Genomic DNA, 115,343 nt, shown 5'->3' with positions numbered 1-115,343 from the left:
GATTTCTCCAACAAATTCCTCAACACCTTCTGTTTCTTCCTCTTCTTCTTCACGCATTACCTTACAAACTGCTGCAATACCGTCTTTTCCTTTGATATTGATCAAACGAACCCCTTGCGTTGCACGTCCCATAACACGTAAATCTGAAACTTTAAGACGAATGGTCAATCCGGATTTGTTGATGATCATCAAATCGTCGTCATCCGTCACGTTGTTAATAGCAATAAGTGAACCTGTTTTTTCGGTAATGTTTAAAGTCTTAACTCCTTTACCTCCTCGGTTAGTAATACGGTAAACATCTTCCCCGTCATCGTCTACCAGTTTCGTACGTTTACCATAACCGTTTTCAGTAACCACTAAAATCTGTGAGTCATTGACATGATCTCTGTCGATCGAAACCATTCCGATTACTTCATCATTATCATCAGCTAAAGTTACACCACGAACACCTGAGGCTGTTCTTCCCATAGGACGGGTTTTCTCTTCCTCGAAACGTACTAACTTACCTGATTTAACAGCAATCAACACCTGACTGTTTCCGGTTGTTAATTTTGCTTCTAACAATTCATCATCTTCTTTGATGGTAATTGCGGCAACTCCGTTAACACGAGGTCTTGAATACTGCTCCAAAGACGTTTTCTTCACCTGACCCTGTTTGGTCACCATGATCACATAATGGTTGTTGATGTAATCCAGATCTTTCAGGTCTTGGGTACAGATAAACGCTTTTACTTTATCATCGTTTTCGATGTTGATAAGATTCTGAATCGCACGTCCTTTACTTGTTTTGCTTCCTTCCGGAATTTCATATACACGCATCCAGAAACATTTTCCTTTTTGCGTGAAGAACAACATGTATTGGTGGTTTGTAGCTCCGTACATATGCTCCAGGAAATCCTGATCACGGGTTCCGGCCGATTTTTGTCCGACACCACCTCTGTTCTGTGTTTTGTATTCTGAAAGCGGTGTACGTTTGATATAACCTGCGTGAGAAATGGTAACCACCACCTGCTCATCGGCAATTAAATCTTCAATACTAACATCACCACCCGAATATTCAATTTGCGAACGACGGGCATCTCCGTATTTATCTCTGATTTCGTTTAATTCGTCTTTGATTAACTGCATTCTCATTTCTTTGCTTGCTAATAATTCTTTCAAATAAGCAATCAATTTCATGATTTCGTCATACTCTGCACGCAATTTGTCCTGCTCAAGACCTGTTAACTGACGTAAACGCATCTCAACGATCGCACGCGCCTGGATTTCAGACAATTTGAAACGTTCGATTAATTTAGTTCTGGCCTCGTCTCCGTCTTTAGAAGCTCTGATTAATTGAATTACTTCGTCGATATTATCGGACGCAATGATCAAACCTTCTAAAATATGTGCTCTTTCTTCCGCTTTACGTAAATCAAACTGTGCACGACGTGTTACCACATCATGACGGTGCTCCACGAAATAGTGAATAAGATCTTTCAGATTCAGCATTTGCGGACGTCCGTTTACCAATGCGATATTGTTCACACTGAAAGACGACTGCAATTGTGTATACTTATATAAGGTATTCAAAACTACATTCGGAACCGCTTCACGCTTTAACACGTAAACGATACGCATACCGTTTCTGTCGGATTCATCACGAATGGTTGAAATACCTTCAATTTTCTTTTCGTTTACCAAATCAGCTGTATGCTTGATCATGGCAGCTTTATTAACCTGATACGGAATTTCCGTTACGATAATCGATTCACGTCCATCAACTTCTTCAAATCCTACCTTCGCACGCATTACAACACGTCCGCGACCGGTTTTGAAAGCTTCACGAACACCGTCCATACCATAGATAATTCCTCCTGTCGGGAAATCCGGTGCTTTAACGTGCGTGATCAGTTCATCGATCTCAATATCGGTATTGTCGATATAAGCTAAAGTACCGTCAATTACTTCCGTCAAATTGTGCGGCGCCATATTGGTAGCCATACCTACGGCAATTCCCGAAGCACCGTTCACCAATAGGTTCGGAACTTTTGTCGGCATTACCTTTGGTTCTTCTAACGTATCGTCGAAGTTTAGCTGGAAATCTACAGTTTCTTTATCGATATCAGCAAGCATTTCTTCGGAGAACTTTTTCATTCTGGCCTCAGTATAACGCATTGCTGCCGGACTGTCACCATCTACGGAACCGAAGTTACCCTGACCGTCCACCATCAAATAACGCAAACTCCACTCCTGCGCCATACGAACCATGGCATCATATACGGAACTATCTCCGTGCGGGTGGTACTTACCAAGAACCTCCCCTACAATTCTCGCTGATTTTTTATGCGCTCTATTGGATAATACTCCTAATTCATACATCCCGAATAAAACTCTTCGGTGTACTGGTTTCAAGCCATCTCTAACATCAGGAAGCGCTCTCGATACAATTACAGACATCGAATAATCGATGTAAGCTGATTTCATTTCGTCCTCAATGTTAATAGGAATTAACTTTTCTCCTTCAGACATAAGTATTTATATTAAAAAATTATAGCTATTTCAAAACGTGCCAATATACACATTTTTAAAGTACCGATACAGTATTTTATTGACAATTTTAGGTATTTTATTAACAGTCGGAAAGATTTAAAAAGTTAAAAAAACCTGCAATTTTGTCTTTTATTTTCCAATTTTTATTCGTCAATTAGCAATATCAGTAAAACAGATTTTGTAAGGTATGATTTTTGCACAGCCTTTTCAGAATTAGTAAATTTACAGTATCAAAGATTTTTGAAATGGACGATAATTTTTCACCAAGAGTTAAAGACGTGATCACCTACAGCAAAGAGGAAGCTTTGCGGTTGGGTCACGACTTTATTGGTACAGAACATTTAATGCTGGGGATATTAAGGGACGGTAACGGTACCGCTATCAATATATTAAACAACCTTTCAGTAGATTTAGAACATTTACGTCGGAAAATAGAAATTGTTAGCCCCCCAAATCCCAACGCTGACAGAAGCAATGACAAGAAAAACCTGCATTTAACCCGCCAGGCGGAACGCGCATTGCGAACAACCTTTCTGGAAGCAAAAGTTTTTCAGAGCACTTCCATAAGTACGGCACATCTTCTGTTGTGCATTTTGCGCAACGAGAACGATCCAACGACTAAGCTTCTGAATAAATTAAGAATTGACTACGAACTTGTTAAAGAACAATTTATAGCTATGACATCAAACGAAGAAGACTATATCGACAACTTACCGAAAAACGAATCGTTTAATGACGATTCCGGACAAGATGACAGTATGCGTGACGCAGGGTTCAATAACCCGGGCGCTGCAGGCAAAGCAAATAAAAAATCCAAAACACCTGTTTTAGATAACTTTGGCCGTGATTTAACAGAATTGGCCGAAGAAGGCAAACTGGACCCTGTAGTGGGCCGTGAGAAAGAAATCGAACGTGTTTCCCAAATTTTAAGCCGAAGAAAGAAAAACAATCCGTTATTGATTGGTGAACCGGGCGTTGGTAAATCCGCCATTGCCGAAGGTCTTGCTTTGCGCATCATTCAAAAGAAAGTATCCCGTATTTTATTCAACAAACGAGTGGTAACATTGGATTTGGCCAGTTTAGTAGCCGGAACCAAATACCGCGGACAGTTTGAAGAAAGAATGAAAGCCGTAATGAACGAGTTAGAGAAAAATGACGACATCATTCTTTTCATTGACGAGATCCATACCATTGTAGGCGCCGGCGGAGCAACAGGCTCTTTAGACGCTTCCAATATGTTTAAACCGGCTTTGGCAAGAGGTGAAATCCAATGTATCGGTGCCACTACTCTTGACGAATACCGTCAGTATATCGAAAAAGACGGCGCTTTGGAAAGACGTTTCCAGAAAGTAATTGTTGAACCGACTTCCGTTGAAGAAACAATCACAATTCTGAACAACATCAAAAATAAGTACGAAGACCATCACAACGTTATTTATACGCCGGAAGCTATCGAGGCATGTGTAAAATTAACCAATAGATACATGACAGAGCGTTTCTTACCGGACAAAGCTATTGACGCTTTAGACGAAGCAGGATCGCGCGTTCACATCACTAACATTGATGTTCCGAAACAAATCCTTGAACTCGAAAAACAATTGGAAGAAGTTCGTGAACTGAAAAATTCCGTAGTTAAAAAACAGAAATACGAAGAAGCTGCAAAACTTCGCGATGACGAAAAACGAATTGAAAAAGACTTATCTATCGCCCAGGAACAATGGGAAGAGGATGCTAAAAACAATCGTATTACCGTAACCGAAGACAATGTAGCCGATGTGGTTTCTATGATGACAGGAATTCCTGTAAACCGTATCGCTCAGACAGAAAGCAATAAATTAGCGCACTTACCCGAACTTATCAAAGGTAAAGTTATCGGACAGGATGAAGCGGTAATGAAAATTGCCAAATCCATACAGAGAAACCGTGCCGGATTAAAAGACCCGAACAAACCGATCGGATCCTTTATTTTCCTGGGTCAGACGGGAGTTGGTAAAACGCAGTTAGCCAAAGTAATCGCTAAAGAATTATTCGATTCCGAAGATGCATTGGTTCGTATCGACATGAGTGAATACATGGAGAAATTTGCGATTTCAAGGCTGGTTGGAGCACCTCCGGGATATGTTGGTTACGAAGAAGGTGGTCAGTTAACCGAAAAGGTACGTAGAAAACCATATTGCGTTGTATTGCTGGATGAGATTGAAAAAGCACACCCGGACGTATTCAACATGATGCTTCAGGTATTGGATGACGGACATTTAACAGACAGTTTAGGCCGTAAGATCGATTTCAGAAATACGATCATCATCATGACTTCCAACATTGGTGCACGTCAGTTAAAAGATTTCGGAACGGGAGTTGGCTTCGGAACCGCTTCTAAAAATGCTCAGGCGGACGAAATCTCAAAAGGTATTATCGAGAACGCATTGAAAAAATCATTCGCTCCGGAATTCCTGAACCGAATTGATGATGTGATTGTATTCAATCCATTGGAAAAAGAACATATTGATTTGATCATCGATATTGAAATGGACAAACTGTATGCCCGAGTGGCTGATTTAGGATACAAACTTAAATTATCCGAAAAGGCAAAAGATTATATCGCTGAAAAAGGTTTCGACAAACAGTTCGGCGCCAGACCGCTTAAACGTGCTATTCAAAAATATGTTGAAGACGAACTGGCAGAAGAAATCATTACTTCCAAAATCCACGAAGGCGACGAAATCTTCATGGATCTGGACGAAGAAAAACAAGAACTCTTTGTTACAATCAAAAGCTCTGAAAAACCTACTAATTAGTAGGTTTTTTCTTTTTTGGGCAAAATTGTTTGGCATTTCAAAAAAAGTAGTACTTTAGAATTACCAATTACTCTTAAAAATGCTAGACAAAGTTATTGTGGGAAGCGAAGAATGGTGCTCATTCCCTACTCTTGGAATCCCAACTATTAAAGCCCGTGTTGATTCGGGAGCAAAAACATCAGCGCTTCACGCTACAAACATTACTCCTTTCGAAAAAGACGGTGAAAACTGGGTCCGATTCGACATTAATCCGATCCAAAACAATTTAAAAGCAGTAATACATTGCGAAGCAATTTTAGTTGACAAACGCGTTGTAAAAAGTTCCAGCGGATACCGCGAACAACGTTATGTAATCAAAACAGCATTAGAAATTGGAGGCACTACGTGGGACGTCGAGCTTACACTCACCAATCGTGACTCTATGGGTTTTCGTATGCTACTTGGACGCGAAGCCATGTCGGGCCGAATTTTAGTTGATCCCGAACAAAAGTACTTATTGGGTCAGCCTACCAATGAAAAAATAAAAGAATATTACTATGGTGACGAACCTTCAAAAAAAGGGCTACGCATTGGTTTACTGGCAAGTAATCCCGAATTATACAGCAACAAACGTATTATAGAAGCCGGTGAAATGCGCGGTCATGAAATGCATTTCCTCAATCTGAAATACTGTTACATGAAACTTGATGCCGACACTCCGGAAATCCATTACCGAGGCGGTCGTGTATTAAATGATTTTGATGCGGTAATCCCGAGGATTCGTCCAAGCATGACCTATTATGGTTGTGCGCTTACCCGTCAGTTTGAAGCCTTAAAGGTGTTTGCCCTGAACAATGCAGCAGCCATCAGCCAGTCGAGAGACAAACTGTTTTCACTTCAGTTATTATTAAACAATGGTGTTGACATCCCTACAACAGGATTTGCCAACTCTCCCTTGGATACAAATGATTTGATCAAAATGGTTGGAGGTTCTCCCCTAATCGTAAAATTATTGGAAGGAACACAAGGAAAAGGGGTTGTATTAGCTGAAACCAAAAAAGCCGCGGAATCCGTAATCAATGCATTCAAAAGCCTAAATGCCAACATCTTAGTACAAGAGTTTATTAAAGAAGCTAACGGAAAAGATTTGCGACTGTTTGTCGTAGATGGTAAAGTCGTAGCCGCCATGCAGCGTGAAGCCCTACCAGGAGAATTCAGAGCAAACATCCACTTAGGTGGAACTGCATCAATCGTAAAAGTAACTGCAGAAGAAAAACGAATCGCCATCAAAGCGGCAAAAGCCATGAATCTGAAAGTTGCCGGTGTGGACATTATACGTTCATCAAAAGGTCCATTATTACTGGAAGTAAACTCTTCTCCGGGATTGGAAGGAATTGAAGGAGCCACCCACAAAGACATCGCCGGAGAAATGATCAAAGCGATTGAAAAAAACTTTAAATGGAAATAATCAAAAAAATGAAAACAAAACTAGTACTACTTCTTTTTTCAACTTTATTCTCGGTTGCTTCATTCGCACAGGAGAACAAATGCACTAAACATAAAAACGGAACTTATAAGCTGTATGACAAAGAAAACAACATTACCTATCTGATTGAACGAAAGGGAAACAAACAGTTTGAACATATTGTTGGTCAGGACTTAAAAATAGAATTTGACGTTACATGGATAAACGACTGTACCTATACAGTACATCCAACGAAAAAAAGCGCTGAAATATTAAAATCCGATTTCCATTTGATTGTTGAAATAGTTGATGTAAAAGACAAAACGTTAACCCTAAGGATGTTTAACAAAGAAACGCCGGACAATATCATTACCAACGAAGTCGAAATCGTGAAATCATAATACTTTGAATGCTTATCTCGACATAATCATTAGGAGCTCTGTAGTTTACCTGTTTATGGTTTTCGCATTGCGACTTTTTGGCAAAAAAGAACTTTCCCAACTCAACACGGCAGATGTCATTCTGATTTTGCTGATCAGTAATTCCGTTCAGAATGCCATGGTCGGGAGCAACACCAGTCTTTTGGGCGGATTGTCAGCCGCATTGGTTTTGTTTATAATCAGTTTTATTCTGAAAAGACTGATGTACCGTTACAAAAAAATAAACGATTTGATTCAGGACAAACCTGAAATATTGATTCATAACGGAAAAATCGAATATCAGACACTGGGAAGATTAGGGATAACTTCAGAAGAAATGGAAGAAGCAATGCGCGAACACGGGGTCGATCATTACAGAGACGTTAAACTGGCTATGTTGGAAGTTGATGGCAACATCAGCATTATTTCTGGTGAAACAGATTTAAGACAATCCCATCATAAACGAAGAACACATAAGACATTAAGTTAATTCCACATGAATAAAACCCGATTAGAAGCTTTTAGTGACGGAGTGCTGGCTATCATCATTACAATCATGGTACTGGAATTAAAAGTTCCCGAAGGTTCTGATTTTAAGTCGCTACTTCCCCTACTTCCAAAGTTCCTGAGTTATGTTCTGAGTTTCATCTATGTAGGCATTTATTGGAACAACCATCATCACATGATGCATACCGTAAAAAGGGTAACAGGTGGAATTCTATGGGCCAACCTTCATCTTTTATTCTGGCTATCGCTTATTCCTTTTGTCACTGCTTGGATTGGTGAAAACAACTTCGCTTCTTTTCCCATGACAATGTATGGGGTAATACTTTTAATGGCAGCGGTTGCCTATTTCATTTTACAATCTCAAATCCTGAAAAAACACGGACCTGATTCGGTACTTTCAAAAGCTATCGGAAGTGATTTTAAAGGAAAAATTTCTCCCATTTTGTATCTCATCGGAATAATTTGTGCTAACTTTAGTCCAATTATTGGCGGAGTCATGTATATTACCGTAGCATTAATGTGGCTGATTCCGGACAAACGAATTGAAAGCATCATCGATTCTGAATAATCAAAACCAAAAATTATGCAGACCATTTTTCACGATTTTGTAATCGAAGTTCCGAGAGAAAAGGTTTTTGAAGCAGTTTCAACACCACAGGGATTAAATAATTGGTGGACATTACGCTGCAAAGGCAAACCGGGTTTAAACGAAAAATACAATTTATATTTCGCAGAAGAATACGATTGGTTCGCCAATGTTTCAAAATTTGAAGAAAATGAAATCATTGAATTTTCCATGACCGATGCCATGGAGGAATGGATGCCGACGCAATTCGGATTCATCTTAAAGAAAGAAAACGCCGAGCATACGTACGTTCAGTTTTATCATAAAAACTGGAAGGAAGTCAGTCAGGAATTCAGAATCGCCAGTTATTGTTGGGCCAATTTGCTGCGACAACTGAAACAATACCTTGAAAAAGGAATCATTACACCGTTTGAAGAACGAAACTAAATCGTAAAACATGAAAAACAAGCCGATTTTAATAGCTTTTATTTTGGGATGTGTAATTGTTCTTATTGGAGCTCTTTTCAAAATTCTGCATTACCCTTATGGTTCTGCCCTCCTACTTTTAGGCATGTTATGTGAAGCTTATGCCGGAATATTGCTCATCATCAAAATTTATAAAGATCAGAATCCAAACGGTTCCTTCAATAAATAAGTATGACTATCCTATCTAAAATACTAATCAGCCTGGTAGCTTTCATTCATATTTACATTGTATGGCTGGAAATGTTTGCCTGGACAACACGTGCCAAAAAAGTCTTCCGTAACGTCCCTGCCGAGATGTTTGAAAAAACAAAACAAATGGCAGGAAATCAAGGATTGTACAACGGATTTTTAGCAGCCGGATTGATCTGGTCGTTATTGATCGGTGATATGTATTGGAGTTTTTACGTAGCCCTGTTTTTCTTAACCTGTGTTTTCATTGCTGGGATTTACGGCGCGATTACAGTACAGAGGTCAATATTTTTTGTACAGTCGGTTCCTGCAATACTCGCCATAATAAGTATTCACTTCATGAAATAAAAAAAGCCTCAGTTAAGAGGCTTCTTTGTTATTCTAAAACTTCACTGTCAAGTTGTAAACTGTTCAGGAAGCCAATTGATTTTTCAATATCGTAATGTAAAATTCTGTCTTCCTCCACTAATGGAACTTCTTCACGGTACGATTTCACGAAGCTTTCAATGAATTCACTTGATTTTAAAGGTCTTCTGAATTCGATTGCCTGAGAAGCGTTCATTAATTCGATTGCTAAAATACGCTCAAGATTTTCAAGAATCTTCAGACATTTCGTAGCTCCGTTCGCTCCCATACTCACGTGATCTTCCTGTCCGTTTGATGAAACGATACTATCGATACTCGCAGGAGTAGCCAATTGTTTGTTCTGGCTAACGATACTAGCAGCCGTGTATTGCGGAATCATGAAACCTGAATTCAATCCCGGATTGCTCACAAGGAATGCAGGTAAATCTCTTAATCCCGAAATTAATTGGTAGGTTCTTCTTTCAGAAATGTTTCCGATTTCAGCTAAAGCGATTCCTAAGAAGTCCAATGCCAATGCTAAAGGCTGACCATGGAAATTTCCTCCGGAAACAATCAGATCCTCATCAACAAAAATATTAGGATTATCGGTAACCGAATTGATTTCTGTTTTAAATACTTTTTTCACATAATCAATAGCATCTTTCGAAGCACCGTGAACCTGAGGGATACAGCGGAACGAATACGGATCCTGTACGTGTTGTTTCGGCTGAGCGATAATTTCACTGTCTTCCAACAATTCCTGGAAACGTCTTGCCGTATTGATTTGTCCTTTATGCGGACGAACGATGTGGATCAATTCATTGAAAGGTTCGATTCTTCCGTCAAAACCTTCAAGGGAAACAGCACCGATTACGTCTGCAAGATAGGTTAATTTCATCGCCTTCAAAAGGATATAACATCCGTATGAACTCATGAATTGTGTTCCGTTCAATAAAGCTAAACCTTCTTTCGACTGTAATTCGATTGGTTTCCAGTTCATTTTCTCCAAGACTTTCTTCGCTGGCTGACGGAAACCATCATAATATACTTCACCTTCTCCGATCAACGGCAACGATAAATGCGCTAAAGGTGCCAAATCTCCCGATGCTCCTAATGATCCCTGCGTATAAACTACCGGTAAGATATCATTGTTATAAAAATCAACCAAACGTTCAACAGTCTGCAACTGAACACCTGAATTTCCGTAGCTCAATGATTTGATCTTAAGCAACAACATTATTTTCACGATCTCATGCGGCACTTCATCGCCAGTTCCACAAGCATGGGATTTTACTAAATTCTCCTGAAGTTTAGTAAGGTTCTCATTAGAGATCTTAATGTTGCATAACGAACCGAAACCTGTATTGATTCCGTAAATCGGTTCACCGTGAGACTGCATTTTATTATCTAAATAAGCTCTACATTTTTCAATGTTAATACGCGCCTCTTCGGACAGTTCCAAGGTTTTATTTTGAGAAACAATCTCCTGAAGCAGTTCCAAAGAAAAGACATCCGAACTTATATAATGTACTGTATCCATTTTCGTGGTTATTTTTAAAGGCTCAAAATTCAACAAATTGCGTTTAAAATGCAAGATTTATTATTAGTATTTCATTATGAAAATTTATGGTACACAATTCTTATATTTGGGCAACAAAAACTATTAAACATGAAACACACACTTTACCTTTTGTTGGTTGTATTTCTTGCTTCTTTTACGACGCCGAAGGAAACCATTACCGTTTCCGGGAAAATCACCAATACAGAAGACGGCAAACTTAAAATCAGAGGTGAATCTTTTGAGAAAGAAATCACTTTAAAAGCGGACGGTTCGTTTTCTGAAACTTTGCAGATCGATTACAACGGAACCTATAATTTTGCCACTAAAGCAAATCGTTCGTCTTTGTATTTAGCTAAAGGAACAGCACTTGTAATCAATTTTGATGACAAAAACTTCGTTACAACTTTAAAATTTACAGGAAAAGGAAGCGCTGAAAACCAGTATTTTAACGAGAAGTCTGCAACTGTTAATAAAATGATGGGGAATGCTCAGGAATTTTATGCGTTGGACGAAACTGCTTTCCTGGCAAAAGTAAAGGAAGTTAAAACTACGATGACTGATTTACTGAACAAATCAAAAATTACAGATGCAACGTTCAAGAAAAATGAATTAAAGAGCATTGGTTATTTTGAGCAGCTTCAAATCCTTAATTATCCTTCTTACCATGCTCATTATGCTAAAATTGAAGGTTTTACACCATCGGCTACTTTCCCTAAATTTGATGATAAAATCGATTTAGACAATCAGGAAGATTTCTTATTTTCATCTTCTTACAAACAAATCGTAGCTGCAAAATTCAGCAATGAATTAAGCACAAAAATGGCGGAAAACGAAGAATACACGGCTAAATATGCATTACCTGAAATTAAGAAAGTAAAAAGTACTGCAATCAGAAATTCTCACATTCAGAATTTATCGTATGAAGTTGGAGCAGGAAATCCTGAAGCAGCTTCACTTTACAAAGAATTGATGGCACTTTCTACGGATGAAAAATTCAAAAAAGACCTGACTGCTAAATTCGACAAAATCAAAACTTTAACACCCGGAAATATTTCTCCTAAATTTGATTATGAGAACTATAAAGGTGGAAAAACATCATTGGAAAGCTTAAAAGGCAAGTACGTTTATATTGATGTTTGGGCAACCTGGTGCGGACCTTGCCGTCGTGAGATTCCGAGCTTGCAAAAAGTAGAAGAACAATATCACGGGAAAAACATTGAGTTCGTAAGTCTTTCAATCGATACGAAAAAGGACTATGAAAAATGGAGAAAGTTTGTAGATGAAAAGAAACTTGGTGGTGTTCAGTTATTTGCTGATAACGACTGGAATTCTAAATTCGTGCAGGATTATGCAATCGAAGGTATTCCAAGATTCATTTTGGTAGATCCGAACGGAAACATTGTTTCAGCTGATGCTCCTCGCCCATCTGATCCTAAACTTATTGCTAAATTTGACGAATTAGGTATTAAATAATCTGGCCAAGATATAAAGAACAAACCCTTTCAAGTACTTTTCTGAAAGGGTTTCTTTTTTAATATAAACTCAAAAATGCCCTACCAAGATTCTCGATACAGTCCGAAGCAATAAATGAATGATATCCGATTTCCGGTACGGCAATAGTAGCCGTTAATCCATGCAGATATACGCCGAGAATGGCTGCGTCAACAGGAACATATCCCTGCGAAAGCAAGCCTGCCAGGATTCCGCTTAAAACATCCCCGCTTCCGGCCGTTGCCAAAGCTTGGTTTCCTGTAGTATTTTCAAAAACAGCGTCCTTATAAACTATGTGGGTTGGCGCTCCCTTAACGACAACAATTACATCATATTTTTTCGAAAGTTCCTTTACTTTCGCAATCATTTCTTCATGAGAATTCCAAGGATCAATCAAACGTTCCAATTCTTTACCGTGAGGGGTTAAGATCGTTTGTTTATAAAGCATTTCCAGCCATTCTTTATTTTGGGAAAGGATATTTAAAGCATCCGCGTCAACCACCATAGGAACTGCCGACATTTTTAAAAAATGATGCAATGCATGCTCGGTATCAGAATGCATTCCCAATCCCATCCCAATGGCTATAGCATCGACTTTAATCTTAGGTCCGATAGCCGTAATATGTTCTGAATAATCATCTGTAATGACCATTGCTTCCGGAAGTACCGTCTGCACGATCTCGTAACCACATTTGGGAATATAGGCCGTTACCAAACCAGCTCCGGATTTAAGACAAGCTTTTGAGGAAAGACAGACAGAACCCATTTTACCATAACTACCGCCCACAATCAATGCGTGCCCCTGGACACCTTTGTGTGCGTCTTTAGCCATCGGTCGAAATCGTTTCTGCGCTTCGGATCTGTCAATTAAAGTATAATTTTCCATACCTTAAATTTACGAAATTATGTCTGATTAATGGTTTTGCCACTCCGTAAAAAATCAATAACTTAGCGACCGAAAATAAACAATCAACACAAGATGAAAAATACAGCATTAACGCACGTTCACGAAGGTTTAGGAGCTAAAATGGTTCCGTTTGCAGGTTACAACATGCCTGTTCAGTATGAAGGAGTTAACATAGAACACGAAACAGTTCGTAACGACGTAGGTGTTTTTGACGTATCGCACATGGGTGAATTCTTTCTTAAAGGTGAAAACGCTTTGGCTTTAATTCAGAAGGTAACTTCAAATGATGCATCTAAATTAGTAAACGGAAAAGCACAATATTCATGCTTACCAAACAATGAAGGTGGAATTGTTGACGATTTAATCGTTTATAAAATTGAAGATAATCACTATATGTTAGTGGTAAATGCTTCTAATATTGAAAAAGACTGGAACTGGATTTCTTCACACAATGATTTGGGTGTAGAAATGATAAACGCTTCAGACAATTACTCTTTATTAGCTATCCAAGGACCAAAAGCAGCTGAAGCAATGCAATCTTTAACTTCAATTGATTTGGCTAACATGCCTTACTATTCTTTTCAGATTGGAGAATTTGCAGGTTTACAAGACGTAATTGTTTCTGCAACAGGATATACAGGTTCCGGAGGTTTTGAGATCTATTTTAAAAATGAGGATGCGGAATTGATCTGGAAAAGAGTTTTCGAAGCCGGTGCAGCTTTCGGAATAAAACCAATCGGATTAGCAGCCCGCGATACTTTACGTTTGGAAATGGGCTTCTGTTTATATGGAAATGACATCAACGATACAACTTCTCCATTGGAAGCAGGTTTAGGATGGATTACGAAATTCGACAAAGAATTCACTAATTCTGAAAACCTTAAAAAACAAAAAGAAGCAGGCGTTTCCAGAAAACTTATCGGTTTTGAAATGGTAGACAGAGGAATTCCACGTCACGATTACGAAATAGCTGATGCTGAAGGAAATATTGTTGGTATCGTAACATCAGGAACTCAATCACCTTCGATGGGAATTGCTATTGGAATGGGATATGTTCCGACTGCTTTATCAACTCCGGATTCAGAGATTTACATCCGAATCAGAAACAAGGACATTAAAGCTAAAGTGGTTAAAATGCCATTTTATAAAAAGTAATAAAGTTTTGAAGTTACAAAGTCGCAAAGTTCTTTCTGAATAGTTTTAAAAGAAATAATTTTGCAACGATCTTAATTTAAAAATGATTTAAAAACTCAGTCACTTTGTAACTCTGTGACTAAGCAACTTAAAAAATATTCTTAGAAATGGGAAGAGCGTTTGAATTCAGAAAAGCACGTAAAATGAAACGTTGGTCGGCAATGGCTAAAACGTTTACGCGAATTGGAAAAGACATTGTAATGGCCGTTAAGGAAGGTGGACCAAATCCGGAAACCAATTCCCGTTTAAGAGCCGTTATCCAAAATGCGAAGGCAGCTAACATGCCAAAGGACAACGTAGAAAGAGCAATTAAAAAAGCATCTGATAAAGATACCGCCAACTTTAAGGAGGTTTTATTCGAAGGTTATGCTCCTCACGGAATTGCTATTCTGATTGAAACTGCTACCGACAATAATAACAGAACGGTTGCCAACATCAGAAGTTACTTCAACAAATGTAATGGAACTATGGGAACTCAGGGTTCTGTTGAATTCATGTTTGACCATACTTGTAACTTCCGTATTCCATCTGAAGGACAGGATGTGGAAGAACTGGAATTAGAAATGATCGATTTTGGTGTGGAAGAAATTTTCGCAGACGAAGACGGTATTTTAATGTATGCTCCGTTTGAAAGTTTTGGTGCAATCCAAAAAGAACTGGAGAACAGAAACATTGAAATCTTATCTTCCGGTTTCGAACGCATCCCTCAGATCACAAAAGAATTAACACCGGATCAAGTTGCCGATGTTGAGAAATTGTTAGAGAAAATCGAGGAAGATGATGACGTGATGAACGTTTATCACACGATGCAGGAATAAGTCAACAGATTGCAGCTATCAGATAACAAAAAACTCCGTTTTTAAACGGAGTTTTTTATTTACTACTCTTTTATTAAAATCTTAATGTTTCAATTGAATAATCAAAAAGTTTTTTATCATCTTCTGAAACATTTTGATAGCCTATAAAATAACCTCCTTTAATTATTTCTTTCCAATATTTCCCACCATTTTGCTTTCCCTGCACTATTGTATCAGGTGGATTTACAAGCCAGTAATTATCACTATATGTTGCATAATTAAGTTGATTTGGTGATGTTAGAATCTCATCATTGTTATAATATATTTTGGAAGAATCTGAATAAACAATTTCAAAACCATGTCCAAATTCTCCAAAAATTTTTATTTTTTTTACATCACCGATTTTTAAAGGCCTTGAAATTTTATACACCTGGCGCTTAGAGACATCTTCTTTTTTAAAGACTATCTTTTCATTAATAAAACCTTTCTTTTTGGTTGAACAAAAAGTCAAAACGGATAAAATACTAAAACAATAAAGTATTCTCCTCATATAGCTATATTTGACCTTTATTATATCCTGCCGCTTTCACAGCAAAACAATTCCATTTGTCATTGTGCTGATACGGCACCTGAACCCATTCTTTCATAGGTCTCTTTTTTCCTGAAGGATCAAACAGCTGTGCTCCTTCCAAAGCTACTGCATCCCTATGGGCATCTCCGCTAAGCTTAAAAACCATTTCGTTTTGAAAAAAACAGATGAATGCTTTTCCGTTTATTTTAAAACAAGGCTTTCCGAACATTTGGCTTTGCTCCGCTCCTTCGATCCGATTTCCTATAGCATTGAATAAGGTTTGTTCTTCCATCGTAAAATGTATTTCATAAAAAAACTCCGCTAAATGCAGAGTCTTTTATCTATTTTCTTTATTCTATTTTCTAAAAAGATTACTTAATGAATTCAATTTTTTGCGCTTCTTCAGCGTTGATACTGTCAAAGAAACCTTGCTCGTTCATCCACTCGTCACTGAATACTTTACTCATGTAACGGGAACCATGATCAGGAAAAATAACTACCACATTACTGTTTTCGTTGAATTCACCTTCTTCAGCAAATTGTTTTACAGCCTGCATAGCAGCTCCTGAAGTATATCCCACGAACAAACCTTCTTTTTTAGCTATTTCACGCGCAGTATGAGCACTTTCCTCGTCTGTCACTTTTGTAAATTTATCAATAGCATCAAAATCAGTTGCAGTTGGAATAAGGTTTTTTCCTAAACCTTCAATTCTGTATGGATAAATTTCTTCGTTGTCAAATTCTCTTGTTTCATGGTATTTTTTCAATACGGAACCAAAAGCATCAACACCGAATATTTTAATACCCGGATTTTTTTCTTTTAAGAAACGGGCTGTACCGGAAATAGTTCCTCCTGTACCGCTGCAGGCAATTAAATGCGTGATTTTACCATTTGTCTGCCCCCAGATTTCAGGACCTGTAGAGTTGTAATGCGCATCTACATTCAAATCATTGAAATATTGGTTGATGTACACGGAACCTTTAGTCTCTTCATGTAAACGTTTTGCAACGTTGTAATAAGAACGCGGATCATCAGCAGAAACATGAGCAGGGCAAACATATACTTTAGCGCCCATTGCTCTAAGCATGTCAATTTTATCTTTAGAAGATTTTGAGCTAACAGCCAATACACAATCGTATCCTTTAATGATACTTACCATCGCAATACTAAAGCCAGTATTACCGGAAGTGGTTTCGATGATGGTATCACCAGGTTTCAATATCCCTCTTTTTTCCGCTTCCTCTATGATATAAAGAGCAATCCTGTCTTTTGTTGAATGACCCGGATTAAAGGCTTCCACTTTTGCATAAAAGTTACCTTTTAGTCCTTCTGTGATCGTATTAAGCCTTATCAGGGGTGTATTTCCTATTAATTCTAATACGCTATTATAGGCTTTTATTTCTTCTTTCATAAAAAATAAATTACTCAAAGTGTGAATGTACTCATTTTTTGAAATATTCACAACCTTGCAAATGTATAAAAAATTCTTTATCTACTTTTTAATTCCTTCCAAATCTAATAAAAAAGTGTACTCTTTTGTAACTTCTTTAATGGCCTCAAATCTTCCTGAAGCTCCTCCGTGCCCCGTATCCATATTCGTATCTAAAAACAACTGACTGTCTCCCAGCTTCATAACACGTAATTTAGCCACCCATTTTGCCGGCTCCCAATACTGTACCTGCGAATCATGCAAACCGGTTGTCACTAACATATTTGGATATTTTTGCTTCTTTACATTGTCGTAAGGCGAATAAGACAACATATAATCGTAGTATTTTTTGTCATTTGGATTCCCCCATTCGTCATATTCTCCTGTGGTCAGAGGAATAGTATCATCCAACATCGTGGTGACAACATCTACGAAAGGAACCTGAGCGATAACTCCATTATACAACTCCGGAGCTTCATTGATGATTGCTCCCATCAATAATCCGCCGGCCGAACCTCCTTCTGCATATAAATGTTTTTCCGATGTATATTTTTGTTCGATAACATATCTTGAACAGTCAATGAAGTCGGTAAATGTATTTATTTTTTTAAGCAATTTTCCGTTATCATACCATTCACGCCCTAAATCCTCTCCACCTCGGATATGTGCAATGGCATAAATAAAACCTCTGTCCAATAAACTCAAACGAATGGATGAGAAATAAGGATCCATGGAAGAACCATAAGAACCGTAGGCATACAAAAGGAACGGATTCTTTCCGTCTTTCTTGATTCCGTTACGATGTACTAAGGAAATCGGCACTTTGGTTCCGTCTTTGGCTGTTGCCCAGATACGTTCTTCGGTATAATTGTTCTTATCGAATTTCCCCCCAAGAACCTCCTGCTCTTTTTTTACTGTTTTCTCCTTGGTTCTCATGTTAAAATCAATCACCGAAGGCGGCGTGGCCATCGACTGATAACTATAACGTAAAATCTCAGTATTAAAATCGACATTAGTGGTCGTGTAGGCCGTGTACGTTTCGATTTCGAAAGGCAGATAATATTCTCCTTCACCACTCCAAGGCATGATTCTGATCTTGTTCAGACCATTGTTGCGCTCTTCCACAACAAGATAGTCCCTGAAAATATCAATCCCTTCCAGCAAAGTGTCGTCGCGATGTGGGATCAAATCCACCCAATTCTCCTTTGCGGTAGCGTTTTCAGGCGTTTTCATCAGTTTGAAATTGGTCGCCTTATCTTTATTGGTCAGGATATAAAAGCTGTCTCCGAAATGTGAAATGGAGTACTCTAATTCTCGTGTCCTCTTCTGGAATATTTCAAATTTTCCGTCCGGATTATCGGCTCTTAAAATCTGATACTCCGAAGTCAGCGTACTCGAAGAACCAATCACAAGGTATTTTTTTGATTTCTCTTTATAGATGAAGGTAGAAAACGTATCGTCTTTTTCATAAAAAACCACCTGATCGTCAGTCGCTTCCGAACCTAATTTATGTTTGTAAATTTTATCGGAACGCAAAGTTACCAGATCCTTACGAGTATAAAACAAGGTTTTATGGTCAGCGGCCCAAGTGGAGCCTCCTGTGGTTTTTTCCAATTTTACCGGAAGAATTTCACCAGTTTCAAGGTTTTTAATCTGAATCGTATACTCACGGCGGGAAACCGTATCCACCCCGAACGCACACCATTTGTTGTCTTCACTGACGCTCATTCCGCTCAGCTGAAAATAAGCAAATCCTTTTGCCATTTCGTTGCAGTCGAACATAATTTCCTCATCGGCTTCCAGACTTCCCTTTTTTCTGGAGTAAATTGGATAATCTTTGCCTTTTTCAAATCGGGTAATGTAGTAGTAGCCGTTATAAAGATAGGGAACAGAACTGTCGTCTTCTTTGATACGTGCCTTCATTTCTTCAAACAGATCCGCCTGGAACTGTTTGGTGTGTGCTGTCATTGTGTTGTAATACTCGTTCTCTTTATTGAGATAATCGATTACTTCCGGATTTTCCCTTTCATTTAACCAATAATAATCGTCTGTACGAACGTGTCCGTGCTTTTCAATCTGATGCGGCTTTACGGTTGCCAGCGGTGCCGTTATTAATTCTACCATTTTAGGTGTATTATTTTGAGGAATTGCAGATGTCAACATAAAACAAACGCCGCTCAAAAGAAATTCATTTTTAATTATAGAGGCTTAAATATCTCTTTGCAATTTAATAATTTTGCGATTCAGTAATCACTAAATTTATTAACATGTTTGGAGACATCATGGGGATGATGGGTAAACTAAAAGAAACCCAACAAAAAATAGAGGAAACCAAAAAACGATTAGATACCGTTTTAATTGATGAACAAAGCAATGACGGGCTTTTGAAAGTTACATTGACTGCTAACAGAAAGGTAAAATCGATAGTAATTGACGACAGTTTACTGGAAGACAAAGAACAGTTGGAAGATTATTTGGTTCTAGTTATGAACAAAGCTATTGAAAAAGCAACCAATGTAAACGAAACAGAATTGGCAGCTGTGGCCAAGGACGGCATGCCAAACATTCCGGGAATGGATATGTTTAAATAAAAGGTGGTTAAAAAACCACCTTTTTTATTTTTATTTCTTTTTGTTCGTTTTCGATTTATGCTTCAGCACTTTTGCTTCAATATAGAAAACTGTTTCTTCGGCCATATTTTTAGCCTGATCGCCTACCCTTTCCAATTTTTTGATAATTGATAAAAGGTAAAGCGCCTGTTCAATATTTTCAGGGTTTTCCTTGCAGTATTTAGCTATGACTCCATTGGCTTTCCTGTTGATTTTATCCAGAATTTCATCCTGCTTAAATATCTTACGGGCCATTTTTGTATCTTCTTTTTCAAAAGCTTCCAAAACGTTGGACATCATCGAAATTGAAGCCACAAACATCTCATTAACATTGGTAAGCTCGATAAGATTCTTGTCAAAATCCTCAGCCATTTCTTTAACGAATTTGGCAATTCCTTCAGCAATGTCGCCAGTACGTTCTAAATTGGTATTGATTTTTAAAACCGCCAACACGAATCGTAAATCCATGGCAACCGGATTGAAAAGCGCAAAAACGTTTTCACAGTTTCGGTCCAATTTCAATTCATAGGAATTGACTCTTTTTTCACCGGCAATAACTTCCCTTGCCAAATCCCTATCCATAGAAATTAACGACTGGTGCGCCTTTTCAAGCTGCAGGTTCACCAAAAGCCATAATTCTACCAACTCTTCTTTTAAACCTTGTATTTCGTCTTCTAGTTGTGTCATACGTTATTATTTTTTATAATAAACAAAAAATTTATCTGCTTAAAATTAACCGAAACGACCGGTAATATAATTTTGTGTTCTCTCTTTTTTGGGGTTTGTAAACATGTTTTTTGTCTTATCATATTCGATCAACTCTCCCATATAGAAAAACGCCGTACTGTCGCTTACCCGTCCCGCCTGTTGCATATTATGCGTTACAATCACGATCGTATAATTGTTCTTCAGCTCGTAAATAAGCTCTTCTACTTTTGCCGTCGAAATCGGATCCAACGCTGATGTCGGCTCATCCATCAACAATACAGATGGCTGAATCGCCAAAGCACGGGCGATACACAACCTTTGCTGCTGTCCTCCCGATAATGCAAATGCCGATTTATTCAGTTTGTCTTTTACCTCATCCCAAAGCGCAACCTGCTCAATTGATTTGATAACTCGCTCTTCAATCACTTTTTTATCGGTAACTCCGTTGACTTTCAACCCGTAAGCAACATTCTCGAAAATAGATTTAGGAAAAGGATTTGGCTTTTGAAAAACCATTCCGACATTCTTTCTCAAATCATCAACATTAGTATTCTTATCGTAAATATTATGTCCGTCGATATAAATTTCACCGTTAAGAGACGTTTTATCGATCAAATCATTCATTCGGTTGAGCAAACGCAAATAGGTCGATTTTCCGCATCCGGACGGTCCGATCAATGCCGTAACCGTATTTTCCTTCATCGATAATGAAATATCGTGCAATGCCTGCGTTTCCCCGTAATAGAAATTTACGTTTTTAGATTCAATTTTCTGCATGCTAATTCATTTTTACTTTATTTCCGAAATACTTACGAAGCGCGTTGGCCAGCAAATTGGAAAGTAATACAATTATAATTAAAATCAGAGCTGTTCCGTAAGCCATAGCTCTTGAGGCTTCAATATTGGTTCCGCTAGTGGAAATAACATATAAGTGATACGGCAATGCCATCGCCTGATCGAAAATCGATGTTGGTAATTTCGGCAGGAAATAAGCCGCAACAGTAAATAAAATTGGAGCTGTTTCTCCGGAAACCCTTCCCACGGAAAGGATCAGACCGGTCAGAATATTTGGAAAAGCGATCGGTAACACCACTCGGCTTGTTGTTTGCCATTTAGTCGCCCCCAATCCCAAACTGGCATGTCTGAAAGTATCGTCAACGGCCTTCAAGGCTTCTTCTGTCGTTCTTATCACTACCGGTAAAACAAGTAAGCCTAAGGTTAAGGATCCCGCCAAAAGCGAATCTCCAAACTCCAGTTTATTAACAAACAATGCCATACCGAACAAACCAAAAACAATGGAAGGAACTCCCGCTAGATTATTTGTCATTTGCTTGATGATTCTCTTGCCCCAGCCATCCTTTACATATTCATTCATATAAACTGCTGCCAAAACACCAACAGGAAAAGCAAAAAGCATACTTCCCGCAACAAGACAAAGTGTTCCTATTATAGCCGGATAAATCCCTCCTTTGGTCATTCCGTCTTTTGGCATTTCAGTTATGAATTCCCAGCTGATTACACTGAATCCTTTAACAACTATGAATGCTAATATAATGAATAAAAGTGCTACAACGGCGTAACTTATAAACTGAAACAATCCGAAAGCAATATTCTGATTCCTTCTTTTTCGTTTTGCTAATCGATTTACTTTTTTCATTTTTTAATGCTTTTTATGACCGTTTCTGTGCGTAACTACCTCAACCAACATATTAATACAAAACGTAATCAGGAATAAAATACACCCTAAGGCGAACAAGGCTTTATAATGCATTCCACCACTGGCTGCTTCACCAAGTTCGGCTGCAATTGTTGCAGGAATAGTTCGTACCGGTGCTAATAATGTATGAGGAATTACCGCCGCATTTCCGGTAACCATCAAAACCGCCATGGTTTCTCCGATTGCACGGCCAATCCCTAAGATGGCTCCCGCTGTGATTCCGGAAGCAGAATAAGGGATAACCACTCGATAGATAGTTTGCCAATGACTCGCACCTAAAGCCAAACTGGCTTCTTTCATGGCCCGAGGCGTGTTATTCATTGCATCTTCCGAAATTGTTATGATTGTCGGTAATGCCATAATAGCCAACACAATACTTCCTGCCAGCGCTGTTTCTCCAACCGGAAGATTAAAAATATCCTGCACCATCGGAACAATCACAACCAATCCGAAGAATCCATAAACAACAGATGGAATTCCCGCTAATAATTCGATTAAAGGTTTTAAAATATTTCTGGTGCGTTTTCTGGCGATTTCACTTAAGTAGATCGCTGCGGCTAATCCAATCGGCAAAGCAATCAATATCGCTCCAAAACTAACCCATAACGTTCCTAAAATCAAAGGCTTAACCCCCATTTGAGCCACGGGATGTGCCGTGGGAAACCATTCTTCTCCGGATAAAAACTCACGAATCTTTATCTTGTCAAGACTCAATTCCCTTCCTTTAAAATCCTTGGCTTTATACTTATCTGAGAAAAAAGCTATTATTCCGGGAGTTTTACTAATGTGTTCATTTATCTTTTCGGGAAAATGTTCAAAATTTTCACCTAATTCTTCTTCCGTATAAAACTCGGTTATATCTTCTGTTCTGAAGGGAACTATTGGTTCATTTTTACCTCCTAAAGCCGACCAGTTAGTTATCTTTTTATCAAAAATATCCTTGATCTGGGAAGGTTCAAGCTTCTTTACTGAATTTGACGGATGCACGGCCAACAGAAAACCGTCCTCAATTGGTTTTTTATTAAAAACGCCTGCCCCTTCAATAAAAAGAAAAAATACAATCAGAATTACTGTGACACTTGTAGTTGCACTACTCAGCATCAGTATCATCTCTATTGTTTTTTCCTTTATTTGCTTAAAATTTGTTTTCAAATCTGTGATTTTATTTTCACCGCAAAAGTACGTGAGGCAACCTTTAAGGATGTATCTAATTCATTATCCTTGTGTTAAGTTAGCGTTAAGTAGGCACCTATAAATTTACTACATTCTTTTTTCTTAACATAAAAAAAAGGCAACCTTAAACAGATCGCCCTTTTTCAGTATAATAATAACCGATTCTTAGTTCAATGGAATATAACCAACTTCCAAAACCACTTTCTGACCTTCCGGTGATAATGCATAATCAACCACCGATTTAACTTTTGCAGCATTTGCTTTATCATACATGTAGAATAAAGGTCTCGCGATTGGATAAGTTTTATCTTTAGCCGATGCAACTGAAGGAACAACAAATGTTTTACCCTGATCGTAAGAAACAGAGATTGGTTTCACTTCTTTTGTTTCGTAAGCCAATCCAACATAACCGATAGCACCTTTAGTCTGACCAACAGCCTGAACGATAGCTCCGGTAGCAGGCATACTCAAAACATCAGCCGCATAGTTCTTTTTCTCCATTACCTCTTCTTTAAAGAACTCATAGGTTCCTGAAGAAGATTCTCTTGAGTAAGCCACGATTTTCTCGTCTGCTCCACCAACTTCTTTCCAGTTTTTGATTTCCCCTGTATAGATTTTTTCAATTTGTTCGCGGGTTAACTGACCTACTTTATTAGCCGGATTCACAATTACCGCTAAAGCGTCAAACGCGATTGTAACTTTTTCAATTTCTTTTTTTCCTTCAGAGAATTTTAATTTCTCTTCTGTTTTCAAATCTCTTGAAGCCATTGCGATATCAGTAGTTCCCTCTAAAAGCGCAGTGATACCAACTCCGGTACCTCCACCAACTACAGTTACACTAACTTCTTTGTTATTCTTCATCATCTCTTCTGATTCTTTCTGCGCTAAAGGCAAAACAGTATCACTACCTTTCATTGTTACGGCAGTTGCTGTTGACGCAGTTTCAGTAGCAGTAGCTCCTTCTTCGTTTTTTCCTTTACCACAACTTAACATTCCAATTAAAGGCAACATTAAGAATAATGCTTTTTTAGTCATTTTTTTGTCTTGTTTTAAATTTGATACAAAAGTATATCTGCTACATTAACTTAAAGTTAAGTGAATATTATACAATCATTATATTATTAAACTTCCTTATTATATTATCAATACGCTAACATTAAGGATTATATGAAAGGTAACATTAAAATTACATTGTCGGAAAAGCTGTTTCTCTTTTTCGACCAATTGCGATTATTAATAGCCAAATTTTTAAATAAAAAAACGCAACGAATTGCTCCGTTGCGCTTTCTTTAAAATAATCATGAAATTATTTAGTTTCTTCAGTTGTTTTCTTTTTGAAGATTTTTGTAAAATCTATGTTATAAGTCAATGCTAACTGATAAGTATGGTTGTTTTCTTTATGAACTCCGTCTCCTTTTTCAATGAACTGGTTCATATAACCTGTCTGGACATTGAAATCTTTATTAAATCTCCATCCTAAAGCAAGATATAAACGGTTCTGGTCGAAAATGTTAGCCGTTACGTGTTTTCCGAAGTTTGCAAAAATCTCATCTGCAGCAACAAAGAACAACGTATTATCTGTCATCTCCGGTTTAGATAATGGAACCTGCATTCTGAAACGGTAACGAGCTCTTTGACGGAATCTCCAGTCTTCAGCATTTGGATTAGCCGCTAAATAAGCATCTGAAGGTCTTGTGTAATCAACACCGTTCTCTTTCACCAAGTTAGCAATCCATCTTTGCTCCAAACGGAAACGGCTGTCGAAATGGAAACGTCCAACATGTTCATGGTTGATGATAAACTGTTCCCAGATACGTTGCTCGTTAAATTTGAACTGGTTGTATTTTGGAGTTGGCGTTTCTTTAGCCAATTCACCATATTCAAAAGTTTCGATGTACGACCATCCTGCTGAAACCATATAACTTTTGCTTAGTTTGTAATCAAGACCTAAACGAACCTGATTTTGCATTGGATCTGACAAGCCTTCACTTCTTCTCCATTGAAATTCAGTATGCAGTCCCCACTTCTCTGTAAGTTTGTGGTTTCCTGTATAAAAGATCCAGGCATTATACTGATCTACTTTCGGATCAAAAGTTTGAGCAGAGATCGTATTTGTAAAAAATAAAATTGTTAAAAATACGAGGATAAAAATTCTTTTCATTTTGAGTTATGTTATTTTTCGGCAAAACTAATATTAATTCTATTTCAGAATATTAAGTTAATGTTACCATTCTGAAAACTTAATGTAACCATAATGTTTTTATTTATTCCTATTTTTGCCGCTCGCGACGTAAGCGCGTAATTAATAGCATTTTATAATAAAACCGAAGTTTACCGATAGTAATGAATCCGTCCGAAGCCGCAACAACTACTTGTTTTATACCTTTTAAAGGGAATATTGATTCATATGCTTTGCCGGAACGGTTTACATTCCCGTTTTATTATGAACCGGATCCTTTAAGCATTTTAGCAGCTGAAGAACTACAGGACTATCTTCACAATCAAACCGATTGGGAGCATAACTTCGGATTAGACAAAGACCAGGACGGATTGGTTATCGGAAAGATGTTTGGCGTAATGGTAGTCCGAAATCCGCAAAATGAAATCGGATACTTAGCGGCTTTCTCCGGAAAACTGGCAGAAAAAAACAACCATCCTTTGTTTGTCCCTCCTATTTATGATATGTTGGAAGAAGATAGTTTTTTCATCATAGGAATTAAAGAACTCACTCAGATCAATGACCGAATTGAATCTTTGGAAAACAATCCGGATTTTATCGAGTTAACCAATGCCCTTCAAACAGAAACTGCTTCGGCTCAAAATAAAATAGAAGAGCAGAAAGCGAAAATGAGCGAGTCAAAAAAAGCCCGCAAACTGCTTCGGAAAAAAGCTGAGGAAGAAATTAAGGATGCCGCTGCACTGGAAATTTACATGAATGATTTGGTGCGCGAAAGTTTAAAAGACAAGTTTCTGTTACGTGAACTGACAGAATATCTTGAAGAACGTCTTTCGGAAACGAAGAACAAACTAGCCGTTTATACAGATGAAATCACTTTCTTAAAGGAAGAGCGCAAACAAAAGTCAGCCAATTTACAACAACAGCTATTCGATCAGTATCATTTCCTTAACAATAATGGAGAAACGAAAAGTCTTTGCGAAATTTTCGAAAATACCACTTTGCTGAAACCGCCAGCTGCTGCCGGTGAATGTGCCGCACCTAAACTTTTACAATACGCTTACCTGAATAATCTGCAGCCCATCGCCATGGCCGAGTTCTGGTGGGGTGAATCACCTAAATCAGAAATTAGAAAACATGGCCATTTCTATCCTGCCTGTCGCGGAAAATGCGAACCTATTTTGGGTCATATGCTGGAAGGTCTTTCCGTAGATGAAAATCCGTTATTGATAAATCCTGCATTGGGCGTTCCACTTGAAACGGTTTATGAAGACGTTTATTTAGCGGTGATTAACAAACCTGCCGATTTCTTATCGGTTCCCGGCATCAACATTATGGATTCGGTTTACGAGCGCATGAAACTGAAATATCCTGAAGCGACCGGTCCGCTTATCGTTCACCGTCTGGATATGGCAACTTCCGGCTTGTTGGTGATTGCGAAAGACAAAGATTCACACAAGCTTCTGCAAGGACAGTTCATTAAACGTACAGTTAAAAAACGTTATACCGCTTTATTGAATGGAATTGTATCCCAAGATGAAGGCGAAATAAATTTACCATTGCGAATTGATTTGGACGATCGTCCGCGTCAATTAGTTTGTTACGAATACGGAAAACCTGCGAAAACAAAATGGAAAGTTATTGAAAGAACCGATCAACAAACCAGGGTTCATTTTTGGCCAATCACCGGTAGAACGCATCAGTTGCGAATGCACGCTTCTCATGCTTTGGGATTAAACTGTCCTATTATTGGAGATGATCTATACGGAACAAAAGCCGACCGCCTGCATTTACACGCTGAATGGCTTGAATTCAAACATCCGCTAACTAAAGAAACCATGACGTTTGAAGTCGGCGCAGATTTTTAAAGTTCGATCTTCATCAAAGCTTCCAACACATAATCGTGCATTACCTGTTTGTAATCCAAATGGGTTACGATGCGGAGTTTCCCTTTACCCATCGAACTGATAAAGATATTCTTCTGCTTCAGTTTTTCCATCAGTAAGGTTTCATCAAACTGAGGTTTTACCGAGAAAATCAAAATATTGGTTTCAATAGGCTCTACTTTTTCTACCCAATACAATCTTTGCAACAAAGCACCAATTTCTTTCGCTCTGCGATGATCTTCATCCAATCGGCCCACATTATTTTGCAATGCATATAATCCGGCTGCTGCCAAATAACCGATTTGACGCATTCCGCCACCTAAAATTTTTCGAATTCGCAACGCTCGGTGAATCGTTTCTTTATCACCTAAAAGCAAAGAACCTACAGGAGCTCCCATTCCTTTAGACAGACAAACGGAAATGGTATCGAACAGTTCACCGTATTGTTTCGGATGTTGGCGTTTGGCTACCAAGGCATTCCATAAACGCGCTCCATCCAAATGGTATTTCAGATTATTTTCAATGCAAACCTGTTTGATTCTTTTCAATTCTTCAATATCATAACAGGCACCACCTCCTTTATTGGTAGTATTTTCAATGCAAACCAACGAAGTTTTCGGGTTATGATAAAACTCCGGATCCGTGATATGCTCTTCTACCTGAAGCGAAGTGATCATTCCGCGATCGCCATCCACCAACGAACAGGAAACTCCACTATTAAAAGACGCTCCTCCTCCTTCATACAAATAAACATGTGCCCACTTATCGCAAATCAACTGATCGCCCGGCTGCGTATGTAATTTAATGGCGGTTTGATTGGCCATGGTTCCCGATGGAAAAAACAATCCCGCCTCCATTCCGAACAAATCAGCTACCGTTTCTTCCAATTCCACTGCCGTAGGATCCTGACGGTAAACGTCATCGCCTACCTTAGCACGAAACATGTACTGCAGCATTTCAGGGGTTGGTTTGGTAACCGTATCGCTAACTAAATTAATTTCCATATTCTAAAAAGGAATGTCTATTTTTGCGGTATAAAACTACAATTTTTATGGTAAATACCGAACAGATTAAGGATATTATTGAGCGCCTTGGTGCGTTAAGGAGGTATCTTTGACGTCGATAAGAAACTTATTGAGATAGCCAACGAGGAAGAAAAAACCTTTGCTCCCGATTTTTGGAACAACGCCAAAGAAGCCGAAGTCATTGTCAGAAACCTGAGATCCAAGAAAAAATGGGTTGAAGATTATGAAAAAGCCAACGACTTAGCTGAAGAACTTCAGTTAATATATGAATTCTTCAAAGAAGGCGATGCTACCGAAGAAGATCTTGATCAACAATACCATACTACACTTTTACATATTGAAAATATCGAATTCAAGAACATGCTTTCCGATGAAGGTGATAACTTGAGTGCGGTACTTCAGATTACAGCCGGAGCCGGGGGAACAGAAAGTTGCGACTGGGCTTCAATGTTAATGCGTATGTATCTGATGTGGGGCGAAAAACAAGGATATAAAATCAAGGAACTGAACTTTCAGGAAGGCGATGTGGCCGGAATCAAAACCGTTACATTGGAAATTGAAGGTGATTATTCCTTCGGATACCTGAAAGGCGAAAATGGAGTACACCGTCTGGTTCGTATTTCTCCTTTTGACAGTAATGGTAAGCGTCACACATCGTTTGCTTCAGTCTATGTATATCCTTTGGTGGATGATACGATTGAAATTGAGATCAATCCTGCCGATATTGAAATTACAACCGCGCGTTCCAGTGGTGCCGGTGGTCAGAATGTCAATAAAGTAGAAACGAAAGTTCAGTTGGTTCACAAACCGACCGGAATTCAGATCCAATGTTCGGAAACTCGTTCGCAGCATGATAACCGTCAGCGTGCCATGCAGATGTTACGTTCCCAATTGTATGAAATCGAATTGAAAAAACGATTAGCACAACGAGCCGATATCGAAGCCGGAAAAATGAAAATCGAATGGGGTTCTCAAATCCGAAATTATGTGATGCATCCGTACAAACTGATTAAAGATGTTCGCACGAGCTATGAAACCAGTGATGTAGACGGCGTTATGAACGGTGACCTCGACGAATTCTTAAAAGCCTACCTGATGATGATGGGGCAGAAAGAAGAATAATCTAACAAAATTGATCAAAAATAATTACTAAAATTATATAGTTTTGCACCAACTTTGAAAAGGGAATCTTATAAAACATAAGCTTCCCTTTCTCTTATATCAAGGTTTTTAAAATCACTTAAATTTTAATAGTAACTATTTTTAAAAAATGAAAAAAGCCCATTACCTGTTTATTATTCTTTTCATTTCAAATCTGATTAATGCGCAAATAGAATTCGAACCCGGATACTACATTAACAATGAGAATCAAACAATAAAAGGTCTTATAAAAAATGTAGATTGGAGAAATAACCCGAATTCTTTTGATTTTAAAGTAAGTCCGGAATCAGAAGTTGAGAATATTTCCATTGACTATGCTACCGAATTTGGAATCGATTTAAAAACAAAATACGTACGAGCAGATATTGATATTGAAAAATCAAGTATTAATGTTAATAAAGTAGGACACACAAAAGAACCTCAATTTAACAATGAGAGATTGTTTTTAAAAGAGTTGGTTAATGGGTCGGCAAGACTATTTGTTTATGAAAGCAACGGAATAGAAAAATTCTTTTATTCTGTCACCAATGCTCCTATCAAACAATTGATATACATCAAGTATTTCCCTTCTGCTGAGGATATTAAGAATAACAGGGATTACGATAACAATACGATATTAACAAACGACTACTTCAAAAGACAGCTTTGGTATGATGTTAAATGCAGTGATAACGACAAGAACAAAATTAGCGGACTTGAGTTCAAAAGATCCTATTTAGTAAACTATTTCAGTGACTTCAACAAATGTAAAGGAGACACCAAAGTTGTTACAAATGAATCAGGTAAAACTGCATATAGTATAAAAGCTTCGGTAATCTATAATATCAGCTCTATAAAAGTTGAAGATTTTTCGCCTAGTTTCTCTCCTGAATTTTCCGGGTCAAATTTCGGATTTGGATTGGAAGCAGAATTGTTTTTGCCTTTTAACAACAAGAAGTGGAGCGTCCTTTTTGAGCCGTCTTATAACCATTTTAAAGGAGATAAATATGAACTACCCGCTTATGGGGTGAGCAAACCGATGGTAGCCAGCATGGATCTTGAGTATTTCCAGCTTCCGTTCGGTATTCGTCATTATTTCTTTTTAAATAACAGCAATAAGATATTTTTAAATGCAGTGGGAAATGTAAGATATGTAGCGGACGGCAGTAGTATCAAATATGAGAGTTCAACAGCAGGTTATCCTTTTACAACAACCAGTTTTTCTGTGGCACTTGGAGCAGGTTACAATTACAAGAAGTTCTCTGGTGAATTCAGATACTTTTTTGAATCAAACGTTACCGGCATACCGGCTGTTCCGGTAAATTTCAACAATATGTCATTCATTTTGCGTTACGAGTTATTCGGACGAAAATAATACACATAAAAAAAATCCCTCAGCTGAGGGATTTTTTATTTTATATAAATAAGGTATCTGATTAGAATACAAACATAGCGCGCTCGCTCATCATTTCGTATACTTCATCACCAATTTGCTCTAATATTTCTTCGTTGGTATGATTCATGATAACTCTGTCAATCATATCAACAATGGTTTCCATATCTGATTCAACTAAACCACGAGTAGTAATTGCAGGAGTTCCAACACGGATTCCTGAAGTTACAAACGGTGATTTATCATCAAAAGGAACCATGTTTTTGTTCACAGTAATATCCGCTTTCACCAAAGCATTTTCAGCTTCTTTACCTGAAATGTTTTTGTTTCTCAAGTCGATCAACATCATGTGGTTGTCTGTCCCGCCTGAAATAATGTTGTATCCTCTTTTTACGAAAGCTTCAGCCATCGCTTTTGCATTTTTCTGAACCTGCATTGCATAACGGAAGAACTCGTCAGTCAATGCTTCACCAAAAGCAACCGCTTTAGCAGCAATAATATGCTCCAATGGTCCGCCTTGATTTCCAGGGAAAACCGACATATCCAATACATGCGACATCATTCTGATTTCACCTTTTGGAGTAGTCAAACCCCAAGGGTTTTCGAAATCTTTACCCATCATGATCATTCCGCCTCTTGGTCCGCGTAATGTTTTATGGGTTGTAGTTGTGATAATATGACAATGAGGAACAGGATCGTTCATTAACCCCTTTGCGATTAAACCTGCCGGGTGTGCAATATCTGCCATTAAAATAGCGCCAACAGAATCCGCGATCTCACGGAAACGTTTGAAATCCATATCACGCGAATAAGCCGAAGCCCCAGCAATGATTAATTTTGGTTGTTCCTTAGTTGCAATTTCCTGGATAATATCGTAGTTCAAACGACCGGTCTCCTTCTCTACTCCGTAAAAAGCCGTTTTGTATAGTTTACCTGAAAAATTTACAGGAGAACCATGCGTCAAATGACCACCGTGAGATAAGTCAAAACCTAAAATTGTATCACCCGGTTTTAAACAAGCTGCAAGAACAGCTGAATTTGCCTGTGATCCCGAGTGTGGCTGTACGTTAACATATTCTGCACCAAATAAAGCTTTTGCTCTGTCGATTGCGATTTGTTCGATAACATCTACTACTTCACACCCTCCGTAATATCTTTTTCCCGGGTAGCCTTCTGCATATTTATTGGTTAACACCGAACCTGCTGCTTCCATTACCTGGTCGCTCACAAAGTTCTCAGATGCAATAAGTTCCAGTCCGTGGATTTGTCTGTCTTGTTCTTCAAGAATTAAGTCGAAAATTTGTTCGTCGCGTTGCATTTTCAAATATTTTGTTAAATGGAGTTCAAAAATACAAAAAGTGTTTGTTAAAATCACAATAGAAAGTATATTTGATGTATTGAAATATAAACCGACAAAAAAGACAATATCATGCCAATCACAGCAAATGATCCTACTAGAAAATCATGGTTAGAAGTACCCGAAAACTGCGATTTCCCGATTCAGAATATTCCATTCGGAGTTTTCATTACTAAAGAAGATGTAGTTACCATCGGAACTCGAATTGGTGATTCTGCCATTGACATGGGAGCGTTACAGCAATTGGGTTACTTTGAAGGTATTGAACTTACTGACGACATGTTCATGCAGGACACCTTAAACGATTTTATTTCGGATGGTAAAAAAACCTGGAGATTGGTTCGTAACCGTCTTGCTGATATTTTTGACGCCAACAATCCTACTTTAAGAGACAACAAATCACACCGTGACGTGGTTGTTTTCAATATTGATGATGTCGAGATGCAGTTACCGGTTCACATTGGTGATTATACGGATTTCTATTCAAGTAAAGAACACGCTACCAATGTCGGGAAAATGTTCCGCGATCCGGAAAATGCTTTATTACCTAACTGGTTACATATTCCTGTAGGTTATCATGGGAGAAGTTCTACGATTGTTCCTTCCGGAATTCCGGTTCACCGACCAATGGGACAAACTTTACCAAACGGTGAAACACAGCCTGTATTTGGTCCTTCGCGTTTGGTGGATTTCGAATTGGAAACTGCTTTTATTACTACTGACGCAAATATTATGGGAGAAAATATTCCTGTAACCGAAGCGGAAGATTATATTTTTGGAATGGTGTTATTGAACGATTGGAGCGCAAGAGATATTCAGAAATGGGAATATGTGCCGCTTGGACCGTTCTTAGCAAAAAACTTCGCATCATCGATCTCTCCATGGATTGTAACACTGGATGCGTTAGAGCCTTTCAGAACTGCTTCACCAAAACAGGAGCCAAAACCGCTTCCCTATTTACAACAAACAGGTGATCATGCTTTTGATATCAACCTTGAAGTAGCCATTGCGCCGGAAGACAGTGAAGAAACCATAGTTTGTAAATCGAATTTCAAATATATGTATTGGACGATGAACCAGCAATTGGCACATCATACGATCAATGGTTGCCGAATCAACTCGGGTGACATGATGGGTTCGGGAACTATTTCAGGAACTGCTGATGACAGTTTCGGTTCTATGCTTGAACTTACTTGGGGTGGTCAAAATCCGCTTAAAATGAAAGACGGTTCCGAACGTAAATTCATTAATGATGGTGACACCGTAACCATGCGAGGATTCTGCCAGAACAATGATGTACGTATTGGATTTGGGGAAGTGTCCAGCAAATTACTGCCTCCTATTCCAACAAAATAATAAACATCACAAAACTCCGAAATTCAGCCTTCGGAGTTTTTTTTGACCATTTTATCAAATCCGGGCAATCCCATTCCGATGAGTATCGACAGAAATGGCATCCTTTTTGCCTCGTTCTGTTAAAACAAGACAAAAAGATAGCGGACAGAGGCATTAGGTCACAAAAAATTATATTTTTGTCAAAATTCTATATTTATGAATAAAATTTCTACCCTTCTTATTTTATTGCTTTTTGCCTTTTCATGCGGCGTTAAAAGCACGCAGAGTATGTTGAGCGATGGTGATTATGATGGTGCGATCAACCGTGCCTTCGAATCTTTGCGAACCAATAAAAATTCAAAAGGAAAACAGGAATATGTTTACCTGATGGAAGAAGCTTTTGCCAAAGCCAAACAACGTGACTTAGCTGATATTGAAATGCTTGCGAAGGATGCAAATCCCGCAAATCTGGAAAAAATCCACAACCTGTATCAGCAGTTGAATAACCGTCAGGAAAAAATCCGACCGTTATTGCCTTTATACTTAATCGATGCGCACAGAAATGCGGTGTTCGATTTTAACAACTATTCCGATCAGATCGTCAGCAGTAAAAATGCTTTGTCAAAATACCTTTATGACAATTCAAAATCGTTATTGGATTCAAATGATAAAATGAGCTGTCGCAAAGCCTACGATGATTTGGTTTACCTGGAAAAAATCAATCCGGGTTACAAAGACGTTAAAAAATTAACCGATGAAGCGCAGTTTAAAGGAACTGATTTTGTGAATGTTTTCACTAAAAATGAAACCAGCATGGTGATTCCGACACATCTGCAAAGCGATCTATTGGATTTCAGCACTTTTGGTTTAAACGACAAGTGGACGGTTTATCACAGCAACCGTCAGAAAGGAATTCATTATGATTATGCATTGATTGTAAATTTCCGTCAGATCAATATTTCTCCGGAACAGATTAAAGAGAAAGAATTCATTAAAGAAAAACAAGTCAAAGACGGTGTAAAAACACTTTTGGACAGCCACGGAAATGTGGTCAAAGACAGTTTAGGGCATCCTATCAAAGTGGATAACTTTAAGACCATTCACGCTAACATTTATGAATTCAAGCAGTTTAAAGCATGTCAGGTAACTGCTAAGGTTGATTATATCGATTTCAAAACCAACCAGTTAATAGAAACATTCCCGTTAGCAAGTGAGTTCACCTTCGAGCATATCTATGCGAATTACAACGGCGATAAACGTGCCTGTGACGAGAGTTATCTGCCTTATTTCGATTTGCGGGCCGTACCGTTCCCAAGCAATGAACAAATGGTATATGACTCGGGAGAAGATTTAAAAGCAAAACTTAAAAACATCATTACCCGTAATAAATTCAGAAGATAATCAATACTCATATTCAAAAAACACCTTCTCTGCGAAGGTGTTTTTTTTGTTTAGATTTAAAAATGTAGGTTTTTTCTTTGTTTTTATAAAAACAAATCCTATTTTAGTATTCTAAACTTTTATATATGAAAACACATTTAGTATTCGCAGCCACAATGATCTTCAGCTTTACGATACAGGCGCAAAAACTGGACAAACCAAAACAATTTCCTGTAAAAGGAATATTCAGCAATCCTGTAGTTTCACCAGACGGAAAATTTGCACTTCTCACAAAAGAGCACAATGAAGGAGTCTATCTTCTGGATCTGGAACAGAATAAGATTAAACAGATTTCAGATAAAACAGGAAGCGGTTATGCCTACGTATGGAATCCAAACTCCGCAACATTTTATTTCCGGGAAAAGAACAAAGCAGATTACCATTCGCATGCGACGGTTAATTCCTATAGTATTAAAACCAAAAAGTTTACGAAACAAACGGCTGTAAACCCTAATTGGCTCCCTTCGTTCAAAGGATTTGAGAGAACCGGCATAGTAGTTTACACCAATCTTTCGACATTAAAAATTGAAGCAAAGGATTTGAAAACCCAAAAAAGTTGGGTTATTACTAATGATGAAGGTCAGTTTTACAATGCTATCATTTCACATGACGAAAAAAAAATAGCGGTTCATAAAGGAGCTGACATCTATATTTATAATTTGGATGGAAAAAGCAACGGAACAAAAATTGGAACCGGAATCGCTACGTCCTGGTCGAAAAATAACAAATATCTGATCGGATTTTTGGACGAAAACAAAGACGGACACACGGTGAGTAATTCAGATTTGTATCTGTTCGATGTCGAAACCCATAAATCAAAAAAACTCACTGACACAAACGATACTTTCGAAATGTTTCCCTGTTTTTACGGGGACAATAAAGTGATGTTTTCGGATGATAAAACCGGTAAAATTTTCATTTCTGAACTAAAACTGTAAGTCATGAAAAAATTCCTGAAAGTACTTTTTGTCGTTTTGATCTCCTTAACGGCAAAAGCCCAGATAATAGTTATTGATCCCGGACACGGTTATGGCACTACCACAACTGATAATCCGGACGGAAGAACCGCTACTGAAATTGAAACAGCATTGGAAGTGGGTTTAAGAACAAGAAATCTAATCCAGAATTCATGCAGCAATTGGACGGTACAAATGACACGAAACACCAATTTAAACGGTTGGATCTCTGTTAACCAACGCGCTCAGATGGCAAATAATTGGAACGCCGACCGATTATTAAGCATCCACTGTAACGCCGGGGGAGGAACCGGCACAGAAACTTTCTATTGCACAGACAGTGACACCGATACAGCACCTGACATTGCTTTTGCACAAAAAATCCAAACCGATATGGCAACAAATGGCGCATGGAATAACAGACGATGCGTGGAAGATAATAGTTTTCTGGCGTATCATCTTGGTGTCTTGAAATATTCTTCTGCGACCGGTTGTCTGAATGAAATCGGTTTTGTGGATTCCGCTGATGCCTCTAAATTGACAAGTTCAACTTGGAGAGATACATTTGCACTTTCTTATTTCAACTCATTGAAATCTAATCTTAACGTAACTTGCAACTCTGTACCTCTTCCGGGCGCATTTTCGTTAACCGCAACTTCAGAATGTAGCGGCACAACAAGCCAAATCAAACTTACTTGGACCGCTTCTTCAAATGCCTCCAATTATGACATCTACAGAAATGGCTCACTTTATGCCAGCAACATCACCGGAACACAATTTTTGAATACTTATATCACCATAGGGACAACCTACACCTATTCCATCAAAGCAAAAAATGCGACCGGAACAACTTCAAATTCAAATGGAACACTTTCTGCAACGGCCATAAACTGCCCTCCCGGAGCTTTTACTTTAACCGCAACGCCAACCTGCAGCGGAACTACAAGTGCTATAAATCTAACATGGACAACCTCCGCTAATGCAACAAGCTACGACATTTACAGAAACGGAAATTTATATGCGTCCGACGTAACGGGAACGAGTTTTTTAAATACTTATTTAATCACATCCGGAACAACGTACTCTTATTTTATAAAAGCTAAAAACAGCATCAGCTCAACAAATAATGCAAATGGAACACTATCCGTGACGGCTATTAATTGTTCTGCAAAAAATAATGAAGCTGAAATAAGTGAGGCTCAAACAGAAATAGTTTTGTATCCGAATCCTACAAACGGAATCTTCAATCTGACAATAAATAATGTCAAAGCCAAACGGATTGAATACTTCCTTTTTGACAATAATGGTAAGATGATCAACAATGCTCAAATGATGACTTCAGAAGAAAATCTGAACAAGCAGATTGACATCAGTCGATTACCAAACGGAATCTATTTTGCAAGAATCTTAGTTGACAATCGGGAATATAACAGGAAAATAATCAAGCAGTAAAACAGCATCAACACTACTAAAATCCGGAGTCTCGACTTCGGATTTTTCATTATCAACAACATATAAATCAATACTTTAGAAATATTTTTTTTATTTTTTTACATTTTTTTTAGCATTTGTATTTTCAATTTATATACATTTGCCCCAATGAAAACAACAAAGTTACATACTAACTTTTCTACACGGAAAACCCTGACCCTTACTTCGCGGTCAGAGCGGTCGACATTCTAGTACCCGAGTTTTTCATCTTGTTATTCATTTCTCATTTTTCCCATTTTGGAACAATTTGCATTTTTATTAGGACAATCAGGTCTTAACGTATTTACTTCTATTCATCCGTTTGTAATTAATACAATCCGGCCATAGGCCTATCATATTCCTAATTGGAACAAGTGTGTCTTGTTCCCACTCTCCCCATATTTTTTTCCTGTTTAATTAATTTCATCATTAATAAAAAATGAATGTAACCATTGCAGTTGCTCAAAAAGAGCACTACGAGTTTGCACAATTAATTTGTGATACCATTGAAATTTCCGCACTTCAGAGAGGCACCGGAATCGCTAAACGAACACCGGAATATATCGTAACGAAAATCGATATGAACGATGCCGTTATTGCACTTGCCGATGGGAAATTCGCCGGATTCTGCTACATAGAAAGTTGGGAGCACGGTAAGTTCGTGGCTCATTCCGGACTAATCGTCCATCCGGAGTATCGCCATTTGGGATTGGCTAAAAAAATCAAGTCGTTTGTTTTCGAATATTCGAAAACAAAATATCCCGAAGCTAAAATATTTGGAATCACAACCGGTTTGGCCGTTATGAAAATCAATTCGGAATTAGGATACAGACCCGTACCATTTTCTGAACTGACGGATGATCCGAGTTTTTGGGCAGGTTGCAAAACCTGTACGAACTTCGATATTTTACAACGAAAGGAAAACAAAATGTGTCTTTGTACCGGGATGTTATACGATCCGAACAAGAAGAACAATCAACAAGAACAATGCACTTTTAATCAAAAAGTACTTGCACGTTTAAAGAACATCAAACAAGTACTTTTTTTAAAAAAATAATATCATGCACAAAATAGTTTTAGCCTATAGTGGCGGTTTAGATACATCATATTGCTTAAAATATTTGATCCAAAAAGGATTTGAAGTCCATACGGTTTTAGTAAATACAGGCGGTTTTTCGGAAGAAGAATTATCTGCCATCGAGAAAAGAGCCTACGAATTGGGAAGCACACAACACAGCAATCTTGACATCATTGAAAAATATTATGAAAAAGCGATCAAATATCTGATTTTCGGAAATGTCCTGAAAAACAACACTTATCCGCTTTCCGTAAGTGCTGAAAGAGTTTTTCAGGCTTTGGAAGTCATCAAATATGCAAAATCAAAGGGGGCCACTGCCATCGCACACGGAAGTACCGGAGCCGGAAATGATCAGATAAGATTTGATTTGATTTTCAAAACCATAGCACCAGAAATCGAAATCATTACACCTATCAGGGATCTGAAATTATCCAGACAGGAAGAAGTTGCTTTTTTACAGCAAAATGGAGTTAACTATTCGTGGGAAAAAGCGCAATACTCAATAAACAAAGGGATTTGGGGAACGAGCGTGGGTGGAAAAGAAACACTGACTTCCCATCTGCCGTTACCTGAAGAAGCTTATCCTTCCCAATTACAAAAAGAAACTCCCGAAAAAGTAATTCTGGAATTCGAAAAAGGAGAAATCATCAGTATCAATGGTGAGAAAAGTTCACCGGCGCAAAATATCATTAAACTGGAAAACCTGGCGAATGCTTTTGCTATCGGTAGGGATATTCACGTGGGTGATACCATTATCGGAATAAAAGGACGTGTTGGCTTTGAGGCCGCTGCTCCAATGATCATCATCAAAGCGCACCATCTTTTGGAAAAACACGTATTGTCGAAATGGCAACAATACTGGAAGGAACAGTTGGGTAATTGGTACGGAATGTTGTTTCACGAAGGTCAGTTTTTAGACCCGGTGATGAGAAATATTGAAACTTTTCTGACGGATACACAAACAACGGTAAACGGAAAAGTGACCCTTACTTTAAAACCATATCATTTTTCTTTGGACGGAATTGAATCGGAGAACGATTTAATGAACACACAATTCGGACAGTACGGAGAAATGAATAATGCTTGGACGGCTGATGACGCAAAAGGATTTATCAAAATTCTGGGCAACGCGCAAATGATTTATTCACAAGTAAATGAATTGAGTTATGATTAACATCGGAATTATAGGAGGTTCGGGCTACACGGCCGGCGAATTGCTCAGACTATTGCACAATCATCCAAAAGCCAATATAGATTTTGTGTACAGCACAACCAGTGCCGGGAAACCGGTTTATTCAATGCATGAAGATTTGATTGGAGAAACATCTTTACTGTTTTCCAGCGCAATCAATCCGAAAGTAGATGTTGTTTTTCTTTGTTTGGGTCACGGAAAATCGAAAGCTTTTTTAGTTGAAAACAAATTCGAACATTACACCAAAATCATCGATCTGGGGAATGATTTCAGACTGAAAAACGACGCTATCTACAGTCATTCAAAATTTTTATATGGTCTGCCGGAAATGAATAAACAACAAATCAGAAGTGCTCAATTCGTTTCCAATCCAGGGTGTTTTGCAACGGCTATTCAGTTGGCCTTGCTTCCGTTGGCAGAAAATAATCTGCTCGAAAACAGCATTCATATTAATGCAACTACCGGAAGTACGGGTGCAGGCGTTCAGCCATCGGAAACCACACATCACAGTTGGAGAAACAACAATATGTCTCATTACAAAGCCTTTGAACACCAGCATTTGGGCGAGATTATTCAGAGTTTAAGCCAAACTCAAAACGGTTTCGAGCAGGAGGTTTTGTTTATTCCGAATCGTGGCGATTTTACAAGAGGAATCTTTGCTACGCTTTACACGAAAGTGAACAAATCCTTGGAAGAAATCGTGAAACACTACGAAAGTTACTTCAAAAATGATCCTTTTGTGATTGTGACTACGGAAGCGATTCATTTAAAACAAGTGGTGCAAACCAACAAATGTGTTGTCAGTCTGATGAAAAAAGGCGATTATCTGTTAATTACTTCCATCATTGACAATTTGGTGAAAGGCGCCTCAGGACAGGCGATTCAAAACATGAACCTGATGTTCGGTCTGGAAGAAAAAACAGGTTTACAATTAAAATCAGGCAATTTCTAAAATTTAAAGTTATGAGTTTATTCGACGTTTATCCAATTTATAATATTACTCCAACGAAAGCTTATGGAGCTAAAGTCTGGGACGAAAACAATAAGCAATACCTGGACTTTTATGGCGGTCATGGAGTCATTTCCATAGGGCACTCGCATCCGAAATATGTGAAAGCAATCACTGAACAGGTGAACAAAATCGGTTTCTATTCGAATTCGATTATAAATCCGATGCAGGAACAATTGGCAAAGAAATTAACCGAATTTTCAGGTTACACTGATTATTCGCTGTTTTTGTGCAATTCCGGCGCGGAAGCCAATGAAAATGCCTTAAAACTGGCTTCATTTCACAACAAAAAATCGAAAGTTATTGCTTTTAAAAAGTCCTTTCACGGCAGAACTTCAGCGGCGGTTGCGGTAACGGACAATCCTTCAATCGTAGCTCCCTTAAACGGAAACCACGAAGTTGTTTTTCTTCCGCTAAACGAAATCAAATCGGTAGAAAATGAAATCGCAAAAAATGATGTCTGTGCCGTAATTATCGAAGGAATCCAAGGCGTCGGCGGACTAGACGAAGGTACGACTGAATTCTTTAAAGCTTTGGAGAAAATCTGCAATGACAATAATGTGATTCTGATATTAGACGAAATTCAAAGCGGTAGCGGCAGATCGGGGAAATTCTTCGCGCATCAGCATCATAACATTCAACCCGACATTATCACAATGGCAAAAGGAATGGGTAACGGTTTTCCGATTGGTGGAATTTTAATTAGTCCGAAGTTTAAAGCTTCACACGGATTGTTGGGTACAACTTTCGGCGGAAATCACTTGTCTTCAGCGGCCGCACTTTCGGTTTTGGAGACTATCGAAAATGAAAAGCTTATGGCAAATGTGAGCGAATTATACGTCTATTTCAAAGAACAGATGCAACAATTTCCTCAGATCAAAAAGATAAAAGGAAAAGGATTGATGCTCGGACTGGAATTTGATTTTGATGTCAACGAACTCCGTAAAAAGCTGATCTACGAAGAATTCATCTTCACCGGAAATGCTTCTCAGAAAAACCTGTTGAGGATTCTTCCGCCACTTTCCATTACGAAAGAAGACATTGATTTTTTTACAAAAGGATTAAAAAACGCTTTGAACGATTTATCATGAAACATTTCACATCAGTAAACGACATAAAGGATTTAAACGAGCTTTTGCTATTGGCAAAACAAATTAAATCAGCGCCTTACGGTAACAAAACATTGGGCGAAAATAAAACTATTGGGTTGTTGTTCTTCAATCCGAGTTTAAGAACGAGATTGAGCACCCAAAAAGCAGCGACCAATCTGGGCATGAATACCATTGTCATGAATCTAAATAATGACGGATGGAACTTGGAATTTGAAGATGGTGCCATTATGAATGGAAACAAAGCCGAACACGCGAAAGAAGCTGCACAGGTAATTTCGCAATATTGTGATATCATTGCTATCAGAAGTTTTCCGACGCTAAGCAACAAAGAAAAAGACGAAGAAGAACACGTAATCAATTCGTTCAAAAAATATGCTTCGGTGCCTGTTATCAGTCTTGAAGGCTCTGCGGAACATCCGCTTCAGGCGTTGGCTGATATTTTGACGATTTCAGAATTCAAAACCAAGAAAAAGCCGAAAGTGGTTTTAACCTGGGCGCCTCATCCGAAAGCATTACCACATGCTGTTCCTAATTCCTTCACGAAAATGATGCAGCTGGCCAATGTTGATTTTGTAATTACGCATCCGGAAGGTTATGAACTGAATCCCAAAGTAACAGGAAAAAGTAAGATCATTCACAATCAGAACGAAGCGTTCAAAGATGCTGATTTTATCTACGCCAAAAACTGGAGCAATTACCACGATTACGGACAAATCATCTCACAAGATCTTTCGTGGACGGTGACTTCGGAGAAAATGAAACTGACTAACAATGCTAAATTCATGCACTGCCTTCCCGTGAGAAGAAATCAGATTGTTACCGATGAAGTGATCGACAGTGAAAATTCGATTGTGATTCAACAGGCTAACAACAGAACGTTTGCAGCGCAGGCAATTCTAACCAAAATACTGGAAAATCATGACAGCTAAACAACAACTAACTGTAGTGAAAATCGGGGGAAATGTAATTGATGATGCTACTGCCCTGACACAAGTGTTGAACGCTTTTTCAAAAATAAAAGGCGCTAAAATACTGGTCCACGGCGGCGGAAATGAAGCCAGCAAAATAGCCGAAAAATTAGGCTTGAATCCGCACATGGTTAATGGAAGAAGAATTACTGACGCTGCGATGCTGGATGTTGTGGTGATGACTTACGCCGGTTTGCTCAACAAAAAAATCGTAGCACAATTAAATACTTACGGAACTACAGCGATCGGTTTTTCAGGCGCTGATGGTAATCTGATCCTTTCTGAAAAAAGAAAAAAAGGCATTATTGATTATGGTTTTGCCGGCGATATTATATCGATAAATCATACGCTGTTAAAAACCTTGCTGGAAAACAATATCAGTCCTGTTTTTTGTGCCGTTACCCATGACGGAAACGGACAGCTACTCAACACCAACGCCGATACCATCGCGAGTGCATTGGCGACTGCTTTAGTGCAATGCTACGAAGTGGAATTATGTTACTGTTTTGAGAAAAAAGGGGTGCTGTCAGATTCTGAAAATGATGATTCCGTAATTAAAATTTTAAACGAGGAAAAATATGCAGACTTAATGAAAATCAGTGCTATTCACTCCGGAATGATTCCAAAATTAGACAACTGTTTCTCTGCCTTGAAAAAGGGCGTAAAGACTGTGACAATCGGACATCATTCGCAAATTGGAAATAAAAATTTAACCCATACAACCGTCACTTTATAAACCAATGAAAACTATTGAAAAACTGACACAGGAAGCTATCATTCTTTTGAAAAACTTAATCGAAACGCCTTCTTTTTCGGGTGAGGAAGATAAAACGGCGCAATTAATTGAAGTATGGTTCGCTGAAAATAACATTCCTTTTCACAGAAAGAACAATAACATCTGGGCATTTAACCTTCACTTTGATGAGACTAAGCCGACATTATTGCTGAATTCACACCATGATACCGTGAAACCTAATCAGGGCTATACTTTGAATCCGTTTAAAGCAATTGAAAAAGACGAAAAATTATTTGGTTTGGGCAGTAATGATGCGGGCGGTTGTCTGGTTTCTTTGTTGGCTGCTTTCATACACTTTTATGCGATGGAAAATTTGTCGCACAATATCGTGATGGTAGCTTCCGCAGAGGAAGAAAGCAGCGGTCCGATCGGACTGAACAGTGTTCTGAAACATTTTCCGGAACTGGATTGTGCCATAGTGGGAGAACCAACCGGGATGCAACTGGCAATAGCTGAAAAAGGCTTGTTGGTTTTAGATGTAACTGTCAAAGGAACTGCAAGTCACGCGGCACATCAAAATTCTGACAACCCGATTTATAAAGCACTTCATATAATCAATTGGTTTAATACTTTTTCGTTTGAAAAAAAATCTGAAGTCTTAGGTCCGGTGAAGATGACCGTTACTCAAATTGATGCCGGAAAACAGCACAATGTCGTTCCGGCTGAATGTCATTTGGTCGTTGATATTCGCGTGAATGATTGCTATTCAAACGAAGAAATCCTGAAAGTGGTAACCGAAAATGTAGATGCGAATATTAAACCGCGTTCTATCCATTTACGTTCATCATCAATCGATAAAAACCATAAACTGGTTCAAAGCGGAATTAACTTAGGCAGAACAACTTATGGTTCTCCCACCCTTTCCGACCAATCGGTTTTAAGCTGTCAGTCATTAAAACTTGGACCCGGAAATTCCCTGCGTTCCCATTCCGCTGACGAATTCATTTATATCAACGAAATTGGAGAAGCCATCGAATTGTACATCAAAATTCTATCCGGTTTTCTTCTTAACAATTAAAAATACATCTAATGAAACTCTGGGAAAAAGGCATAAACACAGATAAAAAAATTGAGCAATTTACCGTCGGAAACGACAGGGAACTGGATATCGTTTTAGCCAAATACGACATATTGGGTTCGATTGCCCACGCAAAGATGTTAGGCAAAACAAACCTACTATCTGATGACGAAGTAAATCATTTATGTATTACTTTAAATGAGCTACTTTTAACAATTGAAAACGAAAATTTTACTATAGAAAACTATTTTGAAGACATTCATTCCAAAATTGAATTCCTTCTGATTGAAAAACTGGGTGATGCCGGAAAAAAAATCCACACCGCACGCTCCAGAAACGATCAGGTTTTAGTGGATATCCATTTGTATCTGAAGGACGAAATCATCAACATCAAAAAACTTATCAAGGACCTTTTTGATTTACTAATGGCATTAGCGGAGAAAAACAAAGATGTTTTGTTGCCTGGCTACACACATTTGCAAGTGGCTATGCCATCGTCATTCGGATTGTGGTTTTCTGCTTATGCCGAAAGTCTCATTGACGATGTTACCATGCTAAATGCTGCGTTGAAGATAATCGACCAGAATCCGTTAGGTTCCGCTGCGGGTTATGGGAGTTCCTTTCCGATTGACAGGACATTCACGACAGAAGAATTAGGTTTTACAACTTTAAAATACAATGTGGTTGCAGCGCAAATGAGCAGAGGAAAATCAGAGAAAACGATGGCTTTCGCAATGAGCAGTGTCGCCGGAACGCTATCAAAAATGGCGACAGATGTTTGTTTGTATTTGAGTCAGAATTTCGATTTCATATCCTTACCTGAACATTTAACAACAGGTTCCAGCATCATGCCGCACAAAAAGAACCCTGATATTTTTGAATTGATTAGAGGGAAATCGAATAAAATTCAGAGCTTGCCTTATGAGCTGACCTTATTAACGAACAATTTATCGAGCGGTTACCACAGGGATTTTCAGTTACTGAAAGAAGGTTTGTTCCCGGCAATCAAAAACCTGAAATCCAGTCTGGAAATGACATATTATGCCATCAAAGACATTAAAGTGAAAGAAAACATTTTTGACGATCCGAAATACAAGTATTCTTTTACAGTGGATACTATCAACGAAATGGTGGTGAGTGGAATTCCATTCAGGGATGCTTATAAAATTGTGGCTCAGCAAATTGAAAAAGGTATATTTACAACTCCCGAACACACGAACCATACACATGAAGGCAGCATTAATAATTTGTGTCTCGCAGAAATAAAAGAAAAAATGGCAAGAGCCAACTAAAATGAAAAGCTGTAGTAATACAGCTTTTTTTTATAGAAATCTTTCTAAATCACAAGCATCAATATCGCTATGGGAAGCATCATGAACTACATTTCCCGCTTTAATCAAAATTACCTGAGGCGATTGATGCACTACTTCGAACTTTGATGCTATTTCGTTTGAAATTTCTCTGTAATTGAGTAAATCTAAAAAATATGGAGTAACTTTATCTTTCAGTGCAAATTCGTTTTCAAATTGCTTTAACGCCATTCTGCTGATACTGCAACGCGTACTGTGTTTGAAAATAACAATCGGATTTTGATGGGACAAATCCACTATTTCATTTAATTGTCCCAAATCGGTAATCGAAAGCCAATCCATTTTGGGTTGTGTATTTTCTTCCCCTGATGTACCGAAGATGTTTTTGATAAAACTCATATTTTGTCCTGATTACGACATTTTGTCTTGATTTACCTTCAAAAAAAGCAAAAAACAAGTCATTTTGTCCTGATTTTAAGATTGGAACATAAATTGTCCATGGCTATGCAAATCTAAAACAATTAAACAACGAACAAATAGTTTTAACACTATGAACCTAAATAACTTTACAATCAAATCACAGGAAGCCATTCAGCAAGCACAACAAATTGCGCAGGGCTTCGGGCAACAACAGCTGGAAAACGAGCATCTTTTTAAGGGAATTCTTGAGGTTGATGAAAATGTAACGCCTTTTATCCTGAAAAAACTGAATGTTAATGTAGAGCTGTTCAAACAAATACTGGACAGCACGATTCAGAGCTTTCCAAAAGTATCGGGAGGCGATATCATGCTGTCCCGGGAGGCAAACAATACCTTACTGGAAGCAAGCAACATTGCCAAAAAAATGAACGACGAATACGTTTCTGTCGAGCATCTGATTTTGGCCATTTTCAAATCCAGAAGCAAGGCTGCTCAAATTTTAAAAGACCAGGGTGTTACTGAAAAAGGTCTGGAAGCTGCTATTGCGGAAATCCGAAAAGGAGAAAGAGTAACTTCAGCTTCTGCCGAGGAAACCTACAATGCCTTAAATAAATACGCTAAAAACCTCAACGAATTAGCCCGTACCGGTAAACTTGACCCTGTTATCGGCCGTGATGAAGAGATTCGCCGTGTTTTACAAATCCTTACCCGAAGAACCAAGAACAACCCAATGCTCATTGGTGAACCTGGCGTAGGTAAAACCGCTATTGCCGAAGGTTTGGCACATCGAATTGTAGACGGAGACGTTCCGGAAAATCTAAAAGATAAAATCGTTTTTTCTTTAGATATGGGTGCGCTGATTGCTGGTGCGAAATATAAGGGTGAATTTGAAGAACGTTTGAAATCGGTAGTAAAAGAAGTAACTTCAGCTGAAGGAGACATTGTCTTATTTATTGATGAAATCCACACGTTGGTAGGTGCCGGAGGTGGTGAAGGCGCTATGGATGCGGCAAATATCTTAAAACCCGCTTTAGCTCGTGGTGAGTTAAGAGCCATTGGTGCTACTACACTCGACGAATATCAAAAATACTTTGAAAAAGATAAAGCGCTGGAACGTCGTTTCCAGAAAGTAATGATCGAAGAGCCTGATACTGAAAGCGCTATTTCCATCTTACGCGGAATCAAAGAAAAATACGAAACACATCATAAAGTACGCATCAAAGATGATGCAATTATTGCAGCTGTTGAATTAGCGCAGCGTTATATAACTAATCGATTTTTACCGGACAAAGCAATCGATTTAATGGACGAGGCCGCTTCCAAACTTCGCATGGAAATCAACTCCAAACCCGAAGAACTGGATGTTCTGGACAGAAAAATAATGCAGTTGGAAATTGAAATCGAAGCTATTAAGCGTGAAAATGACGAGAATAAATTAAAGATTCTGGGACTGGAACTTGCTAATCTGAAAGAAGATCGCAATGAAGTTTATGCCCGTTGGAAATCTGAGAAAGATGTTGTTGATGCTATACAGAACGTAAAACAGCAGATCGAAGATTTCAAGGGAGAAGCTGAACGTGCTGAACGTGATGGTGATTACGGTAAAGTAGCCGAGATCCGTTACGGAAAAATCAAGGAAGCTCAGGAGAATCTGGACGGACTGCAAAAACAATTACTGGAAAACCAGTCCGACAAATCGTTGATCAAGGAAGAAGTGACTCATGAAGATATTGCTGAAGTAGTAGCTAAATGGACCGGTATTCCGGTAACGAAAATGCTTCAGAGTGAACGTGAAAAACTTTTGAAACTGGAAGATGAAATTCATCACCGCGTGGTAGGTCAGCACGAAGCGATCATCGCGATTAGTGACGCCGTTCGACGCAGCAGAGCCGGACTACAAGATCCTAAAAAACCAATCGGAACCTTTTTGTTCCTTGGAACAACCGGTGTGGGTAAAACCGAATTGGCCAAAGCCTTAGCGGAATACTTATTTGACGATGAAAATGCTTTGACCCGAATCGACATGAGCGAATATCAGGAACGTCACAGCGTGAGTCGTTTGGTGGGAGCACCTCCGGGATATGTTGGTTATGATGAAGGCGGTCAGTTAACTGAAGCTGTTCGACGCAGACCTTATTCGGTAGTGTTATTGGATGAAATTGAAAAAGCGCATCCGGATACGTTTAACATCCTGTTACAGGTATTGGATGAAGGACGTTTAACGGACAACAAAGGACGTCTGGCTGATTTCAAGAACACAATCATTATCATGACTTCCAACATGGGAGCCGACATCATACAGGAGAAATTTGAAAATTTAAAAGGCGGCGTTGAAGCAGCGACCGAAGCAGCTAAAACAGAAGTCTTAGGTTTACTGAAACAAACGGTTCGTCCGGAGTTTATCAATCGTATCGACGAGATTGTGATGTTTACTCCGTTAAACAGTAACGATATTACAGAAATTGTAAGCTTACAACTGAAAAGCGTTATTAAAATGCTGGCACACCAACACATCACGATGGATGCCACACCGGAAGCGATTGCGTATTTATCTAAAAAGGGATATGATCCGCAATTTGGAGCAAGACCGGTAAAAAGAGTGATTCAAAAAGAAGTGCTGAACGAATTATCAAAACAGATCCTGTCCGGAAAAGTTGTGACCGACAGTATCATACTACTGGATAGCTTTGACGGACAATTGGTGTTCAGAAACCATTCGGAAGAAAATAAAGAGTAAGTAGTTTTTTCATATTGTTTTTGGTGATACCTGATAGTTTTTAATTAAACTGTCAGGTATTTTTTTTCAGGAAAACTAATTTACAATCTGTATTCGAACCAACAGAATCTCTAAGACTTTAAAAAAAATGTTCGCTTTCTGTTTTAAAAAGCGAACATTTACTTTGAAATATCTGTAAAGATTATTTGGAATGCTCAATACGGTATTTGGCACTTTCCCAAATCGGATTGTAAATTATAAGATGTTTTTTGTATTGATCCGGGGTAAGGATTTTTTGAATTTTCGAATTTTGCTCCCGGACAATTCTGTCGACGCCGGCAATGTACTGTTCTCTTGTTTTGGTCCTGTCTCTGTTAATATAACTTAACTTGTTAGTGTAGTCACTTACAATTTTTGCATATTTTTTTTCGACCGCCGCAGACATTCCAATGGTTTTTACATTCTTTCTGTATTCCTGTCGGATCTTTTCCACCTCTTTTTCGGTGTACAGCTTTTTAGTAACCACTTTACTCTTATCAGTCTGATTCTTAGGTTTAGTGGTCTGACTTAAAACAGTTAAACTGAACAACAGTACAAATGCTAGAATTAGTTTTTTAAATGATCCCATAATTTTGATTGTTTTTAAAATTATTACCCGAAACTTAACACTAATTTAGTGAATATTCCATTAAATCAACACTTTATTCTGACAAATATGCAATCTGAAAATAATAAAAAACGTAAACCCAATTATTTCTCTATTTTTGAAATCCAAATGAAAAAAACAAAATGAAAGAGTTTACCCTTGATGAAAAACTGAAACATCTTTTTTCTTTTCCAGTAATTGTTGCGGCCTTAGGCTATTTTGTAGATATCTACGATTTGCTTTTATTTGGAATTGTTCGGGTTCCCAGTCTGAAGGACCTTCATCTCGATGCCGATACTGCAGGAACCCTGATTTTGAATTATCAGATGGTCGGATTATTGTTAGGCGGAATTCTTTGGGGTGTTTTAGGGGATAAAAAAGGGAGACTTTCTGTTCTTTTCGGATCGATTCTGGTGTATTCCATCGCTAACATTGCCTGTGGTTTTTTACCTCAAATGCCATTCGAAGACAAAACTACGATTTATGCCCTACTCCGTTTTATCGCAGGAATTGGATTAGCCGGAGAATTGGGTGCCGGAATCACTCTGGTTTCCGAATCATTACCGAAGCAATTACGCGCGATCGGAACTTCCATCGTTGCCGGCTTCGGATTGTTGGGCGCCGTGGTAGCGCAATTAACTGTAGAACTTGCAGGCGATTGGACCATTGCCTACTTTATCGGAGGCAGTTTGGGCTTGTGCCTACTACTACTTCGTGTTAGTGTTGCAGAATCGGGCATTTATAAGAACATAAAGGATTCCGAATCCATCAAAAAAGGAAACTTCATCACGTTCTTTACCAACAGGAACCGTTTTGTTAAGTACATGAAATGTATCGCCATAGGATTACCTACCTGGTTTTGTATCGGAATTTTAGCCATGATGGCCAATCAGTTTGCGCCGGTAATGGGAATCACATCAATCGTACCCGGAAAAGCCATTATGTGGGCCTATGTTGGTATTTCTGTAGGTGATTTTGCGAGCGGATTTATTTCGCATTGGCTGCACTCCAGAAAGAAAGCTATTTTTTATATGATGCTGTTTACAATTGTTGGGGTCGGCCTGCTTCTTTTTAGCGGCGTAAAATCGGAAAACATGTATTATTTATACTGTGCGTGGCTAGGACTCGGAACCGGATATTGGGCTATGTTTGTAACCGTTGGCTCAGAACAATTCGGCACCAACATCAGAAGTACCGCTACAACTACAATTCCGAACATGGTACGCGGACTCCTTCCGATAATGCTGATCGCCTTTGATAATCTGAAAATAAACAACGGTGTAATTATGGCAGCAGCAGCTGTTGGATTCATGGCTTTTGGATTAGGCATTTATGCTACGCTCACGATAGAGGAAACCCATAATAAGGATTTGGATTTCAATGAATAAAAAAAGCGGCCTCATAAAGAGGTCGCTTTTTTTTTAGATATTATCGGAAATTTATCCTTTTAGGATCTCACCTTTTGAATTTACCACTATTTTTTTTGTCTCGCTTCCTTTTGTAAGCTGAAGATTATATTGTTTTTTGGTTATATCCCCATCTTCCTGAGAATACAAATACTTGTCATTGATGATTTTCCAACCAGGATAATTTTTATATACATTATAAATAACGGCTGAAGGAAGTTTTACATTATTATATTTTTCAACAACACTCATCAACTTACCGTTTTCATCATATGTTGCTGCCAATGAGCCGTCTTTGACTTTCATGGTTACCAAATAATTTTCGTGGCCTTCATAGTCTTTACCTAAATCGTAAGCTATAAATGCGTCCTGTAAACTTTTGATTTTCACATCCTGATTTTCATATTCCGGAAGATATACCGAAAAGTCATTACCCGCTCTTTTAATTACCATTTCCGGTAATTTTTTTGTTTCCATTGTTCCTTCACCATCTTTTGAGGTAGGAGCCGTTTTATCTTGTGAATAGCCCGTTAAAGCAAACACAACACTAACTAATAGACAAATAATTGATTTCATAATGCTCGATTTTTGATTTGATTAAAATAATTTATTATGAAATAATGCAGTAATCCTAAGGCTTTCAATTACTTCCCCTTTTTGTTATGCAAATTACACATTACTTTGATTCAAAAAATTATACCTGCATTAGCGATCAATCCTTTTCTCATCCTTCATCTGTCCATCTGTTACAAAAGAATTTAGTACATGTAGTTTTGGAGTTTTACAGAGTAAAGTTAGGAGTTTAAATAAGTGAGGCATGTTAAATTTATCAGTATGTTATGTTATAATTATGCCAACTTACTATTATTACTTTTCATAAAAAAAAAAGCTATCCTTAAGACAGCTTTAAATTGTTTTGTAAATTCTTTTAATCGGGATTACCACACCTTGTTTGAGGATGATCCTCTCCTCCGTTAAGCCCCAAATGGTTGTATCCACCATTTTTTTTGACTGATCATCTTCAAAATAAATCTGGATCTTATGGTGTTCCAAATTCCCCAAAGTCAATGCCCTGTCCAAATCCTCTTTTCGCTGTTTGATTGCTTCTCTATCGTCATCAAGCACGTCCGAATTCGGAAAGGTCAATGTACCGATTTTTTCTTTGTCAATAACTTCAAAATTGTAATCCATAATAATTAATTAGTTAGTTTTGGTTTTCTAATTTAATAATTTTTATTAATAAAACGAAGGAATATTATTTTTTTTAGTAATTTCCTTGTGTTATTTTCAAAAATAAAACATCACTACATAACATGCTCACTTTCGATTTTAACGTGTTTCCGATCTTAACAACCGAACGTTTAATTCTTCGCCAGGTACTTATTGACGATGCGCCCGAAATGTTTGCTCTGCGATCCAATCCGGAAATCATGAAATACATTCCCAGAGAACTGCCGAAAACGATTGATGATGCAATAATTCATATAGAATACATGCAGGCTCTGTTAGAAAGCCATGAATGTATCAATTGGGCTATCTGTCTAAAGGAAAACAATATTTTGATTGGTGTCATCGGCTATAACCGAATGCAGCCCCAAAACCACAGAGCGGAATTCGGATATATGCTTTCTGCCAATCATCACGGAAAAGGAATTATGCAGGAAGCTATAACGGAAATCCTTAAATACGGTTTTAACGAAATGAAACTGCATTCGATCGAAGCCGTAACCGATCCGGAAAATTTTGCGTCCTGGAAACTTTTAGAGAAAAACGGTTTTATCCGTGAAGGACATTTTAAAGAGGATTGTTACTTCCGGGGAAGATACAGGGACAGCTATGTTTATTCACTATTAAACCGCAACGACTAAAGTTTATATCATGGAGAAATCATCTCACATAACACAACAATCTACGGTGATTTATCTCATCCGCCATGCTGAAAAAGCAGCTGGTTTCCAAAATCCCGGCTTAACTCAGACTGGTTTAAACAGAGCCGAAAACTGGAGTAGGATATTTGCGGCGATTCCTTTTGACTTAATTTACAGCACTGATTATCTCAGAACGATTCAAACAGTTACTCCAACGGCCCTCAAGAACAATAAAGAAATAACTAAATACAGTTCAAGAGGAATCGAAATAGAAGCATTCAAACAAGAATGCAGCGGAAAAATAGTTTTAGTGGCCGGACACATGAATACCATTCCGGTTTTTGTTAACCGACTGATTAAAAACAGCATATATGAAGATATCGACGAAAATGATTTCGGAAATCTCTACATAGTCACAATCACCGGAGACAATATCACGCACCAATTGCTTAAATTACAGTAGTCGCTTGTACTTTCTTCAATTTGTTATTACATTTGCCATCCTATGCTAAAAACGGTCAACATACTTAATAAAAGAGCCAAATTCGATTATGAAATACTCGAAAAATACACGGCTGGAATTGTTTTGACCGGAACTGAAATAAAGTCCATCCGATTGGGTAAGGCAGGAATTGCCGAAAGTTTTTGTGAATTCCACGGGACGGAACTTTTCGTAATCAATTCGCACATAGAAGAATACCTTTACGGAACACATTACAACCACAAAGCAAAAAGCGAGCGGAAATTACTGCTGAACAAGCGTGAACTGAGAGGTCTTTTAAAGAGTGTTCAAAACAAAGGACTTACCATCATCCCGCTTCGTCTTTTTACCAATGAAAAAGGATTGGCGAAACTGGATATCGCGCTATGTCGCGGTAAAAAGAATTACGACAAACGCGACACCATTAAAGACCGTGATACAAAACGTGATTTGGACCGTGTAAAGAAATCCTTTTAACGTTAATTTTCAACACCTTACATTTTTTTTATAAAAATTTTCTTAACTTGGTATAAATCTTAATCAGACATGCCATGAAAAGATATTGGATTTTATTTTTGCTGGCTTCCCTTGCAAGTTGCAGCACTACAGACACGGTAATTGTTAACAGTTGGAAAGACCCCGAATCAAATGCCGCAAAAGAACAATTCAAAAAAGTAATGGTAGTCGCATTGGTAAAAGACGACAAAACCAGAAGGAACATAGAAAATACTATTGTCGACAACAATCCAATCTTCAAAAGTTCGTATGCTTTTTTAAATGGCGCTAAAGTTGATCTTACAAAAGAACAACGTTTAAGCATTCTCAAAAGTGAAAATTTTGACGGAGCTGTAACGATGCGATTAGTTGATCTGCAAAAAGAAACCACTTATGTGCCGGGAACCTATACCGGTATGTATTATGGAGGAATGGGAGACGTTTACAGCTCCATGTATGGTTATGGTTTTGATAATTGGTACGGTATGTATTCACCCTACTACTACACGCCGGGCTATTATCAGGAAAACACTTCCTACCTGATTGAAACAAATGTCTTTTCCTTAACACATAATAAATTAGTCTGGACCGGAACCACAAAATCAGTGAACATTACAGATCCTGAAACGACAACCAGAAATATTATGATCGAAGTGGTAAAGCAGATGGAAAAAGATGGTTTCTTAGATCCGAAAAGAAAATAATAAATAAACCTCATAAAAAAAGCCTGCCTGTTAGATATCAATTCAACGGGCAGGCTTTCAATATTTATTATATCTTAATTTTTATCTTCCAAAAGCGGTACAAAACGGAAATCTCCAAACTCGTGCTTTTCAAACTGGGTTTCGTTTATTCGGATAAGCAAGGTCATAACCTGCACATCTTCACCGACAGGAATTACCAAACGTCCGCCAATTTTCAATTGTGCCATCAGTGGTTGAGGAATGAACGGTGCGCCGGCGGTTACAATAATACCGTCAAAAGGAGCATAATCCGGCAAGCCTTTGTATCCGTCGCCAAAAGCCAGATGTTTTGGTCTGATACCTAATTTAGGCAACAATCTGGAAGTTGATTTGAATAATTCCGATTGTCTTTCAATGGAATAGACCTTCACTCCCATTGTGCACAGAACCGCCGTTTGATATCCGGAACCGGTACCGATTTCCAATACTTTATCGTCCTTTTTTACCTGAAGCAATTCTGTTTGAAACGCTACCGTATAAGGTTGTGAAATGGTTTGACCAGCTCCAATCGGAAATGGTTTATCCTGATACGCAAAATCTTCAAAACCGGAATCCAGAAATAAATGTCTCGGAATCTTTCTGATAGCTTCCAATACGGTTTTATCGGCAATACCTTTTTTTTCCAAAAGGCTTACCAACTGATTTCGAAGTCCTTGATGTCTGGCTAAATCTCTCACTTTTTCGGCTTATTTAATACCGTAAAATTAGGTTTTAAAACAATAAAAACAAAAGCAGAAACGTGAAACTTTCACCAAAAAAAAGAAACTTTAAACAAATAAATTATACTTTTGTTCACGCGAGGCTGAAAGCCTAACTGTTACGAAATAAAAAATAGATTTCTATGCTAAAAGTAGGCGTTTTAGGTGCGGGTCACCTTGGAAAAATACATTTACGATTACTCAAACAATCTGAAAAATATGAATTAGTAGGCTTTTACGATGAAAATCAGGAATACGCCGAAAAAATCGCTGCCGAATTTGGTTACAAACGCTTTGATACCATAGCAAAATTAATCCACGCCGTTGACGTCGTAGATATTGTAACTCCTACCCTTTCTCACTATAAATGTGCCAAAGTTGCCATCAAATCCGGTAAGCACGTTTTTATTGAAAAACCGATTTCAACTACAGTTGAGGAAGCCGAAGAAATCATCAGTTTAGCTAAAGAATACAATGTAAAAGGTCAGGTTGGTCACGTGGAGCGCTTCAATCCTGCTTTTAAAGCCGTGAAAGATAAAATTGAAAATCCAATGTTTATCGAAACGCACCGATTAGCGGAATTTAATCCCAGAGGTACCGATGTCCCCGTTGTTTTAGATTTAATGATACATGATATTGACGCGATTCTGAGTGTTGTAAATTCAAAAGTAAAAAGTATAAATGCCAGCGGAGTTGCCGTGATCAGTGATTCACCGGATATCTCCAATGCACGAATTGAATTCGAAAACGGTTGCGTGGCCAATATCACTTCCAGCCGAATTTCGATGAAGAACATGCGTAAATCACGTTTCTTCCAAAAAGACGCATATATATCGGTAGATTATCTTGATAAAGTATGTGAAGTCGTTAAGATGAAAGATGCACCGGAAGTTCCGGGTGATTTCGACATGATTTTACAGAATGCGGAAGGTGTTAAAAAACAGATTTATTATGATAATCCGTCGGTACACCAAAACAATGCCATCTTAGATGAATTGGAGACTTTCGCGGATGCCATAAATAACAACACAACTCCTGTCGTAACACTGGAACAGGCCACAGAAGCATTACGAGTAGCCTACCAGATTATTGACTGCATGGAAAAAAATTAATTAATCTTATAAATATTTAACTCTTACTATAATAATGAAAAACATAGCTGTAATCGGTTCGGGAACCATGGGCAACGGAATTGCTCACACTTTTGCACAATCAGGTTTCACCGTAAAATTGATTGATATTTCAGAAAAAGCTTTGGAAAAAGGAATGGCAACCATCGCTGCTAACCTTGACCGTATGGTTGCAAAAGGTTCTATTACAGAAGAAGATAAACACAAAACTATCGGAAACATTATCACTTACACGGATGTGAAAGATGGTGTAGTTGGTTGTGATTTAGTAGTTGAGGCCGCAACAGAAAATGTTACCTTAAAACTGAACATCTTCAAACAATTAAGCGAAGTTTGCGATCATAACGTAATTTTAGCTACCAATACATCTTCAATTTCAATCACTCAAATTGCTGCACAGGTAGTTCATCCTGAAAGAGTTATCGGAATGCACTTTATGAATCCGGTGCCAATCATGAAATTGGTTGAAATCATCCGTGGATACAACACTTCTGATGAAGTTACTAAAATCATTATGGATTTATCAGTTAAATTAGGAAAAACACCAACCGAAGTAAATGATTACCCAGGTTTCGTTGCTAACCGTATTTTAATGCCGATGATCAATGAATCCATCGAAACATTATACAATGGTGTAGCCGGTGTTCAGGAAATTGATACGGTTATGAAATTAGGAATGGCACATCCAATGGGACCATTACAATTAGCTGACTTTATAGGACTTGACGTATGTTTATCAATCTTAAACGTAATGTACGACGGTTTCAAAAATCCTAAATATGCTCCGTGTCCGTTATTAGTGAATATGGTAATGGCAGGAAAACTTGGAGTAAAATCAGGTGAAGGTTTCTACGATTATTCAGAAAGCAAAAAAGCAGAAAAAGTTTCTAAACAATTTGCATAAAAAGTAATAAGGGAGAAGGGAAAAGGGGAAAGTCTGGAGAAAACCATACGTTATTTCCCCCTTTTCCCTAATCACTTATCCCTCTAAAAATGGCCAAAATAATTCCTTTTAAAGCGGTTCGTCCCACACCTGATAAAGTCAGCCTTGTTACTTCGCGTTCCTATGACGATTACGGAGCAGCAGAATTGGCTTCACATCTGGAGTTCAACCCGTTTTCATTCCTGCACATCCTTAATCCTGCTTATATCAACCAACAAAAATTAGGTTGGGAAAAGCGGTTTAAAATGGTAGAACATAAATATCAGGATTTTAAAAGCGAAGGGATTTTGATCAAGGAAGAAAGTCCTGCATTTTATCTGTATGAAATTCATTCAAATAAACATACTTTTACAGGAATTTTAGCAGGAGCCTCTGTTGAAGATTACCAAAAAAACATCATCAGAAAACACGAAGACACTTTACAGTACCGTGTGGATTTGTTTAAGGATTATTTGCACGAAACCGGTTTTAATACCGAGCCTGTTTTAATTACCTATCATGACAATCCTACGCTTTCTGAGTGGATTTCAAACAAGAAAAAGTCACAGCCAGTTTACGAGTTTTCAACTACCAATAAAGAAAGACACATTCTTTGGTCGATTTCGGAAACCTCGGAAATAGAATGGCTGGAAAAACAGTTTTCGGAAATCGGTAATCTGTACATTGCTGACGGGCATCACCGTTCTGCTTCATCTGAATTACTGTATGAAGAAAACAAAGCTTCCGGGAACGAAAACCTGAATTATTTCATGAGTTTCCTTATTCCGGATTCGAATGTCAAAATCTACGAATACAACCGTATCGTGAGTGATTTAAACGGTTATTCAAAAGAGGATTTCATCAAAAAAATATCCGAGAAATTCGTTATCAAAAGTAAAAAACAGGAATTGTGGAAACCGAAACATAAATTTGAATTCGGAATGTACCTTGATGACGAATTTTATGCTTTACGATTAAAAGAAGAGCTGTTTTCTTTTAAAAATGTTTTGGAACGTTTAGATGCGCAAATTTTATACGATACGATTCTGAATCCGGTTTTAGGCATCAGTGATTTGCGAACCGATGAACGTATTGCCTATATTCCCGGAACAAAATCGATTACTTCTATTAAAGATCTTGTTGATAATGGCGAATATAAAGTAGGTTTTATGCTCTACCCTATTGACATTGAAGAAATTAAAGCCATCGCCGATCTTAACATGATCATGCCGCCAAAAAGCACTTACATTGAACCTAAGTTCCGAAGTGGTTTGGTAGTATATGAACTGTAGGTTCAGAAAATAGAACAAAGAGGTAAGAACAAAGATTTTCACTACTTTGTCATTCCAAAAAACCTAAAATAAAGTCAGAATGTCAATAACACAAAACCTTCAGCAGATAAAATCCGAATTACCTGAAAACGTAACATTGGTTGCCGTTTCCAAAACGAAACCCGTTAGCGATTTGATGGAAGCCTATAATGCGGGACAACGTATTTTTGGTGAGAACAAAATTCAGGAAATGACTGAAAAATGGCAAGAAATGCCAAAAGACATTCAGTGGCACATGATTGGACATGTTCAGTCGAATAAGGTAAAATATATGGTTCCTTATGTGAAGCTGATCCATGGTGTGGACAGCCTAAAACTTCTGAAAGAAATTGACAGACAAGCAGTGCGTTGGCGCAAAACCATTAATTGTTTATTGCAGGTATACATCGCTGAAGAGGAAACAAAATTTGGGTTTGATGAAAAAGAGCTTGATGATTTACTAACTTCTGAAGAATACAAATCATTTAAAAATATAAATGTTGTCGGGCTGATGGGGATGGCTACCTTTACTGAAAACCAAGCACAGATAACAAAAGAATTTCAACATTTGAAAGCTGTTTTTGACCGACTGAAGACCACCAATCCGCAATTCGAGGTTCTTTCGATGGGAATGTCCGGCGATTATCAGTCAGCAATTGACTGTGGCAGTACAATGGTTCGGATTGGAAGTAGTATATTTGGGAGCAGATAGAAGAAAAAGGGACAAGGAAAAAGGGAGAAGAACGATATCTTGAACCAAACATTGATTACTGAACACTGATTACTAAAAACTGAACACTGAATTTTGTACGCAATTCTCGACATAGAAACTACAGGAGGCCAATACAACGAAGAGGGAATTACCGAAATTGCCGTCTATCGCTTTGATGGTCATGAGATTGTGGATCAGTTCATCAGTTTGGTCAATCCGGAAATTCCGATTCAGCCTTTTGTGGTGAAACTTACCGGAATTAATAATGCTATGCTGCGTTCGGCACCAAAGTTTTTTGAAGTAGCCAAACGTATTATTGAAATAACAGACGGATGCATCATTGTCGCTCACAACGCTTCTTTTGATTACCGTATCCTTCGTACAGAATTTCGTCGTTTGGGCTATGACTTTAGTAAACCGACGCTTTGCACCGTAGAACTTTCAAAAAAATTGCTTCCCGGCCATCATTCCTATAGTTTAGGGAAATTGGTACGAGCTTTAGGAATACCAATGGCCGACAGACACCGCGCTACAGGCGACGCCATGGCTACCGTTAAACTTTTCAAGATGCTTTTATCTAAAGACTTAGAGAAAGAGATTGTGAAGAGTTACATTAAAACCGAAGTAAAATCCGGAATATCTCCAAAATTACTCGACATCATCGACGGAGTTCCTTCCAAAACAGGAATTTATTACATCCATCGGGAAGACGGAACGATCATCTATATCGGGAAGAGCAAAAATATCAAAAAGAGGGTCAATCAGCATTTTACGAGAACCGATCGCAAAGCCAAGAAACTTCAAAATGAGGTCTTTGCCGTAACTTTCGAAGAAACCGGAAGTGAATTGATCGCGCTTCTGAAAGAAAGTGAGGAAATCAAAGTAAACCGACCTCCTTATAACAGATCGCAACGAAAAACCATTTTCCCGTTTGCTTTATATGCTGAAAAAAACAAGGAGGGTTACATTGCTTTGCATGTACAGAAAACCGATGGCAGAAAAAAGGAAATCACTTCTTTTGCCACCTTGATTGAAGGGAAATCGTTATTACATAAAATTACGGAAGAGAATAATCTTTGCCAGAAAATAAACGGTTTATACGACAGTAAAAAAAGCTGTTTCCAGTATAATTTGAAGCAATGCAACGGTGCTTGTATCGGAGAAGAATCTCCTGCAGAATACAACAAACGTGTTACTCATTTTATAGAGAACAACCAGCTGCACAACCAAAATATGATAATTGTAGATCAGGGACGAAACGTGAACGAACGAAGCGCCGTACTGATTGAAAACGGAGTCTATAAAGGCTATTGTTTTTATGATTTGAATTATCAGATCAACAATATCGACATCCTTAAAAACATCATCATCCCGATGGATAACAACCGGGATTCGAGAAACATCATTCTGAATTACGTCCGTAAAAAGAAAGTTATTAAAATTGTCAGGTTTTAATTAACTTTAATGTATCTTTTTTACGTACCATGAAAAAAATTAAATCTGAATACGAGGTTCTTCGGCAGAGAATTTACATCATAGTTTATGGTTCAAATACTGTTGCAGGTCGTCTTTTCGATATAGTTTTACTGGGCGTTATTCTTCTGAGCGTCTTATTGGTTATGTTGGAATCGGTGGAACATTTGGATGAAAAATACCATTCCACTATAATTGTACTGGAATGGATCATTACAGTCACCTTCACTTTAGAGTACGTGCTACGGATTATTTGCAACAAAAAACCATTTACTTATATTTTCAGTTTTTACGGTATAGTCGATTTCATTTCGATTCTGCCGATGTATATGTCTTTTTTCATTCCGGGCTCCCGAATATTGTCCGTAATCAGGGCGTTGCGTTTGCTTCGTTTGTTTGGGATATTGAATTTAGTTCACTTTACAGGTCAGGAATCACAATTAAAACTAGCCATAAAAGCCAGCCGTTCAAAAATTATCGTGTTTGTCTACTTTGTCTTAATTGTTTCCATATTACTGGGTGCCATCATGTATGTTGTGGAAGGAAAAGAAAGTGGTTTTACCAGTATCCCTACCAGCATCTATTGGTGTATTGTTACCCTAACAACAGTTGGCTACGGAGATATAGCGCCAGTTACCATACCCGGACAAATTATAGCTTCCTGCATTATGATTTTAGGTTACGGAATTATTGCCGTACCGACAGGAATCGTAACAGCCGAATTTGCAGCTGCTAAAAGAAATCAGAAATCCATACAAAACGCCAAAAAATGCCCATCCTGCGCAACAATAGTTACTGTTGAAGACGCGAAATATTGCTATCATTGCGGCGAAAAATTAGACAATGAATAATTACCTAATCACCATTATTGGCCCGACAGCTATTGGAAAGACGGCTTTAAGCATAAAACTTGCACAGCATTTTGGCTGTGACATCATTTCCTGCGACAGCAGACAGTTTTTTAAAGAAATGACTATTGGAACCGCCGTTCCCGATAAAGAAGAATTAGCAGCGGCTCAGCATTATTTTATTCAGAATAAATCGGTTTTTGAATCGTATTCCGTTGGTGATTTTGAAATTGAAGCATTGGACAAACTGGACGAACTTTTTAAAGAAAACAATATTCAGATTATGGTGGGCGGATCAGGATTATATGTTGATGCCGTACTTAAAGGTTTTGATGATTTTCCGGATATTGAACCTTCTGTTCGCGAAGAGATCAACGCCAAATATGATGCCTTAGGCATTAACTATCTTCAGGATTCTTTAAAAAATCTAGATTCTGAATACTACAGCAAAATACTTTCCGAAAATCCACAGACGTTACAAAACCCGCAGCGAATGAAACGCTTTGTGGAAGTTTGTATCGGAAGCGGTCAACCTTATTCTTCTTTCATCGGAAAAAGGAAAAACACACGAAACTTTACTCCGATTATAATTGGACTCGAAGCCGAAAGGGAAAAAATGTATGACCGCATTAACCTTCGAGTGGATTTAATGATGCAAAAAGGTTTGCTGGAAGAAGCACAGGCTTTATATCCGAACAAACAATTAAACGCATTGCAAACAGTTGGGTACAGAGAATTGTTCGATTATTTCGACGGAAAAACAACGTTGGATTTTGCGATAGAAGAAATAAAGAAAAACACCCGACGCTTTGCCAAAAGACAGATTACCTGGTTTAAGCGCACCGAAAATGCGAAGTGGTTTGATTATCAAACAGATTTTTCGGAAATCACTAACTTTGTAGAGCAATCAATAGAGAAAAGATAATAGAGAAAAGATAATAGAGAAAAGATAATAGAGGATAGAGAAAAGATAGAAGCACATATATTTTAATCTCTATTGTCTATATTCTATGTTCTATGCTCTACGACACACTCATAACTAACAACTCATAAAAATGCCAATTTCACCCGACTTCACTTCAGTATACTCACACGAATGGGACATTAACTTTACCCTTTGTGCACCAAATGCTTATTTGAAATATGTGGATTTGTGCAATTTATTACAACTTACGGCTGCGGAGCATTCCATTTTGGGAGGGCTGAGTTTTAACGATATGCAAGAGCATCATCAGGCTTGGGTGTTGAGTAGAATTCGCGTTGAAATAGATGCACTACCGAAATGGCAGGATAAAGTCACCGTAAAGACTTGGATTGAAAATCTGGAAGGTTCCCGATCGATACGTAATATTGAAATGTATCTTGACGGAAAGAAAATTGTGGGAGCTACGACCTATTGGGCTGTTTTCAATACGCAACTTCGTAAAGCGGAACCTTTGGCATTACCACACGAACACTTTGAAAAATACGCCGACCGAAAAGCTACAGGTCAAAGTTTTTCCCGAATCAATATTTTACAGGAAACAACAAAAATTGGTGAGCGTAAGGTCGTTTTATCCGATCTGGACATCGTAAACCACGTGAACAATACCAAATATCTGGAATGGTGTCTGGATACAATCGATCCTAAAACGATCCTGAAACAGGAAATAAAAAGTCTGGAGATGAACTTTCTTCGGGAATTGAACCTTGCAGATCAGGTGGAAATCCATGCTAAGGAAGATCACAGTTATTTTACGGTTACCAAAGAGGATAAGGTTTGTTTTGCTTTGGTTTTGGAAAAGAGATAAGCGAATTTCATCGCAGACTTCTTTTGAAAGTGATTGCCTAACCCGGAGTGCAGCGGAAAGCATTTTTGAATAAAAAAATTAGAAGTTGCCGAAGAAAAAAAGCGACCAGCGGAAGCTCTTTTTGCTTTGTGGAACTCTTTTTTTTATTAAAAATCTTGGAGTGCAAAGCCGGAACAGTTACCAATAAAAAAGCCCCGATTTCTCAGAGCTTCTTTCCAATAATATAATTAATCCTTATCAATTTATTCGGCTGCTTTTCCTTTTATGACTAAACGGAAACCTTCTCCGTGAATATTCAAAATCTCAACATCTTCGTCCTGTTTCAAATACTTACGCAATTTGGCAATATATACATCCATACTTCTGGAAGTAAAATAGTTGTCATCTCTCCAGATTTTTGTCAACGCTAACTCACGCGGCATCAGGTCATTTTCATGCAATGCAAGCATTTTAAGCAATTCATTTTCCTTAGGCGATAGTTTGATTGCTTCTTCACCCGGGAACGTTAAGAAACGAAGTTTTGAATTCAGGTGGAATTTACCGATTTCGAATTCAAAACGTGTATTGTCAGTTTTTGTTTCAGAAGCTTTACGCATGATGATCGCTTTGATCTTCATCAGTAATACTTCCGAATCAAATGGTTTGTTTAAATAATCGTCTGCACCTACTTTATATCCTTTCAACACATCCTCTTTCATAGATTTTGCTGTAAGGAAAATGATAGGCACTTCTTTATTTTTTTCACGAATCTCACGGGCTAAAGTATAACCGTCTTTGTAAGGCATCATGACATCAAGAATACACAAATCGTAATTGTCCTTCTTGAACTTTTCGAAACCTTCCATTCCGTTTTTGGCCAGGGTAACATCAAAATCATTTATGATCAAATAATCTTTCAGTACAGCTCCGAAATTTGGATCGTCTTCTACTAGTAGAATTTTTTTGTTAGTTGCATCCATATTTTTTAATTTATTAAAGGCACTTTAATTGTGAAGGTACTTCCCTTCCCTTTTTCACTTTCTACAAAAATCTGGCCATTGTGATCTTCTACAATTCTTTTGACATAGGCCAGTCCTAAACCGTGTCCCTTTACATTATGTAAATCACCGGTATGTTCCCTGTAAAATTTTTCAAATATTCTTTTTTGGGCCACTTTGCTCATTCCGGAGCCCTGATCTTTTACTTTTATCAAGATAAAATCTTTCACATTTTCCGTTGAAACCTCTATTACCGGGGCCTCGGGAGAATATTTTATGGCATTATCCAGAATGTTAACCATTACGTTGGTGAAGTGAACATCATTCAGCAGAATGGTGTTTCTTTTCGCCTGAAGGTTGTTGATGATCATACCTCCGCGATCTTCCACTATCAGGTTAACGTGCTCTATGGCGTCTTCTATAATCTCATGAACGTTTGTTGGTTCTTTGCTAATTTCTAATTCCCTACGCTCCAGTTTTGAAATCCTAAGAACGTTTTCCACCTGTGCATGCATTCGTTTGTTTTCGTCCCGGATCATCTGCAGGTATCGTTCTACTTTTTCCCTGTCTTCAATGATTTTTGGGTTTTTAATCGCATCTAAAGCAAGATTTATAGTTGCAATAGGTGTTTTAAACTCATGCGTCATATTGTTGATGAAATCGGTCTTAATTTCCGAAATCTGCTTTTGTCTTATCAGCTGGTTCAGCGCACTGAAATACGCGACTATGATTACTAACGTAAAAATCAGTGATAATGATGTAATGCCTACTAAAGAAGAGAACAGGAATTTTCTTTTTTGGGGAAAACTCACCATCAACTCATACTTATTTTCGTTGTCATTATCGGTAAAGACCGGGATTCCATAGGTTGATTTCTTCTCGTAATCAAAGTCCTCCGATCTCACTTTGGTTGCCAGACCGTTGCTGTAAATCCCAAATTCGAAAGGCGTTTTTACTCCGTATTGTCTTAACTCATTTGCCAGCATGGCATTCAGGCGTTCTTTTGAAATCCGCTCTTGTATGGGTTTTAAATCAACAAGATCTTTAAACATGATTTCAAACTGCGCTTTGTCCAGGATATCCAGACTTCCGGACTTTTCTACTGTGATATCCGGCGTGTTGGATTTCTGCATCCCTGAATTATCAATAATGTTACCGTTGTAAATTTCAGTTTTTCGCTTGGCCACAAAACTTTTTAACGGTACGGAATCAGAATTTTTATCAAAGAACGAACGGTTTAAACTGTAATCTTCTGAAATGATCGTATTGGAATAAATGATCTGCTCATTTGTCTTCGGATCGCGTTCCACAAAGAAGTATTCCTTTAACTCACTTTGCTTGGGCGCCCTTCCGGTACTATCTTTCAGTTTATTGTATGTTCTGTAAAACTCAAAAGCCTCCTGCTGCTGCAGTTTGTCGGCTACATTTCCTATAACCTGCTGTACATGAAACTTGAATTGCTCTTCATTATTTTTGTAAGAAGTGTCAATCCAATACAACTGTACGAGGATTATCCCAATAAGAGATAAACTCATCAACACAACAAGTAATCGGAAACGCGTTTTATTCATCAAAACAAAATTAACATTTTAACATTTAGACCTTAAAAATATTAACCAAAGATTAACATCTGCTTAAGTTTTTACATTTTATTCAATTCTTTAAGAATTTCTCTGACATTTTTCTGAACTTGTTCAATATCTGTGTTTTGAATAATGTAATCTGATAATGGAATCTTTTTCTCGTCTGACCATTGGTTTGCCATTCGATCCATAACCTGTTCTTTCGTCACCTTATCTCGATCCATGACTCTTTTGATTCTGATCTCTTCCGGAGCGGTAACCAGAATGATTTTATCACAATCCCGATAGCTTCCGCTTTCAAAGAGAATCGCTGCTTCTTTAATGACAAAAGGTTCCTGTTTATGGTCTTCCACCCAGGAAAGGAAATGGTTCCTCACAACGGGATGAACGATGCTGTTTAATTTTTCGAGTTGTTGCGGTGCCGAAAAAACGATATCAGCAATCTTTTTTTTGTCTAATTTTTTGTCTTTACTAATAGTTTCCTCAAAGACCGACTGGATTTTGTTTATCATTTCGGGTGTGTCCATCAGTTTTTTAGCTTCATCATCAGCTATGTAAACCGAAACCCCCAATTCTCTGAAATAACCTGCTACTGTAGATTTTCCACTTCCAATCCCGCCTGTGAGTCCTATTATACGTGTCATATTATTTTTTAAAAAACAATTCCGGGAACGCCATTTCAGGTTGCTGTTTTTTGATCTTTATTTTGATGAAAGACTGCAAAAAACCAATCCCATATCCTACAAACTGAAATATTGCCGCAAAAACCGATAAAAAACCAATCCACGGATTCATATTCTCCGTTGCTCCTATCCAGAACAATAGAATAAAATAAGCGGCATAGATCTTAATCGGAATTGAAAATCCGAAAACCATTAAAATCACGGAGGCTATAAATCCGAACAAAAAAAGTGTCGGGAACCAAAATGTGATTTTACTGTGCTTTGGATACCATGAATCCAATATAGGTCTTGCTTTTCCGAATTTATTTACTTGTTTATAGAATTTCCCAAAATCGATTCTGCGCTTGTGAAACACATAGGAATCTTTAAAAAGTTTGGTTTTAAAACCTAATTTCCAAAGGCGGATCGACAGATCCGGATCTTCACCCGGATGAATGTTTCCGAAACCTCCCGAAGCCTCAAATGCTTTTTTGGACAACCCCATATTAAAACTTCGCGGCTGGAATTTCCCCATCTTTTCAGATCCTCCGCGGACTCCTCCGGTAGTTAAAAAAGACGTCATTGTAAAATTGATAGCCTTTTGAACAGACGAAAAGGACTCCAATGCATTATCAGGTCCGCCAAAACAATCCACGAAGTCTTTTTTAAGATTTTTATCGACTGAACTGAGATAATTTTCGGGTAAAATACAGTCAGAATCCAGGATGAGAAAATAACTTCCCATAGCTTGTTTCATTCCGAAATTTCTGGAATCGCCAGGCCCTGAATTAGGTTTATTGAAATAGGAGATAAATAATTTACCTTCATACTTCTTCACTACATCGTGACACGGGATAGTAGATCCGTCCTCAACAATAACTACCTCATAATCTTCATGATAATCTTGCTCTGCTAAACTTTTCAGCAGTTCCTCAACTTCATCAGGTCGGTTGTAAACCGGAATAATAAACGAAAAATACATTACTGCAACTAAATTTTAACAAAGATAATGCTATAAAAAGAAAAAGCCGCTTCGAAGAGCGGCTTTTTAAAACATTTAACCGTATTTGTTATTGCTTTATAACTTTTATAGCTTTCGTTAAACCATCAGCTGTTACTTTAACAATATAGTTTCCTGAATTCAAATTTGACATATCAATTTGTCCTTGTGCCACGTTTAATGTTTTGACCATAACTTTTTGCCCCAACATATTGTAAATCTCTACTGAAGAAATTTCTGAAGAGTAAGACAAATTTAATACATCTTTTACCGGGTTTGGATATACATTTAAACCTGACATATTAAAATCCTGATTACCTAAAACAAGATGTGCAGTTACTGCTAATCTGGAAGGATTGGTTCTACTTTCACAACCGGCCGAATTGGTTTGGGAAGCGTAATAGGTCACACCATCAACCAATGGGGTCGAATTTAGCAACAAATCATTTCCGGTAGCCGAACCATACCATTTGATATTTGTTCCGACAAGCTCAATATTTGCTAATGTTTCTCCGCTTGTAAAAGTCTGATTGGCTTCCCCAGAAGGAGGCAATGGATTTGGACTTATTAGCAAATCAAAATTTTTAATAAAATAACATCCGGTAATAAGGTTTTCAGTTGCAGCATAGATAGTCTGATTACCTGAACTCAAGAAAGCTTGAGGAACAGTTATCGGATTCGAAAAATTTTCTGCATCTGATTGAGTTCGATAATAAGTTATCAGATACTCCGCCGGATTTAAAGCGCCTAATATAATTGCATTATTGGTAGTTAAATCAAAAGAAACCGGATTAGATTGTGAACCACAAATCACAATATCGTTAGGTTCCTGAATTTGCGGTCCAACGGTTGCTGTAACTGAGTCTGAAAAATTCTGCAATACCCCATTACACAATGGATATGAAACTGTAGCTGTATACTGCTCCGTAGAAGTTGGACAAATAGTTGTCGGATTACCTGATGCATAAGGATTTCCATTTTTTAACCATGAAATTGTTGGCGTGATAGTATTTCCGTTTGGAGTAAAACGCCAGGCTTCATTAGTTGCCGACCACGTCCCCAGATTTCTTCCGGGAGGAAAAGATGCAACGGTTCCGTCTTGATTTTGAATTCCAATCAGACCATTACCATTAGACCATGTAGTACAAGAAACTCTCCTATTTACATAAACTTCTATCACATTCGTAGTTTCGTATAATACGATTTGTGATGTTTGTGCACCGACATTACTATCGGAACTACATCCATATTGTGCAACCTGGCTAAAATTTAAAACAAAAGCCCTGTTTGGAAAAGTACCTATCGTAAAATAGTTTATTACCGGATTAGCAAAAGAATTGAATACATTAGGATTTAAATCCTGAAAAACTCCATTAATTGAGTTCTTAAATGGGGCTCCAGCTCCGGAATAGGGTAATGGTCCCGATGCTACCCAAGTACTGCCCGTGTCTGGAGAATACAATCCTCCTGCGGTTATTCCTGCTACACTAAAAGTGATTGCACCATTTGTTGAAATTAAAACTTTATTATAAACCTGTCCATAAAAACAAAAATTAAAATCCTGGGGAGTTGATCCTTTTAAATCAATAACACCTGACCATCTGTCATCAATATTCAAATTCGTTTGACTACCATTAGTTGATCCAAAAGGAGGGTTGAATGGTATGCTGCTAACCTGATATGAGGTAGATTCTTTTATATTCGGATAAACCACACGTAAAGGTGCACAATCACCGGGATTACAGGCTATCTCAGGCGCCAGTACAAGCACGTGTATATCTTGAGCAAATGAGCATATCCCTAATAAAAGCAGGGGTAATAAAAAGTATTTTTTCTTCATTTTTATTTTTTTGCAAATGTAAAAAAAAAGGAACCACTTTCGTAGTTCCTTTTGTAAGAAAAAAATTCAATATTTATTGTTTTACAACTTTAATAGCTTTGGTTAAACCATCAGCCGTTACTTTAACAATATAGTTTCCTGAATTCAAATTTGACATATCGATTTGTCCTTGTGCAACGTTTAATGTTTTAACCATTACTTTTTGCCCCAACATATTGTAAATCTCTACTGAAGAAATTTCTGTTGAGTATGACAGGTTCAACACGTCCTTTACAGGGTTTGGATATGCTTTGAAAGAAGTAACATCAAAAGAACCAGTACTTAATGAAGCATCATATGCCGAAATCTGATAAGTAATTGGCGCACCGCCTCCGTATCTCCACGTATTTACATAAACGGTTTCTCCCGGTGTTCTTGTTAAGTTTACCATTGAATAATTACCGTCTGAACTATCATCATCATCGCACTCGATCAAAGTCAAACTACCACAAGTCCCTGAATAAACAGCCATTCCACTATCATAGTTTCCTGTACCGTCATTGTTTGTTTCCACGGTTAAAGTTCCTGATGCCGGAATAGTCACTTGATACCAAACATCATTTCCTGTGAACGAAGCACAACCTGGTGCCGGTGGATTAGAGTTAGTAGCCCCTGTTAATGATACAGGTTGTGGATTAATTGAGAAAACACCGCCAGGAGTAAGTACAGTTGCAGTACCACAATTATCATTTGTCGGTGGAGTTGCTAATGTAGTAAAAGTAACCGTTGACCAGATACTGTATGTAGGGCCTGCACAAACCGTTCTTACGTGGAAATAGTACGTAGTAGAAGGCGCTAATGAAGTTGCATTATAAGAATTTGTTGCAATAGCAGTACCTGAACCAGCCGGATCTGTAGCCACCTGATCTAAAACATACTGATAATTACCTGTAGTAACATTCCATGCCATATTAGCTGCAGAACTGTTTACACCGTTTGCTGTCAACCCAGTAGGCTCAACACATGCCGGAGTCAATCTTAATTGAAAGTTATCGATTGAGAAATCTATATCCGCCGATCCGTCTGCAGTTCCTTCAACTGCTCTGAATGCAAAACGAACATTTTGTCCTGCATAAGCATCTAAATCAATGATATTTGTACTTCCTAAATTTGAAGGTACGTTCGTATCGTTGTAAGTATAAAGAACTGTCCAGTTATTAGTTGATGTAGAAACTAAAACCTGAACAAAATCATCTGATTCCCAAGCAGTAGACGGTGCATTAGTTGAAGCATATTGGTTTGCCGCTGCATCAAACTTAAGTTCATATCCTGTAGCCGGAATATTGTATACCGGAGAAATTACCCAGTCATTTGCACTCGCAAGATAAAGATTGTATTTGATGGCTCCTGTAGTTCCGTTGTTAGCAAATCCGTCAGCGTTCCATGAGCTGTTTCCGAAAGTTGCCGGTCCGGCACCTAAATCACCATTATCAGCTTCCTGCCAGCATCCCGGAAGGTAAACTCCGAAATCTTCTGCAGTCGGCGCGGTTATTGAACCACAAGTTGTAAATGATGATTCAGTACATCCTGTTGCATTACCTATCGCATTATAAGGAACAACAGTTACGTAGTACGTAGCGCCTGCTGTTAAAGCTCCTAAATCATAAGTCAACACATTGCCAACGTCCTGCATGTTCAGCACATTTGTAGCACCAGGTGAAGTTCCTACTTTCAATTTATAACCTGAAGGACCGCCCGGAGCTGCTGTCCATGAAATTTGTGAATTCATTACGCTTACTGCAGCGTTCGCCGGACTAGCCAAAACAGTACAACTTGGTACTGCTATCGGTGTAAAAGTAACTTCCACGTCAATTGTCATTGTTATGTAATCCGAATAAGCATCATCATCATGTGAAGTGATTGTCACCGAAGAAAAACCTGTAATGTCAACATTGTTGAAATCTGCACCACATCCTGCCATTGCAGCACCACCACTTATTGACAAATCAAAGCCAAACCAGCTGGAAGCATCGGTAGAACAAAAACCGGAACTTAAACTTGCGCGAGGGTTCTTTAATTTCATGCTGGTTACCGCACCTGCTCCCTGACAAGTAACATCGGCGGCGTTAATGGTCAATACTGTGGGGTCATCATCGTACCCGGTCACAGTAAACGTCTGTGTACAAGTTGATTGCGCGAACGCCGGCAACCCGAACAAAAAAAGTAAAAATAAAAATGTAATTTTTTTCATATAAGTATTTGGTTAGTTATTTACCAAAAGTATGTTTTTTTTCACAAAAACGCGATTATATAACTTTTTTCAACAAAAAAATTATTAACATTTTTTCAACAAAACGTTCTAAATACTGTTTAAATCATCAAAATATCCGCAAAACACCCATATTATTCAGAAAAATACAATGCAGATTCTTAACAACGAAGTAGTATAACAAAAAAGAGCCGTCTTTTCGGACAGCTCTTTTTTGTTAAAAGTTAAAATTTAACTATTGTTTTATAACTTTTATTGTTTTGGTTAAACCGTCAGCAGTGACTTTTACAATGTAATTACCGGCGTTCAGATTTGACATATCAATTTGTCCCTCAGCGACGTTTATTGTTTTAGCCAGTACTTTTTGACCTAGCATGTTATAAACCTCTACTGATGAAATATTGGCTGAATAAGATAAATTCAACATATTTCTAACGGGGTTCGGATAAGCTTTAAAGGATGCAGTGTCAAACGATCCGGTGCTCAATGAAGCATCATAAGCTGAAATTTTGAATGTACCAATTGTACCTCCTCCATATTCCCAAACGTTTACATACACTATTTCGCCCGCAGTCCTTCCGGTTAAGGAAATTCTGGAGAAGTTACCGTCAGTGCTTGAATCATCATCACAAGACACTAAAGTCAGTCCCGCACAAGTTCCGCTATAAACAGCCATACCTGTATCGGTTAAAGCACTTCCCCCTGCTGTATCGTTATTAGTTTCAAGAGTTAAAGTACCGGAAGCCGGAATAGCTACAGAATACCAAACATCACCACCTGCAAAGCTCGCACATCCAGGTGCCGGAGGATTAGAATTGGTAGCTCCTAAATTTGTTCCTACCACAGGATTATCGGTGAAAACACCACCCGGAGTCAATGTAGTTGCCGTAGCGCAATTATCATTTGCCGGCGGAGTCGCCAATGTGGTAAAAGAAATTGTTGACCAAGTACTGTAAGTCGGACCTGCACAAACAGTTCTTACGTGGAAATAGTAAGTTGTAGATTGAGTTAATGGAGTAGCATTATACGTTTCTGCCGACAATGTAGTTCCCGCACCTGCAGGATCAGTAGCCACAGTATCCAAAACATATTGATAGTTTCCATTAGTTGCCGTCCATGAAATATCTGCTGAATTACTGGTAACATTGCTCGCTACCAATCCACCAGGACTAGGACATGCAGGTGTTAATTCTAATTTCATATCATCCAAAGCAACATACCACGGTCCTGAACTAGGCTGGTTAACTCTGATTCCAAAATAATAAGTACCTGTAGAAGAAGGCACGAAAGTACGTTTCACTTCAGCATAAGGCTGAATTGCGATTGTACCTGATCCCGGAACGTTGTAGGTTGCTCCTAATTGTGTCGCTCCTACGGAATTTGGTGTAGTATTGTAGAACATGTCCACAACCCATCCTGTACCACCATCACCTTGTACATAAGATGAAAAATCGTAAGAAGTACCGGCAGTTAAGTTAAAACCTACTGTCCAGATATATTCGTTAGTCGCAGACCAAGCATCTCTTAAATAATTAGCGCCTGATCTTGGTGTATTATAAGTTGTCGCATTTGATGTTGACCAATCTCCATTTTCTTTTAACCAACAGCTTGGGAAATTTGTAGTTCCCAAAGTGGTTAAACCATCGAAGTTTTCAGTCCAAGGCAATGAGGTAACTGCACCACAAGAAACAATTGACGAAACACTTGAATAACCGAAAAGTCCAGAAGCAGTACAGGTAATTTTCATTCTGTATTGAATCGGAGTTCCGGCATATACCGGTGGTGTATATATTAAAGTAGTAGCTCCTGTTCCTCCAGTTGCATTAGCCCAGTTTGAACCACCATCAGTAGATTCCTCCCATTGGTATGTTAAACCGGATGCTCCCGAAGTCTGTCCTGTAATCGAAATAGCTGCTGCTGCCTGCGAAGGTGATAAGGTTTGCGATACAGGAGCCGCAGTTCCTCCAACCGGTGTTCCTGAACATGGTGCCGGTGGCGTAAATGAAAATATCTGTCCTGTTGCGGGTTTCGTGTTAATATTAGTTGTGGAAGTTGAACTACTTACAGCCGGAGTACCAACGTTTGTAACATTCAAGTAACTTCCCGCTCCGGATCCGATAGCTGAACCGATACCAATCGATGCAGAACCACTAGCCACAGCTGTAGCTTCTTGTCTGTACACAAATTCAATAACACCTGTAGTTTCATACAATTTCACCTGAAAACTGATAACCGGTGTTGTTGATCCATAATTCCACTCCCAGTTTCTCCATTCCACAGTCAGAACCTGATTTGGAGCAGTTCCTGTCAGCTCATAAGATGCTACGGATACGTCTCCGGTTGTTCTTCCGTCCATATCATCCCATAAAGGAGCAATAATTGGTCGTGAAGTCGCATTAGCCGTTGAAAAATCGTTTCCTGTCAAAGAAGAGGTTCCGGTCATATTCAAACTGATAAAACCATTGGAACTCATTTTGAACTGTGTGTAAGTAACGCCTTCATATACAAAGTTGAACCCAATGTTTTGAGCCGGACTCATATAGGTGTCGGCTTTTACAAGTGGTAACAGAGTAGCAGAACCGCTATTATCTGTATAAGTACCGGTGCTACTTGCAAAAGAATAGCTTGAAGCTGATTGCGCGTACCCTCCAGTCACAAAAATCACCATTAAAGTGATAAGAAAAGTAATTTTTTTCATGGTTTGTCTTTTAATTTTTGAACTATAAATATAACACAAACGACGTCATATGTCATAAAAAACCCGACCAAAAACACAAAAGAAAAGACAAACGTTACTTATTAAACACATTTCTAAAGATTTTACTTATAATTACCTTTCGTACATCTTTTTTCTGTTATAATACCATCATAACTCCTCCTTTAAAAACACCACAAACAAAGATAAAATCATAGGTTTTTATAACAGCTAAGCACCTGTAATTGTTACATAATTTCATTCGTGTCTTTAATAAAGATGCAGAACGACCGAACGATAATCATTTTTCTTCTGCAACAAAAAAAAAAGCATAAAAAAAACTCACGACAAGCGTGAGTTTTTTTATTGAAAATATTTTTTCTTATGAGATACTTGGTACCTGAACCATTTCATCTGCATCCGCAAGATAATCTACTCCTTCGAAACCAAATCCGAACAAGTTTAAGAAATCGTGTTTATAACCTTCTAAATCACCTAACTCAACAAGAGATTCTGTTGTAGACTCGTTCCATAATGCAGCGATCTGACTTTGAACATCTTCTCTCATTTCCCAATCATCAATACGGATTCTGCCCTTTTCATCTGTTGGAACCACAGAACCGTTATATAATCTTTGCTGGAACAATCTTTGCATTTGTTCGATACATCCTTCGTGAATTCCTTTTTCCTTCATGATCTTGTACAACAATGAAATATACAATGGAATTACCGGAATCGCAGAACTCGCCTGAGTAACTAGAGCTTTGTTCACAGACACATATCCTTTACCGTTGATATCCTTCAATTTTTCAGTAATCTCAAATGCTGTAGCTTCTAAATGATCTTTTGCTCTACCGATAGTTCCTTTTCTGTACACTGCTTCAGTAACTTCAGGTCCGATATAAGAATAAGCAACTGTTGTAGCTCCTTCTGCCAAAACTCCCGCCGCTTTCATTGCATCCATCCACATTGACCAATCTTCACCTCCCATTACGGCAACTGTGTTGGCAATATCTTCTTCATTTGCAGGTTCGATTGATACTGTAGAAACATTTCCAGTATGAAAATCAACCGTTTTATTTGTAAAAGTACTACCAATTGGTTTTAAAACTGAACGGTGTGTAACGCCCGTCACAGGATGAACACGAACCGGTGAAGCCAAACTATATATAATTAAGTCAACCTGACCTAAATCAGCTTTTATCATATCGATAGTCTGCTGTTTTACTTCATTTGAAAATGCGTCACCGTTGATGCTTTTAGCATATAATCCAGCGTTGTGAGCTTCTTTTTCAAAAGCTGCTGAATTGTACCAACCCGGAGAAGCGGTTTTTCCTTCCATTGGCGGTTTTTCGAAAAATACACCAATAGTAGAGGCGTTAGAACCAAAAGCACTTGTAATTCTGGAGGCCAAACCAAAACCTGTAGAAGCACCTATTACCAATACTCGCTTCGGCCCATTAATTTCACCTTTTGATTTTACATATTCTATTTGATTTTTAACATTTTGTTCGGACCCTTTTGGATGAGCGGTCAAACAAATAAATCCTCGCATTCTAGGTTCTATGATCATGTCCTATTTTTTTATGTTTTTTTGGTTAGTGTTTGTTTCTTATCTAAAATAAAGCGTAACAAAAATAAGTTAAAAAATTAATTCAGCAACGCTTTTGCGTGATTTAGCGCCGAATCGGAAATGTCTTTTCCCGAAAGCATTTCAGCGATTTCGACGATTCGCTCTTCGGCTGACAATAACTTCAGCTCGGAAATCGTACTTTCTGCTAAAGCCGATTTAAATACTTTATAATGTTGTTGTCCTTTCGCCGCGATTTGAGGTAAATGCGTAATGGCAAAAACCTGCATTTCAATACTCATCGCTTTCATTATATCGCCCATCTTATGAGCAATTTCACCGGAAACTCCTGTATCGATCTCATCAAAAATAATGGTAGGTAATTTGGAATATTCCGCCAAAATAGCTTTAACTGCTAACATGATTCGGGATAACTCTCCTCCTGAAGCTACTTTCTTCAATAAGCCGAAATCCGTTCCCTTGTTCGCAGAGAACAACAGTTGGATTTCGTCTTTTCCAAAAGTGTTGTAGTTTTCCGATGCATTGATTTCAAACTGAAAACGGGAGTTCGGCATTCCGAGCTGAGACAAAATAGAAGTTATCCTCTCGGTTAAAACAGGCACGGCCGTTTTTCTGCTTTTTGAAATTGCATCTGCCAAACCGTCAAGAATTTCAATTTTTGAGAGGATTTCAATTTCCAGTTTATGGATAACATTATCTAAATCATCAGCCAAAACCAATTTGTCATCCAAATCATTTTGGATCTCAAGTAATTCTTCAACAGTGTTTACCTGATGCTTCTTTTGCAAAGAATAAATCGTCTGCAACTTTTGATTAGCCAGTTCGAGTTGTTCAGGATCATTAACCAGTTTCTCTGACTGATTGTAAAGTTCATTTCCTATATCATCAAATTCGATCAACGCACTTGCAACACGTTCAGATAACTCACTAAATTCAGGAGATAAACCTGAAATTTTCTGCAACGTAGCACGTACTTCCTTAATATTTTGAATGATCCCGATCTGATCTTCATTGGTTAAAGCAATTGACTTATCAAGCGCTTCTTTAATTGATTCGACGTTATTCAGCTTTTCATAAATACTTTCAAGTTCTGATTGTTCTCCCGCTTTTAAATTGGCAGCGATTAGTTCCTCCAATAAAAAGGAATTATAATCTTTCTCTTTTGCCAATGCGTCTTTATCGGAAATCAGCTTTTTTAACTGACTTTTAGCGGATTTATATTCTGAAAGCTGCGTACTGTATTGCACTAAAAACTCTGAATTACCGGCTACAGCATCCAAGATTTGAATCTGATAGGCTTCTTCTGATAATTCTCTGGTCTGATGCTGAGAATGAATATCGATCAGAAAATCTCCTAATTCCTGTAATTCAGTAAGATTTACCGGACTGTCATTTATAAAAGCCCGCGATTTTCCGGAAGGAAGAATTTCTCTTCTGATGATGGTCAGATCTTCATAATCCAGATCATTTTCCGCAAAAAAAGACTTTAAATTGTATTTATCGATTTTAAATTGTGCTTCAATTACACACTTTTGTTCTTTGTCTTTTAACGAACTCAGGTCGGCACGTTTACCCAAAACCAAACCCAAAGCACCTAAAAGAATAGATTTTCCCGCACCTGTTTCTCCGGTAATGATAGACAATTGCCCGGAAAAATTCATTTCCAACTGCTCAATCAGCGCGAAGTTTTTGATAGTTAAGTGTGTAAGCATAAATTGTGTCTGAAGATAGATTAAAACACAAATTTAGAATTTTATATTATTCCATTTTGTGGAATTTAAAGGAGAAATTCTGTTTAATGTTTCGGTTAAGTCAACGATATCAACACTTGGTCCTCCTGAGAAAATATAAACAATTTCATCGGCTTTTGCATCAAAAAAGATTCTTGTAATAAAAGCATTGGGACGAGTCGAGTGAATTTTAGAAACCGTCTTAACCGCTTTAACGACATTTTGTTTGGCTGTCTTAGGGTCTTCAGCCATTTTATCCATACCTAACTGATGGTATTCATACAATGCTTCGCGGTACGGAGTAAAAGTATTGGACAATAAATCGTTAATAAGGTAGTATCGGTTCTGTTTTTTCTCTGTTTGTGTCCACCCTGCCCCACCACCGGATTGTGCAAGGTTTGCCATATTTGAGGCAGATTCTAAAAACTTAGTTCCTCCCTGATTTGAAAAAGTATCGGCATCCAGACCAATGATAATATTAGCATAAAAAGCAATCATTGCCACCAGATTCGAATCATAGCTGTTAGGATTGTAAACAAAATTTTCAAATTCAACATATCTGAAATTAAATTCCTTATCGTTGTAATTGAATACCGGCGAGGTGTAAGTTGAATTATATATAGGTCGTGATGACTGAACCTGTAAAGTACATTTAAAATCATTTGATTCATAAGACTGAATCGTGATAAACATACTGCAATCGATACGCTCGTTACTTGCAAAGTTTTTAGTAGACCATTTGGTGTTATTTACAAACTCCCCTAAAGAACGTTCCAAGGTTTTGAATATCTGAACATTCGCCGCAGTAATCTGGTCGTAATTGACTTTTACGGAACACTTCAATTCCTGGCTGTATCCAAAGAATGAAACAAATAAAAGTCCGAAAAGAATCCAATTACGCATACTGTTTTACTATTTTATTAACGATATCCTGAGCTACTTCTTCTTTGGATTTTAAATCCATTGGTACAATTTGAAAATCCTTATCAATGAAAGTCACTTTATTGGTTGGCTTACCAAAACCGGCACCTTCATCATTTAAGGAATTAAGAACAATCAAATCTAAGTTTTTTTTCTGAATTTTTTGCTTTGCGTGTTCAATTTCGTTTTCAGTTTCCAAAGCGAAACCGATTAAAAACTGTTGGCGTTTTATTTCGCCAAGAGAAGCAAGTATGTCTTTTGTTTTTTCCAGTTCGATTGTAAACGACTCATCATTCTTTTTTATTTTTTGAGAAGCCACATTTTTAGGACGATAATCAGCTACTGCAGCAGCAGCTACCGCAACGTCAACGTCATTGAAATATTTATGACAGGTATCATACATTTCCTGAGCTGATGTAACTCTTTCAATTTTCACTAATGCATGTTTCAACTGGAGATGCGTCGGACCGGAAACAAGAATGACTTCGGCACCTAAATCAGCAGCGGCTTTAGCAATATCAAATCCCATTTTTCCTGTGGAATGATTTCCGATAAAACGAACCGGATCGATAGCTTCATAAGTTGGGCCCGCTGTTACCAATATCTTTTTTCCTTTTAGCGGAAGCTTACTTTCAATATCTCTTTCTAAAAAAGCGACAATATTTTCCGGTTCAGCCATTCTTCCTTCGCCTGAAAGACCACTGGCCAGTTCACCGCTTTCTGCAGGAATGATAATATTCCCGTATTCCTTCAATGCCTCAAAATTACCAAGTGTGGATGGATGTTTGTACATGTCCAGATCCATTGCCGGAGCAAAGTATACAGGGCATTTAGCCGATAAATAAGTAGCTATTAAAAGGTTATCGCAATTGCCTTTGACCATTTTGGAAAGCGTATTGGCAGTTGCCGGAGCAATGAGCATCAGATCAGCCCAAAGTCCGAAATCCACATGATTGTTCCATTCGGCTTCCTCTTCATCTTCATTGACAAAAGTGGAATACACCGGATTTTTGGAAAGTGTGGACAGCGTTAGCGGAGTAACAAAATCTTTAGAAGCAGGTGTCATGATTACCTGAACCTGGGCACCTGCTTTTATAAGTAGTCTAACTAATGTTGCTGTTTTATACGCGGCTATCCCTCCGGAAACACCGAGCAATACTTTTTTTCCGCTTAAAACAGACATATTAATTACTGATTAGAATCTCTATAATAGATTTTACCGTCTAACCACTCCTGCACTGCTAATGCATGTGGTTTTGGTAATTTTTCATAAAACTTTGAAACTTCGATCTGCTCTTTGTTTTCAAAGATTTCTTCAAGACTATCATTGTAAGTAGCAAATTCTTCAAGCTTATCGATCAATTCTTTTTTGATTTCAGAGTTGATTTGATTTGCTCTTCTTGCCATAATAGTGATCGCTTCATACACATTTCCTGTCGGCTCTTCAATTTTACTTTTATTGTACGTAACCGTGTTTACAGGAGCTGTAGTCTTCTTTAAATCCATACCTAATTATTTAGAAAATTTTTGTAATTCAATTTCAATTTGCGCCAATTTCGCATCGGCTTCAGTTTTATACTTTGTATCCGGTTTAAAACGGATCAATCCACCATAAGCTACTTTTGCGCTGATCAAACGCTCTTCCACTTTAGAAGAAACACTGTTCATTGCCAGCTTATAATAAGAGTCGAACTTATAATATAAAGCATCTTCTTTATATTTTGTTCCCGGATAATCTGAGATAAAATTATCCAAAGCTTTTATAGCCGAATTATAGGAGTGCCAATATTCACCCGTTGTATTGTATTGTTTAGCAATTTCAAATGCCTTTTTTTCCAATTTATCCCTAAGCTCGCCAATAATCTTATTAGCTTCCGCGAAATGCGCCGAATTCGGATAATTATTGATATATGTCTGTAATTTGTCAATCGCTTTTTCCGTATCGGTCTGGTCTAACGAATAAACCGGAGACAACATTGAATAACTTTTAGCCGCTAAGAAATAAGCTTCCTCTCTGTATTCGCTTTTCGGATATGTCGATGCAAAAGATTCAAACTGATACGCCGATAAATAATACTGTTCTGTTTTATAATACGACTGTGAAAACATGTAAAATAATTTTTCCGCCTGAGGTTTTCCTCGGTTGGGACCGGCAAGCTGTTCAAATAAACGGATTGCTTTGTTATATTTCTCTTTTTCATATTTCTGGGTAGCGACTTCATATTTAAAAACCAAATCTTCTGATTTTAAGGCTTTTTGATAAGGACTACAAGAAAAAAACAATACTGAAAAAAGTAAAATATATAAAATTTTGTTCATGTTTGGTTTTTGTTATTATGCTTCTTTCTTCAATTTTTCATTGATTTAAAAGCAAATGCAAAGTTAGTTATTAATTATTTATTACAAAATCTTTTTTTCGTGTTCAAAAAAAAGAAAGATGCCGGTTTAAAGGCATCTTTCCACTAACGCTTTTTAAAGCGTTTTATTTTACTTATTGGGCTCCGTTTCCGTTACCACTAAAACTCTTCATATCATTATCGAACAGATACAAACCACCTTTGTCGTCACCGATCAGATTAATTTTATCCAAAATCGTACGGGCTGTTGCTTCTTCTTCTATTTGCTCGGAAACATACCACTGCAAGAAATTATGGGTTGCATAATCACGTTCTTCCAACGAAACGTGAACCAGTTCGTTTATACTTGCAGAAACCATAACCTCATGCTCATACAACTGCGTGAACAATGCTTTGAAAGACGAGCAGTCCAACACCGGATGAAGCACCGCCGGAATTTCCGCTTCGCCTCCACGCTGATTAGCATACTTTACCAATTTCAGCATGTGCATACGTTCTTCATCGGATTGCTTGTACATGAAAGCAGAGATACCTTCAAACCCCTGAACTTCAGCCCAGGATGCCATTGCTAAATAAATTTGTGAAGAATCTGCTTCTACTTTAATCTGTTTATTAATTGCTTCCTGAATAGTTTTAGATAACATAGCCTACGATTTTAATGTTTTGCTAATTTACAATTTTCTTTACAAAAGCGTCAAGTCGATTTGCTAAATCTTCGTTAACATTTACCAATGGTAAACGCAACGTGTTCTCAGATAAGCCTAATGATTTGAACACTTCTTTAATTCCGCCAGGGTTGCCCTGTTCAAAAATCATATCGATACTGTCGGCCAACAAATAATGCAATTTATAAGCTTCATCCACTTTACGCTGTAATCCTAAACGAACCATTTCCGAGAATTCTTTCGGGAAACCTTCACCGATAACCGAGATAACTCCGGCTCCTCCCGCTAAAACCATTGGAAGTGTGACCATATCGTCTCCTGAGATCACAAGGAAATCCTTCGGTTTATCCTGAATCAGTTTCATTGCCTGCACGATATCGCCCGCAGCTTCTTTAATTCCGATCACATTTTTAAAATCATTCGCCAGACGCATCACTGTGGATGGCAACATATTACTTGCTGTCCTGCCCGGAACATTGTATAAAATAACCGGTAGCGGAGAAGCTTCTGCAACCATTTTAAAATGCTGGTAAATCCCTTCCTGCGTAGGCTTATTGTAATATGGTGAAACAGAAAGAATTGCCGAGAAACCTGAAAAATCTCTTGTTTTCAATTCTTCAACAACTTTCATGGTATTGTTTCCGCCAACACCTAAAACCAACGGTAATCTTCCGTTGTTGGCTTCTTTGATAGTGTTGATCACCAATTCCTTTTCTTCTGAAGTAAGTGTCGCTGATTCGGCAGTAGTTCCAAGAACCACTAAATACTCCACTCCTCCGTCGATAACATAATTTACAATTCTTTTAAGCGCCTCTACGTCAACAGAAAAATCCTTTTTAAATGGGGTCACCAAAGCAACACCCGTTCCCATAAATGATTGCATTTTATATTTTGTTTAAAATTTTTAAATATTTAAATAATTCGGCAATAAATTCCAGATGCTTTTCAGCAACAGTAGCTATCATAAAATTATTCAGTCGTTTATCTATTGTTGAAAATCCAACTTTAAATTTAGCTTTTGATTGCAATGTGACCAACGTAAGTACCGGTTTTTCAATATCATAATAACTGATCAGCATATCGAAAGGTTTTTGTATAAAATCAGCCACATCCGGCTTTTGAAATTCCACGTTAAGCGAAATATCTTTTCTTCCGAAAAATGGATTTTCAACAACTTCTTTTTTCCTGAAACGGTCCTTATAAACCAAAATGGCAATCGAATCTGCGGCAATACCTTCGGCTGTCAGTTCCTCAATCAATTGGTTTGCTTTTTCAAAATAACTTTCATCTATAAGCAGACCAACGGTTTGTATTTTTTCTTCCGTAACGACAGGCTTATAATTTAACAAAGATTTTTTAACTGATTTTTTAATCAAAAAATCCTTTATTAGTCTTAAAAACATAGTAATTTTACTTAAAATACGTATTTAACCCAATAAGGCACATTACGGATGGTAAAGTTAAGAAAGTATAACCGTTTTAGCACACAAATTATTATAGCTTTTTCGGTTTTTTTGTTGATTTCCTGCGGAGGAAACAAGTACTATAATTCCAGGATCGAAGGAAAACAAATCGGTGTTACAGCGCAAGTTGGCGAGGTAGCAACCGTTGACAGTTTTATAAAACCCTATCGTGAACACATCAAGAAAGAACTTGACAGTGTATTGGCCTACTCTCCCGAAACCTTAGACAAAAGCAAAGGAGAATGGCAGACAACCATAGGAAATCTAATGGCAGACATGACCGTTGAGATGGTCAACCCGGTGTTTTTATCAAGAGAAAAGAAAAACATTGATATCTGTCTTTTAAACCATGGCGGAATCCGCTCCATCCTGCCTAAAGGAAATGTGACCATGAGAACTGCTTATGAAATAATGCCTTTTGACAATAGCGTAGTAATCGTGGAACTTAAAGGAACGCAAATTAGGGAAATGGCGGATTACATAATGAAGGAACGAAAACCGCATCCTTTGAATGGCTTGAAGATTCTCGCTGATAAAAACACTTTGGCTGTAAAATCGCTAACCGTAAACGGAAAACCACTGGAGGATTCTAAAACATATTATGTTACCACCTCAGATTACTTATCAAGTGGTGGAGATAATATGAATTTTTTCAAAAAAACGGAGAAGATCTACGATATGGATTATAAGCTACGAAAGTTGATCATCGACTATTTTAAGAAGGTTGATACCATCCCGGTCATTACCACGCAAAGAATCATACTGGAATAAAAAAACGAAAATGAAAAGAAGAGATTTTTTAAAGAATACGGCAGCCAGTTCAGCGTTACTGACATTGGGAGGGCTATCATTGAGCAGTTTTAACACTCCGGAATTAGTTACGGATAAGCATAAAAAAATTACGATACTACACACGAATGATGTTCACAGTCATATCGATCCTTTTCCTGCGGATGACCCGAAAAATCCAAATTTGGGTGGCGTTGCGAGAAGAGCTGCTTTGATAGAACAAATCCGAAAAGAAGAAAAAAATGTATTACTGTTGGATGCCGGAGACATCTTCCAGGGTACCCCCTATTTCAACTACTATGGAGGTGAATTGGAATTCAAACTGATGAGCATGCTTGGTTATGATGTAGCAACTATGGGAAATCATGATTTCGATAATGGTGTGGATGGTTTTTACGCCCAGCTTCCTCATGCTAAATTTGACTTTGTTTCCGCGAATTATGATTTTAAAAACACCGTTCTGAATGGCCATGTAAAACCGTACAAAATCCTGATTAAAGATGGGATTAAGATCGGGATTTTCGGATTGGGGATCGAATTACAAGGATTGGTCAACAAACAGCTTTACAAGGAAACCGTTTATAACAATCCGATTGAAATCGCTCAGGACATGACCAGAATTCTGAAACAGGAAAACAATTGTGACCTTGTAATCGTTCTTTCACACTTAGGCTATAAATATGCAAATAATCCGGATAAAGTCTGCGATATCACTGTGGCTCAAAAAACAAAAGACATTGACCTGATCATAGGCGGTCACACGCATACTTTTCTTGATAAACCGGTAATCGAAAAAAACATCGAGGGTAAAGAAGTATTGATCAATCAGGTTGGCTGTTATGGCTTAAACCTCGGCAGAATTGATTTTTATTTTGACAAAAAGCACAATGCGTCCTCAAATACGGGCCGAAGCATTATTGTCTAGCACTTTCTTTTTACTTTTTTCTTTTCTCCAATTCATCATCAGGACACTCTGAAAAAAAATGTATTGCGAAATGGAAAAAGTAGCAATTATAACCGGTCTGAAAATTTGGACGGAAATATAATAATAATCGATTGCTACCAAAAACTGCATAAAAGTAGCAATCATCACGCTTATTAACACATAAGTATTCACTCTATTGGAATGGATGAAGTAATTTGCCATGACCAATCCGCCTATGGCAATCACTAGTGCTCCGTTAATCAGATAGAAAATGTAGGCATCTCCCAAATTCTCATTTATAAGTTCGAGAACGCTGACCGATAGCATCAGAAAAGGCAATGTCCCTACTATAAAAGGTGTTGAATTCGGAAATTTGAACTTCTTTATCAATAGCAAAAAAACGAATAACCTGCTGATAAAAGTATTAAAAGCGCCCACTATAAACATCGTTTTTCCTGCATTGATAAAGCAGATATTTGCAATCCAGATAAATAAAAGGGAAAACAAGAAATACTTGTTCAGTTTGGTTTCAGTTTTAATATAAATTAAAGCTAAAACAGGCATTAATAATGGTTTGAATAGGTATAATAAAACAGGATGCTTTAGATATTCGGCATAAATCAAAATTAGGGTTATGACCAGATATAGTATTGTAAGCCCCCTTGCCTTTCTGTCTTTTTCCAATTGGAAACTCATACGCATTCAATTACTTAGGGAGCCAATATAGCTAAATATAATATTAGTTTAACAAATAGTTAATCAAATCACATTTTATATAATTTTATTGAAAAAAGTAAAAAAAAATCTTAACTAGCATCTTTTTCCAACGAATCCTGCTCATATGCCAGAAAAGTCCGTAGTAAGAAGTATTGTGCAGAAACAAACATCATCATTGCTATCGGCCTGAAAAATGGAGAAGACACGTAATAGAGGTCGATAGAAATCAAAATCTGAAGAGACATGAAAAAAAGAACACTGATCAACAGAAAGTTACTGGAATCCTTCGACTCGATAAAATAGCCTGACAATGCGTACGCCCCTAAAAAGACCATAAAAAATCCATTAAGGAAAAACAGGTAAATATTGCTTTCGATTGCATTATAGATTAGATGCAACAAGCAACAATAGGCAAACAAAAACGGAAAGAGAGCAATCGTGAAAGGAATCAAATTCGGGAATTTCGTATTCTTCAATATAAGTACCGTAATTAGCAGCCAAAAAATAAGATAACTCACTGTCCCGTTAAAAATAAAATCTTTGGTTTGTATGATAAAAAACAAATTAGCGGTCCATGCAAAAACCAGAGCAGTTAAATAACCTTTATTGATCTTTTTAGTTGACTGCAGATACAACAAAGTCAGTATCGGAATTATAAATGGTTTTGTCAGTTTCAGTACTTCCAGGTTTCGGTCATATTCACCAAAAACAGTGATTAGTGATATAACCACATATAACGAAACTAAAACTAGCCCTGTATATTTTCCTGATTCTGATTTCACTATCTGTTCTTTTTTAAAAGAAAATATTTGGTAAGGAAATAATAGGAGAACGCTTGAGTAAAGTTGTTTAAATAATCGAAAATATCAATTCCCAACGATTCTTTTTTGAGGATATAAAACACGTCGGAAATGATGAATGACAAACTCGTCAAAAGCATAAATGTCATATATCTGGATGGGTACATTATGTAATTCCATGAAGAAATAAAACCGATCAAAACCAAAACCACTCCATAGATCATTAATAACCAGAGGTAGTCGGTTTTAGATTCCAATACAATATCCATTATACTGATCTGTAAAAAAACCAGTAAAAAGACACATATCAACAAAACCAGTAAATGAGTTTTGTTGACAAAATGCGACCTGATCCTGATAAAATCATCAAAAATTCCTTTAAAATATAAAAGGTAACCACCAAGGAACAATGCGATCATAATGGGAAAATAATTACTTGGATCGATCAGTAATATCATGTCACCAATAAAAAACAAGCAGATAATAGAAGCGTAAACCCAACTGACCTTCAATTTTCTTTCCTGAAGATAATAGAAAAAAATGGCCGGTACAATAACCGGTTTTGAAATCAGCATAAGTTCTGAGTTTCTGATCATAACCCCTACCATAAAAATGGCACAGGCAATAAAATATAAAAGCAATGCTGGCCTATTCTTCATACTGGCTTAAACTGTTATTGTAATGATTGTTGTGCAAAAAATATTTTACTAAAAAGTAAAATGATGCTGCCTGACAAAGAACATTAATATTAATGAACACCGGAAAATTATCATAATAATTATACAGCACATGAAACAAATCACTTATACCCAAACAGATAATTGTCATCAGAACAAAAAAACTGGTTGTATTTGCCTTCAAAAAATAATACGTCACAATTTCAATACTCAGCAAGAGCAATATTATCCCATAGGCCATCAGCAAGCCAAAATCAGGATCTGAGGCATTAAAGACCAATGACAAAGCGATATATAAAAGACACATCAAAAAGCCCATGACGAGACAGACATTCAGAATCATAAAATTTGAAATTCTTGGGTTCCTGATTATCAAAATATCTTTAGTCACATGATAGCCCAAAATGAGATACGCTGCCATATTTAAAACCATTAACGGAACCAGATTATGCTCTAACTCCATGAGAATAACCATGTCACCTATAAAGAAAAGCACCAAGATCAGTGATGGAAAAAGATTGGGTTTGAATTCACTTTCCTGCAGGTAATAGAAATAAATGGCAGGAAAAATCATTGGCTTAAATAAAAGGGTTACTGCCGAGTCCCATTTTAAAATAATCGACAGGACATACATCAATGATGCAGCAAGATACAACAGTAAAGCGGGTGTGCTTTTATTCATTTATCATCTGTATAAAATCATCCTCTGTGATGATTGGAATGTTTAACTGATTCGCTTTTTCAAGTTTTGCCGGGCCCATATTATCACCAGCTACAACAAAATGTGTTTTCGCAGAAATCGAACTTCCTACCTTTCCACCATTATCTTCGATTGCTTTCTTAAGGTCGTCGCGTGAAAACTTTTCAAAAACACCGGACACCACAAATGTTTTTCCGGAAAGCAAATCCGAAACAATTGCATCGGTATTTATCTGAACTTCCAGTTGAACCCCATAGTTTTTTAATCGTTCAATAATAAGTCTATTTTCTTGATTATCAAAAAATTCAATAAGACTTTGAGCAATTTTTTCACCAATTTCATCGACTAAAACCAATTCAGTCAACGATGCTGAAGAAATTGCATCGATGGATTTATAATGCTTCGCTAATTTCTTGGCAACTGTCTCTCCCACATAGCGGATTCCCAATGCATACAACACCCGCTCAAACGGAATATTCTTTGAATTTTCGATTCCTCTGATCATATTCTCCGCTGATTTCTCAGCCATTCGTTCCAGTGGAATAATCTGGTCTTTTTTCAGTTCGTACAAATCAGCATAATTGGTAACAAGACCATTATTATAAAGCAAAGCAACAGTTTCACCTCCTAGACCTTCAATATCCATGGCTTTACGGGAAATAAAATGCTGAATACGTCCGATAATCTGCGGAGGACATCCGTAATAATTCGGACAATAATGGTTCGCCTCCCCTTCCTTACGCTCCAAAAGCGTTTGACATTCAGGACAATGTGTTATATAATTTGTGACTTCTGAATTCGCAGGACGCTTGGTCAAATCAACACCGATAATCTTCGGAATGATCTCTCCTCCTTTTTCCACGAAAACCTCATCACCGACACGGATGTCCAATTTTTCGATTTGATCCGCATTATGAAGCGATGCTCTTTTAACCACTGTTCCAGCCAATTGCACAGGAGCAAGATTGGCCACTGGGGTAATCGCTCCCGTTCTTCCAACCTGATAAGAAATAGAATTCAATCGGGTAGAAACCTGTTCTGCTTTAAACTTATAAGCTATTGCCCATCTAGGCGACTTTGCAGTATAACCTAATTCATCCTGATGGTGTAAATTATTGATTTTCACTACAACACCATCCGTTTCATAAGGCATCTCGTGACGGTGCTTGTCCCAATGATTTATAAAGTCCAGGACCTCATCCATGTTTTTGGCAAGATGCGATTGTTTAGGCACCTTAAAGCCCCATTGACGGGCTTTTTCCAAACCTTCAAACTGGGATTTGAAAGGCAAATTAGGACCGATGATAGAATACAGCAAACAATCCAAAGGGCGTTTTGCTACTTCTGAACTGTCTTGAAGTTTTAAACTACCGGAGGCTGTATTTCTAGGATTTGCATATGGTGTTTCGCCAATTTCGATCAATTCCTGGTTCATCTTTTCAAAACCGGCAAAAGGCAATATGATTTCGCCGCGAATATCAAATTTCTGCGGAAAATCCCCTTTTAATTTAATCGGAACTGCTTTTATGGTTTTGATATTATTTGTCACATCATCACCCTGAAACCCATCACCTCTCGTAACGGCTCTCTTCAGTTTTCCGTTTTCATAAGAAATACTGATAGATGCTCCGTCATATTTAAGTTCGCAGGTATATTCCAGGGGCACATCACCTAAAATTTTCAGTGCTCTTTTTTCCCAATCCAATAAATCTTCTTTTGAATACGAATTATCCAATGAATACATACGGTATTCGTGCGCAATCGTCTCAAAATTTTTAGTGATAGCTCCGCCCACACGCTGCGTAGGTGAATCTTCATCGAAATATTCCGGATTTTGTGATTCAAGTTCCTGAAGCTCTTTGAGTTTTATATCGAATTCAAAATCTGAAATTGTGGGATTATCCAATACATAATAGTTATAATTATGCAGATTAAGTTCCTCTCGTAAGGCTTGAATTCTGGTCAAAACATCCATAAAAAAGAAAAATTGGGTAGATTAGTTTAAAGCAACTAATTTAACCAATTTTCTAGAATATCCTTTTTAAAATACTAAAACTATTGCTCCAAAATACCGTTCATTTGTTCAAATAATTCGCCTTGGGTAAAAATTGCGCCCTGTTGAATCAAATTAAAGATTTCCGAATTTCGGTCGTCGGCAAAAACTTTCTGGCCGCGCTGAATTTCAACATTATCTGTAAACAGATTATCACTTAACCACTGCAGACCTTCTTTTTTAAGTAAATCAACTTCCGGCATTAGCGAACGGATGATTATAGTCATCATATGAACCTCCGTACAATGAAAAAGGAAAATATAATTCTTGGAATAATGCTCAAGGTATTTTGCGTTTCCTAAAACCCCTTCCCAGATCAAATCCGAAAAAACATCGATTTCCTGCTCTGCTACTTCCGGCTTTTTATTTTTGATAGTATCCCACTCACTTTTATCAATCGACTGAGATGCCAGGAAGTTAATAAATTCAGGATGCAGTTCTTCTAATTGTTCTTTTGTAAGACGTGTATATTTCATTTTTTGAATCGGCTAAATGAATCGGGGGAATCGAAGTTATAAATTTATAAAAAAAGTCCCGATTTACACCGGGACTTTTCAAAATTATTATTTTAGAAATTAAGCTTGTTCAGCGATAATTTCATAAGGTAAATCTACGATTACATCACGGTGTAAACGAACACTAGCACTGTATTTACCAGTACGTTTAACGATACCTGAAGTGATGAATTTTTTGTCGATTGACTGACCGTTTTTCTCTAAAACCTCAGCGATGTCAGCATTAGTAACTGATCCGAATAATTTCTCACCACCTGCTTTAGCAGTAATTTTGATATCTAAAGCTCTTAAAGCGTCAGCAATCGCTTTTGCATCAGCAACGATTTTAGCTTCTTTGTGCGCTTTTTGCTTTAAATTCTCAGCTAAAACTTTTTTAGCAGAAGGAGTTGCCAAAATAGCAAAACCCTGAGGGATTAAGAAATTACGACCGTAACCAGGTTTAACTGATACTACATCATCTTTGAATCCTAGATTCTGAACGTCTTGTTTTAAAATAAGTTCCATGTTGTTGTCCTTATATTTTAGAAGTTAGGTTCCATTTGACCGGAAACCAACAACTGTAATTTTTAATTATTTTAATAAATCAGCCACATATGGCATTAAAGCTAAGTGACGAGCTCTTTTCACAGCTACAGACACTTTTCTTTGGTATTTTAATGAAGTTCCTGTTAAACGACGAGGAAGAATTTTTCCTTGCTCGTTAACGAATTTCAATAAGAAATCTGCATCTTTATAATCGATATATTTGATTCCAGATTTTTTGAAACGACAATACTTTTTAGTTTTGTTAGTTTCTATGTTCAAAGGCGTTAGATATCTGATATCTCCGTCTTTTTTTCCTGAAGCGGATTGTTGTAAAGTTGCCATACTGATTATGCTTTAGCTGCTTTTAATTTTGCTCTTCTTCTTTCTGCCCAAGCTACCGCGTGTTTATCTAAACTTACAGTTAAGAAACGCATAACTCTTTCGTCACGTCTGAATTCAGTTTCAAAAGCAATTAAAACTTCTGGAGATACATTGAATTCGAATAAATGGTAAAAACCACTTTTCTTGTGTTGGATTTCGTAAGCCATTTTCTTTAAGCCCCAATCCTCTTTTGATACCATCTTTGCTCCTCTAGAAGTAAGAAAATCTTCAAACTTGCTAACTGTTTCCTTTACCTGTTGCTCAGATAAAACGGGATTCAAGATGAAAACAGTTTCATAATGATTCATAATAAAAATATTTATTTGTTATAAAATTGGGTGCAAAAATAGTGATTTATATTTAACATACAATACCATTTCAAGTATTTTAGATGAAATGCAACTTTTTCACATATTTACTTTGGATATCGAAACAATTTAATTATTTTTATCTCAATAATAACTCTTAACCACTAAGCTTATGAAAATAAATTGTATAGTTGTAGATGATAGTAGCATCCAAAGATTGACAATTACCAAGCTGGTAAATGACAACCCAAATCTGGAGCTTGTGGGCGAATTTTCTAATGCTGTGGAAGCAAAAAACTGTATCACAAACAAAAATGTGGATTTGGTTTTTTTAGACATTGAAATGCCTGTCATAAATGGTTTCGACCTTTTGGATGGCTTAAAAGTAAAACCTCAGGTAATTTTCATTACCTCGAAGGCAGAGTATGCTGTAAAAGCATTTGATTATGCCGCGACGGATTACCTCCACAAACCTATTACGAGGGAGCGCTTTGCTCAAGCCGTCAAAAAGGCGATCAGTATGATTTCGTTAAGTAAAGAAAACGGTGGCGAAGAAGAAAGTCCACACATCTTTATTAAGAGTAATTTGAAAAAACTGAAAATTTACATCTCACGAATCAAATGGATCGAAGCTTATGGTGATTATGTAAAAGTAATTACGGAAGAAGACAATCATTTGGTTCTCTCAACCATGAAAGCCTTTGAAAACGAACTACCTAAAGAAAAATTTATCCGCGTTCACAAGTCGTTTATCGTAAACATCGATAAAATTGAGAAATTCAACAGTAAATTCGCCGAAATCGGTCCGAATAAAATCCCGTTGAGCCGAAACAAAAAAGAAGACTTGGTGAAAGCCATCGAAAGTGCTTAATACTTAGTAATTGTCGACGTTAACCGTCACTTTTATTGCTCTGTATTGGGCTATTGCCTCAAAACTATTCAGTACGCGCTGGATAGTTTTTTTTGTTTGTCCCAAATGGTTCTGATTCGGAATCTTTATGAGAATTGTTCGGATGTATTCATTGCGGATGCGACTGATAGCCGGTTCTTCCGGGCCCAAAACAGGAATCTGAAGCTGCTGCACCAAAACATTATACAACCATAAAGAACCTTCTTTTAACTTATCGAAATCACGATGCTTTAATGTCAGTTTCACCAAACGGTAGTACGGCGGATATTTGAAATTATGACGTTCATACACCAATTCATTGTACATTCCGTGGTAATCGTTATGTGTTACCTGCTGAATGATGTTATGATACGGATTGTACGTTTGAATCATCACTTTTCCACGTTTCTCACTCCTGCCCGCTCTTCCCGACACCTGCATCATCATCTGATAGGCGCGTTCGTGCGAACGGAAATCGGGTTGGTTCAGCATGTTATCCGCATTCATTACGCCCACTAACGTTACATTGTCAAAATGCAATCCTTTGGCCAACATCTGAGTCCCGACCAAAACATCTATTTCCTGGTTTTTAAACGCGTCAATTATCTTTTCGTATCCAAACTTACCTCTCGTGGTATCCTGATCCATTCGTCCAATGGTTTTCTCCGGGAAAAGCGCTTTCAATTCAATTTCGATCTGTTCCGTTCCGAAGCCTTTTGTTGATAAGTCTACTGATTGGCAGGCATGGCAATGCGTTGGATTAGCGACCGTATGACCACAGTAATGGCAGCGCAGTTGATTTTTGAATTTATAGTAGGTCAGACTTACGTCACAACTCGGACATTGCGGCACATGTCCGCACGTCATGCATTCCACAAAAGGAGAATAACCGCGGCGGTTCTGAAACAAAATCACCTGCTCCCCCTTAGCTAAAACCTCCGTCATGGATTCAAGCAACTCGTCAGAGAAATGACCCTGCATTTTCTTGCGTTTGTATTTGTCTTTTAAATCTACCAGATAGATCTCCGGTAAGACGACATTTCCATAACGTTCAAAAAGTTCTACCAATCCGTACTTTTTAGCTTTTACGTTGTGATAGGTTTCCAGACTTGGAGTTGCCGATCCCAGCAACACCTTCGCTTTATGTTGCGATGCCAGAACAATGGCGGCGTCACGGGCATGATAGCGCGGTGCCGGATCGAATTGTTTGAATGTCTGCTCGTGTTCCTCGTCGATGACAATCAATCCTAATTTGGAGAAAGGTAAAAAGAGTGCTGAACGTGCTCCGATTACAATCTTAGCCTTATCCGAATTTTGTAAGACCTGATTCCACACTTCTATTCTTTCGTTATTGGAATATTTGGAGTGAAAGACCGCCACCTGATTGCCAAAATAGGCCGTCAGTCTGGATACCAATTGTGTCGTTAAAGCTATTTCCGGAAGAAGATATAAAACCTGTTGGTCATTCTGAATGAATTCTTCAATCAGTTTAATATAAATCTCGGTTTTACCCGACGCTGTCACACCATGCAACAACGTAACCGAATGGTTTTCGAAACATTCTTTTATTTCGTCAAATGCTTTTTGTTGCGGCAGGCTTAACTGAAAGCCGGATTCTTCTTCTTTCTCAAAAGCAACTCGGTCTTCGGCAATATAATATTCTTCAAAGATTTCTTTATCTACCAGTGATTTCACCACAGCGGAAGTACTTCCTGAAACCTCAAGTAATTGCTTAACGGAAACAGGCTTTTTCTCCTTCGCCTGAATCTGAAAGTAATGCATCACCAGTTCACGTTGCTTTTGGGCCCGGGAAAGAAGGTTCATTAATTCCGATAGCTGTTCGTGTTGCAGAAACTCTTCCTGCAAACGGATGTATCTCGTTAATTTCGGTTTGTATTTTTCGGCCACTTCTTCCTGGAGTACCAAAACGTTTTTGGCCAGCATTGCATTTAGAACCGGAAATACATTCTTCTTTCCAAGGATCGAAACAATGTCTTCCACTTTTAGAGATGATTGTTGCTGTAATGCCTGAAAGATTAGAAATTCACTATCGGAAAGTTCTTTTGCGTCGATAGTGTTTTCTTTTGTGGCCGATATGACGGTTTCGCTTTCCAACAGAAATCCGGAGGGCAAAGCGCTTTTAAAAACTTCTCCGATGGAACACATGTAATAATTTGCTATCCATTGCCAATGTTCTATTTGATGTTCGTTGACTACCGGTGTTTCATCCAATATCTGATGGATTTCTTTAGCCTGATACAGTGTTGGAGCATTCTGGTGGAGATCAATGACCAAAGCCGTGAAGATCTTGCTTTTCCCGAAAGGCACAGCCACGCGCATTCCTTTTTGAATGTACTCATATTCGGCTTCTGAAACCAGATAGGTAAAGGTTTTGGGTAAGGCCAGCGGTAAAACGACTTCTACAAAATGCGGCATAAACTACTTTTGGTTTACAAATATAGTGGATTTAACTGCTTAAACGCAAAGGGCGATCTAACCGCAAAGAACGAAGGATTTTCACAAGGTGAGCAAAGGATTTCCTTCTGAAGCGGAAGACTAAATATAACATTGATTATGAGATTGCTCTTTCGTCGGAATGACACAAAGTACAAAGCTCTTAGTCTTTAAAACAAAAAAAACCGTCCAGTGGACGGTTCAATATTTTTAAAGGTGAATTACTTTCCCAGCATTGCTGCTTTAAGGTTTTTATCTGCCGGTTTGCTGGATAACCAGATTCCAAAAAGGGCTTTTTTGAAATCGGCGCCATCGATAACTCCTTTTTCTTTTCCGTTTTTGGACACCACTACTCCTTTTCCGGGTACGTTTACGATGTCAAATACGTCGCCTTCTTTAATTTCATCTTTAAAGCATGCTTTAAATTGTGCAATTTTAGCTTTGATTGGAGCAGTATTCTTATTCGTTGCGTTCTCAAAACCTTCGTTTACGGCATGGATCATCTTTTCACTGGTAATCATTCCTGAAATAATGGTCAGTTTAATGGCTGCCGGGTCTGCGCTATTGATGATCTCTGATGCATTATTATTCTTTTTGGGAAGATATAAAGCCCCAACATACAGGTCGATCCACATCTTTTCACGGATTCCGGCTCCGTTTAACACTAAATTTTGTCCTTCTAAAGTCACCTTCTGTGCTACTTTGACTCCGCCCACTTCAGTAGTCTGGGCAGTTGCTGAAAATAAACCAATTACGGTTACCAATAATAGAGTTAAGAATTGTTTTTTCATAATGGTTGTTTTTTGTTTATGTTAAATTTACTGTTTTTTCTTTTATGGTGATTAATAATTGCGTTCAACTCGAAACCCAATAATAAAATCATACAGTTAATCCATATATAAAACATTAATACAAGAAGCGTACCAATCGAGCCATACAGTTCATTGTAACGCGCAAACCGTACCACATAAATCCCAAATAAATAAGAAGTTACAATAACCAAAACCGTTGTTAGCATGGCGCCCGCATTGAAAAACGGGATCTGTTTCGTTTCCTTTGTTCCGTATTTGAACAGAACAGACGTTCCCACAAAAAGCATTATCAAAAGGAAAGCATTTCGGGCCCATTGTACCAGCAAAACATCATCTAATTGGAATCTGTTTGAGAACTTCTGAATGAAAACTTCGGAAACAACTATGGAGGAAATGGTTACAATCAGAAGGACAGAGAAAATCAGTGAGAGACCTATAGCCACTGCATACTGACGAAAATATCCTCTTTTTATTGTTACGTGATACGAAGACTGGAAGCCTCCCAAAACTGCATTTAACCCGTTGGACATTAAGAATATAGCCGTGAGGATACCAAAGGAAAGCAAACTCTTGTAGGAGTTGTTCATAATGTCCTTAAGGATAGCCTCTACTGCGCCGTACGTATTTGGTGGGACACTATCGGCCACGAATTCCAGAAAATCCTGCTGAAAACCTTCCAACGGGATGTACGGAATCAGGTTCAGAATGAAAAGAGCGAACGGGAAAAGTGCCATGAAGAAACTGAACGCAATAGCGGCCGCTCTATAGGAAAAGGCGCCCTGAGCAATCCCGATGCCGTAAAGCTCCAGCAGTTCGTAGAGATCTACCCCTTCTAAACCAGGAACTTTAACCGTCTTGCAAAAAGCCATTAGCTTATTGAGCACCGGAATTTTCTCGATATATTCTTCTATTTCCTTGGACATCTTTTCTTAGTTTTTAGGGAGAAGGGAATAAGGGAGAAGCGGGAAGTATTTAAATTTCTATCTCTTGTCTTGCTTCTTGATTCCTGTTTCTATTCTCTAATCTCTATTTCTTCACTTATCCCTATTCTCTATTCTCTATTCTCTATTCTCTTAAATTGCTTTCAGACTCAAATCTAAATTATATATTGAATGCGTCAGCGCTCCTGATGATACAAAATCCACGCCACATTCTGCGAATTGACGTACTGTTGTTTCATCTATTCCTCCGGATGATTCGGTCAGGCATTTATCACCAATCATTTCAACCGCTTTTCTGGTGGTTTCAAAATCGAAATTATCCAACAGGATGCGATACACGCCCTCATTCTGAAGAATTTCCGCAACCTCATCCAGGTTTCTTGCTTCAACAATTATCTTTAAATCTAAATTGTGCTCTTTCAGATAAGCATTTGTTTTCTCAATGGCTTTGGTGATTCCGCCTGCAAAATCATTATGATTGTCTTTCAGCATAATCATATCGTATAACGCAAAACGGTGGTTCTCACCTCCTGCTATTTTCACAGCCCATTTTTCGATGGCACGGATTCCCGGAGTGGTTTTTCTTGTATCCAGAATTTTCGTTTTAGTGCCTTCCAGCAAATCAACAAAGACTTTGGTTTTCGTTGCGATGGCGCTCATACGCTGCATGGCGTTCAATACCAAACGTTCCGCTTTCAGGATGGACTGGGAACTGCCAGATACATGAAACACTACATCACCATACTTCACCGGAGTTCCGTCGTTGATAAATACTTCTATTTCGAGGTTCGGGTCTACGTGCTGAAAGACCATCTTTGCAAATTCAACACCAGCAATGATACCTTCGTCTTTAACTAAAAGTTTTGCCTTACCGATAGCAGTTGCCGGAATACATGCTAACGAACTGTGATCGCCGTCTCCTACATCTTCGCGGATGGCATTCGTTATTATTATTTCCAATTCCTTTTTAAACTGCGCTTCTGAAATCATAATCGTGCTATTTAACTGCTAAAATAAGACATATTTTTAATCTCTCGACATTATTTCGACCAAGTTTACTGCTATTTGTCAGCCATTTTTTTAACAAAAAAGGAAGGAAGAACTTTATGTGAATTTGACTGAAAGCATTTTGAATCAGCTTCGCTTCTATTACATGGAATACCATCAAAAGTTTATCTCTTTGAAACACAATACAAAAAGAAAAATACGCAGTGCTAGCTGTTTGGCAGATTTTCAAAAAAAGCCCCTGATGTACTAAAAATAGCATAAAAATACGGGCCCTTTAAGAATTCCCGAACCTCAACACCCTTAAAATCAGATTTTTCCTTCTATTTTTTTCGACAAAAATATAGGAAAAATCGTTAATCTGTGAAAACATTTTATAATCAATTTCCTACCTTTGAAAGATTAGTTTTGTAAAAAAAATACTAAAAAAAAGAATCAATATATTTTTTAACATCTACAATAATATTTTCTAATAAACTGATTACAAGTAAATTATACATAAAAAACATCAGCACACGGACTTCAATATTCAGACTATTGAGTTAACTCTTATTTTCATGACAGTGTAACATAAAAACGAACAAAATATAGCTATTGGGTTACCAATGTTTTAACCATCCAAGTCGAATCGACATTAAAACGAAATATGCAACAGGGACGCTGAAAACTGAACAGAGTAAGCAACAATTAAAAGTTTAGTAAAATGAGAAACAATCTAAATGTAACATTTAATCTTGACCGTCTTAGTTGTTATGATGAAGCTGACGGTTGGGGAAGCGCTGAGCCCTATATGTGGACAGTCTATTTCAAAATAGACGGATCGACTTGCCGTCTAAATGATTCTTTAATGTTAGAAGGAACAGCCACGGTATTTACAACCCCCGGAAGTCATGGCAATTTAGGTGATACGGATGTCGACGAAGGTGACACTGTTTCTGTACCTTCCGCTATAGGATTTCAAGAGATGACATTGACCCCAATCCCTGTGCCGGATTTTGTAAAACAATTAGGCACTGATGATGTGGCAGCTGTAGCAGGATGTATAGTGGTTTTGATGGAAGAAGACAATGTGTCTGATGCTGGAGCCGAAGCTGGTCATCAAGCATTGAATTCCAGTATTCAAAATGCATTAAATGGAATAATTCCAACTCTTGGCTTTACAAATCCGAATATTTCGGATGATGAGATTAATAATCTTACAAGTCAAATTCAATCACAGGTTGAAAATGCCATTAAGAATCAACAAAGCTTTTTTAATAACTTATGGAGTTGGCTTAATCCAGACGATACAATTGGAACTGCAGTTTGGAAATTTTCCGGCGATGATTTAATAGCTCAAAATCCTATTACATTAAAGAAACGTTGGACTAATGACAATGGGGATTGGGAATTGTTCGGCAGTATAAATTCTGAAGAACTGCCTTCCTGTCCTGCAGAAGTTGTAAAAGCTATTTTTGATGCGCTTTTTGGCGACTCTTCTTCAAAAAAAAGTATGCAGTCCATGCATAATTTTAGAAATAAAGAAATGAAAAAATATGAAGGACTTAACTTATGGTGGCAGTTGGCCCGAAAAAATAGCCGTTATTTGAAATCAGCCTTAAGCAATAAAGAGGTTTCTGAAGCAGCTATAACTTTATTCAAGGATGTTCCGGACATTTTAAACAACAGGGACAGACCACTGAGCGATCTCCATTTTAATTGCGCGGTCAGTGTTTTGAGCCATATAACTACACTTAATACAAAAGACCGCCAATCAAGAAAAGAGATTAAGCGCTCCATCGATGCGCTCCATATGCTTCGCGGAAAAAGCCCTAATGAAATATTTGAATCATTATCTGAGGTAAGACCAGCCCGATATCCGTCAATAAAAGTTCTTGGTGGTAATGTAAAATTGAGATTAGGAAAAAAATGACGGGTAGTTAATCCAAACATGCCTTTGCAAAGCAGAGCTGATATAACACTATTCACTGCCGGAAGTGACCAGAGATTTGCAATTCAATATTTGATAGTACTGAAAACAAAATCCGCTATAAAGCCAGCAGGAAGTTATATGTTATGCTCAGCCACGACACACGTAAATTAAAAATGAAGCGGGTATTGTCCAGATAGCTGATTGGACAATACCCTAAGCTTCGACAATATACAATATGAAATGCTCCAGTAGTTTATATGATACTATTTTAGAGCTCTCCAACATTGCCCTATTTCCGATTTCAATATTTTATTTAGGATATTTACTACAATTGTATTACGTTTGTAACTGAATGTTATGCTGTTATGAAAATCGAGGCACAACATTCACAAACATCAATCATTAATCAATCAAAAAAACGAAAAAAATGAAATCAGTACTCATCACACTGTTTTCTTTGACCCTTACCGTCTATTCCGGTAATCTCTATGGTCAAAGTACACAAAACTCCACATCCAATCCTCAAATTGGACTCAATGTCATCATCGAACAAAAGGCGAATGAATCAGGCATTGCGGGAACTACACTGGAACTAAGGGCAAAAATCGACAGTATTGCAGTCAACCTGTTTAAAGACAAGGACGGGCCCGGCGGTGTATTTCTGGTGGCACAACACGGAAAACCTATTTATCAGAAAGCCTTCGGGAAAGCCAATCTGGAACAAAATACCGATTTAAATACGGAAAGTGTGTTTCAGATCGGATCGATGACTAAGCAGTTTACCGCTGTCGGCATCCTTTTATTGGAACAAAAAGGAAAGCTGAAGGTAACTGATCCGGTTTCCAAGTACATTCTTGACTTTCCTAATGGCAAGAATATTACTTTGCATCATTTACTGACCCATACTTCGGGCATTAAGGATTTCACAAAAATGAAGGGACTGAAAGACATTAGCCAGAAAGAGATGTCCCCGAAAGAACTGGTGGATTTCTTTAAAAACGAGCCGGTTGACTTTGCTCCGGGAGAAAAGTTTGACTACAATAATTCCGGGTATGTGGTTTTGGGGTATATCATTGAACTGGTGTCGGGCTCACCTTATGCGACCTTCATCAAAAAAAATATCTTTGATAAAGTCGGGATGAAGGACTCCCGTTATGCGGATGATGCCATTGTGATCGCTAATCGCGCTTTTGGTCACCATAAGAAAGAAACGGGGTATGTTAGTAAGTCGGTTATCAGTTTCAGCATTCCTTATTCGGCCGGTGCACTGATGGCTACCGCTTCGGATATGCTTAAATGGCAAAACGCTTTGAATACTGATCTTCTGCTGAAACCTGAGATCCGGAATAAGGCTTTTACTAAATACAAGTTGAAAAATGGTGAGGCTTTTACTTATGGGTATGGATGGCATCTGAAAGATATTGCCGGTACACCGGTAAGGGAACACGGTGGGAGTATTTTCGGGTTTAAAAGCATGGGGGTTTATGTACCGGAAGCCGATCTTTACGTTATCGGATTTAGTAATTGCGACTGCAACTCACCTACTCAGCCCACCAGGGACATCGCGGCTATTGTTCTGAAGGAACTAAAAAAGACTTAGAAAATCTGCTGTTACATAGGGCTTTGGGGTAAAATCCAGAGCCTTTTTTAATTTCTAAATCCTAGCTTTTTTCGTATTTTTATATATTCAAAATATAGCATATCCGTGCTATATCCGTGCTATATCCGTGCTATATCCGTGCTATATCCGTGCTATATCCGTGCTATATCCGTGCTATATCTGTGCTAAATCCGTGCTATATCTGTGGTATATCGATACTATATCCATGTTATATCAGAACTATATCAGTACTATATCAGTACTATATCCGTGGTATATCTACGCTATATCTATGCTATATCAATATTATATCCATGCTATATCTATGGTGTATTGTCGTTATTACTACTATCTATATTTTTCGAATAAACGGTCTGAAAATAGCGGTATATGAATCATCAAGCGGTTTGCCGCTTTGTAAATTATTTCTACATTTGAGACGATCAGCACAGCACCTATCTATAATTACCGATATTAAACTAATCAACAAGCTTTTTTGTACTTTGTTGACATGGCAGTTAGTTTAAAAAACAAAACTACAACTTTCTACGTTTGTAGTTTTTATTTATTCTCTTTGTGGGCACGGATTGCAAATCCGCGCTATCGGGTTTTATAACTTTGGTTACTATTTAAATCATTTTTTGTTTCCTCTCTAAAATTTGTATTTAAAAAACCATTCTATTTTAGAAAACCTTGTTGGTTTTGTTTTAAAATTAAAGGCCGCATACCATTCAGAATTAATTTTAATATAATAACCCCATCCAAGAACAAATTCTATTTTGCTATCATCAAAATTCTCTGATAGATCATTGCCGATTTTTAATCCTTTAATTTTAAAATTAGGGTCGCTTGTTGAAACGTATTTTATTTTAGAATCCTTAATTCCTACATTATAAGATATGTTATGAACAATTATTTCCTTTGAAGGTATTAATGAATTAGTTGGAGTAAGGGTTCTAGTTGTGCCGTTTATTTTTTCCAAAACTTCTGTACCGAGTAATAGTCGATTTTTAGAGGAGCAAGAAAACAAAAGGAGAATCATAAAAAGAAAAGATAAATTTTTCACATTCATAAAAATTAATTTTAAGAAATTGTTAGAGCTAGTTTAGCTAGTTTGTTGCTTTTCTTTGCGGGCACGGATTGCAAATCCGCGCTATCGTGTTATTTCACCATAACAGTATCAGTTAAAATATCGGTACATCTAGGAAAGTATTTTAATGCTTTTTTACTTTCATTTAAAGCTATACAATCTAAATAATTTTTAAATTCTTTGTCCATGACAACGCTACTATAATTTGTAACATCTATTGAACTCTTAAATTTCTTTGAAAATTCTATAGTGTTATTTTCTTCAAAACCTCCGACTTTATAAAATAAATTTTCCTTTATTGAATAAATTATATAATAAAAACAGTTCCCAAAAAGTGCAATTTTATTATCATCGTCATGATAATTATACTTCGGCGATTTGATTACTATAAAATAAAAATTTTTTGATTTAAAATACGAATGTTTTAAATCTTTTGTTATTTCATAAATTTTACTTTGAGAAAAAATCCCCTTTCTTTCCAAAGTGAACAATTTAGCTTTAAAAAAAACTGCGGAAGTATCGATTTTTGATTGCGAATGAATTACTGTCGAAAGTAATAATACTATTAACAATATAATTTTTTTCATTATTGTCGTATTTTTTGAAAGTCTTTTTTTTTCATACTCATGAGCTCTAGCGCCTGATGGGTCGTCTTTTGCGTGACCATTATGATTTTTCCTGCTGCGCAAAGTCTCCCGACTTTGGGCTTCCTAATATGCAATATATTTATTAAAAGAATTGACTTTTAAAACATCTATTACAGGATTGTCTGCTTTGTTATAAAATGTAGTTTTCCTGGTCTCAAAACTATTTCCATTCCTCTAAACTCCAATCATTAGCCAATCTTTCTATCAACAAGGTATCATTCCAAATCCCCCAAGGAGACATTTCCTTCTGCTCTGAATTCAAAGTTTGAATCAACTGTCTCTGCCAAGTATCAGTATCAACAATGTGCCATCCTAAAAACTCGCCTCTAACATTATGTTCAGTTCTCATGAATTTAGGTTTCCTAAAATTTTCAACAGGAAAAAATGCTACCTTTTCAACAATGTTTAACTTGTTAGCAGTATTAAGGGGAAATGACACAATGTACCTTTCTTTTAAGGTAGCCAGTTTATCTAAGTTTAAAGGAGTTTCAACATATAATCCTTGTAAAACTCTAATCAATTCTCCTGTTACACCATCTTTATGGATGTAATGCAAATAGGCTTTCCCTTTTGGAGTATTAATTTGAAAAATATCTCCTAATTTAATTTTTGTCATGTTTAATAACTCTTGCAAAATAGGCTCCCTCTGTTGTTGTGGCTTTGTATTTTGTTGATATGGTGGTTAGTTTACAAAACAAAACTACAACTTTTTACGGTTGTAGTTTGCTGCATTTTTTTGTGGGCACGGATTGCAAATCCGCGCTATCGGGTAATAGTGTATAATCTTTTTTTATATTTGGCTTCAGTCTTGAACGGAATGTTTGGGGATAGAAATCCTCGATTGACATAAAACCGGCGGAATGTTAAGAGAAACCTTAAAATAAACTATGATGGAACAAGAGAAATCAGAATCAGGTAATCCAATTTATCGATATGAAAACGTCAACCTAAAGGAATTTTCTCCCGCGTTTGGAAATGATGAAACTATAGATGCAATTTCAGAACATATAGAAAAGAATATTGGGGAAATCAGCCTTGTCCTTCACGAAATAATTTCAGATAAAATTCATATTGACATACACTGGATTAAACCTAATGAAAATTTCCCTTTTAATACACTGGTAACATCCGGAATGAGTGACATTCCCATGAATGTTCCTGAAGGATTGGAGAACTATAAGTATTCCGAACTGTGTATTCTTTTGCCCGCTGATTGGAAAATTGATGAATCAGCATTTGAAGATGAAAGTAATTATTGGCCTGTAAGATGGTTAAAAATAATAGCTCGTTTTCCCCATGACTACGGTAGTTGGGTTGGTCAGGGACATACCATTCCAAATGGAGAGAATGCAGATCCCTTTGCAGAAAACACAAAATTTGGCTGTATGCTTTTATTACCGAGTTTTACATTAGGTAAAGAATTTTCTGTTTTAAAAATAAACGATGACAAAATAATTAACTTTAATTGTCTGATACCTTTATACAAAGAAGAAATGGAATTTAAACTAAAAAAAGGGCTTGATAATTTAATGGATAAATTTGACAAACATGAAATTTCAGATATTGTAAATAATAAAAGACAAAATACTTGTTTAAAAAAGGGCTTATTCGGACTTTGGTAAAAGAAAGCCGATTTGTCAACAGCGGTTTATGCAAACCTGGTTTAGTGATAATGAAACAATCTTTTTATACTTGGCTGTCCTGAAAGGAAGGGCTTGGGAACTAAAAACCCTGCCCGATACAAAGCCTGCGGAACTTAATTTATGAGACGAATTCTATTAATAGTGTTGCCTCTTTTTTTTATCGCCTGCGGACCCAATTCCGTTGGTAAAAACGAACAAAAAGACAAATCAAATGAATTTGATGCAACGACCGGTAAAAATAATACCGAGTTACCCGGCAAAGAAGCAGAAGAAACAGCAGACCTTGAATATGCTACTTTTTATGTTGTAATAGCGGATACAAATTCGAACTATTATTTACTTCATAAAAAAATGTTCGACCTAAACCAAAAATTAAATATTCCAATTGACACCATGGGTCGTTTTTTCGACAAAGCAAAAAATCTAATTGCATTGCCTGAAAATGACGAAGACGAAATGTATGCAGGTGACTATTTTCCGAGACGCTTCCCTTCTACTAATTTGAGTTTAGAATACTTAGATTTTTATCAAAAACAAACAACCGGAAAAACTATTGCTTTAGTGGCAGGAATTCACGAAACCGAAAAGAGTGCCGACAGTGCCTTAACTGTTTTGAACAGCATTGAAAAAAAGGCCTATAAAATCAAAGCAACTATTTATGTGGGCTGTATGCATTGACAAACAAAGAAAATCTACAACGGGGTTTTAGTGTTTGCTGGAATGTACTTTTTGTATATTTGATTTCAGTCTGGAACGGAATGGTTTGATGACGGCTCCTTGTCTGTCACAAAGTCCGCGGACGTTAACAGCAACCTTGACAGCTGTACCTAATAATTTTAGATCTCATAACTAAAGTAAATGAAGCTATTTCTAACAATACTCTTACTGAATTTTACTATTGTCAATTTGTTTGGACAGGACACTATCTGGGTAAAAGAAGGAAATAAAAAATATATGTTTCAAGGTGAATTTAAAGAATCATTACCTGATGGTCATTATTGTTCCTATAAATTGACTAAAGAAAACATTTCAATAGAAGTTACATACAAAGATAAAAATAAGACAGGCATTGAAAATAGATACTTTACATTCAGTAATGAAAAATATGCAACTATCAGTTGGATTAATGGTAAAAAAAATGGTGTTGAAAAACATTTCAACGGAAATGGAACCATTGACCATATACTAACATTTAAAGAAAATATATTAGATGGCCCTTTCGTAGTAAATTGGAGTGATGGAAAAAAACAATATAAAGGATTTTACAAAAATGGTTTCCGAGATAGTATTTGGACCTATTATGAGAATGGTAACAATATAATCAGTGACTCAACTAATTATTGGATTTCAAAGCAATATGAGTATAAAAAAGGAAAAAAGATTTTACTTTCAGCCTGGAATAAAAAAGGCCAACAAATAATTACTAATGGTAATGGGGTTTTTACCAGCGTTAATTACGACAATTACGTAAAAACCGAGAACTACTTTAATGGTTTGAAAAATGGAATTTGTTATGTCAAAAAACCTGACGGTACATTTTACAACAAACAACTTTACAAAGACGACCTGCTAATTCAAGAAATACTTTACGATGATGATGGTGAAATTGCTTCAATATCTGAATGGAATTATCCTATCCCAGTAAAAATTAACATAAAAAAAGAATGGATAGACACCTATATCACAAACATTTACTATAATGCAATTTATTACGACTACACTCCTACTAGAAATGGGAATTGGGTTGCTTATTATCCTAACAAAACTAAAATTTATGAAGGCGAATACCTGAATGGAAATAAAATTGGGGTATGGAATTGGAATTATCCAAATGGAAATAAACAAATTATTGCCGACCTTACAAAAAACATTTGGCAGCATTTTGACACTGAAGGAAATATTATTTCAAATTTACCTAATGAATTTTTATCAACTCTTACTGATAATTCTTGGCTTTTAAATCAAGAACTAGATTCAAAAAAAATTGTTCTAACCAAGTCTCACAAACAAACTGTTACTCCACGATTTGTTTTTCATTATGGCGGACAACTTGAAATAAATTCTTTCCTTGAGTGCGGTAAAGACATTGACAAGAGCTTAAACTCTTACTATTTACTTGCAGATACTTTGGTGATTAAAGTTGAAAATAAAGAAGTAGGTAAAACCCAAACCTATAAATTTAAGATTACCACAGCTACAGATGACAAAATAACAATGCAACGAATTGAATAAATCTGTATGTTAGCGGTAAACATTCCTAAACTTAACTCGATACAACAATAAAAATTGAGACTACTCTTACTATTCCTACTTTTCACCACTACTTTATTTAGTCAAAAAAAGACAATGGTTGAAATTGAAAACGAACTTCAACAGTCTTATCAAAAAATTGCATCAGACAGATTTGGCAGTGATTCAATCGCTTGGAATTCCCTTGAATCAGATACCAAAACATTTAAAGAAGCGATAACAAAATACATTGCTAACTATCCTGAAACACTTGATCATGAATTTAACTCCTTAAAAAAGGAAAATATTCATATTATTACCTCTGACGACAAATTGCTTAGAATTTATAGTTGGAATACTTGGTTAGGAGGTACTATGGATGATTTTGAAAACATTTTTCAATACAAATCAAATGATAAAGTTTATTTTCAAAATAGTATCGATAAAGAATCCAATGAATGGGAATATATTCCTTTTTATTCACAAATTTTCACATTAAAAACGGAGAATAAAACTTATTATCTGGTAATTAAAAACGGTATCTATTCAACCAGGGATGCTAGTCAATCAATTCAAATCTATACAATTGAAAACAAAAATCTGATTGACTCAGTGGAATTGATTAAAACTAAAAACGGTTTAACTCACGTTATAGATGTTTACTTTGATTTTTTCAGTGTTGTAAACAGACCAGAACGGCCGCTGCAATTAATCAAATATGATGAGGAAAAAAGAATTATCTACATTCCCATTGTTTATGAGAACGGCAAAGTAACTGACCGATTCATACTGTATAAATTTACCGGTAAATATTTTGAACATATTGAAACACAGAAAATAATAAAGTAGACTATGCCAGCCGTTAACAGCGGTTTTGTGCAAGTGGGGTTTTGGTGTTTACAGGAACGTACTTTTTGTATATTTGATTCCAGTCTGGAAAGGCATGGTTTGATGACAACTCCTTGTCTGTCACAAAGTCCGCGGACGTTATAACCAATTTCATATATGATGCCAGTAAAATTTCGAATTATAATAATTGCTACTTTGTCATTAATTTCATTTAGCTGCTTCAGTCAAAAATCTGAAACGGCTAAGTATTCGAAATTAGCAGATTCGACTTTATTGAAGAGAGCTCAAAAAATTATTATACTGAAACAAGATAAATTTGCTCAGGTATTTACAACCAAAGAAGCTTTTATTAAATCCTGCAAAGCTTGGCAAGAATATTCAAAAGACACTTCCTATAAAGAATTATTACAATACTTCAATACACATAAATCTTCAAACATCGAAATTGAAGAAGCTAAGCTTGAGGAAAAACTGAAATACTGTTACATGAATATACTTCAGAGTCTGATTCTTGATAAGAAATGTCTTGTCTATAACAAAACTTCAAAAAGGTTAGAAAAAGAAGTACTTGAAGATTTTTACGATAAAGACTCCCATAATTTCGGACTTGAGTATATAACTGAAAGTAAAATCAGTATTTTGAAAACTATTGATTATAGTTGCTACTAATATAATGGTCTGGGTTTGAATTAATCTTTCCAATGGGGTTTCGCAATGACTTAGCGAAGTAACCCGAAACTAACGATAGTTTCAAGGAATGCCAGGAAATCATAGTGCAATTCTCTCCTGCTTAACCCCATTCTCCATTCTAACATTTCTGTATATTTGTAAGAGTCAGTAATAGAATATCTGCTAAACCTCTTAAAAAACCACATGGGAATATTTGACAAAATCTTCGGAACCAATAAAAAGACTTCTGATAACAATGAAAATGCTGATAATACAAAATTGACAGCATTGTTAGAACAATATGGTAAAAACCAGAGTCAGGAAAATTACAAGAAAGTCTTTACTGAAATTACAAATGGAAATTCCGTGTTGTTTCTGCCATCCGTCAATGATGAAGAAACAAACAGCAACTGGAAAACCCTGGAAAAAGATTCAACGCTAACACTAACATCCGTTTTTGATATCGAGGGATTAACCGTTTTAGGTGTTTTCACCAGTCCGGAAACGCTAGTGGAATGGACTAAGAAAGAAACCCAATATACGGCAATGAAATCGAAAGACGTGATTGAATTTTGTCAGACACAAGGAATTGACAGAGTTGTTATCGACACTGATATGCCCACCATGTTTGTTTTAGAGCGAAACAGAGAAAATATCAAAACGGAGGTGATCAAAGAAAGTACGCAAGTGACAGTTGGAACTCCCATTAATCCAATCTCCGGAGAACTACTGCAAAAGTTCCAATCCAATTTTAAAAAAGTTAGTGTGATCAAGGAAGTTTATCATTATGCAATGGTCAGAAATGGTGAAAGCATATTAATGCTTGGTTTTGTTCTTGATACTTATTCAGACAATGCAAAAGCTGCGAGTTTAAACGCTGTCCAAAATTCCATGCAGGATGAAACACTTGACTTACCTCTTGAACTATTTATGTTAAGTGACGAAGGTTGGTATACAACCGTACAAAAAATTGAGGATTCACTGATTTATAGCCGTCTGTCATAAAGCCGGCGGGACAGTACAAGCAATTTAAAAACAGAACGTGGAAAAGAAATTTATAAATAGAATTTTGATTCTATCGAGCATAATCATTACAACTATAATTGGCCTACTTGTGTATTCCAATATGTTTCACGGGAATGAAAATCCGGGTTGTGCAGCAAAAGATATTCCTGAATTTTCCGGAAATGTCCCAACTCCACCCGAAAAACAAAAAGGAAAAGCAATTTTTAATTCTAACTGCGCTGCATGTCATAAAATGAATGCTAAAACAACACCCGATCTAATTAAAAATATATTCGAAAAAATGCCAAATGAAGAATATTTCAGACAGTTTATCACAAACGAAGATTCTCTTCTAAAAGCAAAGCATGAGCGTATTATGAAATTAAGAGAAGAGTTTCCTAACGGGTTTGTACACAATTTTAAGTTGACCAGTGAAGAAATTGAAGATTTGAAAAAATACATAAAATAAAAACTAAGATAAAACTTGCCTGACGTGTCTATTTTAGCCGAACGGAACAAATGAAAATCTATAAAAAGTGCAGGACGATTTCAACAGATTATTGGAATTGATAAAAAATCAAAACAACGAAATTGTTATTGAATTACTTTCTCATTGTAAAAATGACGAAGTTACTTATTCGACTTTTGACAAAGAAAGCTGTAAGGACAATCGATTACAATTATTAAACAACTACAAAATAAAGTGGAAATTTGAACAGCAACGAAAAAACAATCCGTTTGTATATGGTTATGAAGAATTAATTCCGGAATTGAGCAAAACGAAAACCGATAACATTTGTATTTCAAATATCACCTCAGAGAAAGGAAGCTACGTACTATTTACGGACGATAACAAAACGGATTTCATTGGAATATTAAAGTCAAAAAGAACTTTAGGAGAAATCAGAGAAAAATATTCCGAACACAAAAAAATAGTTGAAAAATCAGGAGAAAAAGTGATTTACGACTATGAATCTAATGAAATAGTATTTGTCAATGGCGTATTAAAAGACAAAACAAATTCCTAAAAAGACATTATTAAAATGAACATCATACTATTCACACCTCGCTGCGCAAAGTCTCCTGATTGACATTACTGACAATCAAAAAAGAGTTTAATTTAGAAATAATTCTGAAATAAAACCTTCTCTTACCTGCGTTCTGAACAAATCTTTTTTTTATGTTAGGATTTCCATTTACCTGTTTATATGATTGATTGCAGACCGTATTAATTGTTTATTTGTGTATCTCTGAATATATGTCCTTGTAATTTAGTAACCGGTGACTATATTCTGATTTGGTAAAATTTTGAAAAAAGACAGCTAATTTCTATCAGACTCAATTCTATGAAACTAAAAAAACTCATTGCCCTCGGCTTGATTGCCACTTCAACATTTTGTTTTGGACAGGAGACCAATAATCCGGAAAGCAAAAAACCGAAATTTGGTTATGGAGTCTATTTTGGAATGGGCAACGCTACTTTAGAGCATAATAAGCTGGGAACATTAAACAGCGATGTCCTTTCAATACGACTTAATGCAGATTTCGGTGATAAAGACTTTAAAATAGCCTCAGGAATAGAAGTATTAGGTTGCAGTGCCAGTTTTTATGATGGAACAATGCAGAGCACATTAAGAAACAATTATTTACAAATACCGCTTAAATTTATTTGGAATATCAATCTGGATAAAGAAGAAAAACTAAACTTAATATCAGGTATTGGTACCTATGGTAATTTTTTATTGGATTCTTCAGTTTACTCTAATGGGGATAAGGTCAATACCAAAAGTGGAGGTGCAAATATGGGATTCAGTTTTTTACTTGGAATGAAATATAATTTAAGTCCGAAAACATCCATTGGGATTAATGCGGATACCATGTCCGAATTCAGCAAAATAGAAAAAAATGGTTATGCACAAAAGCAAACGGGAATCTTTCTTTTTAGTGTCGGATTTTCGCAAAAATTTTAAAAAAGCCAGTACTTTAGCAGTCAGTCAAAAAACAGAGTTATGAGCATAATAGAATTAGCAGAAAAACAGAATATCGCTGACAACAGTAATTTAAGTAAAATTTACACCCAACTCGGAGCACTTTTGAAACAATTAAAAACCAGAGAATTGCCCGGCGAAGTAATTGCATCTATTAATAAGGATATTGAAGAAATAAATGCTTCGTCTGTTATGGGCAATGATTTGAAGAAATTAGTAAAACAAAAACAGACGAACATTATAAAACTGGTCGAAAAGGAAGTAAAAATCGTACCCAAAAACTATTATCGTAATCTTTGGTTACCGCTGGGAATGTGCCTTTTTGGTGCGCCGATCGGAGTTATTTTTGGCTCAAGCGTTGGTAATATGGGATTAATTGGAATAGGCTTTCCGATTGGGATGGCTATCGGAATTGTAATAGGTTCCGGAATGGACAGAAAAGCATGTAAGGAAGGAAGACAATTGGATATAGAAATCAAACCTGTTTAGTGGTCTTCTTTACAATGCAACGATCTTTTCGTATATTTGAGTAGTGACAAAACGAACTAAGTTGCAATAGATTACGTTGAAATTCAATCATTCATAACCTATAAAATTATGGACCGAAAAAAATTCCTCAAAAACAGCGTGCTGGGACTTGGAGTGGTAGCAGCCATGCCCTCCGTAATTGCTTCCTGCTCGGACGAAGAACAAAACCCCGTAAATACGGATGGTTGTCCTACCTCTCCGACAGAAACAAAAGGCCCGTTCCCTAATTTAACGCCAACACAACTGGTCAGAGCAAGTATCATTGGAAACAGGACCGGAATAGCGTTACTGGTAACATTGACCATTCAGGATAAAAGTGAAGGCTGCAAACCGTTATCAGGCGCTTTGGTGGATATCTGGCACTGTGATAAAGACGGTAATTATTCGCAATATGGCGGAATCCCAATGCAGACTACAGACTACACCAACGAAAACTTTCTACGCGGCAGGCAAACTACCGACCCCAATGGTAAAGTATCGTTTATAAGCATTTTCCCCGGCTGGTATCCCGGTCGAGCGCCGCATATTCATGTAGAAATTCTGAGCCCGGGCGGCAGTTCCTTATTAATAACTCAGATAGCTTTTCCAAAAGCTATATGTGACGGTGTTTATGGAACGGCCGGCTATCACGGAACGGCAAATATGGCAAATGAAAGTGACACTATCTTTTCCGACAGCCTGAACGCGAATATGGCCGATTCTCTGACAGGAAATACAACGGATGGTTATACCTTATTGAAAACCCTTACTGTTTCGTAACTGCTAGTAAGACCGCTTCGGGTAATCGTAAAATAGCGCACTTAAAATTACTATGGACAAAAACAAAACTTACGACTTTTCGGCAATTGTAAAAATTATTGGAATAAATCCGTACGTAAGTGTTCCTGAAACTATTTTGAAAGCAATTATCGCTGACGCAGCGAAAGCAAAGGGTCCAATTCCTGTTACCGGAACGGTCAACAACAAAAAATACCTGCAAACTTTAGTAAAATATGCCGGCGAATGGCGACTTTATATAAACACCACCATGCTGAATAATTCACCAAAACGAATTGGGGAAAACATTAAAGTTACTATTGCGTTTGATCCTATCGAAAGAAAAACAGAAATGCATCCTCTATTAAAAGAAGCGCTTGCAAATAATCACGAAGCAAACACTATATTTGAAAAACTTACTCCGTCCCGAAAAAAAGAAATTATCAGGTACATTTCCCATTTAAAAACGGAAGAAAAAATTAAAGAGAATGTTTCAAAAGCTATTAATTTCCTATTGGGTGAAGGAAAATTTGTGGGAAGAGAAAATCTTCATAAGTAAGACCCGCAGAACGTTCAAAACAATGATAAACAAACGAAATCTGGCAGTAGCATTCTTAGCACTATTCATTTTTGAAAGCTGTAAATCGAGAACCGATTGTACGCATAATTTCGAATATCATTAAAAGCCTTATGAAACGACACCTTACAACACTGTTCATCCTTATTTTCGGATTTGCTTTCGGACAGGACTTCTCGTATCCGACTATTAGCAAACAAGGAAATGACATTCACAGTTTCATTCCCAAAGCCTGGTCGCTTTTAGACTCAGCACAAGGCGACCTGAATAACGACCAGCATAATGATCTGGCCTTAATTATACAACATACAGACAGTGTTTCTCTGATCAAAGAACAATTCGGGGAAAACGATACAATCATAACGCAGCCAAGAGTTTTACTACTTCTTTTTTATAATCCGAAAACCCAGCAATATCAGTTAGCAAAGCAAAGTAACAGTTTCATTCTCAACCATGACCAGCCTAATATGGACGAACCTTATCAGGACATTTCGATCAGCAAAGGTGTACTGAAAATTGAGTTCCATATTTTCATGAACGCAGGTGGCTGGAATATGTCAACTAACATTTATAAATTCCGCTTCAAGGACAATGATTTTGTTCTGATCGGCGCTGATTATAATGATTTGAACCGCAATTCGGGAGAAATAGAAGACCGAAGCTATAATTTCCTGACCAATAAAGTAAAAATATCCACCGGAACAATGGAAAGTGATAAACGAAAAACAGTATGGCGGACACTTAAACTTAAAACACTCAAGACCTTAGATACCTTTACGCAGCCTTTCACCTGGGAAGTTGAAAAAGACTATTTTTTATAACCAAAAAAACTGCATAAAGCTAACAGAATGTTAACTATCTTTTTAAACATGAAACAATTATCATTTCTATTCCTCGTCTTTGTAATGGTTACAGGCTGTTCAGAATCTAAGGAAAGTAAAATATTGGCTAACCGAAATTTCAACGATGGTGACTGGTTATTCGTCAATGTTAATTATGCTGAAAAAACTTTGAAACTAATTGATGATGAAGCGATTTTGAAGGACAATCCAAACGGAATTGATATTTCCAGTTCAGGTGAATGTGGCGGAACAACGTGCGATGGTTTTTTAATGCTTTACAAAAACGGCAAACTCGTTGCACAAGACGAATATTTAAGTAACTCTTCAGTATTTGAATCTTTAGCGATTAAGAACGCTTATAAGCCCGGTAATGAAACTTATGTTGAGCCGAAGGATAAATCTGATTTTGAAAAAAAATGGGATTCCCTACTAAAAAGAAACAACTATCCGACTATTTATCACACGCAACCGGACGATAAGGATATCATTCTTAGCTACATGAAAACCGAAAACTAACAAGCGGTTGGACAACTCATTTTCTTCCTCACCTTTCTGTATATTTGTGAGCAACATCGACGATTTTATGTATAAAAAGATAAGTGTTTTTTATTTCATTTTTTGTCTGCTTCTTTCATTCGCAAGCAGATCAGCAGTAGTTAAAGGGACGCTGTTAAGCAGGCATTTCTGCAATACTATTGATTATATCACCGAATTCAAAGTAGATGACCAACCGGTGCTTAGAAACTATCAAACTTCCCAAGGAAAATTTATTCTTGAAAATATTGAAAATGGAAAGCATACTTTTGAAATAACCTGTCAGGGTCATTATAAAACATTGATTTTAGACGTAATTATTGATAAAGACACGGTAAACTTACCGGTATTTAAACTACATGCTTATTATAGCGATGGTTACACAGATTTAAGGGTTAAGAGAAGAGGATTTTGGCCAACGAAATACTACTATGAAGACGGTACGTTATCATCCGAAGGAAAATTCAAATTTAAAATACACATAAAATATGT

At 37.4% G+C, this 115,343-nt stretch carries 113 protein-coding genes (2 of these 113 cut by a window edge); 61 read left to right on the top strand and 52 right to left on the bottom strand.

Annotation, left to right across the window (positions count from 1 at the left end; all coding sequences use genetic code 11):
- Window positions 1-2,511 carry the 5' portion of a DNA gyrase subunit A gene (gene gyrA, locus AC3E9U_RS14115; RefSeq protein ID WP_488747564.1) on the bottom strand. Its footprint begins 45 nt before the window's first position, so the window shows 2,511 of its 2,556 coding nt (coding positions 1-2,511); it begins with the start codon at window positions 2,509-2,511; its stop codon lies off the left edge, out of view.
- A 266-nt stretch (window positions 2,512-2,777) separates the two neighbouring features.
- On the opposite strand from gyrA, the gene AC3E9U_RS14110 reads away from it, so the two are divergent.
- The 8 genes from AC3E9U_RS14110 to AC3E9U_RS14075 all read left to right on the top strand — a co-directional run bounded on the left by AC3E9U_RS14110 (window position 2,778) and on the right by AC3E9U_RS14075 (window position 9,285).
- Window positions 2,778-5,327, top strand: a complete 2,550-nt coding sequence (locus tag AC3E9U_RS14110) for an ATP-dependent Clp protease ATP-binding subunit (RefSeq protein ID WP_488747563.1) — start codon at window positions 2,778-2,780, stop codon at window positions 5,325-5,327.
- A 79-nt stretch (window positions 5,328-5,406) separates the two neighbouring features.
- The gene (rimK, locus tag AC3E9U_RS14105; RefSeq protein ID WP_488747562.1) at window positions 5,407-6,774 is read left to right on the top strand and encodes a 30S ribosomal protein S6--L-glutamate ligase; all 1,368 of its coding nucleotides are present in this window, start codon (window positions 5,407-5,409) and stop codon (window positions 6,772-6,774) included.
- Window positions 6,775-6,782: 8 nt separating this feature from the next.
- The gene (locus AC3E9U_RS14100) at window positions 6,783-7,172 is read left to right on the top strand and encodes a hypothetical protein (RefSeq protein WP_488747561.1); all 390 of its coding nucleotides are present in this window, start codon (window positions 6,783-6,785) and stop codon (window positions 7,170-7,172) included.
- A gap of 4 nt (window positions 7,173-7,176) precedes the next feature.
- Window positions 7,177-7,680, top strand: coding sequence for a DUF421 domain-containing protein (locus AC3E9U_RS14095; RefSeq protein WP_488747560.1), 504 nt, complete (start codon window positions 7,177-7,179; stop codon window positions 7,678-7,680).
- A 6-nt stretch (window positions 7,681-7,686) separates the two neighbouring features.
- A complete protein-coding gene (locus AC3E9U_RS14090) occupies window positions 7,687-8,265 on the top strand; it encodes a TMEM175 family protein (protein WP_488747559.1) in 579 nt (192 codons plus the stop codon).
- Window positions 8,266-8,280: 15 nt separating this feature from the next.
- Entirely contained in the window at window positions 8,281-8,709 is a 429-nt protein-coding gene (locus AC3E9U_RS14085; RefSeq protein ID WP_488747558.1) for an SRPBCC family protein, read from the top strand.
- A 10-nt stretch (window positions 8,710-8,719) separates the two neighbouring features.
- Window positions 8,720-8,917, top strand: a complete 198-nt coding sequence (locus AC3E9U_RS14080; RefSeq protein ID WP_488747557.1) for a GldL-related protein — start codon at window positions 8,720-8,722, stop codon at window positions 8,915-8,917.
- 2 nt (window positions 8,918-8,919) lie between these two features.
- A complete protein-coding gene (locus tag AC3E9U_RS14075; protein ID WP_488747556.1) occupies window positions 8,920-9,285 on the top strand; it encodes a DUF1304 domain-containing protein in 366 nt (121 codons plus the stop codon).
- A gap of 28 nt (window positions 9,286-9,313) precedes the next feature.
- On the opposite strand, the gene hutH is transcribed toward AC3E9U_RS14075, so the two are convergent.
- A complete protein-coding gene (gene hutH, locus AC3E9U_RS14070; RefSeq protein ID WP_488747555.1) occupies window positions 9,314-10,822 on the bottom strand; it encodes a histidine ammonia-lyase in 1,509 nt (502 codons plus the stop codon).
- A gap of 129 nt (window positions 10,823-10,951) precedes the next feature.
- On the opposite strand from hutH, the gene AC3E9U_RS14065 reads away from it, so the two are divergent.
- Window positions 10,952-12,316: a TlpA family protein disulfide reductase gene (locus AC3E9U_RS14065; protein ID WP_488747554.1), complete on the top strand. Its 1,365-nt coding sequence runs from the start codon at window positions 10,952-10,954 to the stop codon at window positions 12,314-12,316.
- 58 nt (window positions 12,317-12,374) lie between these two features.
- Here the strand turns inward: AC3E9U_RS14065 and AC3E9U_RS14060 are convergent, their stop codons facing one another.
- Window positions 12,375-13,220: an NAD(P)H-hydrate dehydratase gene (locus AC3E9U_RS14060; RefSeq protein ID WP_488747553.1), complete on the bottom strand. Its 846-nt coding sequence runs from the start codon at window positions 13,218-13,220 to the stop codon at window positions 12,375-12,377.
- Window positions 13,221-13,313: 93 nt separating this feature from the next.
- On the opposite strand from AC3E9U_RS14060, the gene gcvT reads away from it, so the two are divergent.
- Together gcvT and AC3E9U_RS14050 are read left to right on the top strand one after the other, a co-directional pair.
- Window positions 13,314-14,396, top strand: coding sequence for a glycine cleavage system aminomethyltransferase GcvT (gene gcvT, locus AC3E9U_RS14055; protein WP_488747552.1), 1,083 nt, complete (start codon window positions 13,314-13,316; stop codon window positions 14,394-14,396).
- 146 nt (window positions 14,397-14,542) lie between these two features.
- On the top strand, window positions 14,543-15,253 hold the full coding sequence (locus tag AC3E9U_RS14050; protein ID WP_325202325.1) for a YebC/PmpR family DNA-binding transcriptional regulator: 711 nt from the start codon (window positions 14,543-14,545) through the stop codon (window positions 15,251-15,253).
- A 73-nt stretch (window positions 15,254-15,326) separates the two neighbouring features.
- Here AC3E9U_RS14050 and AC3E9U_RS14045 read toward each other — a convergent pair whose 3' ends face one another.
- The 4 genes from AC3E9U_RS14045 to AC3E9U_RS14030 form a co-directional block, all read right to left on the bottom strand.
- Window positions 15,327-15,782, bottom strand: a complete 456-nt coding sequence (locus AC3E9U_RS14045) for a hypothetical protein (protein ID WP_488747551.1) — start codon at window positions 15,780-15,782, stop codon at window positions 15,327-15,329.
- Between the two features lie 4 nt (window positions 15,783-15,786).
- On the bottom strand, window positions 15,787-16,095 hold the full coding sequence (locus AC3E9U_RS14040) for a hypothetical protein (protein WP_488747550.1): 309 nt from the start codon (window positions 16,093-16,095) through the stop codon (window positions 15,787-15,789).
- A 79-nt stretch (window positions 16,096-16,174) separates the two neighbouring features.
- On the bottom strand, window positions 16,175-17,215 hold the full coding sequence (gene capA, locus AC3E9U_RS14035; protein ID WP_488747549.1) for a cysteate synthase: 1,041 nt from the start codon (window positions 17,213-17,215) through the stop codon (window positions 16,175-16,177).
- Window positions 17,216-17,296: 81 nt separating this feature from the next.
- Window positions 17,297-19,357, bottom strand: a complete 2,061-nt coding sequence (locus AC3E9U_RS14030; protein ID WP_488747548.1) for a S9 family peptidase — start codon at window positions 19,355-19,357, stop codon at window positions 17,297-17,299.
- A gap of 143 nt (window positions 19,358-19,500) precedes the next feature.
- Here AC3E9U_RS14030 and AC3E9U_RS14025 point away from each other — a divergent pair, with 143 nt between their 5' ends.
- Window positions 19,501-19,824, top strand: coding sequence for a YbaB/EbfC family nucleoid-associated protein (locus AC3E9U_RS14025; protein ID WP_488747547.1), 324 nt, complete (start codon window positions 19,501-19,503; stop codon window positions 19,822-19,824).
- A gap of 30 nt (window positions 19,825-19,854) precedes the next feature.
- Here the strand turns inward: AC3E9U_RS14025 and phoU are convergent, their stop codons facing one another.
- The 6 genes from phoU to AC3E9U_RS13995 form a co-directional block, all read right to left on the bottom strand.
- A complete protein-coding gene (gene phoU / locus AC3E9U_RS14020) occupies window positions 19,855-20,529 on the bottom strand; it encodes a phosphate signaling complex protein PhoU (RefSeq protein WP_488747546.1) in 675 nt (224 codons plus the stop codon).
- Between the two features lie 45 nt (window positions 20,530-20,574).
- Window positions 20,575-21,327, bottom strand: a complete 753-nt coding sequence (pstB, locus tag AC3E9U_RS14015) for a phosphate ABC transporter ATP-binding protein PstB (protein WP_488747545.1) — start codon at window positions 21,325-21,327, stop codon at window positions 20,575-20,577.
- A 1-nt stretch (window position 21,328) separates the two neighbouring features.
- Window positions 21,329-22,207: a phosphate ABC transporter permease PstA gene (pstA, locus tag AC3E9U_RS14010; RefSeq protein ID WP_488747544.1), complete on the bottom strand. Its 879-nt coding sequence runs from the start codon at window positions 22,205-22,207 to the stop codon at window positions 21,329-21,331.
- Window positions 22,208-22,210: 3 nt separating this feature from the next.
- Complete coding sequence (gene pstC, locus AC3E9U_RS14005) at window positions 22,211-23,419, bottom strand: phosphate ABC transporter permease subunit PstC (RefSeq protein WP_488747543.1); 1,209 nt, start codon at window positions 23,417-23,419, stop codon at window positions 22,211-22,213.
- A gap of 186 nt (window positions 23,420-23,605) precedes the next feature.
- The gene (locus AC3E9U_RS14000; protein WP_488747542.1) at window positions 23,606-24,475 is read right to left on the bottom strand and encodes a phosphate ABC transporter substrate-binding protein; all 870 of its coding nucleotides are present in this window, start codon (window positions 24,473-24,475) and stop codon (window positions 23,606-23,608) included.
- A gap of 271 nt (window positions 24,476-24,746) precedes the next feature.
- Window positions 24,747-25,601, bottom strand: a complete 855-nt coding sequence (locus tag AC3E9U_RS13995) for a DUF2490 domain-containing protein (protein ID WP_488747541.1) — start codon at window positions 25,599-25,601, stop codon at window positions 24,747-24,749.
- Between the two features lie 182 nt (window positions 25,602-25,783).
- Between AC3E9U_RS13995 and AC3E9U_RS13990 the strand changes: the two genes are divergently transcribed.
- The gene (locus AC3E9U_RS13990) at window positions 25,784-27,484 is read left to right on the top strand and encodes an RluA family pseudouridine synthase (RefSeq protein WP_488747540.1); all 1,701 of its coding nucleotides are present in this window, start codon (window positions 25,784-25,786) and stop codon (window positions 27,482-27,484) included.
- Here AC3E9U_RS13990 and AC3E9U_RS13985 read toward each other — a convergent pair.
- Entirely contained in the window at window positions 27,481-28,506 is a 1,026-nt protein-coding gene (locus tag AC3E9U_RS13985) for a threonine aldolase family protein (protein ID WP_488747539.1), read from the bottom strand. The genes AC3E9U_RS13990 and AC3E9U_RS13985 overlap by 4 nt on opposite strands.
- A gap of 47 nt (window positions 28,507-28,553) precedes the next feature.
- Between AC3E9U_RS13985 and prfB the strand changes: the two genes are divergently transcribed.
- A protein-coding gene (gene prfB / locus AC3E9U_RS13980; protein WP_488747538.1) for a peptide chain release factor 2 occupies window positions 28,554-29,649 on the top strand; the annotation gives its coding sequence in 2 pieces (ribosomal slippage) (window positions 28,554-28,616 and window positions 28,618-29,649; 1,095 coding nt in all).
- Between the two features lie 148 nt (window positions 29,650-29,797).
- Window positions 29,798-31,042, top strand: a complete 1,245-nt coding sequence (locus AC3E9U_RS13975) for a porin family protein (protein ID WP_488747537.1) — start codon at window positions 29,798-29,800, stop codon at window positions 31,040-31,042.
- A 61-nt stretch (window positions 31,043-31,103) separates the two neighbouring features.
- On the opposite strand, the gene glyA is transcribed toward AC3E9U_RS13975, so the two are convergent.
- Window positions 31,104-32,378 (bottom strand): serine hydroxymethyltransferase, encoded by a 1,275-nt coding sequence (glyA, locus tag AC3E9U_RS13970; RefSeq protein WP_488747536.1) that lies wholly within the window; start codon window positions 32,376-32,378, stop codon window positions 31,104-31,106.
- 111 nt (window positions 32,379-32,489) lie between these two features.
- Here glyA and fahA point away from each other — a divergent pair, with 111 nt between their 5' ends.
- The 12 genes from fahA (at window position 32,490) to argH (ending at window position 46,083) form a co-directional block, all read left to right on the top strand.
- Window positions 32,490-33,773 (top strand): fumarylacetoacetase, encoded by a 1,284-nt coding sequence (gene fahA / locus AC3E9U_RS13965; RefSeq protein WP_488747535.1) that lies wholly within the window; start codon window positions 32,490-32,492, stop codon window positions 33,771-33,773.
- Between the two features lie 195 nt (window positions 33,774-33,968).
- The gene (locus tag AC3E9U_RS13960) at window positions 33,969-35,153 is read left to right on the top strand and encodes a hypothetical protein (RefSeq protein ID WP_488747534.1); all 1,185 of its coding nucleotides are present in this window, start codon (window positions 33,969-33,971) and stop codon (window positions 35,151-35,153) included.
- A 125-nt stretch (window positions 35,154-35,278) separates the two neighbouring features.
- Window positions 35,279-36,130 (top strand): TolB family protein, encoded by an 852-nt coding sequence (locus AC3E9U_RS13955; protein ID WP_488747533.1) that lies wholly within the window; start codon window positions 35,279-35,281, stop codon window positions 36,128-36,130.
- A 3-nt stretch (window positions 36,131-36,133) separates the two neighbouring features.
- Window positions 36,134-37,600, top strand: coding sequence for an N-acetylmuramoyl-L-alanine amidase (locus AC3E9U_RS13950; protein ID WP_488747532.1), 1,467 nt, complete (start codon window positions 36,134-36,136; stop codon window positions 37,598-37,600).
- Window positions 37,601-38,057: 457 nt separating this feature from the next.
- Window positions 38,058-38,675 carry a GNAT family N-acetyltransferase gene (locus AC3E9U_RS13945; RefSeq protein WP_488747531.1) on the top strand — a complete coding sequence of 206 codons (618 nt, stop codon included), beginning with the start codon at window positions 38,058-38,060 and terminating at the stop codon, window positions 38,673-38,675.
- Between the two features lie 4 nt (window positions 38,676-38,679).
- Entirely contained in the window at window positions 38,680-39,870 is a 1,191-nt protein-coding gene (gene argG, locus AC3E9U_RS13940; protein ID WP_488747530.1) for an argininosuccinate synthase, read from the top strand.
- Entirely contained in the window at window positions 39,863-40,840 is a 978-nt protein-coding gene (argC, locus tag AC3E9U_RS13935; RefSeq protein ID WP_488747529.1) for an N-acetyl-gamma-glutamyl-phosphate reductase, read from the top strand. The genes argG and argC overlap by 8 nt, the downstream gene beginning before the upstream one ends.
- A gap of 11 nt (window positions 40,841-40,851) precedes the next feature.
- A complete protein-coding gene (locus AC3E9U_RS13930; protein ID WP_488747528.1) occupies window positions 40,852-41,988 on the top strand; it encodes an aspartate aminotransferase family protein in 1,137 nt (378 codons plus the stop codon).
- Window positions 41,985-42,938 carry an N-acetylornithine carbamoyltransferase gene (locus AC3E9U_RS13925; protein ID WP_488747527.1) on the top strand — a complete coding sequence of 318 codons (954 nt, stop codon included), beginning with the start codon at window positions 41,985-41,987 and terminating at the stop codon, window positions 42,936-42,938. Before AC3E9U_RS13930 ends, AC3E9U_RS13925 begins: the two co-directional genes overlap by 4 nt.
- A complete protein-coding gene (gene argB, locus AC3E9U_RS13920; protein ID WP_488747526.1) occupies window positions 42,928-43,713 on the top strand; it encodes an acetylglutamate kinase in 786 nt (261 codons plus the stop codon). The genes AC3E9U_RS13925 and argB overlap by 11 nt, the downstream gene beginning before the upstream one ends.
- Before the next feature lie 4 nt (window positions 43,714-43,717).
- The gene (locus AC3E9U_RS13915) at window positions 43,718-44,791 is read left to right on the top strand and encodes a M20 family metallo-hydrolase (protein ID WP_488747525.1); all 1,074 of its coding nucleotides are present in this window, start codon (window positions 43,718-43,720) and stop codon (window positions 44,789-44,791) included.
- Window positions 44,792-44,802: 11 nt separating this feature from the next.
- Window positions 44,803-46,083: an argininosuccinate lyase gene (gene argH, locus AC3E9U_RS13910; RefSeq protein WP_488747524.1), complete on the top strand. Its 1,281-nt coding sequence runs from the start codon at window positions 44,803-44,805 to the stop codon at window positions 46,081-46,083.
- A 30-nt stretch (window positions 46,084-46,113) separates the two neighbouring features.
- Here the strand turns inward: argH and ytxJ are convergent, their stop codons facing one another.
- Window positions 46,114-46,500, bottom strand: coding sequence for a bacillithiol system redox-active protein YtxJ (gene ytxJ, locus AC3E9U_RS13905; protein ID WP_488747523.1), 387 nt, complete (start codon window positions 46,498-46,500; stop codon window positions 46,114-46,116).
- Between the two features lie 151 nt (window positions 46,501-46,651).
- Between ytxJ and clpB the strand changes: the two genes are divergently transcribed.
- Window positions 46,652-49,258 (top strand): ATP-dependent chaperone ClpB, encoded by a 2,607-nt coding sequence (clpB, locus tag AC3E9U_RS13900; protein WP_488747522.1) that lies wholly within the window; start codon window positions 46,652-46,654, stop codon window positions 49,256-49,258.
- A 181-nt stretch (window positions 49,259-49,439) separates the two neighbouring features.
- On the opposite strand, the gene AC3E9U_RS13895 is transcribed toward clpB, so the two are convergent.
- Window positions 49,440-49,865 (bottom strand): hypothetical protein, encoded by a 426-nt coding sequence (locus AC3E9U_RS13895; RefSeq protein WP_488747521.1) that lies wholly within the window; start codon window positions 49,863-49,865, stop codon window positions 49,440-49,442.
- A gap of 161 nt (window positions 49,866-50,026) precedes the next feature.
- Between AC3E9U_RS13895 and AC3E9U_RS13890 the strand changes: the two genes are divergently transcribed.
- Window positions 50,027-51,271 (top strand): MFS transporter, encoded by a 1,245-nt coding sequence (locus AC3E9U_RS13890; protein WP_488747520.1) that lies wholly within the window; start codon window positions 50,027-50,029, stop codon window positions 51,269-51,271.
- 51 nt (window positions 51,272-51,322) lie between these two features.
- On the opposite strand, the gene AC3E9U_RS13885 is transcribed toward AC3E9U_RS13890, so the two are convergent.
- Together AC3E9U_RS13885 and AC3E9U_RS13880 are read right to left on the bottom strand one after the other, a co-directional pair.
- Window positions 51,323-51,865: a hypothetical protein gene (locus tag AC3E9U_RS13885; protein ID WP_488747519.1), complete on the bottom strand. Its 543-nt coding sequence runs from the start codon at window positions 51,863-51,865 to the stop codon at window positions 51,323-51,325.
- Between the two features lie 330 nt (window positions 51,866-52,195).
- Window positions 52,196-52,480, bottom strand: coding sequence for a hypothetical protein (locus AC3E9U_RS13880; RefSeq protein WP_488747518.1), 285 nt, complete (start codon window positions 52,478-52,480; stop codon window positions 52,196-52,198).
- Window positions 52,481-52,602: 122 nt separating this feature from the next.
- Here AC3E9U_RS13880 and AC3E9U_RS13875 point away from each other — a divergent pair, with 122 nt between their 5' ends.
- From AC3E9U_RS13875 to AC3E9U_RS13860, 4 genes are all read left to right on the top strand, one after another.
- A complete protein-coding gene (locus AC3E9U_RS13875; RefSeq protein WP_488747517.1) occupies window positions 52,603-53,157 on the top strand; it encodes a GNAT family N-acetyltransferase in 555 nt (184 codons plus the stop codon).
- 10 nt (window positions 53,158-53,167) lie between these two features.
- Window positions 53,168-53,620 (top strand): phosphoglycerate mutase family protein, encoded by a 453-nt coding sequence (locus tag AC3E9U_RS13870; protein ID WP_488747516.1) that lies wholly within the window; start codon window positions 53,168-53,170, stop codon window positions 53,618-53,620.
- A gap of 42 nt (window positions 53,621-53,662) precedes the next feature.
- A complete protein-coding gene (gene smpB, locus AC3E9U_RS13865) occupies window positions 53,663-54,115 on the top strand; it encodes an SsrA-binding protein SmpB (RefSeq protein ID WP_488747515.1) in 453 nt (150 codons plus the stop codon).
- Between the two features lie 74 nt (window positions 54,116-54,189).
- Entirely contained in the window at window positions 54,190-54,837 is a 648-nt protein-coding gene (locus tag AC3E9U_RS13860; protein ID WP_488747514.1) for a DUF4136 domain-containing protein, read from the top strand.
- Window positions 54,838-54,911: 74 nt separating this feature from the next.
- On the opposite strand, the gene AC3E9U_RS13855 is transcribed toward AC3E9U_RS13860, so the two are convergent.
- Complete coding sequence (locus tag AC3E9U_RS13855; protein ID WP_488747513.1) at window positions 54,912-55,553, bottom strand: protein-L-isoaspartate(D-aspartate) O-methyltransferase; 642 nt, start codon at window positions 55,551-55,553, stop codon at window positions 54,912-54,914.
- A gap of 164 nt (window positions 55,554-55,717) precedes the next feature.
- Between AC3E9U_RS13855 and AC3E9U_RS13850 the strand changes: the two genes are divergently transcribed.
- The 8 genes from AC3E9U_RS13850 (at window position 55,718) to AC3E9U_RS13815 (ending at window position 63,759) form a co-directional block, all read left to right on the top strand.
- Window positions 55,718-56,686: a Gfo/Idh/MocA family protein gene (locus tag AC3E9U_RS13850; protein ID WP_488747512.1), complete on the top strand. Its 969-nt coding sequence runs from the start codon at window positions 55,718-55,720 to the stop codon at window positions 56,684-56,686.
- A 34-nt stretch (window positions 56,687-56,720) separates the two neighbouring features.
- Entirely contained in the window at window positions 56,721-57,608 is an 888-nt protein-coding gene (locus tag AC3E9U_RS13845) for a 3-hydroxyacyl-CoA dehydrogenase family protein (RefSeq protein ID WP_488747511.1), read from the top strand.
- Window positions 57,609-57,697: 89 nt separating this feature from the next.
- A complete protein-coding gene (locus AC3E9U_RS13840) occupies window positions 57,698-58,918 on the top strand; it encodes a DUF1015 domain-containing protein (RefSeq protein ID WP_488747510.1) in 1,221 nt (406 codons plus the stop codon).
- 79 nt (window positions 58,919-58,997) lie between these two features.
- On the top strand, window positions 58,998-59,648 hold the full coding sequence (locus tag AC3E9U_RS13835; RefSeq protein WP_488747509.1) for a YggS family pyridoxal phosphate-dependent enzyme: 651 nt from the start codon (window positions 58,998-59,000) through the stop codon (window positions 59,646-59,648).
- A gap of 93 nt (window positions 59,649-59,741) precedes the next feature.
- Window positions 59,742-61,103 carry an exonuclease domain-containing protein gene (locus tag AC3E9U_RS13830; protein WP_488747508.1) on the top strand — a complete coding sequence of 454 codons (1,362 nt, stop codon included), beginning with the start codon at window positions 59,742-59,744 and terminating at the stop codon, window positions 61,101-61,103.
- A 29-nt stretch (window positions 61,104-61,132) separates the two neighbouring features.
- Window positions 61,133-61,972, top strand: coding sequence for an ion transporter (locus AC3E9U_RS13825; RefSeq protein ID WP_488747507.1), 840 nt, complete (start codon window positions 61,133-61,135; stop codon window positions 61,970-61,972).
- On the top strand, window positions 61,965-62,894 hold the full coding sequence (gene miaA, locus AC3E9U_RS13820) for a tRNA (adenosine(37)-N6)-dimethylallyltransferase MiaA (RefSeq protein WP_488747506.1): 930 nt from the start codon (window positions 61,965-61,967) through the stop codon (window positions 62,892-62,894). The genes AC3E9U_RS13825 and miaA overlap by 8 nt, the downstream gene beginning before the upstream one ends.
- Before the next feature lie 130 nt (window positions 62,895-63,024).
- A complete protein-coding gene (locus tag AC3E9U_RS13815; protein WP_488747505.1) occupies window positions 63,025-63,759 on the top strand; it encodes an acyl-[acyl-carrier-protein] thioesterase in 735 nt (244 codons plus the stop codon).
- Between the two features lie 242 nt (window positions 63,760-64,001).
- Here AC3E9U_RS13815 and AC3E9U_RS13810 read toward each other — a convergent pair whose 3' ends face one another.
- The 16 genes from AC3E9U_RS13810 to AC3E9U_RS13735 form a co-directional block, all read right to left on the bottom strand.
- Window positions 64,002-64,718, bottom strand: a complete 717-nt coding sequence (locus AC3E9U_RS13810; RefSeq protein WP_488747504.1) for a response regulator transcription factor — start codon at window positions 64,716-64,718, stop codon at window positions 64,002-64,004.
- Between the two features lie 5 nt (window positions 64,719-64,723).
- Complete coding sequence (locus AC3E9U_RS13805; RefSeq protein ID WP_488747503.1) at window positions 64,724-66,307, bottom strand: sensor histidine kinase; 1,584 nt, start codon at window positions 66,305-66,307, stop codon at window positions 64,724-64,726.
- A 71-nt stretch (window positions 66,308-66,378) separates the two neighbouring features.
- Window positions 66,379-66,963 carry a dephospho-CoA kinase gene (gene coaE / locus AC3E9U_RS13800; protein WP_488747502.1) on the bottom strand — a complete coding sequence of 195 codons (585 nt, stop codon included), beginning with the start codon at window positions 66,961-66,963 and terminating at the stop codon, window positions 66,379-66,381.
- 1 nt (window position 66,964) lies between these two features.
- Window positions 66,965-67,963 (bottom strand): glycosyltransferase family 2 protein, encoded by a 999-nt coding sequence (locus AC3E9U_RS13795; protein WP_488747501.1) that lies wholly within the window; start codon window positions 67,961-67,963, stop codon window positions 66,965-66,967.
- A gap of 88 nt (window positions 67,964-68,051) precedes the next feature.
- Window positions 68,052-69,821 carry a T9SS type A sorting domain-containing protein gene (locus AC3E9U_RS13790; protein ID WP_488747500.1) on the bottom strand — a complete coding sequence of 590 codons (1,770 nt, stop codon included), beginning with the start codon at window positions 69,819-69,821 and terminating at the stop codon, window positions 68,052-68,054.
- A gap of 73 nt (window positions 69,822-69,894) precedes the next feature.
- The gene (locus AC3E9U_RS13785) at window positions 69,895-72,051 is read right to left on the bottom strand and encodes a T9SS type A sorting domain-containing protein (RefSeq protein WP_488747499.1); all 2,157 of its coding nucleotides are present in this window, start codon (window positions 72,049-72,051) and stop codon (window positions 69,895-69,897) included.
- A gap of 253 nt (window positions 72,052-72,304) precedes the next feature.
- Window positions 72,305-74,767, bottom strand: coding sequence for a T9SS type A sorting domain-containing protein (locus AC3E9U_RS13780; protein ID WP_488747498.1), 2,463 nt, complete (start codon window positions 74,765-74,767; stop codon window positions 72,305-72,307).
- A 379-nt stretch (window positions 74,768-75,146) separates the two neighbouring features.
- Entirely contained in the window at window positions 75,147-76,337 is a 1,191-nt protein-coding gene (gene fabV / locus AC3E9U_RS13775) for an enoyl-ACP reductase FabV (RefSeq protein ID WP_488747497.1), read from the bottom strand.
- Between the two features lie 77 nt (window positions 76,338-76,414).
- Window positions 76,415-78,067, bottom strand: coding sequence for a DNA repair protein RecN (gene recN / locus AC3E9U_RS13770; protein ID WP_488747496.1), 1,653 nt, complete (start codon window positions 78,065-78,067; stop codon window positions 76,415-76,417).
- Window positions 78,068-78,100: 33 nt separating this feature from the next.
- On the bottom strand, window positions 78,101-78,988 hold the full coding sequence (gene porD, locus AC3E9U_RS13765; protein ID WP_488747495.1) for a type IX secretion system protein PorD: 888 nt from the start codon (window positions 78,986-78,988) through the stop codon (window positions 78,101-78,103).
- Window positions 78,981-80,189 carry a bifunctional phosphopantothenoylcysteine decarboxylase/phosphopantothenate--cysteine ligase CoaBC gene (gene coaBC, locus AC3E9U_RS13760; RefSeq protein ID WP_488747494.1) on the bottom strand — a complete coding sequence of 403 codons (1,209 nt, stop codon included), beginning with the start codon at window positions 80,187-80,189 and terminating at the stop codon, window positions 78,981-78,983. Before coaBC ends, porD begins: the two co-directional genes overlap by 8 nt.
- A 5-nt stretch (window positions 80,190-80,194) precedes the next feature.
- Complete coding sequence (locus AC3E9U_RS13755; protein ID WP_325202088.1) at window positions 80,195-80,512, bottom strand: DNA-directed RNA polymerase subunit omega; 318 nt, start codon at window positions 80,510-80,512, stop codon at window positions 80,195-80,197.
- Window positions 80,513-80,518: 6 nt separating this feature from the next.
- Complete coding sequence (locus AC3E9U_RS13750) at window positions 80,519-81,325, bottom strand: outer membrane protein assembly factor BamD (protein WP_488747493.1); 807 nt, start codon at window positions 81,323-81,325, stop codon at window positions 80,519-80,521.
- 172 nt (window positions 81,326-81,497) lie between these two features.
- Complete coding sequence (locus AC3E9U_RS13745) at window positions 81,498-82,007, bottom strand: ferritin (RefSeq protein ID WP_488747492.1); 510 nt, start codon at window positions 82,005-82,007, stop codon at window positions 81,498-81,500.
- 22 nt (window positions 82,008-82,029) lie between these two features.
- A complete protein-coding gene (dapA, locus tag AC3E9U_RS13740; RefSeq protein WP_488747491.1) occupies window positions 82,030-82,911 on the bottom strand; it encodes a 4-hydroxy-tetrahydrodipicolinate synthase in 882 nt (293 codons plus the stop codon).
- Between the two features lies 1 nt (window position 82,912).
- Entirely contained in the window at window positions 82,913-83,431 is a 519-nt protein-coding gene (locus AC3E9U_RS13735) for a DUF6913 domain-containing protein (protein WP_488747490.1), read from the bottom strand.
- Window positions 83,432-83,479: 48 nt separating this feature from the next.
- On the opposite strand from AC3E9U_RS13735, the gene AC3E9U_RS13730 reads away from it, so the two are divergent.
- Together AC3E9U_RS13730 and AC3E9U_RS13725 are read left to right on the top strand one after the other, a co-directional pair.
- Window positions 83,480-84,262, top strand: a complete 783-nt coding sequence (locus AC3E9U_RS13730) for a 5'-nucleotidase C-terminal domain-containing protein (RefSeq protein WP_488747489.1) — start codon at window positions 83,480-83,482, stop codon at window positions 84,260-84,262.
- A 10-nt stretch (window positions 84,263-84,272) separates the two neighbouring features.
- Window positions 84,273-85,205 carry a bifunctional metallophosphatase/5'-nucleotidase gene (locus AC3E9U_RS13725; protein WP_488747488.1) on the top strand — a complete coding sequence of 311 codons (933 nt, stop codon included), beginning with the start codon at window positions 84,273-84,275 and terminating at the stop codon, window positions 85,203-85,205.
- Here the strand turns inward: AC3E9U_RS13725 and AC3E9U_RS13720 are convergent.
- From AC3E9U_RS13720 to rpsF, 9 genes are all read right to left on the bottom strand, one after another.
- A complete protein-coding gene (locus tag AC3E9U_RS13720; RefSeq protein WP_488747487.1) occupies window positions 85,176-85,901 on the bottom strand; it encodes a lysoplasmalogenase family protein in 726 nt (241 codons plus the stop codon). The genes AC3E9U_RS13725 and AC3E9U_RS13720 overlap by 30 nt on opposite strands.
- A gap of 110 nt (window positions 85,902-86,011) precedes the next feature.
- Window positions 86,012-86,704, bottom strand: coding sequence for a lysoplasmalogenase family protein (locus AC3E9U_RS13715; RefSeq protein ID WP_488747486.1), 693 nt, complete (start codon window positions 86,702-86,704; stop codon window positions 86,012-86,014).
- Window positions 86,704-87,381: a lysoplasmalogenase family protein gene (locus tag AC3E9U_RS13710; RefSeq protein ID WP_488747485.1), complete on the bottom strand. Its 678-nt coding sequence runs from the start codon at window positions 87,379-87,381 to the stop codon at window positions 86,704-86,706. Before AC3E9U_RS13710 ends, AC3E9U_RS13715 begins: the two co-directional genes overlap by 1 nt.
- Window positions 87,371-88,081: a hypothetical protein gene (locus AC3E9U_RS13705; protein ID WP_488747484.1), complete on the bottom strand. Its 711-nt coding sequence runs from the start codon at window positions 88,079-88,081 to the stop codon at window positions 87,371-87,373. The genes AC3E9U_RS13710 and AC3E9U_RS13705 overlap by 11 nt, the downstream gene beginning before the upstream one ends.
- The gene (gene ligA / locus AC3E9U_RS13700; protein ID WP_488747483.1) at window positions 88,074-90,074 is read right to left on the bottom strand and encodes an NAD-dependent DNA ligase LigA; all 2,001 of its coding nucleotides are present in this window, start codon (window positions 90,072-90,074) and stop codon (window positions 88,074-88,076) included. The genes AC3E9U_RS13705 and ligA overlap by 8 nt, the downstream gene beginning before the upstream one ends.
- Window positions 90,075-90,154: 80 nt before the next feature.
- Window positions 90,155-90,628 carry a DUF6495 family protein gene (locus AC3E9U_RS13695; RefSeq protein ID WP_488747482.1) on the bottom strand — a complete coding sequence of 158 codons (474 nt, stop codon included), beginning with the start codon at window positions 90,626-90,628 and terminating at the stop codon, window positions 90,155-90,157.
- A 99-nt stretch (window positions 90,629-90,727) separates the two neighbouring features.
- The gene (gene rplI / locus AC3E9U_RS13690) at window positions 90,728-91,171 is read right to left on the bottom strand and encodes a 50S ribosomal protein L9 (protein WP_488747481.1); all 444 of its coding nucleotides are present in this window, start codon (window positions 91,169-91,171) and stop codon (window positions 90,728-90,730) included.
- A 66-nt stretch (window positions 91,172-91,237) separates the two neighbouring features.
- Window positions 91,238-91,534, bottom strand: a complete 297-nt coding sequence (gene rpsR, locus AC3E9U_RS13685) for a 30S ribosomal protein S18 (RefSeq protein ID WP_007138295.1) — start codon at window positions 91,532-91,534, stop codon at window positions 91,238-91,240.
- Window positions 91,535-91,539: 5 nt separating this feature from the next.
- The gene (gene rpsF / locus AC3E9U_RS13680; protein ID WP_488747480.1) at window positions 91,540-91,881 is read right to left on the bottom strand and encodes a 30S ribosomal protein S6; all 342 of its coding nucleotides are present in this window, start codon (window positions 91,879-91,881) and stop codon (window positions 91,540-91,542) included.
- 172 nt (window positions 91,882-92,053) lie between these two features.
- On the opposite strand from rpsF, the gene AC3E9U_RS13675 reads away from it, so the two are divergent.
- Window positions 92,054-92,752, top strand: coding sequence for a LytR/AlgR family response regulator transcription factor (locus AC3E9U_RS13675; protein ID WP_325202362.1), 699 nt, complete (start codon window positions 92,054-92,056; stop codon window positions 92,750-92,752).
- 3 nt (window positions 92,753-92,755) lie between these two features.
- Here AC3E9U_RS13675 and priA read toward each other — a convergent pair whose 3' ends face one another.
- The 4 genes from priA to nadC form a co-directional block, all read right to left on the bottom strand.
- Window positions 92,756-95,206: a replication restart helicase PriA gene (gene priA / locus AC3E9U_RS13670; protein ID WP_488747479.1), complete on the bottom strand. Its 2,451-nt coding sequence runs from the start codon at window positions 95,204-95,206 to the stop codon at window positions 92,756-92,758.
- Between the two features lie 239 nt (window positions 95,207-95,445).
- The gene (locus AC3E9U_RS13665; protein WP_488747478.1) at window positions 95,446-96,015 is read right to left on the bottom strand and encodes a chalcone isomerase family protein; all 570 of its coding nucleotides are present in this window, start codon (window positions 96,013-96,015) and stop codon (window positions 95,446-95,448) included.
- Window positions 96,012-96,959 carry a YihY/virulence factor BrkB family protein gene (locus tag AC3E9U_RS13660; RefSeq protein WP_488747477.1) on the bottom strand — a complete coding sequence of 316 codons (948 nt, stop codon included), beginning with the start codon at window positions 96,957-96,959 and terminating at the stop codon, window positions 96,012-96,014. Before AC3E9U_RS13660 ends, AC3E9U_RS13665 begins: the two co-directional genes overlap by 4 nt.
- A gap of 150 nt (window positions 96,960-97,109) precedes the next feature.
- Window positions 97,110-97,967: a carboxylating nicotinate-nucleotide diphosphorylase gene (nadC, locus tag AC3E9U_RS13655; RefSeq protein WP_488747476.1), complete on the bottom strand. Its 858-nt coding sequence runs from the start codon at window positions 97,965-97,967 to the stop codon at window positions 97,110-97,112.
- Window positions 97,968-98,685: 718 nt separating this feature from the next.
- Here nadC and AC3E9U_RS13650 point away from each other — a divergent pair.
- Together AC3E9U_RS13650 and AC3E9U_RS13645 are read left to right on the top strand one after the other, a co-directional pair.
- Window positions 98,686-99,894, top strand: coding sequence for a hypothetical protein (locus AC3E9U_RS13650; RefSeq protein WP_488747475.1), 1,209 nt, complete (start codon window positions 98,686-98,688; stop codon window positions 99,892-99,894).
- A 427-nt stretch (window positions 99,895-100,321) separates the two neighbouring features.
- Window positions 100,322-101,494, top strand: a complete 1,173-nt coding sequence (locus AC3E9U_RS13645; RefSeq protein ID WP_488747474.1) for a serine hydrolase domain-containing protein — start codon at window positions 100,322-100,324, stop codon at window positions 101,492-101,494.
- Between the two features lie 652 nt (window positions 101,495-102,146).
- Here the strand turns inward: AC3E9U_RS13645 and AC3E9U_RS13640 are convergent.
- The 3 genes from AC3E9U_RS13640 to AC3E9U_RS13630 form a co-directional block, all read right to left on the bottom strand.
- Window positions 102,147-102,566, bottom strand: a complete 420-nt coding sequence (locus AC3E9U_RS13640; protein ID WP_488747473.1) for a hypothetical protein — start codon at window positions 102,564-102,566, stop codon at window positions 102,147-102,149.
- 89 nt (window positions 102,567-102,655) lie between these two features.
- The gene (locus AC3E9U_RS13635) at window positions 102,656-103,171 is read right to left on the bottom strand and encodes a hypothetical protein (protein ID WP_488747472.1); all 516 of its coding nucleotides are present in this window, start codon (window positions 103,169-103,171) and stop codon (window positions 102,656-102,658) included.
- A gap of 220 nt (window positions 103,172-103,391) precedes the next feature.
- Window positions 103,392-103,847 (bottom strand): hypothetical protein, encoded by a 456-nt coding sequence (locus AC3E9U_RS13630; protein ID WP_488747471.1) that lies wholly within the window; start codon window positions 103,845-103,847, stop codon window positions 103,392-103,394.
- A 271-nt stretch (window positions 103,848-104,118) separates the two neighbouring features.
- Here AC3E9U_RS13630 and AC3E9U_RS13625 point away from each other — a divergent pair, with 271 nt between their 5' ends.
- The 15 genes from AC3E9U_RS13625 to AC3E9U_RS13555 all read left to right on the top strand — a co-directional run.
- Window positions 104,119-104,853: a suppressor of fused domain protein gene (locus AC3E9U_RS13625; protein ID WP_488747470.1), complete on the top strand. Its 735-nt coding sequence runs from the start codon at window positions 104,119-104,121 to the stop codon at window positions 104,851-104,853.
- A 141-nt stretch (window positions 104,854-104,994) separates the two neighbouring features.
- Window positions 104,995-105,552: a hypothetical protein gene (locus tag AC3E9U_RS13620; protein ID WP_488747469.1), complete on the top strand. Its 558-nt coding sequence runs from the start codon at window positions 104,995-104,997 to the stop codon at window positions 105,550-105,552.
- Between the two features lie 180 nt (window positions 105,553-105,732).
- The gene (locus AC3E9U_RS13615; protein WP_488747468.1) at window positions 105,733-107,106 is read left to right on the top strand and encodes a toxin-antitoxin system YwqK family antitoxin; all 1,374 of its coding nucleotides are present in this window, start codon (window positions 105,733-105,735) and stop codon (window positions 107,104-107,106) included.
- A 114-nt stretch (window positions 107,107-107,220) separates the two neighbouring features.
- Window positions 107,221-107,952, top strand: a complete 732-nt coding sequence (locus AC3E9U_RS13610; protein WP_488747467.1) for a hypothetical protein — start codon at window positions 107,221-107,223, stop codon at window positions 107,950-107,952.
- A gap of 156 nt (window positions 107,953-108,108) precedes the next feature.
- Entirely contained in the window at window positions 108,109-108,621 is a 513-nt protein-coding gene (locus tag AC3E9U_RS13605) for a hypothetical protein (protein WP_488747466.1), read from the top strand.
- A gap of 204 nt (window positions 108,622-108,825) precedes the next feature.
- Window positions 108,826-109,626, top strand: a complete 801-nt coding sequence (locus AC3E9U_RS13600; protein WP_488747465.1) for an SseB family protein — start codon at window positions 108,826-108,828, stop codon at window positions 109,624-109,626.
- A gap of 37 nt (window positions 109,627-109,663) precedes the next feature.
- On the top strand, window positions 109,664-110,095 hold the full coding sequence (locus AC3E9U_RS13595) for a c-type cytochrome (RefSeq protein ID WP_488747464.1): 432 nt from the start codon (window positions 109,664-109,666) through the stop codon (window positions 110,093-110,095).
- 67 nt (window positions 110,096-110,162) lie between these two features.
- Entirely contained in the window at window positions 110,163-110,654 is a 492-nt protein-coding gene (locus AC3E9U_RS13590) for a hypothetical protein (RefSeq protein WP_488747463.1), read from the top strand.
- Window positions 110,655-110,972: 318 nt separating this feature from the next.
- The gene (locus AC3E9U_RS13585; RefSeq protein ID WP_488747462.1) at window positions 110,973-111,596 is read left to right on the top strand and encodes an outer membrane beta-barrel protein; all 624 of its coding nucleotides are present in this window, start codon (window positions 110,973-110,975) and stop codon (window positions 111,594-111,596) included.
- 39 nt (window positions 111,597-111,635) lie between these two features.
- Window positions 111,636-112,103 carry a hypothetical protein gene (locus AC3E9U_RS13580; RefSeq protein ID WP_488747461.1) on the top strand — a complete coding sequence of 156 codons (468 nt, stop codon included), beginning with the start codon at window positions 111,636-111,638 and terminating at the stop codon, window positions 112,101-112,103.
- Window positions 112,104-112,211: 108 nt separating this feature from the next.
- Window positions 112,212-112,901 (top strand): dioxygenase family protein, encoded by a 690-nt coding sequence (locus tag AC3E9U_RS13575; RefSeq protein ID WP_488747460.1) that lies wholly within the window; start codon window positions 112,212-112,214, stop codon window positions 112,899-112,901.
- A 52-nt stretch (window positions 112,902-112,953) separates the two neighbouring features.
- Entirely contained in the window at window positions 112,954-113,457 is a 504-nt protein-coding gene (locus AC3E9U_RS13570; protein ID WP_488747459.1) for a YdeI/OmpD-associated family protein, read from the top strand.
- Between the two features lie 131 nt (window positions 113,458-113,588).
- Window positions 113,589-114,296, top strand: coding sequence for a hypothetical protein (locus AC3E9U_RS13565; protein WP_488747458.1), 708 nt, complete (start codon window positions 113,589-113,591; stop codon window positions 114,294-114,296).
- Between the two features lie 48 nt (window positions 114,297-114,344).
- The gene (locus AC3E9U_RS13560) at window positions 114,345-114,833 is read left to right on the top strand and encodes a hypothetical protein (protein ID WP_488747457.1); all 489 of its coding nucleotides are present in this window, start codon (window positions 114,345-114,347) and stop codon (window positions 114,831-114,833) included.
- A 67-nt stretch (window positions 114,834-114,900) separates the two neighbouring features.
- Window positions 114,901-115,343, top strand: the 5' portion of a protein-coding gene (locus AC3E9U_RS13555) for a toxin-antitoxin system YwqK family antitoxin (protein WP_488747456.1). The gene runs 301 nt beyond the window's last position; only the first 443 of its 744 coding nucleotides appear in the window; its start codon is at window positions 114,901-114,903; the stop codon falls past the right edge of the window.

This window comes from Flavobacterium sp. 21.1 (genome assembly GCF_057801535.1).
This window is presented reverse-complemented; position numbering and strand designations above follow the sequence as displayed.

Excerpts from the sequence above, each read along its gene's own strand:
- rpsF (WP_488747480.1), bottom strand. The coding sequence starts at position 91,881 with ATGAATCATTATGAAACTGTTTTCATCTTGAATCCCGTTTTATCTGAG.
- AC3E9U_RS13950 (WP_488747532.1), top strand. The coding sequence starts at position 36,134 with ATGAAAAAATTCCTGAAAGTACTTTTTGTCGTTTTGATCTCCTTAACG.
- coaE (WP_488747502.1), bottom strand. The coding sequence starts at position 66,963 with ATGACACGTATAATAGGACTCACAGGCGGGATTGGAAGTGGAAAATCT.
- pstB (WP_488747545.1), bottom strand. The coding sequence starts at position 21,327 with ATGCAGAAAATTGAATCTAAAAACGTAAATTTCTATTACGGGGAAACG.
- AC3E9U_RS13725 (WP_488747488.1), top strand. The coding sequence starts at position 84,273 with ATGAAAAGAAGAGATTTTTTAAAGAATACGGCAGCCAGTTCAGCGTTA.
- AC3E9U_RS13565 (WP_488747458.1), top strand. The coding sequence starts at position 113,589 with ATGAAACGACACCTTACAACACTGTTCATCCTTATTTTCGGATTTGCT.
- ligA (WP_488747483.1), bottom strand. The coding sequence starts at position 90,074 with ATGGATGTTTTGACCAGAATTCAAGCCTTACGAGAGGAACTTAATCTG.
- AC3E9U_RS13615 (WP_488747468.1), top strand. The coding sequence starts at position 105,733 with ATGAAGCTATTTCTAACAATACTCTTACTGAATTTTACTATTGTCAAT.
- AC3E9U_RS13625 (WP_488747470.1), top strand. The coding sequence starts at position 104,119 with ATGATGGAACAAGAGAAATCAGAATCAGGTAATCCAATTTATCGATAT.
- AC3E9U_RS14030 (WP_488747548.1), bottom strand. The coding sequence starts at position 19,357 with ATGGTAGAATTAATAACGGCACCGCTGGCAACCGTAAAGCCGCATCAG.
- miaA (WP_488747506.1), top strand. The coding sequence starts at position 61,965 with ATGAATAATTACCTAATCACCATTATTGGCCCGACAGCTATTGGAAAG.
- pstA (WP_488747544.1), bottom strand. The coding sequence starts at position 22,207 with ATGAAAAAAGTAAATCGATTAGCAAAACGAAAAAGAAGGAATCAGAAT.
- AC3E9U_RS14045 (WP_488747551.1), bottom strand. The coding sequence starts at position 15,782 with ATGAGGAGAATACTTTATTGTTTTAGTATTTTATCCGTTTTGACTTTT.
- AC3E9U_RS13925 (WP_488747527.1), top strand. The coding sequence starts at position 41,985 with ATGAAACATTTCACATCAGTAAACGACATAAAGGATTTAAACGAGCTT.
- AC3E9U_RS13745 (WP_488747492.1), bottom strand. The coding sequence starts at position 82,007 with ATGTTATCTAAAACTATTCAGGAAGCAATTAATAAACAGATTAAAGTA.
- AC3E9U_RS13755 (WP_325202088.1), bottom strand. The coding sequence starts at position 80,512 with ATGGATTTAAAGAAGACTACAGCTCCTGTAAACACGGTTACGTACAAT.
- AC3E9U_RS13720 (WP_488747487.1), bottom strand. The coding sequence starts at position 85,901 with ATGAGTTTCCAATTGGAAAAAGACAGAAAGGCAAGGGGGCTTACAATA.
- AC3E9U_RS14075 (WP_488747556.1), top strand. The coding sequence starts at position 8,920 with ATGACTATCCTATCTAAAATACTAATCAGCCTGGTAGCTTTCATTCAT.
- AC3E9U_RS13780 (WP_488747498.1), bottom strand. The coding sequence starts at position 74,767 with ATGAAAAAAATTACTTTTCTTATCACTTTAATGGTGATTTTTGTGACT.
- fabV (WP_488747497.1), bottom strand. The coding sequence starts at position 76,337 with ATGATCATAGAACCTAGAATGCGAGGATTTATTTGTTTGACCGCTCAT.
- coaBC (WP_488747494.1), bottom strand. The coding sequence starts at position 80,189 with ATGTCTGTTTTAAGCGGAAAAAAAGTATTGCTCGGTGTTTCCGGAGGG.
- AC3E9U_RS13785 (WP_488747499.1), bottom strand. The coding sequence starts at position 72,051 with ATGAAAAAAATTACATTTTTATTTTTACTTTTTTTGTTCGGGTTGCCG.
- AC3E9U_RS13975 (WP_488747537.1), top strand. The coding sequence starts at position 29,798 with ATGAAAAAAGCCCATTACCTGTTTATTATTCTTTTCATTTCAAATCTG.
- AC3E9U_RS13915 (WP_488747525.1), top strand. The coding sequence starts at position 43,718 with ATGAAAACTATTGAAAAACTGACACAGGAAGCTATCATTCTTTTGAAA.
- AC3E9U_RS13750 (WP_488747493.1), bottom strand. The coding sequence starts at position 81,325 with ATGAACAAAATTTTATATATTTTACTTTTTTCAGTATTGTTTTTTTCT.
- AC3E9U_RS13955 (WP_488747533.1), top strand. The coding sequence starts at position 35,279 with ATGAAAACACATTTAGTATTCGCAGCCACAATGATCTTCAGCTTTACG.
- AC3E9U_RS13570 (WP_488747459.1), top strand. The coding sequence starts at position 112,954 with ATGGACAAAAACAAAACTTACGACTTTTCGGCAATTGTAAAAATTATT.
- ytxJ (WP_488747523.1), bottom strand. The coding sequence starts at position 46,500 with ATGAGTTTTATCAAAAACATCTTCGGTACATCAGGGGAAGAAAATACA.
- AC3E9U_RS13735 (WP_488747490.1), bottom strand. The coding sequence starts at position 83,431 with ATGTTTTTAAGACTAATAAAGGATTTTTTGATTAAAAAATCAGTTAAA.
- AC3E9U_RS13605 (WP_488747466.1), top strand. The coding sequence starts at position 108,109 with ATGATGCCAGTAAAATTTCGAATTATAATAATTGCTACTTTGTCATTA.
- AC3E9U_RS14085 (WP_488747558.1), top strand. The coding sequence starts at position 8,281 with ATGCAGACCATTTTTCACGATTTTGTAATCGAAGTTCCGAGAGAAAAG.
- rplI (WP_488747481.1), bottom strand. The coding sequence starts at position 91,171 with ATGGAACTTATTTTAAAACAAGACGTTCAGAATCTAGGATTCAAAGAT.
- AC3E9U_RS13635 (WP_488747472.1), bottom strand. The coding sequence starts at position 103,171 with ATGAAAAAAATTATATTGTTAATAGTATTATTACTTTCGACAGTAATT.
- AC3E9U_RS13610 (WP_488747467.1), top strand. The coding sequence starts at position 107,221 with ATGGTTGAAATTGAAAACGAACTTCAACAGTCTTATCAAAAAATTGCA.
- AC3E9U_RS13695 (WP_488747482.1), bottom strand. The coding sequence starts at position 90,628 with ATGAAATATACACGTCTTACAAAAGAACAATTAGAAGAACTGCATCCT.
- phoU (WP_488747546.1), bottom strand. The coding sequence starts at position 20,529 with ATGACACAACTAGAAGACGAAATACAAGGTTTAAAAGAAGAGTTGGTA.
- argH (WP_488747524.1), top strand. The coding sequence starts at position 44,803 with ATGAAACTCTGGGAAAAAGGCATAAACACAGATAAAAAAATTGAGCAA.
- AC3E9U_RS13795 (WP_488747501.1), bottom strand. The coding sequence starts at position 67,963 with ATGTATTTTTCGTTTATTATTCCGGTTTACAACCGACCTGATGAAGTT.
- AC3E9U_RS13885 (WP_488747519.1), bottom strand. The coding sequence starts at position 51,865 with ATGAAATCAATTATTTGTCTATTAGTTAGTGTTGTGTTTGCTTTAACG.
- AC3E9U_RS13960 (WP_488747534.1), top strand. The coding sequence starts at position 33,969 with ATGAATAAAATTTCTACCCTTCTTATTTTATTGCTTTTTGCCTTTTCA.
- AC3E9U_RS13835 (WP_488747509.1), top strand. The coding sequence starts at position 58,998 with ATGTCAATAACACAAAACCTTCAGCAGATAAAATCCGAATTACCTGAA.
- AC3E9U_RS13790 (WP_488747500.1), bottom strand. The coding sequence starts at position 69,821 with ATGAAGAAAAAATACTTTTTATTACCCCTGCTTTTATTAGGGATATGC.
- AC3E9U_RS13650 (WP_488747475.1), top strand. The coding sequence starts at position 98,686 with ATGAGAAACAATCTAAATGTAACATTTAATCTTGACCGTCTTAGTTGT.
- AC3E9U_RS14110 (WP_488747563.1), top strand. The coding sequence starts at position 2,778 with ATGGACGATAATTTTTCACCAAGAGTTAAAGACGTGATCACCTACAGC.
- priA (WP_488747479.1), bottom strand. The coding sequence starts at position 95,206 with ATGCCGCATTTTGTAGAAGTCGTTTTACCGCTGGCCTTACCCAAAACC.
- AC3E9U_RS13930 (WP_488747528.1), top strand. The coding sequence starts at position 40,852 with ATGAGTTTATTCGACGTTTATCCAATTTATAATATTACTCCAACGAAA.
- AC3E9U_RS13985 (WP_488747539.1), bottom strand. The coding sequence starts at position 28,506 with ATGGAAATTAATTTAGTTAGCGATACGGTTACCAAACCAACCCCTGAA.
- hutH (WP_488747555.1), bottom strand. The coding sequence starts at position 10,822 with ATGGATACAGTACATTATATAAGTTCGGATGTCTTTTCTTTGGAACTG.
- AC3E9U_RS13665 (WP_488747478.1), bottom strand. The coding sequence starts at position 96,015 with ATGAAAAAACAATTCTTAACTCTATTATTGGTAACCGTAATTGGTTTA.
- AC3E9U_RS14080 (WP_488747557.1), top strand. The coding sequence starts at position 8,720 with ATGAAAAACAAGCCGATTTTAATAGCTTTTATTTTGGGATGTGTAATT.
- AC3E9U_RS13630 (WP_488747471.1), bottom strand. The coding sequence starts at position 103,847 with ATGACAAAAATTAAATTAGGAGATATTTTTCAAATTAATACTCCAAAA.
- argG (WP_488747530.1), top strand. The coding sequence starts at position 38,680 with ATGCACAAAATAGTTTTAGCCTATAGTGGCGGTTTAGATACATCATAT.
- AC3E9U_RS13875 (WP_488747517.1), top strand. The coding sequence starts at position 52,603 with ATGCTCACTTTCGATTTTAACGTGTTTCCGATCTTAACAACCGAACGT.
- AC3E9U_RS13675 (WP_325202362.1), top strand. The coding sequence starts at position 92,054 with ATGAAAATAAATTGTATAGTTGTAGATGATAGTAGCATCCAAAGATTG.
- AC3E9U_RS13580 (WP_488747461.1), top strand. The coding sequence starts at position 111,636 with ATGAGCATAATAGAATTAGCAGAAAAACAGAATATCGCTGACAACAGT.
- AC3E9U_RS13575 (WP_488747460.1), top strand. The coding sequence starts at position 112,212 with ATGGACCGAAAAAAATTCCTCAAAAACAGCGTGCTGGGACTTGGAGTG.
- AC3E9U_RS13600 (WP_488747465.1), top strand. The coding sequence starts at position 108,826 with ATGGGAATATTTGACAAAATCTTCGGAACCAATAAAAAGACTTCTGAT.
- AC3E9U_RS13585 (WP_488747462.1), top strand. The coding sequence starts at position 110,973 with ATGAAACTAAAAAAACTCATTGCCCTCGGCTTGATTGCCACTTCAACA.
- porD (WP_488747495.1), bottom strand. The coding sequence starts at position 78,988 with ATGCGTAATTGGATTCTTTTCGGACTTTTATTTGTTTCATTCTTTGGA.
- AC3E9U_RS13645 (WP_488747474.1), top strand. The coding sequence starts at position 100,322 with ATGAAATCAGTACTCATCACACTGTTTTCTTTGACCCTTACCGTCTAT.
- AC3E9U_RS14050 (WP_325202325.1), top strand. The coding sequence starts at position 14,543 with ATGGGAAGAGCGTTTGAATTCAGAAAAGCACGTAAAATGAAACGTTGG.
- AC3E9U_RS13560 (WP_488747457.1), top strand. The coding sequence starts at position 114,345 with ATGAAACAATTATCATTTCTATTCCTCGTCTTTGTAATGGTTACAGGC.
- AC3E9U_RS14090 (WP_488747559.1), top strand. The coding sequence starts at position 7,687 with ATGAATAAAACCCGATTAGAAGCTTTTAGTGACGGAGTGCTGGCTATC.
- AC3E9U_RS14025 (WP_488747547.1), top strand. The coding sequence starts at position 19,501 with ATGTTTGGAGACATCATGGGGATGATGGGTAAACTAAAAGAAACCCAA.
- AC3E9U_RS13805 (WP_488747503.1), bottom strand. The coding sequence starts at position 66,307 with ATGAATAAAACGCGTTTCCGATTACTTGTTGTGTTGATGAGTTTATCT.
- AC3E9U_RS13705 (WP_488747484.1), bottom strand. The coding sequence starts at position 88,081 with ATGAATAAAAGCACACCCGCTTTACTGTTGTATCTTGCTGCATCATTG.
- AC3E9U_RS14060 (WP_488747553.1), bottom strand. The coding sequence starts at position 13,220 with ATGGAAAATTATACTTTAATTGACAGATCCGAAGCGCAGAAACGATTT.
- AC3E9U_RS13845 (WP_488747511.1), top strand. The coding sequence starts at position 56,721 with ATGAAAAACATAGCTGTAATCGGTTCGGGAACCATGGGCAACGGAATT.
- AC3E9U_RS13810 (WP_488747504.1), bottom strand. The coding sequence starts at position 64,718 with ATGGATGCAACTAACAAAAAAATTCTACTAGTAGAAGACGATCCAAAT.
- AC3E9U_RS13620 (WP_488747469.1), top strand. The coding sequence starts at position 104,995 with ATGAGACGAATTCTATTAATAGTGTTGCCTCTTTTTTTTATCGCCTGC.
- dapA (WP_488747491.1), bottom strand. The coding sequence starts at position 82,911 with ATGCAATCATTTATGGGAACGGGTGTTGCTTTGGTGACCCCATTTAAA.
- rimK (WP_488747562.1), top strand. The coding sequence starts at position 5,407 with ATGCTAGACAAAGTTATTGTGGGAAGCGAAGAATGGTGCTCATTCCCT.
- AC3E9U_RS14100 (WP_488747561.1), top strand. The coding sequence starts at position 6,783 with ATGAAAACAAAACTAGTACTACTTCTTTTTTCAACTTTATTCTCGGTT.
- AC3E9U_RS13860 (WP_488747514.1), top strand. The coding sequence starts at position 54,190 with ATGAAAAGATATTGGATTTTATTTTTGCTGGCTTCCCTTGCAAGTTGC.
- AC3E9U_RS14000 (WP_488747542.1), bottom strand. The coding sequence starts at position 24,475 with ATGACTAAAAAAGCATTATTCTTAATGTTGCCTTTAATTGGAATGTTA.
- AC3E9U_RS13640 (WP_488747473.1), bottom strand. The coding sequence starts at position 102,566 with ATGAATGTGAAAAATTTATCTTTTCTTTTTATGATTCTCCTTTTGTTT.
- AC3E9U_RS13710 (WP_488747485.1), bottom strand. The coding sequence starts at position 87,381 with ATGAAGAATAGGCCAGCATTGCTTTTATATTTTATTGCCTGTGCCATT.
- clpB (WP_488747522.1), top strand. The coding sequence starts at position 46,652 with ATGAACCTAAATAACTTTACAATCAAATCACAGGAAGCCATTCAGCAA.
- argC (WP_488747529.1), top strand. The coding sequence starts at position 39,863 with ATGATTAACATCGGAATTATAGGAGGTTCGGGCTACACGGCCGGCGAA.
- rpsR (WP_007138295.1), bottom strand. The coding sequence starts at position 91,534 with ATGGCAACTTTACAACAATCCGCTTCAGGAAAAAAAGACGGAGATATC.
- AC3E9U_RS13945 (WP_488747531.1), top strand. The coding sequence starts at position 38,058 with ATGAATGTAACCATTGCAGTTGCTCAAAAAGAGCACTACGAGTTTGCA.
- AC3E9U_RS13660 (WP_488747477.1), bottom strand. The coding sequence starts at position 96,959 with ATGTCCAAGGAAATAGAAGAATATATCGAGAAAATTCCGGTGCTCAAT.
- AC3E9U_RS13850 (WP_488747512.1), top strand. The coding sequence starts at position 55,718 with ATGCTAAAAGTAGGCGTTTTAGGTGCGGGTCACCTTGGAAAAATACAT.
- AC3E9U_RS13870 (WP_488747516.1), top strand. The coding sequence starts at position 53,168 with ATGGAGAAATCATCTCACATAACACAACAATCTACGGTGATTTATCTC.
- recN (WP_488747496.1), bottom strand. The coding sequence starts at position 78,067 with ATGCTTACACACTTAACTATCAAAAACTTCGCGCTGATTGAGCAGTTG.
- AC3E9U_RS14065 (WP_488747554.1), top strand. The coding sequence starts at position 10,952 with ATGAAACACACACTTTACCTTTTGTTGGTTGTATTTCTTGCTTCTTTT.
- fahA (WP_488747535.1), top strand. The coding sequence starts at position 32,490 with ATGCCAATCACAGCAAATGATCCTACTAGAAAATCATGGTTAGAAGTA.
- AC3E9U_RS13825 (WP_488747507.1), top strand. The coding sequence starts at position 61,133 with ATGAAAAAAATTAAATCTGAATACGAGGTTCTTCGGCAGAGAATTTAC.
- AC3E9U_RS14040 (WP_488747550.1), bottom strand. The coding sequence starts at position 16,095 with ATGGAAGAACAAACCTTATTCAATGCTATAGGAAATCGGATCGAAGGA.
- AC3E9U_RS13815 (WP_488747505.1), top strand. The coding sequence starts at position 63,025 with ATGCCAATTTCACCCGACTTCACTTCAGTATACTCACACGAATGGGAC.
- AC3E9U_RS13880 (WP_488747518.1), bottom strand. The coding sequence starts at position 52,480 with ATGGATTACAATTTTGAAGTTATTGACAAAGAAAAAATCGGTACATTG.
- AC3E9U_RS13990 (WP_488747540.1), top strand. The coding sequence starts at position 25,784 with ATGAATCCGTCCGAAGCCGCAACAACTACTTGTTTTATACCTTTTAAA.
- AC3E9U_RS13730 (WP_488747489.1), top strand. The coding sequence starts at position 83,480 with ATGGTAAAGTTAAGAAAGTATAACCGTTTTAGCACACAAATTATTATA.
- AC3E9U_RS13895 (WP_488747521.1), bottom strand. The coding sequence starts at position 49,865 with ATGGGATCATTTAAAAAACTAATTCTAGCATTTGTACTGTTGTTCAGT.
- gcvT (WP_488747552.1), top strand. The coding sequence starts at position 13,314 with ATGAAAAATACAGCATTAACGCACGTTCACGAAGGTTTAGGAGCTAAA.
- AC3E9U_RS13840 (WP_488747510.1), top strand. The coding sequence starts at position 57,698 with ATGGCCAAAATAATTCCTTTTAAAGCGGTTCGTCCCACACCTGATAAA.
- argB (WP_488747526.1), top strand. The coding sequence starts at position 42,928 with ATGACAGCTAAACAACAACTAACTGTAGTGAAAATCGGGGGAAATGTA.
- AC3E9U_RS13890 (WP_488747520.1), top strand. The coding sequence starts at position 50,027 with ATGAAAGAGTTTACCCTTGATGAAAAACTGAAACATCTTTTTTCTTTT.
- glyA (WP_488747536.1), bottom strand. The coding sequence starts at position 32,378 with ATGCAACGCGACGAACAAATTTTCGACTTAATTCTTGAAGAACAAGAC.
- capA (WP_488747549.1), bottom strand. The coding sequence starts at position 17,215 with ATGAAAGAAGAAATAAAAGCCTATAATAGCGTATTAGAATTAATAGGA.
- AC3E9U_RS13995 (WP_488747541.1), bottom strand. The coding sequence starts at position 25,601 with ATGAAAAGAATTTTTATCCTCGTATTTTTAACAATTTTATTTTTTACA.
- smpB (WP_488747515.1), top strand. The coding sequence starts at position 53,663 with ATGCTAAAAACGGTCAACATACTTAATAAAAGAGCCAAATTCGATTAT.
- nadC (WP_488747476.1), bottom strand. The coding sequence starts at position 97,967 with ATGATTTCAGAAGCGCAGTTTAAAAAGGAATTGGAAATAATAATAACG.